This is a genomic window from Eggerthella timonensis (genome assembly GCF_900184265.1).
Lineage (GTDB): Bacteria > Actinomycetota > Coriobacteriia > Coriobacteriales > Eggerthellaceae > Eggerthella > Eggerthella timonensis.
This window is the reverse complement of the sequence record NZ_FXXA01000002.1, coordinates 1,437,500-1,552,842: the sequence shown is the minus strand read 5'-3', so window position 1 is coordinate 1,552,842 and position 115,343 is coordinate 1,437,500. Positions and strand designations below refer to the sequence as shown.

General features: G+C 66.4%; 89 protein-coding genes, 2 tRNA genes and 1 pseudogene (2 of these 92 running past the window's edge). 22 read left to right on the top strand and 70 right to left on the bottom strand.

Translation table 11 applies throughout. From position 1 onward, the window contains the following. The 5 genes from C1A15_RS06400 to C1A15_RS06380 form a co-directional block, all read left to right on the top strand. A protein-coding gene (locus tag C1A15_RS06400; protein WP_101721776.1) for a VOC family protein crosses the window boundary here: on the top strand, positions 1–324 show its 3' portion. It extends 54 nt beyond the left edge of the window; only the last 324 of its 378 coding nucleotides appear in the window; the start codon falls outside the window, past its left edge; it ends in the stop codon at positions 322–324. A gap of 6 nt (positions 325–330) precedes the next feature. Then, positions 331–1,245 carry a LytTR family transcriptional regulator DNA-binding domain-containing protein gene (locus C1A15_RS06395; protein WP_101721775.1) on the top strand — a complete coding sequence of 305 codons (915 nt, stop codon included), beginning with the start codon at positions 331–333 and terminating at the stop codon, positions 1,243–1,245. Then, positions 1,239–1,982 carry an ABC transporter permease gene (locus tag C1A15_RS06390; RefSeq protein ID WP_101721774.1) on the top strand — a complete coding sequence of 248 codons (744 nt, stop codon included), beginning with the start codon at positions 1,239–1,241 and terminating at the stop codon, positions 1,980–1,982. Before C1A15_RS06395 ends, C1A15_RS06390 begins: the two co-directional genes overlap by 7 nt. Positions 1,983–2,219: 237 nt before the next feature. After that, the gene (locus C1A15_RS06385; protein WP_101721773.1) at positions 2,220–3,062 is read left to right on the top strand and encodes an ABC transporter ATP-binding protein; all 843 of its coding nucleotides are present in this window, start codon (positions 2,220–2,222) and stop codon (positions 3,060–3,062) included. Next, the gene (locus C1A15_RS06380; RefSeq protein ID WP_101721772.1) at positions 3,063–3,800 is read left to right on the top strand and encodes an ABC transporter permease; all 738 of its coding nucleotides are present in this window, start codon (positions 3,063–3,065) and stop codon (positions 3,798–3,800) included. It abuts the gene before it with no gap. A 130-nt stretch (positions 3,801–3,930) separates the two neighbouring features. Here C1A15_RS06380 and C1A15_RS06375 read toward each other — a convergent pair whose 3' ends face one another. Together C1A15_RS06375 and C1A15_RS06370 are read right to left on the bottom strand one after the other, a co-directional pair. Then, positions 3,931–6,090 carry a YhgE/Pip domain-containing protein gene (locus C1A15_RS06375; protein ID WP_101721771.1) on the bottom strand — a complete coding sequence of 720 codons (2,160 nt, stop codon included), beginning with the start codon at positions 6,088–6,090 and terminating at the stop codon, positions 3,931–3,933. Next, complete coding sequence (locus C1A15_RS06370) at positions 6,087–8,666, bottom strand: YhgE/Pip domain-containing protein (protein ID WP_180953011.1); 2,580 nt, start codon at positions 8,664–8,666, stop codon at positions 6,087–6,089. Before C1A15_RS06370 ends, C1A15_RS06375 begins: the two co-directional genes overlap by 4 nt. Positions 8,667–9,187: 521 nt before the next feature. On the opposite strand from C1A15_RS06370, the gene C1A15_RS06365 reads away from it, so the two are divergent. Further along, positions 9,188–9,364: a type II toxin-antitoxin system HicA family toxin gene (locus tag C1A15_RS06365; protein WP_101721769.1), complete on the top strand. Its 177-nt coding sequence runs from the start codon at positions 9,188–9,190 to the stop codon at positions 9,362–9,364. 20 nt (positions 9,365–9,384) lie between these two features. Next, entirely contained in the window at positions 9,385–9,858 is a 474-nt protein-coding gene (locus C1A15_RS06360; RefSeq protein WP_101721768.1) for a helix-turn-helix domain-containing protein, read from the top strand. A 72-nt stretch (positions 9,859–9,930) separates the two neighbouring features. Here C1A15_RS06360 and C1A15_RS06355 read toward each other — a convergent pair whose 3' ends face one another. Continuing rightward, positions 9,931–12,003, bottom strand: a complete 2,073-nt coding sequence (locus C1A15_RS06355) for an elongation factor G (RefSeq protein ID WP_180953010.1) — start codon at positions 12,001–12,003, stop codon at positions 9,931–9,933. 671 nt (positions 12,004–12,674) lie between these two features. On the opposite strand from C1A15_RS06355, the gene C1A15_RS06350 reads away from it, so the two are divergent. Then, on the top strand, positions 12,675–13,013 hold the full coding sequence (locus C1A15_RS06350; protein ID WP_101721766.1) for a hypothetical protein: 339 nt from the start codon (positions 12,675–12,677) through the stop codon (positions 13,011–13,013). 65 nt (positions 13,014–13,078) lie between these two features. Here the strand turns inward: C1A15_RS06350 and C1A15_RS06345 are convergent, their stop codons facing one another. The 4 genes from C1A15_RS06345 to C1A15_RS06330 form a co-directional block, all read right to left on the bottom strand. Continuing rightward, a complete protein-coding gene (locus C1A15_RS06345; RefSeq protein WP_101721765.1) occupies positions 13,079–14,740 on the bottom strand; it encodes a DUF4179 domain-containing protein in 1,662 nt (553 codons plus the stop codon). Continuing rightward, entirely contained in the window at positions 14,737–15,330 is a 594-nt protein-coding gene (locus C1A15_RS06340; RefSeq protein WP_101721764.1) for an RNA polymerase sigma factor, read from the bottom strand. The genes C1A15_RS06345 and C1A15_RS06340 overlap by 4 nt, the downstream gene beginning before the upstream one ends. A 111-nt stretch (positions 15,331–15,441) precedes the next feature. Then, positions 15,442–16,284, bottom strand: coding sequence for a ModD protein (gene modD, locus C1A15_RS06335; protein WP_101721763.1), 843 nt, complete (start codon positions 16,282–16,284; stop codon positions 15,442–15,444). A gap of 895 nt (positions 16,285–17,179) precedes the next feature. Continuing rightward, positions 17,180–18,481, bottom strand: a complete 1,302-nt coding sequence (locus C1A15_RS06330; RefSeq protein WP_101721762.1) for an amidohydrolase family protein — start codon at positions 18,479–18,481, stop codon at positions 17,180–17,182. Positions 18,482–18,622: 141 nt separating this feature from the next. Here C1A15_RS06330 and C1A15_RS06325 point away from each other — a divergent pair, with 141 nt between their 5' ends. Continuing rightward, positions 18,623–19,465, top strand: coding sequence for an Mrp/NBP35 family ATP-binding protein (locus tag C1A15_RS06325; RefSeq protein WP_101721761.1), 843 nt, complete (start codon positions 18,623–18,625; stop codon positions 19,463–19,465). Between the two features lie 190 nt (positions 19,466–19,655). Here the strand turns inward: C1A15_RS06325 and C1A15_RS06320 are convergent, their stop codons facing one another. After that, positions 19,656–20,075, bottom strand: a complete 420-nt coding sequence (locus C1A15_RS06320) for a hypothetical protein (protein WP_245864950.1) — start codon at positions 20,073–20,075, stop codon at positions 19,656–19,658. Between the two features lie 135 nt (positions 20,076–20,210). After that, on the bottom strand, positions 20,211–21,665 hold the full coding sequence (locus C1A15_RS06315) for a helix-turn-helix transcriptional regulator (RefSeq protein ID WP_101721759.1): 1,455 nt from the start codon (positions 21,663–21,665) through the stop codon (positions 20,211–20,213). Positions 21,666–21,821: 156 nt separating this feature from the next. Here C1A15_RS06315 and C1A15_RS06310 point away from each other — a divergent pair, with 156 nt between their 5' ends. Next, complete coding sequence (locus C1A15_RS06310) at positions 21,822–23,471, top strand: FAD-dependent oxidoreductase (protein WP_101721758.1); 1,650 nt, start codon at positions 21,822–21,824, stop codon at positions 23,469–23,471. 292 nt (positions 23,472–23,763) lie between these two features. On the opposite strand, the gene C1A15_RS06305 is transcribed toward C1A15_RS06310, so the two are convergent. After that, positions 23,764–23,839, bottom strand: a tRNA-Ala gene (locus C1A15_RS06305). A gap of 450 nt (positions 23,840–24,289) precedes the next feature. Here C1A15_RS06305 and C1A15_RS06300 point away from each other — a divergent pair. Further along, on the top strand, positions 24,290–27,088 hold the full coding sequence (locus C1A15_RS06300) for an EAL domain-containing protein (RefSeq protein ID WP_245864949.1): 2,799 nt from the start codon (positions 24,290–24,292) through the stop codon (positions 27,086–27,088). 81 nt (positions 27,089–27,169) lie between these two features. On the opposite strand, the gene C1A15_RS06295 is transcribed toward C1A15_RS06300, so the two are convergent. The 11 genes from C1A15_RS06295 to C1A15_RS06245 all read right to left on the bottom strand — a co-directional run bounded on the left by C1A15_RS06295 (position 27,170) and on the right by C1A15_RS06245 (position 41,090). Next, entirely contained in the window at positions 27,170–27,466 is a 297-nt protein-coding gene (locus C1A15_RS06295) for a CDP-alcohol phosphatidyltransferase (RefSeq protein WP_101721756.1), read from the bottom strand. Positions 27,467–27,548: 82 nt separating this feature from the next. Further along, positions 27,549–30,089 carry a homocysteine S-methyltransferase family protein gene (locus C1A15_RS06290; protein WP_101721755.1) on the bottom strand — a complete coding sequence of 847 codons (2,541 nt, stop codon included), beginning with the start codon at positions 30,087–30,089 and terminating at the stop codon, positions 27,549–27,551. Beyond that, a complete protein-coding gene (locus C1A15_RS06285; protein ID WP_245864948.1) occupies positions 30,082–30,825 on the bottom strand; it encodes a vitamin B12 dependent methionine synthase in 744 nt (247 codons plus the stop codon). Before C1A15_RS06285 ends, C1A15_RS06290 begins: the two co-directional genes overlap by 8 nt. Further along, on the bottom strand, positions 30,813–31,697 hold the full coding sequence (locus tag C1A15_RS06280) for a methylenetetrahydrofolate reductase (protein WP_101721754.1): 885 nt from the start codon (positions 31,695–31,697) through the stop codon (positions 30,813–30,815). Before C1A15_RS06280 ends, C1A15_RS06285 begins: the two co-directional genes overlap by 13 nt. 128 nt (positions 31,698–31,825) lie before the next feature. Beyond that, positions 31,826–32,662, bottom strand: coding sequence for a tryptophan-rich sensory protein (locus C1A15_RS06275; protein ID WP_101721753.1), 837 nt, complete (start codon positions 32,660–32,662; stop codon positions 31,826–31,828). Between the two features lie 113 nt (positions 32,663–32,775). Further along, the gene (locus C1A15_RS06270) at positions 32,776–34,038 is read right to left on the bottom strand and encodes a U32 family peptidase (RefSeq protein WP_101721752.1); all 1,263 of its coding nucleotides are present in this window, start codon (positions 34,036–34,038) and stop codon (positions 32,776–32,778) included. Positions 34,039–34,351: 313 nt separating this feature from the next. Next, a complete protein-coding gene (gene cysS, locus C1A15_RS06265) occupies positions 34,352–35,857 on the bottom strand; it encodes a cysteine--tRNA ligase (RefSeq protein WP_101721751.1) in 1,506 nt (501 codons plus the stop codon). 110 nt (positions 35,858–35,967) lie between these two features. Further along, positions 35,968–36,474: a 2-C-methyl-D-erythritol 2,4-cyclodiphosphate synthase gene (gene ispF / locus C1A15_RS06260; protein ID WP_101721750.1), complete on the bottom strand. Its 507-nt coding sequence runs from the start codon at positions 36,472–36,474 to the stop codon at positions 35,968–35,970. Beyond that, positions 36,474–37,316, bottom strand: coding sequence for a 2-C-methyl-D-erythritol 4-phosphate cytidylyltransferase (gene ispD / locus C1A15_RS06255; protein WP_101721749.1), 843 nt, complete (start codon positions 37,314–37,316; stop codon positions 36,474–36,476). The genes ispF and ispD overlap by 1 nt, the downstream gene beginning before the upstream one ends. A 70-nt stretch (positions 37,317–37,386) precedes the next feature. Continuing rightward, a complete protein-coding gene (locus C1A15_RS06250) occupies positions 37,387–38,328 on the bottom strand; it encodes a serine O-acetyltransferase (RefSeq protein ID WP_101721748.1) in 942 nt (313 codons plus the stop codon). Positions 38,329–38,525: 197 nt separating this feature from the next. Next, complete coding sequence (locus tag C1A15_RS06245) at positions 38,526–41,090, bottom strand: ATP-dependent Clp protease ATP-binding subunit (RefSeq protein ID WP_101721747.1); 2,565 nt, start codon at positions 41,088–41,090, stop codon at positions 38,526–38,528. Between the two features lie 734 nt (positions 41,091–41,824). On the opposite strand from C1A15_RS06245, the gene C1A15_RS06240 reads away from it, so the two are divergent. Next, on the top strand, positions 41,825–42,781 hold the full coding sequence (locus C1A15_RS06240) for a hypothetical protein (protein ID WP_101721746.1): 957 nt from the start codon (positions 41,825–41,827) through the stop codon (positions 42,779–42,781). Positions 42,782–43,138: 357 nt separating this feature from the next. On the opposite strand, the gene lysS is transcribed toward C1A15_RS06240, so the two are convergent. The 3 genes from lysS to tatA all read right to left on the bottom strand — a co-directional run bounded on the left by lysS (position 43,139) and on the right by tatA (position 46,079). Next, positions 43,139–45,097: a lysine--tRNA ligase gene (lysS, locus tag C1A15_RS06235; RefSeq protein WP_101721745.1), complete on the bottom strand. Its 1,959-nt coding sequence runs from the start codon at positions 45,095–45,097 to the stop codon at positions 43,139–43,141. A gap of 114 nt (positions 45,098–45,211) precedes the next feature. After that, positions 45,212–45,682, bottom strand: coding sequence for a transcription elongation factor GreA (gene greA, locus C1A15_RS06230; RefSeq protein ID WP_101721744.1), 471 nt, complete (start codon positions 45,680–45,682; stop codon positions 45,212–45,214). Positions 45,683–45,815: 133 nt separating this feature from the next. Continuing rightward, complete coding sequence (gene tatA, locus C1A15_RS06225) at positions 45,816–46,079, bottom strand: twin-arginine translocase TatA/TatE family subunit (RefSeq protein ID WP_101721743.1); 264 nt, start codon at positions 46,077–46,079, stop codon at positions 45,816–45,818. Between the two features lie 364 nt (positions 46,080–46,443). On the opposite strand from tatA, the gene C1A15_RS06220 reads away from it, so the two are divergent. Beyond that, positions 46,444–46,520 (top strand) — tRNA-Pro (locus tag C1A15_RS06220). Between the two features lie 499 nt (positions 46,521–47,019). Here C1A15_RS06220 and C1A15_RS06215 read toward each other — a convergent pair. The 4 genes from C1A15_RS06215 to C1A15_RS06200 are packed head-to-tail and all read right to left on the bottom strand — an operon-like array spanning position 47,020 to position 50,022. Beyond that, positions 47,020–48,183 carry an ABC transporter permease gene (locus tag C1A15_RS06215; protein WP_101721742.1) on the bottom strand — a complete coding sequence of 388 codons (1,164 nt, stop codon included), beginning with the start codon at positions 48,181–48,183 and terminating at the stop codon, positions 47,020–47,022. Continuing rightward, a complete protein-coding gene (locus tag C1A15_RS06210; RefSeq protein WP_101721741.1) occupies positions 48,173–48,859 on the bottom strand; it encodes an ABC transporter ATP-binding protein in 687 nt (228 codons plus the stop codon). The genes C1A15_RS06215 and C1A15_RS06210 overlap by 11 nt, the downstream gene beginning before the upstream one ends. 14 nt (positions 48,860–48,873) lie before the next feature. After that, positions 48,874–49,791: an efflux RND transporter periplasmic adaptor subunit gene (locus C1A15_RS06205; RefSeq protein ID WP_101721740.1), complete on the bottom strand. Its 918-nt coding sequence runs from the start codon at positions 49,789–49,791 to the stop codon at positions 48,874–48,876. 30 nt (positions 49,792–49,821) lie between these two features. After that, the gene (locus C1A15_RS06200) at positions 49,822–50,022 is read right to left on the bottom strand and encodes a hypothetical protein (protein ID WP_101721739.1); all 201 of its coding nucleotides are present in this window, start codon (positions 50,020–50,022) and stop codon (positions 49,822–49,824) included. A gap of 189 nt (positions 50,023–50,211) precedes the next feature. On the opposite strand from C1A15_RS06200, the gene C1A15_RS06195 reads away from it, so the two are divergent. After that, positions 50,212–50,892, top strand: coding sequence for a response regulator transcription factor (locus C1A15_RS06195; protein WP_101721738.1), 681 nt, complete (start codon positions 50,212–50,214; stop codon positions 50,890–50,892). Beyond that, entirely contained in the window at positions 50,885–52,240 is a 1,356-nt protein-coding gene (locus C1A15_RS06190; protein ID WP_101721737.1) for a sensor histidine kinase, read from the top strand. The genes C1A15_RS06195 and C1A15_RS06190 overlap by 8 nt, the downstream gene beginning before the upstream one ends. A gap of 46 nt (positions 52,241–52,286) precedes the next feature. Here the strand turns inward: C1A15_RS06190 and C1A15_RS06185 are convergent, their stop codons facing one another. From C1A15_RS06185 to C1A15_RS06115, 15 genes are all read right to left on the bottom strand, one after another. Beyond that, positions 52,287–52,712 (bottom strand): PaaI family thioesterase, encoded by a 426-nt coding sequence (locus tag C1A15_RS06185; RefSeq protein WP_101721736.1) that lies wholly within the window; start codon positions 52,710–52,712, stop codon positions 52,287–52,289. A gap of 114 nt (positions 52,713–52,826) precedes the next feature. Beyond that, on the bottom strand, positions 52,827–55,841 hold the full coding sequence (locus tag C1A15_RS06180; RefSeq protein WP_245864947.1) for a bifunctional diguanylate cyclase/phosphodiesterase: 3,015 nt from the start codon (positions 55,839–55,841) through the stop codon (positions 52,827–52,829). Positions 55,842–55,888: 47 nt separating this feature from the next. Next, positions 55,889–57,364, bottom strand: a complete 1,476-nt coding sequence (locus C1A15_RS06175) for an extracellular solute-binding protein (RefSeq protein ID WP_101721734.1) — start codon at positions 57,362–57,364, stop codon at positions 55,889–55,891. A gap of 145 nt (positions 57,365–57,509) precedes the next feature. Beyond that, complete coding sequence (locus C1A15_RS06170) at positions 57,510–58,721, bottom strand: lysylphosphatidylglycerol synthase transmembrane domain-containing protein (protein WP_245864946.1); 1,212 nt, start codon at positions 58,719–58,721, stop codon at positions 57,510–57,512. A gap of 31 nt (positions 58,722–58,752) precedes the next feature. After that, positions 58,753–59,901: an ATP-grasp domain-containing protein gene (locus tag C1A15_RS06165; RefSeq protein WP_101721733.1), complete on the bottom strand. Its 1,149-nt coding sequence runs from the start codon at positions 59,899–59,901 to the stop codon at positions 58,753–58,755. After that, positions 59,885–61,594: a lysylphosphatidylglycerol synthase transmembrane domain-containing protein gene (locus tag C1A15_RS06160; RefSeq protein WP_101721732.1), complete on the bottom strand. Its 1,710-nt coding sequence runs from the start codon at positions 61,592–61,594 to the stop codon at positions 59,885–59,887. Before C1A15_RS06160 ends, C1A15_RS06165 begins: the two co-directional genes overlap by 17 nt. A 393-nt stretch (positions 61,595–61,987) precedes the next feature. Continuing rightward, complete coding sequence (locus C1A15_RS06155) at positions 61,988–62,809, bottom strand: J domain-containing protein (protein WP_101721731.1); 822 nt, start codon at positions 62,807–62,809, stop codon at positions 61,988–61,990. A 242-nt stretch (positions 62,810–63,051) separates the two neighbouring features. Continuing rightward, complete coding sequence (gene purH, locus C1A15_RS06150) at positions 63,052–64,626, bottom strand: bifunctional phosphoribosylaminoimidazolecarboxamide formyltransferase/IMP cyclohydrolase (protein ID WP_101721730.1); 1,575 nt, start codon at positions 64,624–64,626, stop codon at positions 63,052–63,054. Between the two features lie 138 nt (positions 64,627–64,764). Beyond that, positions 64,765–65,310, bottom strand: a complete 546-nt coding sequence (locus tag C1A15_RS06145) for a cysteine hydrolase family protein (RefSeq protein ID WP_219618183.1) — start codon at positions 65,308–65,310, stop codon at positions 64,765–64,767. A gap of 1 nt (position 65,311) precedes the next feature. After that, positions 65,312–66,301: an XdhC family protein gene (locus tag C1A15_RS06140; RefSeq protein ID WP_101721729.1), complete on the bottom strand. Its 990-nt coding sequence runs from the start codon at positions 66,299–66,301 to the stop codon at positions 65,312–65,314. 109 nt (positions 66,302–66,410) lie between these two features. After that, positions 66,411–67,022: a phosphoribosylglycinamide formyltransferase gene (purN, locus tag C1A15_RS06135; RefSeq protein ID WP_101721728.1), complete on the bottom strand. Its 612-nt coding sequence runs from the start codon at positions 67,020–67,022 to the stop codon at positions 66,411–66,413. A 4-nt stretch (positions 67,023–67,026) separates the two neighbouring features. Beyond that, complete coding sequence (purM, locus tag C1A15_RS06130; protein WP_101721727.1) at positions 67,027–68,184, bottom strand: phosphoribosylformylglycinamidine cyclo-ligase; 1,158 nt, start codon at positions 68,182–68,184, stop codon at positions 67,027–67,029. Between the two features lie 74 nt (positions 68,185–68,258). After that, entirely contained in the window at positions 68,259–69,740 is a 1,482-nt protein-coding gene (gene purF / locus C1A15_RS06125; RefSeq protein ID WP_101721726.1) for an amidophosphoribosyltransferase, read from the bottom strand. Beyond that, complete coding sequence (srtB, locus tag C1A15_RS06120) at positions 69,737–70,813, bottom strand: class B sortase (RefSeq protein WP_101721725.1); 1,077 nt, start codon at positions 70,811–70,813, stop codon at positions 69,737–69,739. The genes purF and srtB overlap by 4 nt, the downstream gene beginning before the upstream one ends. 339 nt (positions 70,814–71,152) lie before the next feature. Beyond that, the gene (locus C1A15_RS06115; RefSeq protein WP_101721724.1) at positions 71,153–72,889 is read right to left on the bottom strand and encodes a polyphosphate--AMP phosphotransferase; all 1,737 of its coding nucleotides are present in this window, start codon (positions 72,887–72,889) and stop codon (positions 71,153–71,155) included. A gap of 262 nt (positions 72,890–73,151) precedes the next feature. On the opposite strand from C1A15_RS06115, the gene C1A15_RS06110 reads away from it, so the two are divergent. Both C1A15_RS06110 and ppk1 read left to right on the top strand, forming a co-directional pair. Then, on the top strand, positions 73,152–74,075 hold the full coding sequence (locus C1A15_RS06110) for a Ppx/GppA phosphatase family protein (protein ID WP_101721723.1): 924 nt from the start codon (positions 73,152–73,154) through the stop codon (positions 74,073–74,075). Between the two features lie 42 nt (positions 74,076–74,117). Further along, positions 74,118–76,757: a polyphosphate kinase 1 gene (gene ppk1 / locus C1A15_RS06105; protein ID WP_101723726.1), complete on the top strand. Its 2,640-nt coding sequence runs from the start codon at positions 74,118–74,120 to the stop codon at positions 76,755–76,757. Between the two features lie 268 nt (positions 76,758–77,025). On the opposite strand, the gene C1A15_RS06100 is transcribed toward ppk1, so the two are convergent. Continuing rightward, on the bottom strand, positions 77,026–77,994 hold the full coding sequence (locus C1A15_RS06100; protein WP_101721722.1) for a helix-turn-helix transcriptional regulator: 969 nt from the start codon (positions 77,992–77,994) through the stop codon (positions 77,026–77,028). Between the two features lie 193 nt (positions 77,995–78,187). On the opposite strand from C1A15_RS06100, the gene C1A15_RS06095 reads away from it, so the two are divergent. After that, a complete protein-coding gene (locus C1A15_RS06095) occupies positions 78,188–78,643 on the top strand; it encodes a hypothetical protein (RefSeq protein WP_101721721.1) in 456 nt (151 codons plus the stop codon). Positions 78,644–78,881: 238 nt separating this feature from the next. On the opposite strand, the gene glmM is transcribed toward C1A15_RS06095, so the two are convergent. The 4 genes from glmM to rpoB all read right to left on the bottom strand — a co-directional run bounded on the left by glmM (position 78,882) and on the right by rpoB (position 88,806). Beyond that, positions 78,882–80,216, bottom strand: a complete 1,335-nt coding sequence (gene glmM, locus C1A15_RS06090) for a phosphoglucosamine mutase (RefSeq protein WP_101721720.1) — start codon at positions 80,214–80,216, stop codon at positions 78,882–78,884. 1 nt (position 80,217) lies between these two features. Continuing rightward, positions 80,218–80,706, bottom strand: coding sequence for a phosphoribosyl-ATP diphosphatase (gene hisE / locus C1A15_RS06085; protein ID WP_101721719.1), 489 nt, complete (start codon positions 80,704–80,706; stop codon positions 80,218–80,220). Positions 80,707–80,856: 150 nt separating this feature from the next. After that, positions 80,857–85,269 carry a DNA-directed RNA polymerase subunit beta' gene (locus tag C1A15_RS06080; protein WP_101721718.1) on the bottom strand — a complete coding sequence of 1,471 codons (4,413 nt, stop codon included), beginning with the start codon at positions 85,267–85,269 and terminating at the stop codon, positions 80,857–80,859. After that, a complete protein-coding gene (rpoB, locus tag C1A15_RS06075; RefSeq protein ID WP_101721717.1) occupies positions 85,270–88,806 on the bottom strand; it encodes a DNA-directed RNA polymerase subunit beta in 3,537 nt (1,178 codons plus the stop codon). It abuts the gene before it with no gap. A 365-nt stretch (positions 88,807–89,171) separates the two neighbouring features. Between rpoB and C1A15_RS06070 the strand changes: the two genes are divergently transcribed. Then, positions 89,172–90,806, top strand: a complete 1,635-nt coding sequence (locus tag C1A15_RS06070) for a VgrG-related protein (RefSeq protein ID WP_101721716.1) — start codon at positions 89,172–89,174, stop codon at positions 90,804–90,806. Positions 90,807–91,242: 436 nt separating this feature from the next. On the opposite strand, the gene C1A15_RS06065 is transcribed toward C1A15_RS06070, so the two are convergent. The 10 genes from C1A15_RS06065 to nrfD (C1A15_RS06020) form a co-directional block, all read right to left on the bottom strand. Further along, complete coding sequence (locus tag C1A15_RS06065) at positions 91,243–92,145, bottom strand: DUF2156 domain-containing protein (RefSeq protein WP_101721715.1); 903 nt, start codon at positions 92,143–92,145, stop codon at positions 91,243–91,245. A gap of 275 nt (positions 92,146–92,420) precedes the next feature. Further along, a complete protein-coding gene (locus C1A15_RS06060; RefSeq protein WP_101721714.1) occupies positions 92,421–93,710 on the bottom strand; it encodes a radical SAM protein in 1,290 nt (429 codons plus the stop codon). Further along, positions 93,691–94,176, bottom strand: coding sequence for a DUF4405 domain-containing protein (locus C1A15_RS06055; RefSeq protein ID WP_101721713.1), 486 nt, complete (start codon positions 94,174–94,176; stop codon positions 93,691–93,693). The genes C1A15_RS06060 and C1A15_RS06055 overlap by 20 nt, the downstream gene beginning before the upstream one ends. A 16-nt stretch (positions 94,177–94,192) precedes the next feature. After that, positions 94,193–94,549 (bottom strand): hypothetical protein, encoded by a 357-nt coding sequence (locus C1A15_RS06050; RefSeq protein ID WP_101723725.1) that lies wholly within the window; start codon positions 94,547–94,549, stop codon positions 94,193–94,195. Between the two features lie 115 nt (positions 94,550–94,664). Then, positions 94,665–95,891 carry an NrfD/PsrC family molybdoenzyme membrane anchor subunit gene (gene nrfD, locus C1A15_RS06045; protein ID WP_101721712.1) on the bottom strand — a complete coding sequence of 409 codons (1,227 nt, stop codon included), beginning with the start codon at positions 95,889–95,891 and terminating at the stop codon, positions 94,665–94,667. Between the two features lie 12 nt (positions 95,892–95,903). After that, positions 95,904–96,527, bottom strand: coding sequence for a 4Fe-4S dicluster domain-containing protein (locus C1A15_RS06040; RefSeq protein ID WP_101721711.1), 624 nt, complete (start codon positions 96,525–96,527; stop codon positions 95,904–95,906). Further along, entirely contained in the window at positions 96,527–99,025 is a 2,499-nt protein-coding gene (locus C1A15_RS06035) for a molybdopterin-containing oxidoreductase family protein (protein ID WP_101721710.1), read from the bottom strand. The genes C1A15_RS06040 and C1A15_RS06035 overlap by 1 nt, the downstream gene beginning before the upstream one ends. Positions 99,026–99,396: 371 nt before the next feature. Beyond that, positions 99,397–100,392, bottom strand: coding sequence for a slipin family protein (locus C1A15_RS06030; RefSeq protein ID WP_101721709.1), 996 nt, complete (start codon positions 100,390–100,392; stop codon positions 99,397–99,399). Positions 100,393–100,427: 35 nt separating this feature from the next. Next, a complete protein-coding gene (locus C1A15_RS06025; protein ID WP_101721708.1) occupies positions 100,428–100,823 on the bottom strand; it encodes a GntR family transcriptional regulator in 396 nt (131 codons plus the stop codon). A gap of 13 nt (positions 100,824–100,836) precedes the next feature. Then, positions 100,837–101,850 carry an NrfD/PsrC family molybdoenzyme membrane anchor subunit gene (gene nrfD, locus C1A15_RS06020; RefSeq protein ID WP_101721707.1) on the bottom strand — a complete coding sequence of 338 codons (1,014 nt, stop codon included), beginning with the start codon at positions 101,848–101,850 and terminating at the stop codon, positions 100,837–100,839. 226 nt (positions 101,851–102,076) lie between these two features. On the opposite strand from nrfD (C1A15_RS06020), the gene C1A15_RS06015 reads away from it, so the two are divergent. Both C1A15_RS06015 and C1A15_RS06010 read left to right on the top strand, forming a co-directional pair. Beyond that, the gene (locus tag C1A15_RS06015) at positions 102,077–102,751 is read left to right on the top strand and encodes a YczE/YyaS/YitT family protein (RefSeq protein ID WP_101721706.1); all 675 of its coding nucleotides are present in this window, start codon (positions 102,077–102,079) and stop codon (positions 102,749–102,751) included. After that, a complete protein-coding gene (locus C1A15_RS06010; protein ID WP_245864945.1) occupies positions 102,748–103,809 on the top strand; it encodes a lactonase family protein in 1,062 nt (353 codons plus the stop codon). The genes C1A15_RS06015 and C1A15_RS06010 overlap by 4 nt, the downstream gene beginning before the upstream one ends. 140 nt (positions 103,810–103,949) lie before the next feature. Here C1A15_RS06010 and C1A15_RS06005 read toward each other — a convergent pair whose 3' ends face one another. The 10 genes and pseudogenes from C1A15_RS06005 to nrfD (C1A15_RS05965) form a co-directional block, all read right to left on the bottom strand. Next, the gene (locus C1A15_RS06005; RefSeq protein WP_101721704.1) at positions 103,950–104,573 is read right to left on the bottom strand and encodes a TorD/DmsD family molecular chaperone; all 624 of its coding nucleotides are present in this window, start codon (positions 104,571–104,573) and stop codon (positions 103,950–103,952) included. Continuing rightward, a complete protein-coding gene (locus C1A15_RS06000; protein ID WP_101721703.1) occupies positions 104,566–105,003 on the bottom strand; it encodes a DUF4405 domain-containing protein in 438 nt (145 codons plus the stop codon). The genes C1A15_RS06005 and C1A15_RS06000 overlap by 8 nt, the downstream gene beginning before the upstream one ends. Positions 105,004–105,013: 10 nt before the next feature. Beyond that, positions 105,014–105,367, bottom strand: a complete 354-nt coding sequence (locus tag C1A15_RS05995) for a hypothetical protein (protein WP_101721702.1) — start codon at positions 105,365–105,367, stop codon at positions 105,014–105,016. A gap of 69 nt (positions 105,368–105,436) precedes the next feature. Next, positions 105,437–106,597: an NrfD/PsrC family molybdoenzyme membrane anchor subunit gene (gene nrfD / locus C1A15_RS05990; protein ID WP_101721701.1), complete on the bottom strand. Its 1,161-nt coding sequence runs from the start codon at positions 106,595–106,597 to the stop codon at positions 105,437–105,439. A gap of 12 nt (positions 106,598–106,609) precedes the next feature. Next, positions 106,610–107,230: a 4Fe-4S dicluster domain-containing protein gene (locus C1A15_RS05985; protein WP_245865083.1), complete on the bottom strand. Its 621-nt coding sequence runs from the start codon at positions 107,228–107,230 to the stop codon at positions 106,610–106,612. 6 nt (positions 107,231–107,236) lie between these two features. Then, positions 107,237–109,432 carry a molybdopterin-containing oxidoreductase family protein gene (locus tag C1A15_RS05980; RefSeq protein ID WP_245864944.1) on the bottom strand — a complete coding sequence of 732 codons (2,196 nt, stop codon included), beginning with the start codon at positions 109,430–109,432 and terminating at the stop codon, positions 107,237–107,239. A gap of 195 nt (positions 109,433–109,627) precedes the next feature. Continuing rightward, a pseudogene (locus C1A15_RS17405) lies at positions 109,628–109,735 on the bottom strand (twin-arginine translocation signal domain-containing protein); the annotation flags it as partial. A 366-nt stretch (positions 109,736–110,101) separates the two neighbouring features. Further along, positions 110,102–110,506, bottom strand: a complete 405-nt coding sequence (locus tag C1A15_RS05975; RefSeq protein ID WP_101721698.1) for a GntR family transcriptional regulator — start codon at positions 110,504–110,506, stop codon at positions 110,102–110,104. A gap of 5 nt (positions 110,507–110,511) precedes the next feature. Next, entirely contained in the window at positions 110,512–111,483 is a 972-nt protein-coding gene (locus tag C1A15_RS05970) for a slipin family protein (protein ID WP_101721697.1), read from the bottom strand. An 18-nt stretch (positions 111,484–111,501) separates the two neighbouring features. After that, positions 111,502–112,416 carry an NrfD/PsrC family molybdoenzyme membrane anchor subunit gene (nrfD, locus tag C1A15_RS05965; protein WP_101721696.1) on the bottom strand — a complete coding sequence of 305 codons (915 nt, stop codon included), beginning with the start codon at positions 112,414–112,416 and terminating at the stop codon, positions 111,502–111,504. Positions 112,417–112,583: 167 nt separating this feature from the next. On the opposite strand from nrfD (C1A15_RS05965), the gene C1A15_RS05960 reads away from it, so the two are divergent. After that, complete coding sequence (locus tag C1A15_RS05960) at positions 112,584–114,230, top strand: sensor domain-containing diguanylate cyclase (RefSeq protein WP_101721695.1); 1,647 nt, start codon at positions 112,584–112,586, stop codon at positions 114,228–114,230. Between the two features lie 30 nt (positions 114,231–114,260). On the opposite strand, the gene C1A15_RS05955 is transcribed toward C1A15_RS05960, so the two are convergent. After that, positions 114,261–115,112: a DUF4097 family beta strand repeat-containing protein gene (locus tag C1A15_RS05955; RefSeq protein ID WP_101721694.1), complete on the bottom strand. Its 852-nt coding sequence runs from the start codon at positions 115,110–115,112 to the stop codon at positions 114,261–114,263. A 15-nt stretch (positions 115,113–115,127) separates the two neighbouring features. Further along, on the bottom strand, positions 115,128–115,343 hold the 3' end of the coding sequence (locus C1A15_RS05950; RefSeq protein ID WP_101721693.1) for a helix-turn-helix domain-containing protein. 501 nt of this gene lie beyond the right edge of the window; 216 of the gene's 717 nt are visible here — the last part of the coding sequence; its start codon lies beyond the right edge, outside the window; the stop codon is at positions 115,128–115,130.

Here is a 115,343-nt window from a genome sequence, read left to right as displayed (position 1 = left end):
CTCGCGTTCTACGAGCGCGCGTTGGGCCTCGTCGTGCAGCGGCGCATGGGGCCCGAGGACGGGTCGTGGGAGAACGTGTTCATCGGCAACGACGAGACCGACTTCCAGGTGGAGCTCACATGGAACCGCGGGCGCACCGAGCCCTACGTCAACGGCGGCCGCGACACGCACCTGGCCTTCGAGGTGGACGACATCGACGCCGCGCGCGCCCTGCACGAGGAGATGGGCTGCGTGTGCTTCGTGAACGAGCGCATGGGCATCTACTTCATCGAGGACCCCGACGGCTGCTGGCTCGAGATCCTCCCGGCGATGCGCGCGGAGTAACGCCCGGTGACTGAATTCGCCTCCATCGACGAGCTGGTGGCCGACGGCCGCAGCGTGCACATCGAATGCAGCCGCGAGACGTCCGCCGCCCTGTTGGCGGCCGTGCGCGCCCGCTACCGCACGCAGCGATGTGCGTTCGTCCTGGAAACCGACCGCGGCTTCGAGCGCGACTCCGTGTCCTCGCACCTGCGCTTCTACGGCAGCATCGCGCGCAGCTCGGTGCATCACGAGGACGCCATCTCGCACTTCAACCTGCGCGGCGTCGCGAAGCGCAAGATCGGCGGCCTCGCCCCCTCGACACTCGCACTCGTGAACCTGGCGCGCGCGAGCCTCTTCGAGCCGGAGATATGCTTCCTCGAACGCCCGCTGTCCGACCTCGACGCCGAGGGGCGCGCCGTCGCGCTCGCCTGGATCGCCGATCGGATGGAGCAGGGCTGCCGCTTCATCACGACGGTCGAGCCGCTGCGCGAGGCGTTGCTCATGCCCGGCGTGGCCTGCTGGCACGAAGAGGGTCGCTTCATCGCGGTGGACCAGGACGACGGCGAAGACGAGGACGGGGGCGCCGCGTACGAGGGCGACGAGGTGCACGTGCTCAAGATCCCCGCGCACACCGAGACAGCCACGCTGCTGTTCGACCCGCGCGACATCGACTTCGCCGAGAGCATGAACAAGGCCACGTACCTCGTCGTGCGCGGCGAGCGCTACCAAACGCCGCGCACGATGGACGAGCTGGAGCACGAGCTGTCGCGCGCCGGGTTCTTCCGCTGCCATCGATCGTTCCTCGTGAACGTGCAGAAAGTGGCGAAGGTGGAGCGCTACACGCGCAACAGCTTCAACCTCACGCTGGGCGACGCCGCGCACACGTCCATCCCGCTGGCGAAGGGGCGTGCCGAACAGATGCGGGAGCGCTACCGATGGTGAACGAGAAGCAGGCCGCCTCCCAGCCGGGCATCTTCGGGACGCTCGTGCGGAAGTTCTTCATGGACGTGGCGAAAAGCCCCGGGCTGCTTGCGTGCTGCCTATTCCCCGCGTTTTTCCTGCTCATTTGCCGCTTCGTCATCGTCGGCTCGCTCGAGCAAAACGACGCGCGCCTGTTCCTGCTCGTCTTCAGCATGCTGTTCACCACCGGCATGGTACCCGGCACGACGATCGTCTACCCCATGGCCGAGGCGCGTGAGAAGCACGCGCTGCGCATGCTCACGCTGGCCGGCGTCGGCCGCGCCCCGATGATCGCCGCGCACGGCATCGTCGGCACGCTGTACACCGCGCTCGTGGGAACGGCCTGCTTTCTGGTGTCGGGCGCCCCGCTCGATTGCATGCTTCCCTTCATGACGATCACCGTGCTGGCCGGCATCCCGCTGATCGCGCTGTCGCTGGCGTTGGGCCTCGCCTCGCGCAACCAGATGGCGGCCAGCTTCTCCAGCCTGCCCATCATCCTCATCGGCATCGCGCCCATGCTCTTCATGTACGCCGAAGCCACGTTCCAGGCGCTGCCCCTCCTGCCCACCGGCGGCGGGTTCGCGCTCGTCTACGCGCTGGCGGAAGGCATGCTGTTCGCCCCCGCGTCCATCGTTCCCGCGCTCGCGCAGCTCGCGTGGATCGTCGTGAGCCTCGTCGCGTTCGTCATCGTCGCGCCGCGCATCCCCCGCGACGAGTAGCGCGGTCGTGAGACAGAGGGACGGGGTTATTGTCTCATTTCGCATGCGAAATGAGACAATAACCCCGTCCCTCTGTCTCCTCTGTCTCACCCCCCGTCTCACGTCAGTCTCGGTGCTCCTGTCGTCGCCTCCCCTGCTCCTCTCGTCGCGCGGCGCGCTCCCGGCGTCGCGTTTCCCTTGCTCAGGGGCATGCGTCGAGGGAAACTGCTCCCTGTCGAAAACGAAAGGAGCAACCACATGAACCCCCTGCTGTCCATGGACGACGTGTCCCTCAGCTTCAAGGCGAAGCGCGTGCTGAGCCACCTCTCCTTCGAGGTGGAGCGCGGCGAGTGCTTCGGCTTCCTGGGCCCCTCGGGCGCCGGCAAGACCACCACCATCAAGCTGCTCACGCGCCAGCTCGTCAAGGATTCCGGCCGCATCATGCTGTTCGGACGCGCCATCGAGCACGCCACGAACAACGACTACGAGCGCATCGGCATCCTCTCGGACACGAGCGCCCTCTACGAGCGCATGACCATCGAGGAGAACCTGCGCTTCTACGCGAAGGTGCGCGGCGTGACGGGCAACAACATCCCCGCGCTGCTCGAGCGCATGAACCTGGCCGCGGACAACAAGACGCTCATCAAGAACTGCTCGAAGGGCATGCGCCAGCGCGCCGCGCTGCTGGCGGCGATCGTACACGTGCCCGAGCTGCTGTTCCTCGACGAGCCCACGAGCGGCCTCGACCCCGCCGCGCGCGCCGAGGTGCACACTATGCTGCACGAGCTGAACGACCACGGCACCACCGTGTTCCTCACCACGCACGACATGGCTGAAGCCGAGGGCCTCTGCCGCCGCGTGGGCATCCTCGACGAGGGGGCGCTCGTCGCCTGCGACACGCCTGATGCGCTGCGCCTGCGGTTCGCGAAAAACGAGGTGCTCGTCCGCGTTGCCGACGGCCGCATCGTGCGCACCACGAAGGACGCCGCCGGCGCCGCGCTCATAGCCGAAGCGCTGCAGACGGGCGAATGCCTCTCGATCCACTCGGTGGAACCCGATTTGGAAGAAGTGTTTCTCGAGCTCACGGGAAGGGAGTTCTAAATGGAAGCCGTCATGCGCAAAACCGCCACGCTGTTCGAGAAGGACCTCAAGGACGTGGTGAAGAACCCCACCATGCTCGTATGCTGCCTGCTTCCCCTCGGGTTCATCGTCTTCTTCAGCAAGGTCATGGGCGGCAACGTCGAGGGCGCCGAGGCCCAGCACGCCTTCGACGCCACGATGCTGTCGTACGCCCTGCTGTTCACATGCACCATGGTGTCGACCATGGCCACGATAACCGCCATCGCGGAGGAGAAGGAGAAGCACACGCTGCGCACGCTCATGCTGGCGAACGTGGGGCCTGAGCAGATCCTGCTGTCGCGCGGGCTCGTGGCGCTCATCGCCATCGCGGTGGTGGACGCGGCCTGCTACCTCGTGCTCGGCCAGCCTCTCACCGGGCTGCCCGCCTTCCTCGCCATCGGCGTCGTGGGGTCGGTGCCCTTCGTGCTGATCTCGCTCTTGCTGGGGCTGGCCGCCCGCGACCAGATGTCAGCCGGCCTGTTGAGCATGCCCATCCTGCTGGTGGGAATCGCCCCCATGTACTCCCAGTTCATCGATGGGTTCTCGAACATCGCCCCCTACCTGCCCACCGGCGGCATGGACAAGCTGGGCACCCTGCTGGCCGACGGCGCGCTGTTCACCTCCGAAGCCGTGCTGCCCACCGTGGGCATGCTCGCCTGGATCGTCGTGGCCGCCGTCGCCTTCGCGCTCATCTACAGGCGCCTTTCTCGCGACAACTAGGCAGAGGACGCGCGCAGGTAGGCGCAGCGGCGCCAGCCATCGTTGCGCGCCTGCTGACACAGCGGGCACCCGCGGGGCGCAAGAGCTCCGCGGGTGCATAACGTTCAGCCGCTCGACAGACCGGCGGAACCTACATGATCTTCGTCTCCTCCAGCTTCTCGATGACGAAGGTGTTCAGCTTGATGACAGGCTTGCGCAGCACGAGGCCCAGCAGCAGCGCCGGGATCAGGAACAGCAGCAGGGTGCCGAGCTCCACCCAATACTCCATGCCGTAGATGCCGCCGATGCACGCGTGCATGGCCGCGATGCCGTGCGTGAAGGGCAGGTACGGGTAGACGGCCTGGAAGAAGCTGCTGGTCATCTCGATAGGGAACGTGCCTCCCGAGCCGGCCACCTGCATGACGAGCAGCACCACGGCCACCGCCTTGCCGATGTCGCCGAACGACACCACGAGCGTGTACACGAAGAAGCTGAACACGAGCCCCGCCGCCCATCCTGCCAGCATGAACAGCAACGGGTGCTGACACTGGATGCCGAGGAACAGCAGGTCGCCCGCACACACGAACGCGCTCTGCAAAAACGCCAGCAGCGCGAAGATGCCGAAGCGACCGAGGTACAGCTCCCAGCGGCGCGGCGCGCGCGACAGCGACGCGATGCGCTGCTCGGACACCTCCACCTTCATGAGCGCCACGAGGATGATCGAGCCCACCCACATCGACAGGATGGTGTAGAACGCCGCCATGGACGAGCCGTAGTTCGCGATGCCGTACACGCTGTGGCGGTCGATGCTCACCGGCGAGGACAGGAACGACGCCATGCTCTGGGGGTTCGAGCCGATGATGCCCTTCACCTGCTCGAGGTCGCCCGACGACAGAGCTCCCTCCAGCTGGGTCAGCGCGTCCTGGAGCTTCGCGCTCGCCCGCATCAGCACGCCCGTCGCCTCGTCGAGCGCTCCCTGCGCGCCCGCCAGGTCGCTCGACAGCGAGCCGGACGTCGAGGCCAGCGACGACAGCACGTAGTCCACGTCGTTCGACACGCGCACTGACGAATCGCTCACGGACGCGAGGGTCGAGCGCAGCGTCTCGGCCCGATACGCCAGATCGCCCTCGTAGCCGGTGCGCACGCCGCCCAGGCTCGCGCGCGCGTCGTCCAGCAGGCCCTCCACGGCCTTGCGCTGCTCGGCGGCGGTCTTCGCCGTGCCGTCCACATCGCCGGCCACGTCGCCGATGCCGTCCGCAAGCGCGGTGAGCAGCGCGATCGTGCGGTCGAACTGGTCGAGCACGGGGTTGTCGGGATCGATCTTCGCCACGGCGTCGCGCGCGGTGGCGAACGCGTCGGCCATGCTCCTCACGTCGTCCGCGGCCAGCCCCATGTCGTCCTCCACGTCCGACACCTGGCCCTCGGCCGCATCGAGGCCCTGGTCAATGCGTTTCGCGATGGCGTCGAAGCCGGCCTCGCTCTGCGCGAGCGCCGCATCGACGAGCGATGCCGCGCCCGACAGCGAGTCGCCCACGCCCGCAAGGCCCGCTTGCGCCTCGCCGAGCGCGTCGCGCGCGGCCGCCGACGAATTCCCCGAGTCGCCCATGATGCCGCCCGTGGTCTGCACAAGCGACGACGTGGACGAGACGAGCGCGGAGAACGCCGTGGTCTGCGAGGCGGCGCTGTCGAGGTCGGCCATCGCGAACTCGAGGTTGCGCTTGAGCGTGGAGGCGTAGGAATTCATCGAGTCGCCGTCCATGAAGTCGACGAGCTGGGAGATGGTCTTGAGCCCCACCTCGTCAACCGTGCTGGTGAACGTCTCGTCGATGCTCGACTGCACGGCGCTCGCGCCCTTGTCGGTGACGCGCGGCGCGATGGCGTTCTCCTTCTGGTTCGAGTAGTACACGATGTCGGAATGCCTGATGTCGGTGGAGAACAGCGTCATCATGTCGGCGCTGAAGCTCTGCGGGATCACGATGGCGGCGTAGTACGCGCCCGAGCGCACGCCTTCCACCGCCTCGTCCTCGCTCATGAACTCCCAGTCGAACTGGTCGTTCGCGCGCAGCGCCGAGACCACGCTGTTCCCGATGTTCAGGTCGACGGGAACGAGGTCGCTCGAGTAGCCCTCGTCCTCGTTGGCCACGGCCACCTTGAGGCCGTCGGTGTTCTCGTAGGGGTCCCATCCGCCCAGGATGTTGAACCAGGCGTACAGCGCCGGCACCACGACGAGGCCCACGAGCACCACGAGGCCCACGACGCTCTTCGTCGCGTTCTTGAGGTCGCCCTTGAAGATTTCCCATACGACCCTCATGCCTGCTCGCCCCCTTCGTCATCGGCGGCATCCGCCTGCTTGCCCGGTCCGAACGTGAGATGCGAGCGCACCTTGTCGCGCAAGCCCTCCTCGTCCATCGAGGCGAGGTCCATCTGGTAGTCCAGGTTCTCGTGCACGTACTCGATGGCTATCAGGTAGCCGTCAACCGCCACGAGCACGGCGATCCACACCACGAGCATGAGCAGCTTGCCGTCGGCGTCCACCTGCACGGTGGACAGCAGCACGAGTATGAGCACCGACAGCGCCGCCAACGCCGCGAAGCCCGCGCGGATGAAGCGGCGGTAGTTCCTGCCGAAACGCTCGAAGCGTCTGACGAGCGTCTCGCGGTACGCGTCGGTGTCCAACAGCGCACGGATCACCGTGCGCAGACGGTAGCGCTTGTGCTCGAGCTCGCCGCGTTCGCTGACCATCACGTCGGTCTCGGCCAGCTTGCGGTCGAACAGCAGGTTGATGTTCAGCAGGTACGGGCGGGCCACGAGCCCGATGAGGAACGCGACGGGCAGGAACAGCGCGAGATGCGCGAGGTCGATCCAGAACGCCTGGCCGTACATACCGCCGATAGCCTCGCGCAGCGCCCCGATGCCGTAGGTGAACGGCAGGAACGGATGGATGACCTGAAAGAACCCGGACATCATCTCCACGGGGTACATGCCCGACGACCCGGGTATCTGCATGATGAGCAGCACGACGGCCAGCGCCTTGCCGATGTGCTTGAACGCCACGGCCAGCGCGTAGATGATGTTGAGGTAGACGAACGAGGCGAACACGCCGGCCGCCACGAAGGCCACGGGCTCGACACATTGCACGCCGAGCACGAGGTCGCCCACGCACACGATGACCGCCTGCACCGCGGCGAGCGCCACGAGCAGCAGCCAGCGGCCGAAGTAGCTCTGCGTCGGGCTCATGCGCCCCACGCCGACGCGGTCCACTTCCAGCTTGAAGATGGCGATGAGGACGAAGCCGCCCACCCACAGCGCGAGGTTCGTGTAGAACGGGGCCACGCCAGCACCGTACGTGTCCACGGGGAAGACGGTCTCGGTGCGCAGCGTCACGGGTGCGGCCATGAAGCTGGCGGCCGCGTCGGGATTGACGCCGAGCAGGGTGGACAGCTGGTCGAGCGAGGCCGAGTCGCTGAGGGCGGCCAGGTCGGTGGCCATCGTGCTCAGGTGGCCCTGCACCGAGCCGAGCGACCAGCTGGACGACGAGAGCGCCTGCTCGGCCTGGCCGAGCGTCGCGTCGAGCTGCGCCACCGCAGCATCGGCCTGCCGCACGAGCCCGTCGAGCGCGGCCACCGCGCCCGACAGCGTGCCGGTGGCCTGCGACAGGCCGTCGAGCCCGTACGACAGCTGCGGCAGCACGTCGGTGGACAGCGATTGCTGCGACTGGGTCAGGCCCTGCGCCTCGTCCTGCACGACGCCAGTCACCGCCTGCGAGGCGTCGACGGCCTTGCCGGCCGTCTCGGCGACGGTGGCGCTCGCCTGCTTGAGCGCCTCGATGGTTTCCTGCTGCTGGGCGTTCTGCTGCTCGAGCTGCTCGATGATGCCGGCCAGCTCGGGGTGGCTTTTTTCCAGGTCCTTGAGCGCCTCGAGCATGGTTTCGTTGTCCTTCGCCAGCTTCTCCGCATCGGCCAGCAGGCCGTCCACGCGCCCCTGGAGCGCGGTCACGTCGCCCGCCGTCTGGCCGATGGCCGCGTTCGTCTGCACGGCGGCGCTGCTCACAAGCGAGCTAGCCTGCCCCACGGACGAGGCCGCGGACGAGAAGTACCCGTTCGCCGCGTCGCGCGCTTCGATGAGGAGACCGCCGCCCTCGTCGAGCGCCGCCGACAGGGCGGGCAGCTGGTTGAGCAGGTCGGACAGCGTGGCGCGGGCGCGCGCCGCAGAGTCTCGCGACGCGGCCACGGTGCCGCCCATGCCGTCGAGCAGGCCGCGCGCGTCGCCGAGCGCCGACGCTGCCTCGCTCACGCCCCTCGTCAAGCTGCCCTCGGCAGCGGCAACTCCGTCCTCGGCCTCGTGCCCCGCCTGCTGTGCCCCGCTGACGACGGCCTTGCTCACCGTCTGGATGAACATCGAGTTGATCTGCTCCTCGATGGCTGCGGCGCCCGCATCGGTCACCTTCGGGGCCACCGAGTTCTTCTTCTCGTTCACGTAGTATTCGAGCTGCGGCTTCTCCGAGCCGCCGTACGCCGCGCTCACCAGATCCTCGCTGAACGACCTCGGGATGACGATGGCGGCGTAGTACGCCCCCGACCGCACGCCCTCCATCGCCTCGTCCTGCGACACGAACTCCCACCCCAGCTGGGTGTTGTCGCGCAAGCCGTCCACCACCTCGGCGCCCACGTCGAGGTCGCCCACCACGTCGTCGCGCGTGCCCGCGTCCTCGTTGCTGACGGCGACGCGGATGCCGGACGTGTTCGCGTACGGATCCCAGTTCGCCTCGATGCTGTACCACGCGTACAGCGACGGGATGACGCACACGCCCAGCGTCACGATGATCGCCACGGGATTGCGCGCGAGCCGCTTCAGGTCGCGCAGCAGTATCTGAAAAACCGTCTTCATGCGGAACTCTCGTCTTCGTCGGGCCGCAGAGACGGCCGATCCCCTCATCACCAATGCGTACAGGCAAAGATAGCCCATCGAGGGAGCGCGCGCAACGCGTGCGAACCTCGTTTTCGCGATCAGCCGAGAGAATCAACCGCACGTTGAAACGGTACGTGCCGAACGGACGCCGCACGCACGTTGGAAGCGCGTGCAAGGCGCATCGAAAGCGCGCTGGAAACAGTGGCACGAATCGTGGAAACCGCGCTGGATCGGCGTTGGAACCGCGCAAGATTCGAAGGCACGGCGCGCTGGACGCACGCCATCGAAACGTAAGACCAGCTCGTTATCATAGAGGTACGGCACAACGGCGATGCCGCCATCGGCGAACAGGGAACGGCCATGGCCCGGCATCGCCCGCCGCGCCGCCTTCGACGGGCGGAGAACCCCAACTCGGCTCCGCCCGTCGAACAAGGACCATCGCGCTTCGCATGCAAGCGAAACTATAAATACTATTGACGTTTTAAAGGATCGGAGATAGGATGGTCAAACGAAGAGAGGTCGTGAGAATTCTCAAACGGAACGGCTTTGTCAACATGGGTGGGGCAAAGCACGACACGTTCAAGCACCCCGATGGCAGGAGAACAACCGTCCCACGCCATCAGGAGATAATCGACGACACGTTCGAAGGCATACTGAAGCAATCGAAGCTCAGATAACCCCGGAGAAAGGGATCGCCATGGTTCACGTATACGAATTCGAAGTGTACGAAAGCGAGCAGCGCCTTCTCGCATCTCCTTTCGATTTCGAAGGCGGCACAGAAGGCCACGACATGCGAGAAGTTGCCGAATACGCAGCCGATTGGCTCAAGCTGGAAATCGAATTCAGGGCCATGGAGGGCACCCCCCTTCCCGAGCCCACGTTCGACAACGAGCCGCGTCACGGAGGCAGAATCATGTGGGTCGCCGTCGACGCCGGCCTGCACACCATCCCGCGCATGACGGCCGCCGAGGCGGCGCGGGCGCTGGGAGTGTCCCCGTCGCGCGTGAGCCACATGATCCGCGACGGGCTCCTCGAGGCGTTCAAGTACGGGCACAACACCTGGGTGACCCGTTACAGCGTGGAGGCCCGCTTGAGGGAGCGGCCCTCCGCCGGCCGCCCGAAACGCAAGTCCGCCACCGTAGAGGAAGAGTCCCCCGCCCTCGAAGCCTAGACGCGCGAGGGGGCCGCGCGAACGCGGCCCCCTCCCCAACTCTCTCGCCGTCCTCCGACGGTCGCGCCTGCGCTAGTTCCCCGCAGCGCGCGCCGCCCGGTAGGCCTCCACCAGCTTCTTCGTCACGTCGGCCGGCGCCTGCTCGTAGCCTTCCAGCTCGAGCGAGTACGACCCCGAGCCGCGCGTGATGGCGCGCAGGTCCTTCGTGTACGTGACCACTTCGGCGTACGGCACGCGCACCATGATGACCGTCTCGCCCGCGTCGTTCGAGTCGGTGCCCACGATGCGGCCGCGTCGCGTGGAAATGTCTCCCATCACCGCGCCGGCGTATTCCTCGCCCACAACCACGTCGAGGTTCGCCATCGGCTCGAGCAGGATGGGCTCGGCCTTCTCGCATGCAGCGCGGAAGCCGATGCGCGCGGCGGTCTTGAACGCCATCTCGTTGGAGTCGACGGCATGGTACGAACCGTCGTACACCGCGCACTTGATGTCCTCCATGGGATAGCCCGCCAAAAAGCCCTCGCGCATGGCGTCCTGCACGCCCTTGTCGATGGCCGGCAGGTAGCCGCGCGGGATCTTGCCACCCACGATCTCGTCGACGAACTCGTAGCCCGCGCCCGGATTCGGCTCGATGCGCAGCCAGCAGTCGCCGAACTGGCCCGCGCCGCCCGTCTGCTTCTTGTGGCGGCCCTGCGCCTCGGCGGTTTTGCGGATGGTCTCGCGATACGGGATGCGCACGGGAATGAGCTTCGCCTCGACGCCGGTCTGCTCCTTGAGCTTCGCGATGAGCGTCTCGATCTGCGCCTCGCCCATCGCCGTGATCACGGTCTGGTGCGTCTCCTCGCTGCGGCTGATGACGAGCGTGGGGTCGTTCTCGGCAGCGCGCGCCAGGAACGTGCCCAGCTTGTCCTCGTCCTTCTTGTTCGCGGCCTCGATGGCAACCGGATACTGCGGGATGGGCAGCGGAAGCGGGTCGATGGCCACGTCGCCCGACTTCGACATCGTGTCGCCGGCGCGCGTGTCGGTGAGCTTCGGCACCACGATGATGTCGCCGGCCTTCGCGCTCTTCACGTCGGTGGCTTCCTTGCCCATCATCACGTAGAGGTGGCCGAGACGGTCCTTCTTGCCCGTGCGCGCGTTGATCAGCTCCATGCCCGGCTCCAGCACGCCCGAGATGACCTTGAGGAAGCTCAGGCGGCCGACGAACGGGTCGGACACCGTCTTGAAGATGAACGCCGCAGGCTCGCCCGTTTCGTCGACGAGCGTCTCCTCGCCGTTTGCCAGGCGGAAGCGGCCGTGATGGCGGGGGTGCGGGAAGTAGGTGGCGATGTCCTCCATGACGCCCTGGATGCCCTGCTCGATGATCGTGGAGCCCACGAACACGGGGATGAACAGCTCTTGGGCGATGGCCTTGTCCAGCAGCTGCTCGAGCTCGTCTTGGGTGAGCTGCTCTTCGCCGTCGAGGTACTTCATCATGAGGTCGTCGTCGGCCTCGGCCACGAGATCGCACAGCTTGTCGCGCGCGGCCTGGGCGGCGTCGGCGTACTCGGCCGGGATCTCCTCGATGCGCTCCTGCTCGCTGCCGGGATCGAAGTAGCGCGCCTTCATGCGGATGATGTCGATGACGCCCTTGAAGTCCTTGTCCACGCCGATGGGGATGGTCACGGGGCCCAGGCGCGAGCCGAAGCGCGCGTGCAGCAGCGCCATGGCGGTGTCGAAGTCGGCGTTCTCGCGGTCGATGTGGTTGATGAATACGGCGCGCGACAGGCGCATGTCCTCGGCCTCGCGCCACAGCTTGGTGGTCATGACCTGCGGGCCCGCCACGGCGTCGACCACGAACAGCGCCATCTCGGCCGCCTGCATGGTGGCCAGCGTGTCGCCGATGAAGTCGGGGTGGCCGGAGGTGTCCAGCAGGTTGATCTTGTAGTCCTTGTACGGAATGGGAGCGATGGAGGTGCCGATGGTGAATTTGCGCCGGATCTCCTCATCGTCGTAGTCGAGGTAGGATTTCCCGTCGTGCGTCGTGCCCATGCGGGGCGTACGGCCGGAGACGTGCAGCATCGCTTCGGCGAGCGATGTCTTGCCGGCGCCGTCTTGGCCCACCAGCACAATGTTTCGCACGTGTTCGGTAGCAGGAGCTGCCATGTTGACCACCAACTTTCCTGTTGCGTGGCCCACGCCGTTGTCGTGTTGTCGTCAAGGCGCGAACCAACCGGGCCTTACCAGAAACGAACTTCAAACGCGTACCTGAAACCTTGACCCATAGTGTATCGCAAATGGCCGCTCGCGGCGTCCACAACGCCGGAATTCGACCCCGGACCCGACCCTCCCGCTGATGGCCCCACTGCGACAACGCCGGCCGGAGTCGAAGGATCCCTGAGCTTGCTCAGGATCGCGGCGGCGCAGCCCCAAAGTCACGCGTCAGGGAAATCGCGAATGGCGGCCGTTTTCGACGGATGTCCGTCATCGGGAGAGGACGAATCCGGTCCGAGGGAGAAAGCGAGCGCGTCGCTTTTGCATCGTCCCTGCTCAGAGGATCAAATGAGCGCGCAGCAAACGAGAAGGCCTCCAGCGAAAGACGTATTTCCGTCGAAAACGGCCGCCATTCGCGATTTCCCTGACGCGCTGCTGCCCGAATCGCCGATTTCAAGGCTTCTTCGCAGCGCTCGTCTTTGGAGAACCCGCGAACAACACGTTACCGAACGGTGACGAACCTGTCGCCGGGCCCCGCCCCAAGGCGCATGGCCTCGTGCAGCCCGTATAATCGCAAGCAAACACGCGGCTTCGAGCCGCCACCCACTATAAGCGAGGAGACTATGAGCGACCACAGCCCCATCATCGACGTCAACCCCGTCGCCAGCGCAAGCGAAGCCGCGCGGAGCGGACGGCCTGCAGACGGCGACGGGTTCCGCGCGCCGTCGTACGGGAAGGACGCCGCGCAGGCCGCCTCCGTCAACGCCACCATTATCGACGGAGGCCCTGCCTCCGGTAAGAAGAAGCCCAGCCGCATCGGCGGCGCCGTGCAGACTGCCGTCGGCGGCGCGATCATGCTCGTGGGCGTGCCGATGCTCATCCTGCCCGGCCCCGGCCTGCTGGCCATCGGCGGCGGCGCCGTCGTGGCCGCCAAGGGCATCAAGAAAGTGCTCGGCAAATAGCCGAAGCTAACGCGCGCAAACGAAGCGGGCCCCTCGTCGAGGGGCCCGCTTTTCATTCGCTGCCGCTAGAAGGAAAGCGTCTGCGACGCGTCAGTTTCCTCTACGAAGTATCCGAATTCAGAGTGATAGCGATATTCCGTCAACCCGCGCAGTTCTTCGTCCGATGCCGCATAGTACGAATCCATCTGCACGTAATCGCCTGTATGGTAATCGTATTTTCCGTAGCGAATAGCCGAATGGTAGCCCGTGCCCGTCTCTCCCGTTTCAGGATCGGTCCATTCGCTCGCCAAGTACGTCACGTCGTCGGAGGGCATCAGTTCGAACATGGAGTGAAGGCCTCCGGGAGTCCATCCGTAAGGCTTGAGCGAGATGCTCACCGTGCCGTCGGCTACGTCCCAGCCCGTCAGCTCGTAGCCGCCGTATTCGCTCGTCTCCAGCTTGGCCCCGATCTGCGAGACGTCGATCGTTTGTATATTCAGGTCGTTGAGCTGCGTACGAGCGTCGATCGCGTCTTGGTCGCTGCCCGGCACGTTGCCCTTTTGCGCCGTCTCGGTATACGTCATCGGCGTGAACGTGACGCTGGTCGCGTCGGGCGACAGTCCCGCCAGCTCCACCACGGTAGAGCCTTCGGGATTGTAGCCCGTGCCGTCCCCCGCATTCACGAAGTGCAGTACGTTGCCCTGGTCGTCCGTCATCTTCAGCATACTCGGGGGCAGCACGTTGTCAGGCGGTCCGTAAGACGATCCGTAGGCGCCCGGCTCCCCCGTCCAATCGCTGTCGTTGCGCACCACCATCACGCACCCCAGCTCGGAGGCCGTGAAGCGCTCGATGCCCATGGTTTTTTCGCCCTCGCTCGTGGCGAACGTGAGGTCCTGCGCGCCCAGCTCGCGCGGCTGGGCCACCGTGCTCAGGTCGAGGCCGACGTCGAACGTGAAGGGCTCGTCGCCCTCCTCGTAGGGCTTCCAAGTCGCCCATCCCTCCAGCGCGACGTCCACCTGGTCGGGCAGCGTCGTTTTCGGCACGATGCGCTGCATGACCTTCACCTTGCCGTCCTCCTGGTAGGCGTCCAGCAGATAGACCGCATCGGTGCCGATCGACTCGCCGTTGCTCGAAAGCGCGCAGGTGAAGCGCGGCGCCAGCCTTTGCAGGCGCGCCCACTCGTTCTCCTGCGAGCCCTCGTAGCTAGACTGCTCGGTCAGATCGAAGCCGCCCTCCTTCTCCAATGTAAAGAATAGGTTGACGATGTTGCGGTCGGACGACACGGAGTCGAGCGTCACCTGCACTCCGTCGACCTCGACGGTCTCGCCCACCTCGGCGTTCAAGCTGGACACGCCCTCTTGCAAGCTCCCGTAGATCGGCAGGTTCTTGCCCCCGGCGAAGAACGGCGCATCGCCCGGCTGCATCTGCAGCAGCGTCGTGGCGGCGAACGCCGCGCCGCCCAGCAGCGCCACGGTCACGGCGGCCGCGGCCACCAGCGCGCCGCGCCGCACCACGCGCCCGCCCGTAGGCTTGCCGTGCGCCGCTCGCTCAACGGTGCGACGCCTCACCGGCTGCGCCCGCTGCGCGGTCGCCTCCGCCGGAGCCGGGCGATCCTGGGGGATGGATCCGAGCGACGCGTACACGCCGTCGAGCTTGGCCTGCGCCTCGCGCGGCAACGGGCCCGCATCCAGCTCGTCGATCACCGCCCGCCGCAGCTCGTCCTCGTTGTCGATGCTCTTCCAACTCATCGCGCCACCTCGGCTTCCTCGTTCGATCCGTCTGTATAGGCAACCTTGAACCGATCGCGCGCCCGCGACAGGCGGGTGCGCACGGCGCCCTCCGACACGTTCATAATCTGGGATATCTGGCGCACGGGGAAATCGTTCACGTAGAACAGCACGAGCACGAGCCGGTCGTCGGCCGTGAGGCGCCCGAGCGCGTCGCGCACGTCCATCGCCTCGTCGCGGTCGGGGTCGCGCCCCGCGCCGCGCCCCGCCGATGCAAGCCCCGCCGACGGTTCCCACGACACGTCCGAGCCGTCCACGTCGATGTCGAATATCCCCATCGCGCACGGCGTCTCGCGCTTGCGCGTGCGGCGCAGGTCGTAGCATGTGCGCAGCAGGATGCGCATGAACCACGTGCCCACGGCGCTGCGACCGCCGAAGCGCGGCATCGCGCGCCACGCTTTCGCCGCCGTTTCCTGCAGCGCGTCGGACGCGTCGTCCACGTTGCCGAGCACCGCCATCGCAGCGCGCCACAGCGGCTGCTTGCCGTGCTCGAACAGCGCGGCGAACGCCTCGCCGTCGCCCTTTCGAGCTCGTTGTATCAGATCGTCCACGCAGGCGCCCCCTTCAAGGTCGGTTGCTCATTAGACGCACCCGGCCGGGAAAAGGTTACACCCTATTCGGAAAAACCGCGCGGAAGCCGCGCGGCAACGAGCCGCCGCCCCCTACAAGCGGCTCATGCGCACGCTCATATCGAGGGGCTTGGCGGCGAAGGGGGCCGTCGTGGCGAGCCCGTCCACGCCGGTGGCCGCGTACGCGCCCGCGTTCTGCGGGTTCACGCCGCCAGCAGCGACGAGCGTGAGGTGCCGGTCGATCTCGCGCAGCTCTCGCACGAGCGGCGCCAGCTCATTCGGCGGCACCTTGTCCACCTGGATGCCGTCCACGCCGACGCGCGCGAGCACGCGGGCGCGCTCGGCATCTGCCTCCACGAACAGCTTCTTCTCGATGCAACGGGCCTTGATGGCGGGCAGCTGCTCCACGAACGCGTCGAAGCCGCCGAAGAACGTGAGGTGATGGTCGAACACGAGCACCGTCTCGGACAGCCCCAGCCGATGCGGGAACGCGCCGCCGGCCATGACGGCCTCGGTGAGCAGATCCTTGGCGCCCGGCATGCTCTTGCGCGTGGTCAGCACCTCGCAGCGCGGGTTCGCGGCGTGCGCCGCGTCAACCATGGCCCGCGTCTTCGTGGCCACGGCCGACAGGTGGTCGAACACGTTGAGGCACACCTTCCACGCCGCATGCAAGTCGACCGCGGCGCCGCGCACGACGAAGAACGCCTCCCCCGCCGCCACGCGATCGCCGTCGCGGCGCGCCTCCACCACGTCGCAGCCGAGCTTGCCCATGATGCGCCGCACCACGTTCGAGCCAGCTAGCACGCAGTCCTCGCGCGTGAAGTACGCCATCTCGCCCGGCTCGTCGCCGATGCCCAGCACCGCGCACGTCAGATCGACGTACGGCACGTCCTCGGCGATGAACCCGTCGATGCGCGCGTCGGATAGTCTCAGCATGCCGCCCCTTCCCTCTTTACGATTGTAGCCATCCCAGAATAGACCAACGCGCGCGACGCGGCTAGCTGTATTTTACGTACAGCGTCGCGGCCGGCGCGCGCGGCCGCTGGATTAGGGCGTACCAGAGGCGGGCGCCGTGCCGGTTCGCGGGCACAGCGTGCCATCGGCGCAACGCGAAGATGCTTCGACTCGAAACCGAAAACGAACGAATGTTTCAACTCCCCCTTTGACGCACAACGCCCGCCGACGGGCGCTATGCGATCATGCCTCGAGCGCACAATCGGGACGAATGCGCCGAACAGGCGCTTTCCGCATGGGCCCGGAAACGGCGGAGCGGGGCGGCCCCTGCTGCAGCGCCGGTTCCGAGAAGGAGGGGGGACGAGGTCGCGGCCCGCGGCGGTTTTCGACGGAAAAACGCCCTCGGACGGCCCCGTCCGACAGTATTTCTCGCGAGCCCTTCCCGCGGTGCCTCCGCGACCTGGGAGAAGACGGACGCCGGGGCGGGCGGGAAAGGCGTCCGAAGGCGTTTTTCCGTCGAAAACCGCCGCGAACCGGGCCCCTCGCGCCGACGGCGAAGCGGCGGGCGCATGCCGGACAGGACGAGGCGGGGACCTGGGCCCGCCCGGGAAAAGCGCTCGGGCGGCCGTTGTGCGTCAAAGGGGGAGCCAGAACGGATGTTTCACGTGAAACACGTACGTTGACGCTTCAAGCGCGGCCGAAAGATAAGCCCCGGTCGTCCCAAGAGGACGAACCGGGATCACACTAAAAATCCGAACCGCCGAAGCGAGTCCGAGAGCCGTGGGGAGTTCGCGCTCCCTGCGGCTCGCCTGCCATTGTACCGAGCGACGCGCTCCCGCGCAAGGGGACGACGGAGGCGCTTCGCCGAAACGACGCCCTACAGCTCGCCGACGATGCGCTGCGTGCGGGCGTTCACCTCGGCCTTCGCGCGCTCCACGTCGAGCGTGGGATACGCGCCGTCGCGGTACACCACGCGCCCGTCGCACATGGTGAGGCACACGTCGGCTCCGTGGCCGGCATACACGACGTTCACCAGCGGGTTCGTCATCGGCGCCCACGACGGCCCCGACACGTCGAACACGCACAGGTCGGCCTTCGCCCCGATGGCCACGTACCCGCAGTCATCGCGGCCCTGCGACAGCGCGCCCATGCGCGTGGCGGCCGCCAGCGCCTGCTTCGGCGTAACCACGGACGGGTCGTTCGTCGAGCCCTTGTACAGCAGCGCCAGCAGGTACAGGTCCTGCATCATGTCATGGTTGTTGTTCGACGCCATGCCGTCGGTGCCGAGACACACCTTGACGCCGCGCTCGAGCATCTTCGGCACGGGCGCGAACCCGCTGCCCAGCTTCATGTTCGACGCGGGGTTCGCCGCCACGAACACCCCGCGCGCCGCCAGCACGTCGATGTCCTCGTCGTCCACCCACACGCAATGCGCCGCCGTCACGGGCGCGTCGAACAGGCCCAGGCTGTCGAAGTAGCGCACGGGCGTCAAGCCGCCGTGGCGCTGCCGGCACTCCTCGTGCTCCGCGCGCGTCTCGGACACGTGCACCTGCACGCGCAGCCCCTGCTCGCGTGCGAACGCGGCAAGGTCGGCCACCGCGCGCGGATTCGACGTGTACTCGGCGTGGATGTTGCAATCCACCACGATGCGCCCGTCGCCCGCTCCCTGCAAATCGTGCAGCAGGCGGCGATTCTGCGCGTCCACGGGCAGCTCGTCCAGGCCTTCGCCGTTGAACGCCAGCAACGAGTCGGAAAGGTTCATCTTCAGGCCGGCGTCGAGCGCGGCGCGCGCGCCCTCCTCCATATGGTAGTACATGTCCGAGAAGCTCACGCAGCCGTAGCGCGCCATCTCGGCGCACGCGAGCGTCGTGCCCCAGTAGCAGTCCTCGGGCGTGATCCGATCCTCGAAGGGAAACACCTTGTCGTTGAGCCATGCCTGCAAGGGGAGGTTCTCGGCGTAGCCGCGCAACAGCGTCATGGGCGCGTGCGCGTGCGCGTTGTAGAATGCAGGCACCAGCAGCTTGCCGCGGCCGTCGTACACCTCGCCGTACGCCGCGGCCTCTTCGCCCGCGGGCGCCTCGTCGCCGAGATAGGCGATGCGGCCGTCGCGCACCCCCACCCACTGTCGGGTGCGATAGTCGAGATCCTCGTCAAGCAGGTCGATATCCGCGAACAGCATGCGCGCTCCTTCTCCTCCGCACGCTTGTCCTGCCTGCGGGTCGATTCCTTCCGTCCAAGTATAAAGCTTATGCTATCATCCCGATAAGACGAGTGGCGCGTCCGCCGCGCGCGGGCGCTGAAAACCCAGAAAGAAGGAACCATGGCAGAAGAATGCACGCACGAGTGCAGCAGCTGCGGCGAGTCCGGCTGCGGCGACCGCACCGCCCAGGGCCCCAGCACCATCGAGGCGAACTCCCGCTCGAACATCAAGCACGTCATCGGCGTCGTGTCTGGCAAGGGCGGCGTGGGAAAGTCGCTGGTCACCAGCCTGCTCGCCAGCGAGATGCAGAAGCGCGGCAAGAAGGTGGGCATCCTCGACGCCGATGTCACCGGCCCGTCCATCCCCAAGACCTTCGGCATCACGAACCCGCTGACGGCTGACGCCGACGGCATCCTTCCTGGCCAGACGCAAAGCGGCATCAAGGTGATGTCCACCAACCTCATGCTGCCGAAGGACGACATTCCCGTCGCCTGGCGCGGCCCCGTGGTGTCCAACGCCATCCGCCAGTTCTACAGCGAGACGAACTGGGGCGAGATCGACTACCTGTTCGTCGACATGCCTCCGGGAACCTCCGACGTGCTGCTTACCGTGTTCCAGTCGCTGCCGGTCGACGGCATCGTCACCGTGTCCGCCCCGCAGGAGCTCGTGGCCATGATCGTGGGCAAGGCCGTGAACCTGGCCCACGACATGGACGTGGAGCTGCTGGGCCTCGTGGAGAACATGGCCTACTTCGTGTGCGACGAATGCGATAAGAAGCACCACATCTTCGGCGAGCCCCAGGGCGCGGCCGTGGCCGAGCGCTACGGCATCCCCGCCTACGCCACGCTGCCCATCGACCCCAGCTTCGCGCGCCTGTGCGATGCGGGCAAGGTGGAGGACTACGACGTGGCCGGCGCGCTCGACCCCATCATCGCCCAGATCGAAGCGGTGGAAGCCGAGTAACCCGACCGCTATCGAATATGGAAAAGGGGCGAGCGGCGCGGGATTTGAACTGCGCCGCTCGCCCACCCATCTTCGCTCGGAAAACACGCCACATCGGCTATGGCGTGTTTTCCGAGCGAAGATGGATTCCGAATCCAGGAGACCTTCGCTGCATCGAGCGGCTTCGTCGGCCGATAGGCTTTGGCAGCCTTTAAGGGTGCACGTCGAAATACCCCGTCTGTCCGCGCACCTGCCACGTGCACACGGCCAGCGCGATGACGAACAGGCCGCTCACGAGCGAGGTGAGGTCGCACGAACCCGCGGACACGCTGCTGGCAAGCGCCCAAGCCGTCAGCATCGCGTCGATGAACGTGATCCAGAAGAACAGGGTGATCTTGCGCGGGTTGCGCGCACCGCGCAGGCCCAGCAAGCCGATGACCAGGTTGAGGCACGCGCCAACCATCGCCATGGCGCCCACGACGGGCTCGGCCAGCACGGATGGCTCGGCGCCCAGCACCAGGCGCCCGAACAGGTAACCGCCCCACAGCGCGGCGCCCAGCAGCAGCTCGACGACGGCCCACACGATGACGAACAGGCACAGCCGCCGCAGCCACATCTGCCAAGTGGTCATGGGAACACCGTCGTCGCCGACAAGCGCCCCCGCTCTCCCGGCTCCGTCCATGAGGGCCCTCGTCTTTGCGGATAATCGTTCCATCGGGTCATTGTACCAGGAAAACCGATGCCCCAGTCCGACCCTTTCGGCCGATCAGCCGTTCGGAGCCTCAATCATCTCTATGAGGTCGATCATCTCCTGGCGGTCTCGCACTCCGAATTTCTGGTAGATGTGGGCGACGTGCGTTTTGGTCGTCGTCTTCGAAATATGCAGGCGTTCCGAGATATGAGGGACGCTTCTTCCGCGCACGATGAGCCCGAGCACCTCGGCCTCCCGTTCCGTCAGGCCGTACTTCCTGATCGCCTCTTCGCATTGGGCGGCGAACTGCACGATCTCGATCTTCGGGTATTCGACCGACGACTCGCGCTGGCCGCCCTCGAACACCCGCCGGCCATCGAGTAGGAAGGATACCGCGATGGCAAGCGCGCATGCAACGCCAAACGAGTCGAGGAACGAGCCGCCTTGCGTTCCCCCGAGCGCCTCCACCACGCCCAGCACCCCTAAAGCGAACAAGGGAACGCTGCATTCGAGCGCCCGATACCAACCGAAAGCCATCGCGGCGTTCACGCCCGTTCGCTGGCAGGCGTCAGCCACCATCACGAAGCAGAATAGGTCGAGGCAGGTGTACCCCACGGACACGAGCGTGAAGCCCACCCCCATCGTCAGGCTGAAGCTTCCCACGAGCAGCACCCCCGCCATGACCAGCGGCAGCACGATTTTATAGATGTACGAGTAGGAGAGCATGCCCCGGCACGACACGGCGAGCAGCAGAAGCGCCGCGGCAACCGCGAGGCTGACCACGGCCACGTAGGATCCTATATCGGACCCGAGCGCCTGGCGCTGCTGCGCGCCGATGATGACCGTCCACGCGATGATCCCCATGAGGAACAGGATGATCAGCACGCGCCAGGTCAGCGAGAGGAACGGACGCGCTCCACCCTCCTTTCGAGGCGCGTCCTCGCCGCATCCGTTCCCCGCCGTGCAGAGCAGCAACGCCGAGGTCGGCAGCAACGCGGCAAGCAGGATCGCCCGCACCCCGCCGGTCAGCGCATTGAGGAAAAGGTAGCCCAAAGCCGCAAGCGCGAACGCGGCGAGGGCGCGCATCGTCAACTCGTGCGCCTCCATCCGGCTGAAGCGCATGCCCCACGCGACGATGACCGATGCCGAGCACAACCGCGTCAACCCTCGGTACAGCGCAAGCGCGGCTCCGGCGTCCACAAGGCCCCACGACGAGAACGCGTACAGCGCAAGGGTCGCAATCCCCACCGCGACGGCCGCCGCGCACGCGACGGCGCGAGCACGGAAGCGCGCGAGCCGCGAGAACAGCAGCGCGGCAAGCAGGTACCCGCATATGTTGCACAACGAGGAAACGACGTGAAGCCAGGCGAAGCCCTGCGCCGCAGAGCCGGCTCCGATAAGGGGATCGGCGTAGATGTCGGTAAGGTTCCATACGAAGAACAGCGCGAGTCCCGCGGCGCTCGTCGCACCTTCGCCCAGCGAAACCGCAGGTAGATCGCGTCGTACTTTCTGGAGGATGCCTTCTTTCATTATTCTGACCTTTTTGTCGGATGGCGAGGACCGCGCCCGAGGCTACGATGCCCCCATCCTTCCCCGGAACCGCTTCACACCCGCATCGTAGCACGAAACGCGGACAGCTCGCCGGGGAAGGTGCCGCGTACAAGGATCGAAGGAGGAGGAAGGCACATGAAAGCTAAAGACGCATCGATGACGAGAAGGAGCTTCGTGGGAATCGGCTGCCTCGGAGCCATGGGAGCCGTCGCAGGCCTGTCCGGATGCTCTCCTAAGGAAAGCGGGCCCGACGCACAGCCCGTTGTCGAAGGAGGCGCCGACGCTCCGCAGAAGACGGGCGAGACCCTGCTGCCCAACAGCGCAGACCTCAAGTTCGCGCAACCGCAGGGAGGCAAGGTCGCCTTCGAGGAAGCCCCGATCGACGAGGCGAGCATCGTGGAAACCGTCGAATGCGACGTGGTGGTCTGCGGCGCGGGGATGTCGGGCGTGAGCGCTGCGGTCTCGGCCAGCGAGAACGGGCTGAATACCGTGCTCTTGGAGAAAGGGTCGACGTTCGCCGCACGCGGCACGGAGATCGCCGCCATCGGCGACAGCATCCATGCCGAAGCCGGCATCGAGCTCGACCCTGAAGAGTTCCTCGGAGACGCGATGAACACCGCGCATTTCCGCTGCGACCGCGACGTTTGGCTGAAATGGATCGAGCGTTCCGGGGAAGCGCTCGACTGGGGCCGCGAGCAGGTGGGCGACGCGTGCGGCGAGTTCTTCTGCAAGGGAGGCAACACGCGCTTCGCAGGCGTCACCACCTGGGGCACCGGCGTGCGCCTGGAGAAGGGCATCGCCTCGTTCGTCGAAGCCATGGCGGACAAGGCCGCCGGCTTCGGAACCGACATCCGCTACGACACGCCGGCGGTTCAGCTGGTGCAGGAAGGCGAGAAGGTGACCGGGGTCATCGCCAAGGGTGCCGACGGCTACGTGAAATTCATCGCGCGCAAGGGCGTCGTGCTGGCCACCGGCGGCTACGAGTTCAACTGGGACCTTCTGACCCAGCGCATCCGCCCGCGCGACCTGGCCGTGTACGCGTGGATCAACCCGACGACGACCGATACGGGCGACGGCCTTCTCATGGGCCTCGCCGCTGGGGCCGCCGAGGACGATTGGCCGCACATCCTGATGAACGATCCCGCCGGGGCGAAGACCGGCAACCGTGCGAACGGCGCCATGCTCGCTTTCCTGCGCGTGAACGAGAACGGCAAGCGGTTCGTAAACGAGAACCTCTCGTTCGAGTACATGAGCAACGCCATCATGTACCAGCCAGGAGCGCACGACTTCGTCCTCATAGCGGGCGACATCCTGCCCGCACTCGAGAAGGCCAAGGGCGGCGCCCCATGGACCCCGGAGGACATGTACGAATCCATCAAGAACGTGCTCGTTGAAGCCGACACGCTTGACGAGCTGGCGGAAAAGTGCGGCATCGACAGCGCCAACCTGGCCGCCACGGTCGAACGCTACAACGAGCTGTGCGCCGCAGGAGAGGACGCCGACTTCGGCAAGAACCCGAACGACCTGATTCCCCTCGAGGAAGGCCCCTTCTACGCCGTTGAGGAGAGCGGATGCTGCCTCGTGAGCGTGAACGGCCTGCGCACCGATGCGGGATCGCGTGTGCTGAACCCCTCCGACAAGCCCATCGAAGGGCTCTACGCCCTCGGCAACGTCTCGGGCAGCATGTTCAACGGCACGTACCCGCACCACATCAGCGCCATCAGCCACGGCCGCTGCCTCACCTTCGGCTACTTGGTAGGACGCCACCTCGCCGACTTGGAGTAGGAGCCGCGCTTCGCGCGCGGCCGTCAGGGAAGCGACGGCCGCGCGCAGGCAAGCAAAAGCCTCGCCGAGCCGTGCGATGAGGTTTCATATCGAGACGAACACGCAACGTCGTACAAGAAGCGGCAAACCGAACGGTTCTGCCGATCAATCAGAGGAGTTGCCGAAAAGGGGTCGGAAGGCTCGCGTCGAGGCCAGATGCGATGCGCTCGGATGTCAGCCCGGGACATCCTTTCCCCCGTGCCTGAAAATGGAAAGCGGGCCAAGCAATGAATTGCTTGGCCCGCGTAGTTGATGGTGGAGCCTAGGGGGATCGAACCCCTGACCTCATGGCTGCCAGCCATGCGCTCTCCCAGCTGAGCTAAGGCCCCGAAAAAGTGCGAAGCCTAGTATACCGGAAGCTGAAATCCGGTCAAGCACTTTTTTCGAAAAAGTTATGCGCTCGCTCAAAGAAGGTTCGTAAACCCATGCGCCGTCGCCGAACCATGACCTCATCGCACCTCGTCACACGCTAAAAAACGAGAAAAAGCCACCCCGGGATGCCCTATCGGCAACGGCCTATAGTGTGGTAAGGTAATACGCTGCAACCCGCAACCCATCCGACGATACCACCCCGTTGATCGGAGCGAAGGATAGCACCGGCAGAAACACACAGCGCCTCGCGGTCCCAACCGCCAGCATTCGCCTGGTTCTGCGCCGTCGCGTGCGCCGTCGCGCTGCTGGCCGCGTTCGCCAGCCACCCTTCGAGAGCTTGCGCCGACGAGTTCACCACGTACGGCGAGCGCGTCGTAACCGTCGCCTACTTCGAAGACGGCGACTATATGTCCATCGACGAAGACGGCGACTACGTCGGCTACAACATCGAGTACCTCAACGAGATCGCGCGCTACGCCGACTGGACCTACGAGTTCGCGAACTACCCGAGCTGGGAAGAGGCCTACGCCGCCCTCGAGGCGAACGAAGTGGACCTGCTGCCGCTCGTATACTACACCGAGGAGCGCGCGCAGCGCATGCTCTACTCGGGATCGTCTCTGTGCGAGATATACACGACGCTCAACGTGCGGCTCGAGGACACGCGCTACGCCTACGAGGATTTCTCCACGTTCTCGGGCATGCGCGTGGGAGTGATCGCGAACAGCCAGGATGCCGAGGCATTCGTCCGGTACAGCGAGAAGAACGACTTCTCCGTCGACGTCGTCCCCTACAGTGCCACGAGCGACCTGCTGGGCGCGCTCGACGAGGGCGCCGTGGACGCCATCGCCATCACCTACCTCGGCAGGAACTCGCGCTTCCGCACGATCGCGCAGTTCGCCCCCGAACCGCTCTACATCACCGTCCCTCCCGAGCGCACCGACATAGCCGAGGAGCTCGACGACGCGATGAGCCGCCTCAAGCTGCGCGACCCCGATTTCTCCGCGATGCTGTACGACCGCTACTTCGGCATCAACACCGACCAGGATCCGGTGTTCACCGAAGACGAGTACGCCTACCTCGAAACGGCGCCCACCCTGCGCGTCGCCTACGACTCGTTCAGGGCGCCGCTGTCCTACACCGACCCCGAAACCGGCGCGTTCGCCGGCGCGGTGGCGTCGCTGTTCGAAGACATCACGCGCATCACCGGCCTGCAGTTCGAGTTCCTTCCCGTCGAGCGTCACGACGAGGCCATCAGGCTCGTCGAGGACGGGGAAGCCGACATCGTCTACGCCGTCGACCGCGACTCGGATCCCAACGCCGTCAGCCAGCTCGCCACCACCGGTCCCTATCTGCGCGATCCGATGGCGCTCATCGTGGGAGCGAACCCGACCGGCTCGCGCGTGGCCCTGCCGCACGGCTTCGCGCTCGCATCGAACATGGCGCAGACCGTGCACGCCGCCGACGATGTCAGCTACTACGACACGCCCAAAGAGTGCCTGGACGCCGTGCTGCAGGGCCGCGCCGACATCGCGTACGCCGACACCCACGTGGCGAACTTCCTGCTGACCGAGTCGCAGTACGCGAGTTTGAGCGTGACCACCATCACGAGCTTCTCCAACAGCATGAGCATCGGAGTCGGGCGCGACCTCGACAGCCGGCTGGTCAGCATCCTCGACCGCTGCGTGCAGTACACCGCGGACAGCAAGATGACCACGTGGTTGTCGCAGAGCTCGCTGGCCGTCCACCCCACGAGCCCCGTCGACTTCCTGCGCCAGTACCCGGTGCAGTTCATCGCCGCCATCGTCGCGCTGTTCGGCATCGCCCTCGGCGTCGCCCTGTACGTGAGCCGCGTGAAGCTGCGCGCGGCGCGGCGCGTGGAGGAGTTCTCGTTCACCGACCCGCTGACCGGCGGCTGGAGCCTCGCCCGCTTCCGCTCCGAGGTGGGCACGCGCATCGCGAGCGCTCCCGACGGCACGTACGCCATCGTGTACCTCGACGTGAAGCGCTTCAAAAGCTTCAACGCGGCGTTCGGCTACGCCATCGGCGACCGCGTGCTGCACGACCTCAACGACACCCTGGCCGCCATGCGAGCGCCCGACGAGCGCTACGCGCACGTCATCGCCGACGAGTTCGTGCTGCTCGTGCGCTGGAACGGCTGGGAGGCGCTGCTCGAGCGCTTCGACGAGCTCGACCGCCGCTTCAACGGCACGGGCACGCTGACCGGGCTGTCGCACCGCCTGTTGCTGCAGGCGGGCGCATGCGTCATCGAGCGCAGCGCCGAAACGCCGCGCATCGACGCGCAGAGCATCATCGAGTTCGTCGACAGCGCCCGGTACGCCCGCGACAGCATCGGCGACATCTCGCGCAGCACCGCCGCGCAGTACTCGGCCGGTATGAAGGATCGCGACGTCGCCGAACGCGCGCTCGTGGCCGTGGCGCACGACGCGCTCGAACGCGGCGAGTTCACGGCCTTCTACCAGCCCAAGGTGGAGATCGCCACGAACCGCCTCGTGGGCTTCGAGGCGCTCGCGCGCTGGGTGTCGCCCGAGCGCGGGCTCGTGCCGCCCGACGAGTTCATTCCCCTGTTCGAGCGCACCGGCCTTGTGATCGACCTCGACCTGCACATCTTCCGCCTCGTCTGCGCGCGCATCCGCGAGCAGCTCGACACCGGTGCGCAGGCGCTCGTCATCGCCTGCAACTTCTCGCGCCGGCACCTGCAAAACGACGCGTTTCCCGAAACGGTGAGAGGCATCGTGGACGAGTATGGCGTGCCCGTGGAGCTGCTGGAGCTCGAGCTGACGGAGGACATCGTCATGGAGGACCTCGATCGCGCCGAGCGGCTGTGCCGGCGGCTGAAAGACCTCGGGTTCCGCATCGCCATCGACGACTTCGGCAGCGGCTACTCGTCGCTAGGAACCCTGCAGAACCTGCCCATCGACGTGCTGAAGCTTGACCGCAGCTTCCTCATGAGCAGCGAGAGCGGCGAACGCTGCAAGGCCATCCTCGAGGGCGTGGTGTCCATCGCCGACAAGCTCGACGTGGCGGTGGTAGTGGAGGGCGTGGAGACGCGCGACCAAGCCTCCATGCTCGTGCGCATGGACGACCGCATCATCGCGCAGGGCTTCCTCTACTCGCGCCCCGTCGCGCGGGACGTCTCGGACGCGCAGTTCGCCGCAGGATCCATCGAGCCGTCCGATCCCGCGTAGCAAGCGGCATACGCGGGTCGCGTTCGGCGAAGAGGCAGAACAAAACGGGGGCGGTCGTTTGCGCGACCGCCCCCGTTGTCGTTACGCTTTTTCAGACGCGTAGAATACCGCTTGGTCGAACACGTCGGCGATCGCCTTGCCGTCGACGAAGGGAAGCGTCAAGAACTCGCTCACCGTCGGCACCAGCTCGCTCGCGTCGACGTAGTGTCCCTTTTCGTTGAGCTTCGCCGTGTCCTGCGCGCGCCAGTAGCGGTCGTTGACGTCGGTCAGGTAGTACGTTTCGCCGCCGATCTCCATGTACACGGAGTGCTTCGCGTGCAGGTAGTTCGGCAGCTCGTCGAAGGATACGTCGAGCGCCTCCGCAGCTTTCGTTCCCATAACGGCCCCTTTCGTCCGAAAAACACCTTGGCGTTATCATAGCAAGAAGTCTCAGCGGATTCATCGGAAATGGCAGAATCGTTCAGCTCGTTTTCCCGGCGAAGAAGCGCTCGGCGATGCGCGCGGCCTCGGCGGCGTCCTTGCCGTAGAAGTCGGCGCCGATCTGGCGGGCGTATTCGGGCGTGAGCACGGCCCCGCCCACGAACACCGCCGCGTCCGGCACCTCCTCGTGCACGAGGCGCACGGTCTCCTCCATGGCCTTCACCGTGGTGGTCATGAGCGCCGACAGCCCCACGAGGCGGATGCCCTGCTCCTTGACCACGCGCACCACCTCGGCGGGCTCCACGTCGCGGCCGAGGTCCACCACGCGGTAGCCGTAGTTCTCCAGCAGCATCTTGACGATGTTCTTGCCGATGTCGTGGATGTCGCCCTTCACCGTGGCCACCGCGATGGCGCGCGCGTCGTCGGTCGCCGCAGCCGGATCGCCCGCCTGCGCCTTCACCACGTCGAAGCCCGCCTTCACCGCCTCGGCCGAGGCCATGAGCTGCGGCAGGAAGAACGCGCCGCGCTCGAACCGCTCGCCCACCGCGTCGAGCGCCGGGATGAACACGCCGTCGATGAGCGCGAGCGCGTCGTGGTTCTCCAGCAGGCGCGCGACGGCATCGGGCACGGGGCCCTTGCGGCCGGTGAAGATGAGGCGCACGAGCGCGCGCACCTCGTCGACGACGTCGGCGAACGCAGGCGGCACGACAACGACGTCGTCGCCCGGAGACGCGTCATGAGACGAAGGGACGGGGTTACTGTCTCGCTCGGACCCGCTCGAGGCAGGCGCAGCGTAGGGGTCGGCGGCGTCGGCGTAGGCGTCGATGAACGCCGTCGCACCGGCATCCTGGCCGTTCAACACCTTGAACGCGGCCACCGTGTCGCGGTAGCGGCCCGAGAGCGGGTTCAGGATGGGCAGGTCGAGGCCCGCGCCGAACGCCGCCGCCAAAAACGTGGCGTTCACGAGCCCGCGTTGCGGCATACCGAAGCTGACGTTCGACACGCCGAGCACCGTGCGCACGCCGAGACGCTCCTTGACGAGCCCGACGGCGCACAGGATCTCGCGCGCCTCGTCCTGGTTGGTGGCCGCCGCCATGACGAGGCAGTCCACCACCACGTCCTCGCGCGGGATGCCCCGGCGCTCGGCCTCCTCCACGATGCGCGCGGCGATGGCATAGCGCCCTTCGGCCGTGGGCGGGATGCCGTCCTCGTCGAGCGTGAGCGCCACCACCGCGCAGCCGTAGCGCTTCACGATGGGCAGCACCGCGTCGAGGCTCTCGCGCTTGCCGTTCACGGAGTTCACGAGCGGCTTGCCCGCGTAACCGCGCACGGCGGCTTCGACGGCGGCCGGATCGCTCGAGTCCACCACGAGCGGCAGCGTGACCGTGGCCTGCAGCTTCTCCACCGCGGCGCGCAGGGCGGCCGGCCCGTCCAGCTCGGGCAGCCCCACGTTCACGTCGAGCACATCGGCGCCGGCCTCCTGCTGGGCCACCGCCTCGCCCACCAGGTAGTCGAAGTCGCCGGCGCGCAGGGCGGCCTTGAGCTTCGGCTTGCCCGTGGGGTTGATGCGCTCGCCGACGACCGCGATGCGCGAGCGCCCCGCCGGCAGCACGACGGCCTCCTGGGCGCTCGTCAGCACGCAAGCGCGCTCGTACGGACGCGGCTTCGGCGCACCGAAGCCGTCCACGAGCGCGCGCACCCGCTCGATGAAGGCGGGGCTCGTGCCGCAGCATCCGCCCACCATGCTGGCACCCGCCTCCAGCATGCGCCCCATGGCGCGCGCGAACGACGCCGGATCCACGTCGTACACCGTGCGGCCGTCCTCGACGCGCGGCAAGCCGGCGTTGGGCTGCACGAGCACGGGACAGCGGGCGAAGCGCGCCATGGCCTGCGCGGCTCCCAGCAGCTCGTCGGGACCGAGCGAGCAGTTGAGGCCCACCGCATGCGCGCCCATGGACGACAGCGTGGCGGCAGCCACCTCGGGCGGCGTGCCGAGGAACGTGCGCCCGTCCTCGCCGAACGTCATCGTGACGAACACGGGCAGGTCGCAGCGCTCGCGCGCGGCCAAGAGCGCCGCCTTCGCCTCGCGCAGGTCGGCCATCGTCTCGATGAGCACGAGGTCGCAGCCCGCGGCGCATACGGCATCCACCTGCTCGGCGAACAAATCGTACGCCTCCTCGAACGTGCAGGTTCCCAACGGCTCCAGCAGCGCGCCCAAAGGCCCGATGTCGCCCGCCACGTAGCGCGCCCCCGCCTCGCGCGCGCACGCCGCGGCGGCGCGGTAGACCTCGGCCACGCTCGCTCGGCCCTCCAGCTTGCGCGCGTTCGCGCCGAACGTGTTCGTGGTGATCACCTCGGCCCCCGCCGCCACGTAGTCGGCGTGGATGGCGGCGATGGCCTGCGGATGCGAGAAGTTCAGCAGCTCGGGCACGGCCCCCGCGTCCGCCAGGCCGCACGCCTGCAGCTGGGTGCCCATGCCGCCGTCGAACACGAGGAAGTCCTCGCCGCGCAGCGCGCGTGCCAGGTGCTCGTCGGCGACGACGATGCCGTCGAGCGGGTCGAACGCGGAAACGTCAGCCATGGCAGGTGATTCCTTTCTTCCTGAGCTGGCAGTACGGGCGCAGCTGGCACGACGCGCACGCGTCGCGCCCGGCCGTGCGCGGCAGCGGCCGGTCGAACAGCCCCACGACGGCCGTGATGCTTTTGGTGGGAACGAGGAGGTTGCCCTCGGTGGCCGAAAGGCCGATGCGGCGCGTCGCGTCGAGCGCAGCCAGGAACGCAGGCTGCACCGTCAGCGGCAGGTCCCCGTAGCCCGGGCTGAAGCGGAAGTTCGCATGAAGGCCCTCAGCGGCGGCCTCTTCCACGATGGCGGCCTCGGTTGCGTTCGCGGCCGCTTCCACGAGCGCAGACGCCGCCGCGCCGTACAGCAACGCGTCGACCGGCCCGAGCGCGGCGTGCTTGCGCAGCTCCCGCTCGCTGGCCGCACCGAGCGTGCACGCCATGAGCGCCGCCTTCTGCGCGCCGCGCAGGTGCGCGGCGATGGAGCGCCCCTCCAGCACGAGCGGGCTTCCCGCAAAAGCTACGCGCGGCTCGTCGCCGTCCCAGCAGCTGCGAGCCTCGTCCACGTCGAACGTCGCGTGGATGCAAGCAGGGCGCAGCGTGCGCTCGCATGCGTCGGCGAGGCGCTCGAACCGCGCGCGCAGATCGTCGTCCAGCTCCTGACCGGCGTAGCCGAGGTAGCGCAGCGCCTCGGCGCGGTCGAGCGCGAGGCCGGATCCGGGCGCGAGCGTGTCGGGACGCACGCTCACCGCCGCCACGCCGCCCGCAGCGCCGCGACGTTCGCACGGGCGATGTCGGGCTGGTTCATCGTGTACACGTGCAGGCCGTCCACGCCGTGCGCCGCCAAATCGACCAGCTGGTCGTTCGCGTACTCGATGCCCGCGCGGCGCAGATCGTCGGGCGCGTGCTCGTAGCGCGCGAGCAGCTTGATGATGGGAGACGGCAGCGACGCGCCGCACATGAACACCATGCGCTGGATTTGCGCCTTCCCCAGAAACGGCATGATGCCGCACGCGATGGGCGCGGTGATGCCGGCCGCCAGCGCGTCCTCCCAGAAACGGTAGAAGTACGCGTTGTCGAAGAACAGCTGCGTGACGAAGAACGACGCGCCCGCGTCCTGCTTCTGCTTGAGATGCTCGACGTTGGCGCGCGCGTCGGCACACGCGATGTGTCCCTCGGGATAGGCGGCGGCACCCACGCAGAACCCCTCCTCGGCGAGGATCGCCACGAGGTCCTTCGCATAGCGCAACGCGCCCGCTTCCGGCCCGTCGCAGGGCGGGGCCGCATCGCCGCGCAGGGCCAGCACGTTTCGGATGCCCTTGCGCTTGAGGTCGTCGATGGTGCTCGACAGCGCCTCGTCGGTGGCGTCCGCGCACGTCAGATGCGCCACGGTGGGCACGTCGAAGTCGGATTGGATCATGGCCGCCACGTCGGCGGTGGCCCGCTTGTTGCCGCTGCCGCCGGCCGAGTACGTCACGCTGATGAAGTCGGGCACGAGATCGGCCAGCTGGCCGGCCATGGCGTGCGCCGCTTCGAGCGAAAGATCTCCCTTCGGCGGGAATATCTCGAACGAGACGGGCTGGCGCCCTTCGGCCTTCGCGGTGCGGTATATGTCGAGTATCTGGGTCATGCCGTCATTATACGAAAGCGCGGCCTGGCCGGGCGCACCGCCCCGCCAAGCCGCACCTTTTCACCACGAGCGCGCCGCCGGACGCGCTCGGCAGCGTCATACGCCGCGCTCCCGAGCACGCCGCAGGGCTAGCCGCGCACGAGCTTCCTCATCGAGCCGATAGGCGCGAACGTCAGGATGGCCCCGACGACGCACAGCAGGAACACGACGGCCGCCGTGAACGCCGAAACGCCCGACACGTTCACGCCTACGCCGATGAGCGCCCACAAGAATACGAGCGGGAACGCGATGTCGTCGTACGCCTTGCGCATCACGTAGCCGAAGGCCAGCACGCCGGCCGTCAGCAGGATGGTGAACAGGCCGTTGAGAAACGGGATGCCGCCGTCGAACAGGCGCGTGACGAGGATGGCCAGGTTCGCCAACGTGGCCACGGTGACCCATGCGGTGTAGATGGACACGGGAACCCACCCCGAAGCGGTTTTCATCGTGCGGCGCACGTTCAGATACAGCGCCGCCAGCACGAACCACTCGGCCAGGATCACGATGAACGACACGGCCACCAGCTCGAAATGCCACAGGGCAAGCCACAGCACGTTGAGCGCGCAGCTGGCGATGAACAGGACCGACGTCATGGTGAAGCGGTCGGGGCGCGTGGGAGCCGTGCGCGTGTACGCCACGAGCCACACGATCATCGCGATGTAGATGAGCGACCAGATGGCGAACACGTAGCCGGCGGGCGTGAACCAGGTGAACACGCCGTACGCGATGTCCGCCGACGTGGTTCCTCCCACCTGGCCGCCCTCTATGATGGCGTTGCCGAGCAGGGTAAGGGCGTACACGATCCACATGGTGACGGTCTCGGCGGTCAGGTAGCCGCCGCGCTCGAGCTTGCGGCCGGTGCGCGTGTTGCGGGCACGCTGCACGACGCCCGGCGCCGATGCGGCGCGATACGCATGTTGGGGCATGATGCACCTCGCTTTCTGAGGGAATAGGGTACCCCTCAGTGTAGCGTCGCCCCCTGCGGTGCGCCTCAACGGCCCCTTAGCAGTATTTCATCGCTTCGGCGCAGATCACAAGCCTATCGCTCAACGTTGACGCGCATGCGCAGGAAGTCTCCGGGAGCCAGCTCCTCCCCGGTTTCAAACGCGTAGCGCTCGGCCGAGCGGTTCGCCACGGCCACCGGGACGCGCTCGGGCTGCGGGCAGTCGCCGTCGGGCGAGGGCAGCCAGGCGAGGTTGCGCACGCGCACGCGGGCGATGCGCGGGCGCGGCGAGAGCGCCTCCAGCTCGTCGCCTTCGCAGAAGCGGTTGTAGCAGCGCGCGATCACGCGGAACGCGCCGTCTTCCCACGGAGAAGCCTCGCACGATTCCACGGTGGCGGCATGCAGGCAAGCGGTGGTGTAGCCGTCGACCGCGGGCGACTGCTGCGCGTCGCCGTAGTAGAACCCGGTGCCGTAGGGACGGTGCGACACGGCCAACAACTCGTCGGCCACCTCGGCGGCCGGGACGCCGTCGAGCACCTGGCGGTAGGCGCGCACCACTGAGGCCACGTAGAACGCCTTCTTGTTGCGGCCTTCGATCTTGAACGAGTCGACGCCGGCCGCGGCCAGGTCGTCGAGGTGCGCCAGCATGTTGAGGTCCTGCGCGTTCATGACGTACGTCCCGCGCACGTCCTCCTCCACGGGGAAGAACTCGCCGGGTCGTTGCTCCTCCACGAGCGCGTAGCTCCACCGGCACGGCTGGGTGCAGTGGCCCTTGTTGCCCGAGCGGCCCGTCAGCGCGGAGCTGATCAGGCAGCGCCCCGACACGGCCATGCACATGGCCCCGTGCACGAACGCCTCCAGATCCAGCTCGCGCGGGGCGTCGGCACGCAGACGCGCGATGTCCTCCACGCTCATCTCCCGCGCGAGCACCACGCGGCTCGCGCCCAGCTCGTGCCACACGCGCGCCGCTTCGGCGTTGCACACCGAAGCCTGGGTGCTCACGTGCAGCTCCACCTCGGGCGCGTGGCGCTGCGCCAAGCGCAGCGCGCCCAGGTCGCTCACGATGAACGCGTCGACCTCGGCCGCGGCGAGCGCCTCGAGGTACGCGGGAAGCGCCGCGAGGTCGTCGGCGTCCATGAGCGCGTTGAGCGTCACGTACACCCGCGCGCCCGCGGCATGCGCGTGCGCCGTCGCGGCGGGAACGTCGTCCAGCGCGAAGTTGGCTGCGCGCTGTCTGAGGCCGAAACGGTCGGCCGCCAAATACACCGCATCCGCGCCGAAGCGGATGGCGGCCTCCAGCTGCGCCTGCCCGCCGGCCGGCGCGAGCAGCTCGGGAGTTCTTGTCAGTCGTGTTTGCATGCGCCGTATTGTAGCGCATGTGTGGCAAAATCGGGTTTTTGGCAATCCGAATGCGTCCGGAACCGATTATGACGGACCGTGAAAAATCGCGACCTGCGGTTTCGCGCGAATGTGCCTTGAAACATCCCGCCAGTAGTGCCAGAATCCCGATTTTGCCACACATAGGCCCGCCGCATGGTGCCCCGTGACATTTCGGAGTCGAACCGCCTCGCTCCAAGAGAGCTTCGCCGCGCATACGGAAAACATCGAAGGGCGGCCTCGATGACCGCCCTTCGGGAAACGCTTCTATCGAATCCTGCGGAACGCGCCGCCGTTATCCCCCGTAGCTCACGCGGGCTCCCTGCGGCGTGTCTTCGATCGTGAAGCCCAAGCCGCCGAGGCCATCGCGCACGGCGTCGGCACGGCCCCAGTCCTTTGCGGCGCGCGCGTCGGCGCGGGCTGCGAGCAGCGCATCCACGGCCTCGACGGCATCGGAACCCTCGTAGCCCGCGATATCGGCCGCAAGCGCCACGACCTCGGCCGGGTACCCGTTCGCGGCGCACGCATCCGCGGAGGCCTCCACGTCGATGCCGAACACGCCCATGAGCTCGACGATGAGCGCGCGGGCGTCGCGCACGGGCGGCACGTCGGACAGCGACAGCGTCTTGCCCGCCGTCTGCGCGTTCACGTCGGCGATGAAGTCGAACACCTCGCCGAGCGCCTTGCAGGTGTTGAAGTCGTCGTCCATGGCCAGGATGAAGCCCATCTTCGCCTGCCGCGTGCGATCCATAAGCGCGCGCAAATCCAGCGGCGAGGGGATGTCCTCGGCGTTGCCCAAAAGCCAATCGAGGTTCTTCACCGCGTTCTCGATGCGGCACAGCGCCGCGCCCGCTTCGGCCAGGCGCTCGTCGGAGAAGTCGAGCGGCGAGCGGTAATGCGTCTGCAGCATGAGGAAGCGCAGCACCTTCGGGTCGGTCGCCTTCAGCACGTCGCGCAGCAGCTTGAAATTGCCCAGCGACTTGCTCATCTTCTCGGAGTTGATCTGTAGCATGCCGCCGTGCATCCAGTAGTTCGCGAACGTGCAGCCGCACGCGGCCTCGCTCTGCGCGCGTTCGTTCTCGTGATGCGGGAACACGAGGTCGGCGCCGCCGCCGTGGATGTCGAAAGGCAGCCCCAGGTACGTGCGCGACATGGCCGAGCACTCGATGTGCCAGCCGGGACGGCCCATGCCCCAGGGCGATTCCCACGCCGGTTCCCCGGGCTTGGCGGCCTTCCACAGCGCGAAGTCGAGCGGGTCGCGCTTGCGATCGCCCACCGCTTTGTCATCGGCACGCAGCTCGCGGTGGCCGCTCTCCATCTCGTCCACGTTGCGTCCCGACAGCTCGCCGTACGCCGGGAACGAGCGCACGTTGAAGTACACGTCGCCGTCCGCGTCGTAGGCGTGGCCGCCGTCGATGAGCTCCTGGATGAGCTCGATCATCGCGGGGATCTCCTCGGTGGCCTTCGGGCGGATGTCGGGATCGAGCACGCCGGCGTCGCGCATGTCCTCGATGAACGCCTCGGTGTACTCGGCGGCCACCTCGGCGGCGCTGCGGCCCTCTTCGTTCGCCTTGGCGATGATCTTGTCGTCCACGTCGGTGACGTTTTGCACGAACGTCACGTCGAAGCCGCGCCACATGAGGTAGCGGCGGATCACGTCGAAGCTCATGAACGTGCGCGCGTTGCCGATGTGGATGTAGTTGTACACGGTCGGCCCGCACACGTACATGCCCACCTTGCCGCGCTCGCGCGTCTCGAAATCGACCTTCGTGCGGGTCTTCGTATTATATAGCCTGATCATAGTAGTATCCTCGCATCCTGCCTGTCCGAACGTCGCACCCCTGAGGACGCGCGTCAACCTGAAATTCTAGCACAGCGGCCTGAGACGGCCGCGACCTTGAGCGGCGGCTCCTACCTACATCGATGCAGAAGACACACGGCGGTCGCGGAGATGCCCTCCTCGCGGCCCTCGAACCCCAAGCGCTCGGTGGTGGTGGCTTTCACGCCCACGTTCTCCACCGCGACGCCCATGGCACGAGCCAGGTTCTCGCGCATGGCCTCGCGGTACGGCGAGAGCTTCGGCGCCTGCGCGGCGATGACGGAGTCCACGTCGAGGATGTCGTAGCCCTCGGCGCGCACCTTGTCAGCCACGGCGGCCAGCAGCTTGAGCGAGTCGGCGTCCAGGTAAGCGGGATCGGTGTCGGGGAACAGCTTGCCGATGTCGCCGCCGCGGATGCCTCCCAGCAGCGCGTCGGCGATGGCATGCGCCAGCACGTCGGCATCCGAATGCCCGAGCAGCCCCTTCGAATGCGGGATGTCCACGCCCCCCAGGATAAGCTTCCGCCCTTCGGCGAAAGCATGCACGTCATACCCCTGCCCGATGCGCAGGGACGCGGGGCTGAACGCCTGATCGGCCATCACTCTTCCGCCCCCTTCATGTACATCGTGCGCACGGCCGCGGCCAGCATGAGGTAGTCCTCGGGCACGGTCAGCTTGATGTTGTCGCGCTTGCCCTCCACCACGAGCACGCGGCCGCCCAGCCGCTCGATGAGCGACGAGTCGTCGGTGCCCATGAAGCCGTCGGACAACGCCGAGGCGTGCGCGCGGCGGTAGATGCCGGCGCGGAACACCTGGGGCGTCTGCGCGTTCCAGAACACGCGGCGGTCCGGCGTTCCCACGATCACGCCGTTCTCGACCACTTTGAGGGTGTCGACGGCCGGATGGGCCACCACGGCGCCGTCGCAGTCGATGTTGCCCTTGAGCGTGGCGATGGTGTGCGCGATGAGGTCGGGCGTGATGAGCGGGCGGGCGCCGTCGTGCAGGATGACGTACTCGTAGTCGTCCGGAACGTACTCGAGGCCCGAGAACGCCGACTCCTGGCGGCTGGGACCCGAGGGCGCCACCACGATGGGCGTGACGAACGGGAACGGGTCGATCGCGCGCTTGAGGTACTCGTCGCAGCGGTCCTCGGGGCACACGATGACGATGAGCCCGATGTCGCCCACGGCATCGAACGCCTCGGCCGACCACGTGAGGATGGGCTTGCCCGCGATCTCCACGAGCTGCTTGCCGCCCTCCTTGCCGAACCGCTCGCCCGTGCCGCCTGCCAATATGATGGCGGCCGTCTGCGGGTTCTTGTCGACCTCGCCTTTGAGCCCGCCCATCGCCTGCGACAGCGCATCGAAGTCGAGGTCGTTCAGCGCGAGCTCGGGCGCGCTGAGCACCGCGGACGAGAACACCGGGTCGATTGTCTGCGTCATAGGGTCTTCCTCTCCGCCGTGGGTTGTTCTTCTGCCGCCCCCGACTGCATCGTCTGAAAACGTCACGGGCCTAGTCCCGCTCGCCCGGCTGGCGCACGGTGATCTCCTGCGCCTTCAGCGACACGCGAGAATTGGGGGGAACCGACGAGGTGACGAACGTGGAGCCGGCGATGACCGATCCTGCGCCCACCACCGTCTCTCCGCCGAGCACCGAGGCGTTGGAGTAGATGGTCACGTCGTCCTCGATGGTGGGATGGCGCCGCACCCCGGCGAGCCGCTGCCCGCCGCGCGTGGAAAGCGCGCCCAGCGTGACGCCCTGGTACAGCTTCACGTGATCGCCGATGATGGTGGTCTCGCCGATCACCACGCCCGTGCCGTGATCGATGAAGAAGTACTCGCCGATCTGGGCGCCGGCGCCGATGTCGATGCCCGTGCCGCTGTGCGCCAGCTCGGTCATGATGCGCGGGATGATGGGCACGTTCTGCTGGTAGAGCACGTGCGCGATGCGGTACACGTAGATGGCGTACAGGCCGGGGTACGAGAAGATGACCTCCTCCTTCGATCCGGCCGCCGGATCGCCGTCGTACAGCGCCTGCACGTCGGTGAGCAGCACCCGCTGGATGCTGGGAAGCTCGTCGAAGAACACCGTGCACACCTCGGAGGCGCGCTCGCAGATGTGCTCGGGCGTGCCGCCGCACAGGGAGCGTGCCGGGTCGGCCTCCAGGGCGTCGCGGTCGTCGGAGGTGTAGGCCAGCGCGAGGACGATCTGCTCGCGCAGCACCCGCTCGATTTGGATGAGCGTCTCCCCGATGAAGTACTCCGGGCTGGTGGACGGCGTGAGCATCTCCTCGCCGAAGTAGCCCGGAAACAACACCCGGCGCAGGTCTTTGAGGACGCTCTTCACGGCCATGCGGCTGGGAAACCGCCGTCCGGGCTTGGTGAAGAATATCTCGTCGGCCTCGTAGTTCTTCTCGATGCTTTTCACGATGCGATCGAGGTTGTCTCCGAACATGGAACCTCCTGAAATCGGTTGATGCGCTGCGCCTCCCGCCGCGCGCTCCCCTGCCGCGCCGCACGTCGGCATGGCCGCCTTCGGTCGGCTTGCGACGTGCCTAGTATACGACAAATGTGAGCCCAGGACACAAGAAACCCCTGCTCCCCGGGCTTCGGATTCGAACCCAAGGAACAGGGGCGCTCTCAGAGGCGGGGCTAGTCGGCCGCGCCGCCGCTCACCGAGCCGCCGGAGCTCACGCCGGCATGGCCCAGATCGTAGTTCGTCAGCAAGAGCTCGGCTTCGCGCGCGATGCTGTCGCGCTTGCGCGGCGCCGGGATGGAGCCCGAGCCGGCGGTGAACACGAGCTCGCCGTCCACGGCATCGACGTCGATGACCGAGCCGCTCGTCCACTTCCCTTCCAGGATCTCCTCGGACAGCGGATCCTCCAGCAGACGCTGGATGGCGCGGCGCAGCGGGCGAGCGCCGAACGTGGCGTCGGTGCCCTCCTTGGCGACGAGCTTGCATGCCGCCTCGGTCAGGTTGATGGACATGTTCTGCTCGATCAAGCGCTCGCGCAAATCGGCCACCATGAGCTTGACGATCTCGGCGATCTGCTCGTCGTTCAGGGACTTGAACACGATGATCTCGTCGATGCGGTTCAGGAACTCAGGCCTGAACAGCTTCTTCATCTCGGCCATGACGCGGCTCTTGATCTCCTTGTCGGACAGCCCCGCGTGCTCCTCGGTGGAGAAGCCCAGCGTGGTGGGCTGCGCGATTTCGCGGGCGCCCACGTTCGAGGTCATGATGATGACCGCGTTGCGGAAGTCCACCGTGCGGCCCTGGGCGTCGGTCAAGCGGCCCTCCTCCAGGATCTGGAGCAGGATGTTGAACACGTCGGGGTGCGCCTTCTCGATCTCGTCGAACAGCACGACCGAGTAGGGGCGCTGGCGCACGGCCTTCGTCAGCTGGCCGCCCTCGTCGAAGCCCACGTAGCCCGGAGGCGAGCCCACGAGGCGCGACACCGAGTGCTTCTCCATGTACTCGGACATGTCGAAGGACAAGAGCGCGTCCTCGGAGTTGAACAGGAACTCGGCCAGCGCCTTCGACAGCTCCGTCTTGCCCACGCCCGAGGGGCCCAGGAAGATGAAGGAGCCGGCGGGACGACGCGGGTCCTTGAGGCCCGAGCGCGAACGGCGGATGGCCTTCGACAGCGCCGTGACGGCCTCTTCCTGGCCGATGACGCGCTCGTGCAGCACGCTTTCCATGCGCAACAGCTTCTCGGTCTCGGCCTCGGTGAGGTTCGACACGGGCACGCCCGTGGTCATGGACACCACGTCGGCGATGTCCTCGACGGTGACCTGGTGGACGGACTTCTGGGCGTCCTCCTCCCACTTCTTCTCGGCCTCGACGCGCTTGGCCTTGAGCGTCGACTCCTCGTCGCGCAGCTGGGCGGCGCGCTCGAAGTCCTGGGCGGCGATGGCGCCGTCCTTCTCGCCCCGGATCTTGCGCAGCTCCTCGTCGAGCTCGCGCAGCTCCTTGGGCAGGGTCATGTTACGGATGCGCATGCGCGCGCCCGCCTCGTCCAGCACGTCGATGGCCTTGTCGGGCAGGAAGCGGTCCTGGATGTAGCGGCTGGATAGCGCGACGGCGGCCTGCAGCGCCTCGTCGGTGAAATGCACCTGGTGATGCGCTTCGTAGCGGTCGCGCAGGCCCTCCATGATGCGCAGCGCCTGCTCCTCGTTCGGCTCGCCCACGGTGATGGGCTGGAAGCGGCGCTCGAGCGCGGAGTCCTTCTCGAGGTGCTTGCGGTACTCGTCGATGGTGGTGGCGCCCACCACCTGTATCTCGCCGCGGGACAGCGGCGGCTTCAGGATGGCGGCCGCGTCGATGGAGCCCTCGGCCGAGCCTGCGCCGATCAGCGTGTGGATCTCGTCGATGAACAGGATGATGTCGCCCGCGTCCTGCACCTCCTTGATGCACTTCTTCAGGCGCTCCTCGAACTCGCCGCGGTACTTGGAGCCCGCCACGAGCGCGCTCACGTCGAGCGTGAACAGGCGCTTGCCCCGCAGGATGTCGGGCACCTGGTTCGACACGATGAGCTGGGCCAGGCCCTCGGCCACGGCCGTCTTGCCCACGCCCGGCTCGCCGATGAGCAGCGGGTTGTTCTTCTGACGGCGCGAAAGCACCTGCATGACGCGCTCGATCTCGCCCGCGCGGCCGATGACCGGATCGAGCTTGCCGTCGCGCGCCTTCTGCGTAAGGTCGGTGCCGAACTCCTTCAGCACGCTGTCCGACGATCCGGCGTTCGGATCGAAGGGGTTGCGCCCGGCGTACACGGGGCTCTGCCCCACCAGGTCGTTGAGCGCGCCGCGCACGTCGTCGCCGGTCACGCCGAGGCGCGTGAGCACCTCGAGCGCGGTGCCGTCGCCCTCGCGCACGATGCCGAGCAGCAAATGCTCGGTTGAGATGTAGGATTGTCCCATCTGCATGGCCTCGCGCAGGCTGTTCTCCAGCACGCGCTTCACGCGCGGCGTGAACGACAGGTGGCCGGACACGTCGGTGTCCTCGTCGATGGCGACGACCTGGCGGATGGCCTGCACGACGGCGTCGTACTTCACGTTGAGGCGGTCGAGAGCCTGGGCGGCCAGACCGTCCTTCTCCTGTATGAGGCCGAGCAGGATGTGCTCGGTGCCCACGTAGGGCTGATGAAGCGATCGCGCCTCGTCTTGCGCCAGGACAAGCACCTTGCGCGCTTTGTCCGTGAATTTCTCAAATGACATGCTAGCCTCTATTCTCGCAGAGTCTATCGTATGGTTCCGTGCCATCTTAGCACTCTTGTATTGAGAGTGCCAATACCGCATATAGCCGCACACGCTCGCTCCACAAGCTGCGTCAGCGCAGCGACCGGTTCATCCTACCATGACACCCGCTCGCACACGGCCCTGCCGCCCGATGCCTCCAAACGTGCTCGCTTTCGACAAAGATTCGAAACGTGCGCGAGCGCAGAAGGGCGCACGGTTCGGGCGAGCGCATTCCCTATGCGCAGACGGGCGCACGGTTCGGGCGAGCGCTGCGCGCCGGGCGAGCGCTGCGCGCCGGGCGAGCGCTGCACGCCGAGCGAGCGCTGCGCGCCGCGCGACCGTTGACGGCAGGTTTTTACGGAAAACCGCCTTTGGACGGGGTCCTTCGAGAGCGGATTTTCCGACCCCTTTGGTGACGCTCAGCTGATCTGCGGCGATGCTGCAATAAGAATCCGGGGGCGAAGCCGCAAAGTCGCACGATGGCGGTTTTCCGTCAAAATCTGCCATCGCACGTCGCTGGCTTGACAAACGCCCATCCGCGTCGGGCATCTGGACAAAAGCCACGCGATTCCAGCGTGCTTCCAACGCCGTCCCAGCATGGCTCCAACGTCGTTCTAGCACGATCCCAACGCCGATCCAGCGCGAATTCCACGTGGATCCAACGCGCGAAAATCGTCTCTTTACCTGGCGTTATTCCATGTTACACTCTCGCCATGAAAACGGTCATCTCGCACATATCCGCTCTCGAATTCTGGCGTTCGGCATTGAGCGATTCCGGATCGGCGCGCGATCTATGCCGCCAGCGAGGGTTGCCAACCGTCGCACCGTCTTCCCGCGAAATGACCGATCATTGGCTTGTGCGGAACGGCATGCTGTCCACGCCCGTTCACGTCCTCGCGCTCGAAGATCGTCATCCCAACGCTTCGGTTGCGGTTCACAGCATGCGCACGCTCCCTGCTGGCTCGTTACGCAGGTTCACGCTTCCCGAACACGATGATCCTCTTTTTGTCACCTGCCCTGAACTGACGCTCGTCCATATGGCGCAGTTGTGGTGCTTTTCTCGGACAGTGCACCTCGGATACGAATTCTGCGGCACGTTCGCACCCGACGACAGCCAACCGTACGGAGTGAGGACCCGAATCCCCCTCACCACGCCGGAAAAGCTTGCCGCGTACTTTCGCAAGGCCGAAGGCGTTCGCGGGATAAAGACAGCCCGATCGCTCCTGCCTCACATCCTGAGAGGATCCGCTTCTCCACGCGAATCGACGCTCGCCGAGCTTTTGACGCTTCCTTACCTGCGCGGCGGCAGCAAAATCCGCCATCCGGCCATGAACGCCGTCATCCCCATCCCTCCGCGAAGTCGCTGGGCTACCGACCGCTCATCACTGCGCTGCGACCTGCTCTGGCCCGACAAGCACGTGGCCGTCGAATACGACAGCACGCTCTGCCACACCGGTGCGGAGCGCATTGCCGAAGACGCTTCTCGCAAGAACGCGCTGGAGACGCTCGGCTTCACCGTAGTGACCGCTACGTGGAAGCAGGTTTCCGACTTCCAGGAGTACAACCGCTTCGCCCGAACGGTGGCCAAGCATCTTGGAACGAGGATCAGGCCGTCCTGCACCGATTACTCCGCACGTCAGTTCGCCCTCCGCCGCGAGCTGCTCACGTGAGCGTTCTCTCGCCTCATTCCTCTATGGAAGCCAAGCGCAACCTCGTGGCGGGTTCTGACGGAAAACCGCGATCACTTTCCTGCTTCTGTCGCTAGACGACGAGAAGGCACTTCTCGACCAGGCGTTTTCCCATGGCATACGGGGAACGCTCCGCCAATCGTCCCACCTAAAGGCGGATATCCGTCATAAACTGCCACCAGACCGACGTTCGCGTGCACTAGACCACCTGGATCCGTCCAAACGCCAGAAAAGCATCGCCGAGAGCCGGCATTCGTCGATCAATGCAGAAAGCCGCCCAACGCTTGCGCGCGGGCGGCCATTTTCTGGAAACGCTTTCGTTGGACGCGGCGCTGTCGCCTAGTACAGCTTCGCGCCGGCAGGGATGCGCTCGTCCACCATCAGGAGGTTGAGGCGCTCCTCGGGCTGGCCGTCCTCGCCCGGCTCCTCGTGGATGGCCGACAGCAGCATGCCGCACGATTCGACGCCCATCATCTTGCGCGGCGGCAGGTTGGTGATGGCGATGAGCGTGCGACCCACCAGCTCCTCCGGCTCGTAGTAGGCGTGGATGCCGGACAGGATGACGCGCTCGGCGCCCGTGCCGTCGTCGAGCGTGAACTGCAGCAGCTTCTTGCTCTTGGGAACGGCCACGCACTCCTTCACCTTCACGGCGCGGAAGTCCGATTTGCTGAACGTGTCGAAATCGACCTCGTCGGCGAACAGCGGCTCGACGACCACCTTCGAGAAGTCGATGGGGGCGGCCGCAGAGGCCTCCGCAGCAGCGACCGGCGCTGCGGCGCGCGGACGCCCGCCGGCCGGAGCCTCGTCTCTCATGTGGGGGAACAGCAGCACGTCGCGGATGGACGGGGCGTCGGTAAGCAGCATGACCAGGCGGTCGATGCCGATGCCGCAGCCGCCCGCCGGGGGCATGCCGTACTCGAGCGCGCGCACGTAGTCGTCGTCGTAGCCCATGGCCTCGTCGTCGCCGAGGTCCTTCGCCTCCACCTGCGCGCGGAAGCGCTCGGCCTGATCGACCGGGTCGTTCAGCTCGCCGAAGGCGTTGGCGTACTCGTGGCCGCAGATGAACAGCTCGAAGCGCTCGGTGAGGTTCGGGTCGCCGGCCTTCTTCTTGGCCAGCGGCGACACCTCGATCGGATGCTCCGTCACGAACGTCGGCTGGATGAGCTTCTCCTCGGCAACCGCCTCGAAGATCTCGCAGATGAGCTTGCCCTTGCCCCATGCGTCCTCGGCATGGCCGCCGTTGCGCTCGAGGATGGCAACCAACTCGTCGCGGGTGCGCGCGAAGCTCACGTCCTCGCCCGCGCCCTCGCTGGCCAGCTCGATCATGGTCGCGCGGCGCCACGAGCCGCTCAGGTCGATCTTCTCGCCCTGGTACTCGACCTGGAGCGTGCCGCAGGAAGCCTGCGCGGCTGCCTGGACGACGCCCTGCGTGAGCTCCATCATGCCCTCGAGGTCGCTGAACGCCTGGTAGAACTCCATCGTGGTGAACTCGGGATTGTGATAGGGGTCCATGCCCTCGTTGCGGAACTGACGCCCGATCTCGAACACCTTCTCGAAGCCGCCCACCAGCAGGCGCTTGAGGTGCAGCTCGGTTGCGATGCGCAGGTAGAAGTCCTTGTCGAGCGCGTTGTGGTGCGTGACGAAGGGACGCGCGTTCGCGCCGCCGAGGATGGGATGCAGGATGGGCGTCTCAACCTCGTAGTAGCCGTGATCCTCCATGTAGCGGCGGATGGCGGAGACCACCTTGAAGCGCTTCTCGAACGTGTCGCGCACCTCGCGGTTCATGACGAGGTCGACGTAGCGCTGGCGGTAGCGCGTCTCCTTGTCGGCCAGGCCGTGGAACTTCTCGGGCAGGGGGCGCAGGCTCTTGGACAGCAGCTCGAACGATGCCACGGACACGGACAGCTGCCCGCGCTTCGTGCGCATCATCGTGCCCTCGACGCCGATCCAGTCGCCCACGTCGAGGTCCTTGAGCTCGGCAAACGCTTCCTCGCCCAGCGCGTTGATGCGGCAGAACAGCTGCATGTCGCCCGTCGAGTCGCGCAGCTCGAGGAAGGCGAGCTTGCCCTGGTCGCGCTTCGCCATGACGCGGCCCGCAACCTTCACCTCGTCCTCGGTGGACGCGCCGTCCTCGAGGTCGGCGTAGCGCTCGACCAGGTCGGCCAGGTGGTGCGAGTACGCGAACGCGTGGCCGTACGGGTCCTTGCCCGCCGCCATGAGCGCCTCGCGCTTGGCGCGGCGCACCGCGATGGGGTCGTCTTCGATGATCTGCTCGGTGGTGTCGATGGTGTCGCTCATTGGTTGTCCTCGAAATCACAGGTTGGCGTAGTAAGTCAAGGAAGGCCGAGGCGCGGAGCCCCGGCCTCCTGAAGCGTCGGTGAAGCGTGCCGGCGAGAGCCAGCCACCCGCCGCCTAGTGCTCCAGCTTCAGGATGGTCATGGTGATCTGGCGGCCGGTCGGGCCCGTGGTCTCCACCACGTCGCCCTTCTTGTGGCCCAGCAGCACCGATCCCACCGGGGACTCGTTGGAGATCTTGCCGGCGGCGGCATCGCTCTCCGCGCCGCCCACGATGGTGAACACGCGCTCGCGGCCGCCCATGTCGACGGTCACGGTCGAGCCGATGTGCACGCTGTTCGAGCGCTTCGGGGCGTTGACCACCGTCGCCTCGGACAGGATGCGGCTGATCTCGGCGATGCGCGCCTCCATCATGCCCTGCTCGTTCTTAGCGTCGTCGTACTCGGAGTTCTCCGAGATGTCGCCGAACTCGCGCGCCACCTTGATGCGCTCGCCGATTTCGGCGCGCTTCTCGGTTTCGAGGAAGTGAAGCTCCTCCTCGAGCTTGTCCTTGCCTTCTTGCGTGAGGATGAAGTTGCTGTCTGCCATGAATGCTCACCTGTCCAATTACAAAAACATGCACGCTCGTCGTCAAGCGTGCTTACCGATACCTGATATGAAAAAAGCGGTATGTGCAGGGCGCCGAGCGTCTACACATACCGCGAACCAGACGAATGAGAATCTACTCGGCTTTTTTCTTAGCCGCGGTCGTCGTCTTCTTGGCCGTGGTCGTCTTCTTGACGGGCTCCTCGACCTCTTCGATCACTTCTTCCTCGTCATCGGCTTCTTCGATGTTCTTATCGCCGCCGCCCATGCCTTCGCGAAGATTCTTGACGGTCTTGCCGATGGCGCCACCGAGCTTCGGGAGGTTCTTCGGCCCGAAGATGAGCAGGATTACCGCGAGAATGATGAGAAGCTCAGGCATTCCCATTCCCAGGATTTTCATACGTTCCTCCAAGTTGCTCGTGCGAAGCGCGCCTCTCGCAGCCTCGCCCACCCCAGCGCTGCCAGGGTAACATGCCTATGCAAAAAAGGGATGTTTCCCCATCCCCTTTAGCAACCAAACAACTGCTTTCGCAGCGACGGTTATGATAGCACAATGTTACAAAAGGTAAAAGAAAATGAGGTGATAAATCCCTTTCCATGGCATCTCCACCGATAGGCCTTTCACGGCATAGCCCGACAGGCTGGCGGGCTATGCAATCATGCTCCGCATCGGAAAAACCGACGAATGAGAAAATGTCGGGGTAATTTCTTTTGCTTTTCAATTCGTTGTGCTATCATATCCGTCGCTGCTTGAAGCAGCACATCGGGTTGTGGCTCAGCTTGGTAGAGCGCTGCGTTCGGGACGCAGAGGCCGCAGGTTCAAATCCTGTCAACCCGACCAGGAAAAACAAGGCCAGCGATTCGCTGGCCTTTTTCGTTGCCCTCGTCGCTCGAAGGCCCCTCGTGCGTCACGCACGACAATGCGCTGGGGCACGCCCTTCCGTTCCCCAGCTCGGCTTAACACCTTCGAAGCGACCCCTGGAAGATCGTACTGCGTACGACCTCTGGAAGATCGTACTGCGTCCTTTTCTTGGAATACGGTAATAAAATCGAGAGAAGTTTTCGATATTTTACCGTAATGAGCGGGCGGGGGCCGAAATCGTTCCCGAAGGTGCGGAAACCGGTCGATTCCGGCTCGAAAACCGGCCATCAGGCGGTCGAAATACGGATTTCGGACAGGAAACCCCACGAGCCGGTAATATATCGTAGAAAAATTCCGAATTCATTACCGTATTGCAATCGGTCTTGAGCTCGTGGCGGAAAGCGACGAATTCGTCGCTGCTTTCCGCCACGAGCGAGCATTCCCATGAAGCCGAGACCGCATCGAGCCGATGCGGGCTCTACTCCGAGCGCAGAGCCTCGATGGGGTTCTTGGCGGAGGCGCGGTAGGCGGGGAAGATGCCGAAGACGAGGCCGATGGCCGTGCTGGCCGCCACCGCGATCCCAACCACGTCCCACGACGCGACGAACGCGAGCCCCACCGTGGTGGCGAGCAGCCCGAGCGCGAGGCCGGCAGCGATGCCGATCGCACCGCCCACCACGCTGATCATGAGCGCCTCCAGCAAAAACTGCGCGAGGATGTCCGAACGACGGGCGCCGAGGGCCTTCTTGATGCCGATCTCGCGCGTGCGCTCGGTCACCGACACCAGCATCACGTTCATCACGCCGATGCCCGCCACCACGAGCGATATGCCCGCGATGCCCGCCAGCAGCAGCGTCATCGTGTCGTCGATCTCGTTGCCGGCGCGCAGCATCTCGTCCTGCGAGACGATGTCGAACTTCCCAGGCGCGATGCCCGCCTCGTTCGCGAGGTGAGCGCCGAGGGCGCTCTTGGCCGCGTCGATGGCGTCGCTGCCGCGGGCCTTCGCGTAGAACGACTCGATGGCGGCGCCCTCCCCCATCCCCACCGCCGTGGAGAACGGGACGAGGACCACGTTGCCCGTGGCAAGGCCCATCGACTGGCCCTGGTTCTCCAGCACGCCCACGACGGAGAACTCGTCGCCGTCGAGCTTGACCGTGCGACCCACCGCGTCGGCCGGGGAGCCGAACAGCTCGGTCGCCACGTCGGCGCCGAGCACGATCACCTTGCTGCGGTTCTCGCGATCGACCGCGTTGAGGTTGCGGCCCGCCTGGAGCTTGAGGTTGCGCACGTGCAGGTAGTGCTCGTCGGTGGCCTCGATGAACGCCTTCTTGGACACGGTCGACCCCGCCGACAGCTTCTTCATCAGAGGTTTCGCAGGCGCTACGCCGTCGACGGCTTCGAGGTTCGCCATGCCGGCCAGATCGTCGTAGCCCAGCTCGCCGTCGTAGAGGTACGCCGACAGCGCGTCGCCACCGAGGGCCTTCATCTTCTCGCTCACCTGCTGGCTCGATCCGTCGCCGATGCCCACGAGGATGATGACCGACGCGATGCCGATGACGAGGCCCAGCATGGTGAGAACCGTGCGCAGCCCGTTGCGGAACACAGCGCGCACCGCCGTGCGCGTCAGCTGGCTATACCGCATGGCGCCCCCTCTCCATCTCTTGTATCAGCCCGTCGGCGATGCGCACGACGCGCTGCGCCCCGTCGGCGAGGTCCTGGTTGTGCGTGATGAGGATGACCGTTTGGCCCTCCGCATGCAGGCGTCCGAACAGCTCCATGATCTCCGCGCCGGTGCGCGAGTCGAGCGCGCCGGTGGGCTCGTCGGCCAGGATGATCTCCGGCTTGCACACGAGCGCGCGGGCGATGGCCACGCGCTGCTGCTGGCCGCCGGACAGCTGGTTGGGCAGATGGTGCTCGCGTCCCTCGAGGCCCACCTGGGCGAGCAGCTGGCGCGCGCGGGCATCGGCCGCTTTCGCACGCATGCCCGCGTAGCTCAGCGGCAGCTTCACGTTCTCGAGGGCGGTCAGCTTGCCCAGCAGGTTGAAGCTCTGGAACACGAAGCCGATCTTCTCGTTGCGGATGGCGGCCAGACGGCGGTCGGACAGCGCGCCCACGTCGATGCCGTCGAGCAGGTAGCGGCCCTTGTCGGGCACGTCGAGCAGCCCGAGGATGTTCATGAGCGTGGACTTGCCCGACCCGGACGGCCCCACGATGGCGAGGAAATCGCCGCGGTCGATGGCGAGGTTGACCCGATCGAGGGCGCGGATGGCCTCGCCGCCCAGCTCGTACGTCTTCGCGACGTGCTTCAAGCGAATCATTCGCGACCTCCCGTTTAGGCCGAAGGGGCCGTGGACATGATGGCCACGTCGCCCATGTCAGCGCCGCCGAGAGAGCCCGCCTCGCTGAGCACCACGTTGTCGCCCTCGTGCAGGTCTTCGCCCGACACTTCGACGACGGCGCCGTCGGTGATGCCGGCCGTGACGGGCACCATGCGCCGCTCGCCGGTTTCGGCGTCGTACACCTCGACGTGCTTGTTCTCGCCGGCACCGTTCACGGCGCTCACCGGCACCGTCAGCACGTCGGACGCCTCGTCGACGGTGATGGACAGGTTGGCGGACATGCCCAGCTTGATGCTGCCGTCGTTGGGCACCTCCACGGTGATGGCGAATTTGGAGCCGGTCGCCCCGTACGTGCCCACCTCGTTGATGTTCGAGATGACGCCTTCGTACGCGCGCCCCTCGTCGGCGCCGAGCTTCACCGACACCCCCTGCCCTTCGGCGAGCGCCGCCAGGTCGGTCTCGGGCACCGGCAGCACGATATTCACCCTGTCGATGCGCTGCACCTCGATGAAGTGGTCGTCTTTCGTCACGGCGCCCTTGTTCTTCTCGGGCAGGGCGTAGTCGGTGACCACGAGGTCGTACGGGGCGACCCATGTCTCGCCGTTCGCGAACGTCACGAGCTTCTCGCCGGCCGCGATGCGCTTGTTGAGCGGCGCGTCGAACGACTCGAGCCAATGCCAGCTGTCGGCCGGCTTCAGCTTCTCGGTAGCGAGCGGCTTCACCTCGCCCACGCCCGAGACGGTCTGGCGCACCGACCCGCGCGTCACGGGCGCAGTGAGCGGCGGTGCCTCCTGCGGCTCTCCCGCGACGGCGCTCTTGATCTCGTCGCCGTACGCGAGCAAGACGGCCAGGCCGCCTGCCAGGGCGAGCAGCAGCACGACAACGAGGGACTTTCCTACGATACTCTTCATGATAGGCGCTCTCTTTCGCTCGCGGGACGGCTATGCCTCGTCGGACGAGGCCGAGGGCGCTTCCGAGAAGGTGATGTCCTCCATCGCGCCTTCGGGAATAGGCTTGCCGGACGACGTGGTGGGCTGCCCCATCTCGGCCGGGGCGAAGGTTTTGACCGCCAGCAGCCCGCCCAACACCACGATCACGGCAACCAGCACGCCCACGATGATCTTGAATCCCTTCGACTTCATAGTCTGCTCCTCACTGCGCACCACGCGCTTCGCTTCGCTTGCTTGACGGCGGCCAGTCTAGCGAAAGGCGCCTTAAAACTTCCTGAAACGAAAAGGACGAAGGACAGGCGAGGCATGCGACCCGCGCAAGAAGCGGCGAGGCCCTCCTGTTTCAGGCTCCGTTAAGGTTGCTCGTGCTAGAATGGCCGCATGAAACTGCTGATCGTGGAGGACGACCGTCTCCTCTCAAACGCCATAGCCCGCAGCTTGCAGGGAGCCTACGCCGTCGACCAGGCCTTCGATGGCGAGGAAGGCCTGTTCTATGCCGCGCAGGACGTGTACGACCTCGTCGTGCTCGACGTGATGCTGCCCGAGCGCGACGGCTTCTCGGTGCTCGAGGAGCTGAGAGCGCGCAGGGTTCTCACGCCCGTGCTCATGCTGACGGCGAAGGGCACCACGGCCGACAAGCTGCGCGGTCTGCGCTCGGGCGCCGACGACTACCTCACGAAGCCGTTCGATCGGGACGAGCTGCTCGCGCGCATCGAGGCCATCCTGCGGCGCGCTACGGGACGCGCCGACGTGACCACCATCTCGTTCAAGGGCCTCGTGCTGCACACGCAGACCAAGCAAGCCGCCATCGACGGGCGGCCGTTGGAGCTCAAGGGCAAGCAGTACGACGTCCTCGAGTACCTCGTCAGCCATGAGGGCAGCCTCATCTCGAAGGATCGCCTGTTCGACAAGATCTGGGGATTTCTGTCCGACACGTCGTCGAACGTCGTGGAAGTGTACGTGAGCGCGCTGCGCAAGGCGCTGGCGCCTTCTGGATACGATCGCTACATCAAGACCATCCGCGGAGCCGGCTACTTGTTCGCCGAGGAGGATCATGACTGAGCGCACGCCGATCCGCCGCGAGCTGTTCAAGCAGACGGGCCTGCTGTTCTTCGTGTTCGCGCTGCTGTTCGCGCTGCTGGGCGCAGGCATCTACTCCATGGTGAGCGCGAACATCTTCCGTTCGGCCGACGAGAACCTGAGATCCATCGGAACGGATGCGGACCTGATCACGTTCGACCAGGCGACGACCGGAACCGAGTCCGCGACCCCGCGTGCGAACACCGTCGACGACGCCGACGCAGACGACGCCGCTGCTGACGAGGCGGCCGCCGAGCTCTCCTACTCCATCCAGCAGGGCATCGTCGACGCCGACCCGCAGTTCATCACGCTCGTGCGCGACGCGCAGGGAGCCCTGCTCGACACGGTGGGCCTCTACGCCATCTACCCCGCCTACCTGAACGATGTTCCGTTCGACGCCGGCGACCTCGACCGCATCTACCAGGTGTCGGCGGGCGGTCACGTGTACCGCGGCATCACGTACGACCTGTCCAGCGACGGCACGATCGCGTATATGCAGGTGCTCGTCAACGTGGATTCCGAACTGTCCATCCTCGACGGGTTCACGCGCACGCTCGTCCTGTACCTCGCCGCCGCGGTGGTCGTGTCGGCTGCGGCCAGCTACCTGCTGTCGCGACGCACGCTCAAGCCCATCGTGGAGAACTGGCGCGCGCAGACGGAATTCGTGCAGAACGCCTCGCACGAGCTGCGCACGCCGCTCGCCGTGATACAGACCACGGGCGAGCTGCTGCTCGACAGCCCGCAAAGCCGCATCGTGGACCGGTTCGAGGATGTGAGCGCCATCACCTCGGAAACAAAGCGGCTCGCACGGCTCGTGGACGACCTCATGGAGCTGTCGCTCGACGACGCCGGGCGCACGACGCTCGCAATCGGCACGGTCGACGTCGACGCGCTCGTGTGCGACGTGGCCGCCGCCTACGACGACTTCGCCTCGCTGCAGGGCAAGAGCCTCGCCGTGAACGCCGGGTTCGGTGAATCCGTCGAGGCCGACGGCGACAAGCTGCGGCAGCTGCTGGCCATCGTGCTGGACAACGCGCTCAAGTACACCGCCCCCGGCGACGAGATCGTCGTGAGCGCGCATGCGTCGGGACCGAAGTGCGTCATCGAAGTGGCAGACACGGGCTGCGGCATCGAGCCGGGTGACCGCGAGCGCGTCTTCGAGCGGTTCTACCGCGCCGACAAGGCCCGCTCGCGCGAGACAGGAGGCCACGGCCTGGGGCTGTCGCTCGCGCGCGCCATCGTCGAGGCGCACGGCGGCACCATCGCGCTCTCCGCCAACGACCCGCGCGGCACCGTGGCAACCATCGTGTTGCCTCGATCGGCCGCGTAGCTCGCCGAATGGATGTCCCAAACGGGGACAGTCCCCGTTTGGGACATTACCCCTGCGCGCGCTCGCGCTCTTTCTGGGCGAGGCGGTCGAGCGACACGATCTTCGTCATGATGACGCCGTCGGACACCACGTCGCCCGCGTCGTCGTACGCCGCAACGTTCCAGTACTGCTTGACGGCCCCCGTGCGCTCCGAAACCTCCTCGCGGTCGAGCTCGGCCACGCCGCGCAGCGTGCCCTCCTTGCCGCTCTTGCGATGGCGCACCTGCACGTCGATGCCGAACGGGCGCTCCTTGTCGAAGTCGGTGTTCTGCTCGGTGCCGATGCTGGCCACCGTCTCCAACAGCGCGATGGTCGCGCCGCCGTGCAGGTAGCCGTGAGGCTGGAACACCTCGGGCGTGATGGGCATGACCGCCTCGACGCGGCGCTTGTCGGCGGAAACGGTTTCGATATGCAGCGTGTCGGTCAACGCCATGAATGCCTCCTTCGCGAAGCCGCCGCGTCGCGGCGGCCGGGCTGCTGGTTTTTCGTCAAGTATACCCGCCCCATCGCGCGGGGGCACCGGACAGACCGGCGCGCCCGTCCCGGCCTACGCCTCGTCGCTCAAGCTGCGGATGAGGCGCTTGATCTCGTCGGGAACGTCGCGCGGCTCGGGAGAGGGCCTGCCGACGAGGTAGCCCTGCACGTAATCGGCGCCCAGCACCCGCAGCGCGCGCAGTTCGGCTTCGGTTTCCACGCCCTCCGCGATCACGCGGATGCCGCGGTCGTGCGCGTAGCCGATGAGGTTGCGGGCGATGTCTTGATGGTCCTTCGCCACGTCGATGTCGCGCACGATCTCCATGTCGATCTTCACGAAGTCCACGTGGTAGTCGAGCAGGGACGTCTCGCCGTTGTAGCCGCTGCCGAAGTCGTCGATGGCCAGCCGTGCGCCGAAGCGCCGCGCGAGCGCTTCTTTGTACAGCGCCATCTCGCGGCTGTAATCGCTCTCGGTGATCTCGATGACGAGATGCTTGAGCAGCCCGGGGTACCGCTCGCTCAGCACGAGCTCGTCGTCGGCCGACAGCCGCTGCGTGGCGATGCTGTTCACGAACAGGGTGGCCCCGTGCGCCTCAGGATGCTGTGAGAACGCCTCGAGCGCGCCGAAGAACGTGAGGTGCTCCACGCGGTAGAGCTTCGACTGCGAGCGCGCGAGCGCGAGCACCTGGTCGGGCGTGGGGATGGTGTCCAGCTTCGAGCGCATGAGCGCCTCGTAGGCCACGACCTCTCCCGCGCGCACATCGACGATGGGCTGGAAATGGTACTCGACGAGGTTCTCCTCAAGCAAGCGGTTGAGATCCTCCTTGTTGTTGACGATGAACGACTTCTCCTCGTAGCTCTGCCGGTCGAACGCGAACAGATCGCCCTTGCGGCTGCTTTTCGCCAGGTACATCGCAAAGTCGGCGTACTCGCGCAGATGCGCGAAATCGAGGGCGTCCTCGGGGTAGAACGCCGCGCCCATGGACGCGCGCACCTTGAGCACTTTGCCGTCGGGCGCCATGATGGAGCTGGCGTCGAGCAGGGCCCTGAACTCGTCGAACAGCGCCTCCGCAGCCGCACGGTCGGGGCACACGTCCACGAACACGAGGAACTCGTCGCCGGAGATGCGCGAGTAGAAGCCCTTGTCCCTGAACGCGTCGTCCACCACGCGGCCGGCCGCCTTGATGTAGAGGTCGCCCCAGTCGTGCCCGTAGATGTCGTTGATGAACTTGAGGTTGTCGAGGTCGAGCATGAGCATGGCGCCGAACGCGGGCGGCCGCTCCGCCAGCAGATCGGTCACTTCCTGCTCGAACGCGCGGCGGTTGAACAGCCCCGTGAGAATGTCGTGGTCGCGCTCGTGCTCGATGCGACGGCGCGTCTCGATCTCGTGCGTCACGTCCTCCACGAGGCCGAGCACGCGGCTGTGCTCGCGGCTTTCGACCACGACGATACGCACCCATGAGGTGCGATGCGGGCCCGAGATGAGGTAGCGGCCCTCGTCCTCCACCTCGGCGTAGGGAGCGTACCACCGCATGAAGCGCTGGAACTCCTCCGCGTTCAGCGACCCCGTGGCGATGCGTTGCGGGTCGAAGTACGACGGATCGGGCGGCTCGAGTACGGCGAGCGTGGCGAAGAACCCGTCGGTATAGGTGATGGCGTCGGTTTCGTGGCTGTACTCGAAGGCGCCGATGGCGCGATCGGACAGGCGCAGGATGCGCGACAGGCGCGACGCGGTCAGGGCCACCTCGTTGCCCATCGACTCGATGGCCTCGGACAGCTCGTCCACCTCCACGATGCCCGTCGGCGTGAACGCGATGGGCTGCTCAGGTTGGGCGGCGCGCACTTCGGACATGAGATGGCGCAAGCGGGAAGACGACACCCAGGCCGTGATGACCGCGATCACGAGGCCCACCACGAGCGACGCGATGAACACGGTGGCGAGGTTGCCGGCCAGCGACTTCGATGCGGAGAACAGCTCGTCCTCGCGCTCGAGCCCGACGAGCGCCCAATGCTCGTCGGCGAACGGCGAGGTGCTGTCGTAAAGCTGGATCTCGGTCGCGCCCGCGATGGCGCGCGCGTCGGACGAGGCGACGACCGGTTCCACCGCCATGCGGCCGCTGTCGTCGAGCGATGCCGTGAACGCGGAATCCTCCAGATAGAGGCTCTGCGACGCGCCGGTGGTGGCGAGCGCCTCGTACGTCCGCTCCGTTCCGGGCAGCGGGGCGACGCCCCCGTCGCGGGAGAAGCCGCCGTCCTCGTTCGTGACGGCGAGGACGTACGAGCCGTTTCCGCTTTCGTTGAGGTCGCGATACGGGAAGAACGACGCGATGCGGTCGGTGCGCACCTCCACGCCGATGACGCCCACGATGCCGCCCTGGGAGTCGCGCACGGGCTTGCTGTACGTGATGGACGAGGTGCCTGCCCGGCCGAGATCCACCGGGCGGCCCCAGTACCCCAGATCGCTCGTATTGGCTTCGGGATACCGCTCGGCTGCGCGCAGCGGCTCGTAGTAGAACGCGCTCTGGGCGTCGCCCTCGGCGGCGAGCGGGAACGTGGCCGACCACATGCTGTCCAGCGTGACGCCCAGCTGGCGGCCCACGCTGATGGGGCACGCGGCCAGCATGAGGTCGGAGCCGTTGTCGACGTCCACTTTCGGGTTCGAGTCGCGGATGTACAGCGCCGAGCGGTTGTCGGCCTCCCCTTCTGCGCCGTTCGTCAGCACGAGGTACACGCCGTCCACCTCGGCGCGATGCGAGAACGAGAGCAGGTCGTCCGAAGTCGATTCGATGATGGCGAGCGCCAGGTCGGACCCGGTCTCGATATCGGTCGACGCGGCGCCGTACGCCGCGAGCGTCTCGTCGATGTCGGCGGTCACGCTGTCCACCACGGGGTCGAAGTCCGACCAGCGAAAGATCATGTCGTTTTCGAGGTAGCTCGCTCGGCTCGCCACGCGTTCCGAGAACAGGTCGTACGCGTCGGTCTCCATCTGCCCGAGCATCTCGCTGCGGGCGAGCACCGCCAAGCACACGACGCCCTGGATGGCCAGCGCGACGCAAAAGGGCAAAGCGACGAGGACTCGAAAGGTCACCCCTCGCCGCTTGCCCGTCCGTTTCTGTCCGAAACGCTCGCTCAATCTTATGCGATCGCTCCCTTGAGCTGCGTCGTCAGATCGCCGAGCCACGCGTCGAACACGGCGTCGTCAAGGTAGGGAGCCAGCGCCTCCTCGGGCGATGCGCCCGCCGCGACGGCCTCGACCACCGCGGCCCGGTCGGACACGGCCTTGTCGGACAGCGTGCGTTCCAGGATGGCGCGCGCTTCGACGCCGCCCTTGAACGGCGGGTTCGCGTACACGCCCGCCTCGATGGTCTCCAGCGTTGCGGGCAGGTTCACGAGGTAGTTGTCCGAGGCGCCCTCGATGGACGAGGCGGCCGCCTCAAGGTTCTCGAGCGTCAGCGCGTCCTTGGTGACCGGCACGTAGCCGGCGCTCACCGAGAAGTCGGTGTTCTGCTCTTTCGCGGTGAACCACGTGAGGAACTCGACGCACGCGGTCTCCTTCTTCTCGTCGGACTTCGTCACCACGAAGCCGGCACCCTGCTGCGGCGAGCACGGCTGGCCGTTCTCGAACGACGGGTTCGGCAGCGCGCCCAGCTCGATGGGGTAGCTCGTGGCGTCGTCCACCGTGACGGTCTGCGGGAAGTAGACCACCGAAGACGACGAGCCCACGTAGCACACGAGGTCGCCCGTCTTCACCGCGTCCGAGCGGAACTTGCCCTCGGCCGAGAACCATCCCTGCACCATGGGAACGTAGTAGTTGTCCCACAGCGTCTTCATCGTGGCGCGGTCGAAGTTCAGCGTGCACGTGCCCCTCTCGATGTCGAAGATTTCATGGCCGAGCTGCTTCGAACCCGTGATCAGGTAGTTCGCCATCGCATCGCGACCGAAGAACGGGCGGCCGTCGCCTGCGACGTCCGGCGTCTGCGCGTCGGTCCACTCGTAGTAGCGCTGCGCCACCTTCGTGACGCCCTCGATGGTGCGCAGCTCGTCGAGCGTGGTGCCCGTGGCATCGGCAAACGTCTGGAAGTCGGTCATGTTGATCTGCAGCGTCTCAGTGGACTTGCCCACCGGAAACACCTTGAGGCTGCCGTTGCCGTTGAGGTCGCCCTCTTCGAGGAACCCGTCGACGAAGCCGGCCTTCTCGTCATCGGAGAGGTAGCCCGACAGGTCGGCCACCATGCCGAAACCGTCGATGACCGAAGCCGTGTCGGAATACGACAGGAACGCGTCGGGCATGGCCTCGGAGCCCACGAGCCCCTGCGCCGAATCGGTGACCGCAGAGGCGAGGTCGTTCACGCCGCCTTGGCTGGAGCTCGTCACCACGATGCCGAGGTCCTTGCCGCGCGTGGCGTTGAAGTCCTTCACGAGATCCTCGAACGCCTGCTGCTGCGTGCCGTTGTAGTACGTCCACAGCTCGACCTGCACCGGATCGGACGGATCGAGCACGGACGCGGTCGGCTCCTCCGAAGACGCCGGAGCGCTCGAGCAGCCGACAAGCGCCAAAGCGCCCGCAAGCGCGATCGTCGCGCCTACGCGTCGCATGATGTTCTTCTTCATAATCCCCTCATCATTCCGAATGACGGCGCTGGACGCCCTCTATGCATCCTGCCATTCTAGATCATGAAGATCATCGCAACCACGTCAATTTAACATTGAGGTAACGACAGGCGCGCGCACGCGTCGAGCGGACGGCGAGAACGGATCAGCGGTCGCGCGGAGACTCGTCCTGTTCGGGGCTGCGCGGCTCGGATGCGGACTCCGCGGACTGCGCTTGCGGGGCGGAAACGGGCGCGTCCTGCCGCATGGGCACGGCGCTCCGCACGGGGACCGCATCCTCGTCAAGGCGCTTGGCCATGGCGGTGGCGCCCTGCAGCGAGCCCTTTCCCTTCTGGTCGCGCACGGCCCGCTTCGCGTCGTGCTTGAACGTCTTGGTGGTTTGGATGAGGATGGCGCCGATGAGGAACGGCATCCAGAACACGATGCCGCGGTACACCAGCGCGATGGACAGCCCCGCCGCGCCCGACGTGCCGAACGACGTGAACGCCACTACGACGGCAGCTTCCACCACGCCCACGCCCTGCGGCGTGATGGAGATCATGGCGAACAGCGTGGCCACCACGTAACCGCAGATGAGCGGCTCGGGCTGATGCACGCCGAACGCGACGCCCACCAGGCTGAAGCAGGCCAGCTCGCAGGCACTGGCCGCGATGGAGCAGCCGAACGCCTTCGCCGTGGTCTTCGGGTTGTGCGCGATGAGGCCGGCGGCGTCGGAGAACGACCCCACGATGCGCTCGACCCACGGGTCGAGGGGCTTCTTCTTGAAGCGCACGAGGATGCGGTCGACGAGCCGCTCGATGGGGCGCAGCGCCTTCAGCACGAGGGCCGGGCGCTTGCGGCCCAGCACGAGGATGAGCACCATGACGCTGACGAGCGCGATGACCAAGAGGCCCAGCAAAAACCACAGGGGCGACAGGCCCACCGTGGCCGCGAGGATGGCGAATCCGATGAGCATGATGGTGGCGAAGCCCGAGTCCACGGTGATCTGCATGAGCAGCGCCGCGCTCGTGGCCCTGCCCGGCGCGATGCCGCGGCGGCGCGCGTCGTCCACCACGAGCGTGGTGCCGGCCAGGTTGAGCGACGGCGCGATGGTGTTCACGAAGAACGTGCCGAACACGAGGGGCAGCGTCTCGCGCGGGCTCATGTGCTCGTCGACGGCCTCGAAGCAGTAGGAATACGAGAAGCTCTGCGCGAAGTACTTGCCCAGCTGAGTGCACACCGCCGCGATGAGCGGGATGACGGCGCCCTTCTTGATGGTCTCGACGAGTTCGACCAGCTGGTCGCCGCGCAGCAGCACCACGGCCAGCACGATGACGATGACCAGCCCGATCAGCAGGTTTCGGATGTTGAGCTTCACCGGGGTGCCCGCGCGCGTCCGCTCCCCCGCCCTAGCGGAGGAACTCCTTGAGATCCGAGCGCATGAGGAAGTCCAGCTCGTCGGTGGTGGACGCGTCCGTCTCCAGGAACAGGAAGCCGTAGTTGCCCACGCGCTTCACGTCGAAGGGGCGCATCTCCAGCACGTGCGAGAAGCGGCCGAGGAACGCGTCGTAGTCGAACGCCTCGTCGCCCGTGGCGTCGGCCGGCGCGTTCAGCAGCGACATGGAGTACACCTTGTCGGCCTTGTCGGCGAAGGCCGCGTCGAAGTCGGGCTCGTCGTCCTCGAGGAACGCCTGGTAGGTGCGGTAGCCGTAGCCGTACCAGCTGACGTCGGTGCCGCCGAGGCCCGCGAAGCGCAGCGGGTTGAACTCGATGGGGCTCACGTGCCCGTCCGATACGCGCACCTCCACGTGCACGGGGAAGTTGCGCGCGCCGATGAGCGCGTTCACGCGGTCGAGCCAGGAGGTGAACATCGTGGACGTGTCGCGCACGATGGGGGCGCTCGTCACGTACATGCGGTCGGACGTGTCCTCGGGCGAGGCGAAGTCGTGGCGCAGCACGTTCAGGATATGCGCGCGGCCCGTCTCATCGAAATACGCGTCGAGTGCGTACTCGGTGCCCTCGAGGTAGCCCTCGAGGATGAACGACCCGGCGCCGATCACGCTCTCGGGGTACATCTCGTGCCACGACGAGGCGTTCTTCTGGATGTCGGCGAGGGCGCGTTCCCAGTCCTCGCGGTCCTGGATGGCGTAGACGCCCATGCTGCAGAAGCCCACCGAGGGCTTCAGCACGAAGGGCGCGGGCAGCTGCGCGAAGTCGAGCTTGAACAGCTCGTCAACCGAGCAGGTTTTGAAGAACAGGTCGGGATCGAGGCCGGCCAGCGCGGCGCGCATGGCGGCCTTGTCCTTGAACAGGCCGATGGCCCGCGACAGGCTGTCGTTGTGCGCGTTCTCGACGATCCAGGCCAGGGCGTTCTCGGAGTTCGTGTACACGCGCTCGCCTGCGTCGATGCGGGACACGGCTTCCTCGGCCGGCACGAGGTTCAGGGAACGGCCGGCGCCAGCCGCGTGCGCGAAGCCGTTGTCCAGCACGGGGTGCTGCGACTCCTCGAGCCAGGCGATCAGCGGTTCGGACACATAGGGCTCATCGAGCACGATCATGGTTTGACTCCTCCTTCGTCGGTGCAGCATCGGCTTCCAACGCCGCGGCCCCGCCCGCAGGAACCGGTTCGGCATCGTCGCCAAAAGGCAGTATACCCTCATGGCCGGCCTCGCGGATGATCTCCGCGCCTTTTTCAGCGCGCCGTTCCCAACCCGTTTTCCTTTTCACGTGCGGCTGAGCGCCGTATTCCTTGCGACGCGAGGAAAGGGCGCTGCCGATGCCGGCGCGCGGGGGCTCCCCCGCCGCGCGGGCGGCGCGCCACGCGCGGAACCGTTCGAGGTTCTCGCGAAACTCCTGCACGAGGCGCGGGGCGTCGTCGTGCGGGACGATGGGCCGGTCGAACGCGTCGCGCTTCCAGAACAGCCATACCACCAGCACGAGCGCCGCCACGGCCACCTGCACGGTGTTCACGTACAGGAACTCGGCGCCCGCCACCAGCACGAGCACGCCCAGCGTGAGCGCCCAAGCCGTGCGGAAGCGCAGGATGAGGCCCACGGCCAGCACGATGAGCACGGCGCTGCCCCCGATGAGGACCGGGCCGATGAGCAGACCGCCGATGTTGATCCAGTCCGTGAGCGTGGTGAACGGCTCGAACGTCTGGGGGATGAGCGCCAGCCCCAAGTTCACGAGGCCCACGATGAGCACGACGGTGCCCGACAGCCACGCCGTGTCCTTCGCGCGCTGCTCCTCGGTGGGGCTTTTCTTGTCGGCGAAGAAGCCCGACTGGCCCAGCAGCAGCGCGCCGATGCAGAAGGGGATCCAGAACATGATGCCGCGGTACACGAGCGCGATGGCCGTTGCCGTGGCCAGCGAGCACCCATGCGCCGTGAGGATGGCCGCGATGGCCGCCTCCACCACGCCCACGCCCTGCGGCGTGGGGCTGAGGATGACCGAGATGGCCGCCACCGCGAACGCCGCCACGAGCGCGGCCACGTTCTCGAAGCCGAACGCGTAGCCGATGGCCACGAGGCACGCCATGTTGAGGATGGCGGAGAACGACGCGTACGCCACGGTGATCAGGGTGCCCTGCGGGTTCTTCGCCAGGATGCCGGCCGACGAGATGAACGAGCCGGCCATCTTGCGGCCCCATGCCGGCTTGAGATGCTTCTTCAACAGGCCGAGCGCCTTGTTGATGAGCGACTCGATGCCCAAAAACAGGCGGAACAGGATGCGCGGCTTGCGGTAGCCCACCACGAACATGCTGGACAACGCCGCCAGCACCGCCGCCAGCGCGAGGCCGCCGACGAGGAACAGCGTGTTCATGGAGCCGGACAAGAGCATGGTGAGGAAGCCGATGACCGAGATCACGAGGATGGCGGCGAAGTATCCGATCTGCGAGAGGATGGCGCCGCTCGTGGACGTGCCCGCGTCCGCGCCCGTGCGGTGCGCGTCGTCGATGATGAACGCCACGCCCGTCGCGCCCGAGAACAGGCAGAACGTGTTGATGAACACGAGCGAGAAGATGAGCACGACGTTGTGCCAGAACCCGGTTTTATGGCCGACGGCCTCGAAGGCGGCGTCGTAGGAAGCCGCTTGCACGAGGTGGCGGGCCAGCATGAGCACGCAGGCCACGACCAGCGGCACGAGCGCGCCGGTCTTGAGCGTCGCGAGGAAGCTCGCCAGATAATCGGCGTTCGCGATGAGAAAGCATACTGCGACGATGCCGATGACGAGCAGCAGCGCTTTCTTCAACCAGCGACCCCCTTATCTGAACCATGATGGAATGATTCAGTATAGCATGAGGCGAAGCGCTGCAAGCGGAAGGGGAAACGGCACCACGCGCTTGCCATCCCTCACGGCAGCCGCGTTGATCGCGACATTGACGCCGCCTGGCAGAGATTGCACGTTATGAACGATTCTACGCAGGGGAAGGATTTTTCGACCTGGGGTTTCTCTGGCGTGCCCCTGAAAAGCCCTTCGAGAATCGTTCATAACGCGCGATCCGTGCCAGGCGGTAACCGCCATGCAGGATGTCGCCCTGAGCGGAAGCGTCGAAGCGGTCGAAGCCGAAGGATCACGTGCGGCTAAAGCCGTGATGCCTCCCGCTGGCGACGCGCAGAAAACCCCTCGGATCGCGCCGCCGCCTCAGGAGGCTGCGCGGCGGGCGACGCGGTACGTGCGCGCAAGGTTGCGGACGTTCACCACGTCGAACAGCACGGCGAACAGGAACGCCACGGCGAGCCCCGCGGTGACGGCCCCTTGCCGAGGCGCGATGATGAACACGAGCGGCGCGCCGAGCAGCACGAGCGGGACGATGACCCCGATGAGGCAGGAGCCGAAGCGCTTCCACAGCCCGTAGACGATGGAGATCACCACGTACAGGAACAGCCCGGTTGCCACGGTTCCCACCAGCGCCGACACTCCCAAAAGCGCCACCTTGCCAGCTACGACGAGGCTCTCGCGCCCGAGCTCGCGCTTCACGTCGTCGAGGGCCTCCTGCGGGGTTTTGCGCGGTTCGGCCGACGCGCGAAAGGGCGCGAACGGATCGAAGGGATCGAACGGCTGGCCGCCGCCCGCGCCGGAGGCACCGGAGCGCGGCGCGTCCCACGACGTCCACACGTAGGTGGTTCGGCCCTGCCCCTGGCCGGGCGCTTGGCCGAACGGCCAGCCGGCGAAGGGGTCGCTCGCGCCGGCGCCCGGGGCGCCGGAGGGGTGGGCATAGGGGTTCGCGTAGGGCCGCGGGTCGCGACGCGGGTCGAACTCGGGCGTCCACGAGCGGTTGAGCAGCACGTCGCGCGCCTCGTTGATGCGCTTCGTGAGCTCCTCGGCGTCCTCGCGCTCCTTCGATCCGAGCGGGAACTTGTCGGGATGATGCGCGATCACCAGTTTGCGATGGGCCTGCTTGACCGCGTCGTCGGTCGCGCCGTCTGACAGCCCCAGGATGTTGAGCGCTTCGGATTTCTTCATGCCCCCACTATACGCGCCGCCCTTTCCCCGCCATCATCCCGTCAGAGAACATCCACAAACGCGCAGATCCCCATCGGAGGACGCACATTCGCCCGAAACGCACGGATATCGGCGCTGGAGCGTGCGGTTCGGGCGAATGTGCGATCCTGCGGGGGACGCGAGGGCCGAACGCACGAGCGGCCTCCCGGAGGAGGCCGCTCGATGAGTGCCGATGGTCGGCCGATCGGGCCGCCGGAGCCTTCCTAGTGGCGGAAGTGGCGATGGCCGGTGAAGACGAGCGCGATGCCGTGCTCGTCGGCGGCGGCGATGACTTCCTCGTCGCGGATGGAGCCGCCCGGCTCGATGATGGCGGTGACGCCGGCTTCGGCCAGCGCGTCGAGGCCGTCGCGGAACGGGAAGAACGCGTCGGAGGCCGCCACAGCGCCCTTGGCTTCCTCGCCCGCCTGCTCGACGGCGATGCGGGCGGAGTTCACGCGGTTCGGCTGGCCGCCGCCCACGCCGATGGTCGCATGGCCCTTCGTGATGGAGATGGCGTTGGACTTGATGGACTTGCACACCTTCCACGCGAACAAAAGCTCGGCGAGCTCCTCGTCGGTGGGCTGGCGCTTCGTCGGCACCGTGAACGTCGCGGGATCCTCGGCCACGGCGTCGGAGTCCTGGCACAAGAGGCCGCCTTCGACGGAGCGGTACTCCACTTCCCCGCCGGCCGGGTTCACGCCGCCCGTGGACAGGAGGCGCGCGTTCTTCTTCGCGCTGTACATGTCGAGCGCGTCGCCCGCGAACTCGGGAGCGATGATGGCCTCGACGAACTGCTTGTTGTCGAAGATGGCAACCACGACGTCGGAGGTGACAGGACGGTTGAACGCCATGACGCCGCCGTAAGCGCTCACCGGGTCGCACGCGTGCGCGCGCTGGTAGGCCTCGACGAGGTCGTCGTTCTGGCACACGCCGCAGGGCGTGAGGTGCTTGACGATGACGCAGGCCGGCTCGTCGAACTCGCGCACGGCCGTCCAGGCCGCGTCGAGGTCGAGGTAGTTGTTGTAGGACAGCTCCTTGCCCTGGTGCTGCTTGGCGTGGGCCAGGCTGTGCGGCGCGTCGGCGTAGTCGTCGCGACGGTAGAACGCGGCGCTCTGGTGCGGGTTCTCGCCGTAGCGCAGGTCCTGCACCTTCGTGAGGCGCACCGTGCGGTCGGCCGGGAACTTCACGTCGCCCTCGCCCTCAAGCTGGGCGCCCATCCACGCGGCGATGGCACCGTCGTAGGCCGCCGTGGTCTCGAACACGTCGAGCGCCAGCTTGGCGCGCGTGTCGCGCAGGGTGGCGCCGTCGTTGGCGCGCATCTCGGCCAGGATGGCGTCGTAGCTTTCCGGGCGCGTGACCACGGCCACGCTCTCGAAGTTCTTGGCCGCGGAGCGCAGCATGGACGGGCCGCCGATGTCGATGTTCTCGATGCAGGTGCCGAAGTCGGCGCCGCTCTCGACCGTCTTCTCGAAGGCGTAGAGGTTCACCACCACCATGTCGATCATCTCGATGCCGTGCTCGGCCGCCTGGGCCATGTGGGCCTCGTTGTCGCGCTTGGCCAGAAGCCCGCCGTGCACGCGCGGGTGCAGCGTCTTCACGCGGCCGTCCATCATCTCGGGGAACTGCGTCACGTCGTCGATGGGCGTGACCGGCACGCCGGCGTCCTTGAGCGCGCGGGCGGTGCCGCCCGTCGAGATGATTTCCGCCCCGAACTCGTCGACGAGCGCGCGGGCGAAGTCCGCAACGCCGCTCTTGTCCGTGACGGACACGAGCACGCGCTTGACCTTAGGATTGCTCATATGGCCTTACATCCTTTCCTCTTGTCTGCGACTGAACGGCCCCATGCAGTCCAATCTCCTTCGACGCATGGTACCACCCTGGCCGCGAGGCGGGCTAAGAGGCGCGCGCATATCCAGCGAAAGCGCACGAAGGGCAGGTCAGCGAGCGGCGAGCTCCTCGACGACGGAATCCGTGTCTTTCACCTGGGCGAAGCGGCCGTCCCAGATGCGGTCCTCGAAATAGGCGGTGAGCGCGGCTCCGGAGGCGAACTCGCCGTCGAAGGTGGTGACGGCCTCGCGCGGCACGGTCACGTCGTAGCCCAGCTCGAAGGCCACCTTGACGGACACGTCGAAGCAGAACTCGGTCTGCATGCCGCACATGACGATGCGCTTCGCACCGAAGGATTGCAGCATCTCGTGGAGCCCCGTGCGGCGAAACGCGCTGTTGAAGCGCTTGCTGACGCAGGGCTCGCCGCCCTGCGGCGCAACGGCAGAATACGCCCGCCAGCCGTCCGTGCCGCGCTCGAGCTCGTCGCCCGCTCCCCCGTCGTGCAGCACGTACACCACGGGCACGCCGTTGCAGCGGCACGCCTCGATCAGCGCGGCCACCGAGGCGATGAAGCGCTCCTCGTCGGAAGGGTGCGCCTCGACGAGCGCGGTCTGCACGTCGACAACGATCAGCGCGTCGTATGCTCCCATCTGCATGCTAGCGACCGAGGCTCTGCTCGTGGCGCTCGCGCGCATCGGCGCTGTAGCGCTGGCGGTAGCGCACGTCCACGAGCTCGGCGACGATGGCGATGGCCAGCTCCGCAGGCGTCTTCGCCCCGAACTTGAGGCCGATCGGCCGCTTGACGCGCTCCCAGTCCTCCTCGGCAGCGCCGGCAGCCAGCACCAGCTCGTGCACGCGGTCGTTCTTGCCCGCGCACCCCATCATGCCGACGTAGTGCACGTGGTGCCTCGCGGCCCACACGCAACCTTCGGGATCGAACATGTGGCCGCGCGTGAGCACGCACACGTAGTCTTCGGGCGCAGCGTCGAGCTCGTCGAGCGCGTCGAAGTTGCCGCCCTCGAGCACGATGCGCTTGGCGCGGGGGAAGCGCGCCTCGCTCACGTACGCCGGATCGTAGTCGACCACCGTCACCGCGAAGCCCACGTGGTCGGCGAGCGCCGCCACCTCGCTCGCGGCGTCGGACGCGCCGAGCAGCCAGACGCGCACCTGGTCGAACAGCGGCACGCTCGCCCAGGTGAGGCCCTCGAACTGCTCGTTGTGCATCGAGGGGCCGCGCGTGACGTCCTTCATCTGGAACAGATCGCGCGGCGAATACGGGCGCGCGGCGACGACTTCCTTCGCGTCGTTGCAGAAGAACACGAGCGGCTCGCCGTCGGCCGAGCCCTCGTCGCCGTACTTCTTCGTCACTTCGTTGTCGATGTTGCGCGGGGCCTCGTCCGCATCGTAGACGATCTTGAAGCCAAGCCAGGCGAGGTCGCCTTCCTCCATGGCGCGCAGGGCGCGCTCGAACGTGGGGACGTCGTCGGTCGTGAGGCGTGCCGCGATCACGTCGAGGTAGGACGGGTCGACGTGGCTGTTGCCCTCGGTGGCCTCGGGCGAGAAGCAGGGGAAGTCCTCGACGCGCAGGACGGGCGTGCGGCCTTCGCGGAGGGCGGCGATGATGGTTTGAAGGACTTCCTTGTTCATGAGGGACTCCTTTGAGCTGAGGGCTGCCGGCAAAAGACAACCTGGATGGACGACGAGCTTACGCGCGGAGAGTACGGTTGACCCGCTAATCCCTCCGCGCGTTATGGAGCTAGTTAATATGCACCTTGCGGTCTTCGCCTACGGTTACGCGGCCTTCGGCTATCAGGCGCAACACTTCGGGGTACAGGACGTGCTCGACCTCGTGGATGCGGGCCTCGAGGTCGTCGAGGGCGTCGTCCTCGCGCACCTCCACGGCGCGCTGCGCCACGATGGGACCCTTGTCGTAGTCCTCGTTCGCGAAGTGAACGGTGATGCCCGTCACCTTCACGCCCGCGTCGAAAGCGTCCTGGATGGCGTGCGCGCCCTTGAACGAGGGAAGCAGCGCCGGGTGCAAGTTCAGCACGCGGTCGGGGAACGCGTCGAGCAGCACCGGCGTCACCTTGCGCATGTAGCCCGCCATCACCACGTAGGCCGCATCGGCGAAGCGCAGCGTCTCGACGATGCGCTTGTCGGCCTCGATCGGGTCGGCGTACACGTCGCGGTTGAGCACCGTCACCGGGATGCCCGCCCGATGCGCGCGCTCGATGCCGTACGCGTCGGGGCGCGACGACACCACGTGCACGATCTCCACCGGCAGCCCGTCGGCCGCCGCGTCGATGATGGCCTGCAAATTCGTGCCGCTGCCGCTCAGCAGCACGCCGATCTTAAGCGGTCCGGTCATCGCCCTACGCCTCCGCGTCGGCGCCGTACCCGTACAGCGCGCCGTCGCCCGTGTAGCGCACCTCGCCCTCGCCCGCCACGATGCGGCCCACGCGGTACGTGGCCTCGCCGGCCTCCGTCAGCGCGGCCTCCACCTCGTCGGCGCGCGCGGCGTCCACGATGAGCACCATGCCGAGGCCCATGTTGAACGTCTTGAGCGCCTCGGCCTCGTCGAGGTGCGCCGCGTCGCACACGAACGACGCGATGGCGGGCACCGGCCACGTGCCCAAGTCGACCTCGGCGGCGCAGGTCTTCGGCAGCGCGCGGTCGAGGTTCTCGGAGATGCCGCCGCCCGTGATGTGCGCGAGCGCGTGCACGGCGCCCTCGCAGGCTGCGAGCACGGCGCGCACCGGCTTCACGTAGATGCGCGTGGGCTCCAAAAGCGCATCCTGAAGGCTCGCGCCTCCCAGTTCCTCGCGCTCTATGCGCAGCTCGTAGTGGGTCTTGCCCTCGACGCACACCTTGCGCGCCAGCGAGTAGCCGTTGGAATGCAGGCCGCTCGACGCGAGGCCGATCAGCACGTCGCCCTCGCGGACGGCCGCCGGATCGAGCATCTTCGTGCGATCCACCACGCCCACGCAGAAGCCGGACAGGTCGTAGTCGTCCGGGTCCATGACGCCGGGGTGCTCGGCCATCTCGCCGCCGATGAGCGCGCACCCGGCCTGCTTGCAGCCCTCGCCGATGCCCGCCACGATCTCGGCCACGTTCTCGGCCTTAAGCTTGCCGATGGCCACGTAGTCGAGGAAGAACAGCGGCTCGGCGCCCGTGGCGAGGATGTCGTTCGCGCACATGGCGACGAGGTCGATGCCCACCGTGTCGTGCTTGCCGGCCAGCTGGGCCACCTTGAGCTTCGTGCCCACGCCGTCGGTGCCGCTGACCAGCAGCGGGTCGTCCATGTTCTTGGCCGCCGCGATGGAGAACAGACCGCCGAAGCCGCCGATGTCTCCCACCACCTCGGGTCGGTACGTGTCGTGCACGACGCCCTTGATGGCCTCGACGGCGCGCGCGCCCTCGGCCGTGTCCACGCCCGCCTGCGCGTAGGTCACCGCATCCTCGTCCATCCAGCTGGGCATGTGCGGGCCGTCGTCGGTCTGCGTCGCGCTTACGGTAATTCTCTCAGTCATCTTGGCTCCTTGTGCCGTATCGTCCATGTCGGGGCGATCCCCCCACTGTCATGCTCTTTCGTGCGAGGACGCGTCTAACCCGCCGCGCCTTCGCCGTACGTCTCGTCGAAATCCCTCTTCGTGAGAAAGCTCTTCTTCGCCACCGCCTCGGGGATGGCCACCGGATAGTCGCCGGTGAAGCACGCGTCGCAGAACCCTTGGCGCCGCGCGTCGGGAACGGATGCGCGCAGGCCCTCGAGCGAGATGAAAGCCAGCGAGTCCGAGCCGATCCATGCGTTCATCTCGTCGAGGCTCATGTTCGCGGCGATCAGCTGGTCGCGCGTGTCGGTGTCGATGCCGTAGAAGCACGGCCACATCACCTCGGGACTCACGATGCGCAGGTGCACCTCCGCCGCCCCCGCATCGCGCAGCATCTCCACGAGCTTCTTGGAGGTGTTGCCGCGCACGATGCTGTCGTCGATGACCACGAGACGCTGCCCCTCGATCACCGAGCGCAGCGGGTTCAGCTTCAAGCGGATGCCCAGCTGGCGCATGGCCTGGGTGGGCTCGATGAACGTGCGCCCCACGTAGCGGTTCTTCACGATGCCGTCGGCGTAGGGGATGCCGCTCTCGTGCGCGTAGCCCATGGCCGACGGCACGCCGGAGTCGGGCACGCCCAGCACGAGGTCGGCCTCCACAGGCGCCTCCTGCGCCAGGATGCGGCCCATGGCGCGGCGGGCCTGGTACACGCTCTGCCCGTCGATCACGCTGTCAGGGCGCGCGAAGTACACGTACTCGAAGATGCACGCCGCCGATGCGCGGGCGGGAACGCCCTGCTCGGCGTACATGCCGTCGCGGTTGAAGCGTACGATCTCGCCCGGCTCGACGTCGCGCACGTACCGTGCGCCCACGATGTCGAGGCCGCACGTCTCGCTCGACACCACCCAGCCGCGGCCGTCGGGCAGCGCGCCAATGCACAGCGGACGGATGCCGTTCGGATCGCGGAAGGCGTAGAGCGAGTCGGGACTGGCAAGCACCATGGCGTAGGCGCCCGACAGGTCCTCCATGGCGCGGCGGATGCCGTTGCGCAGGTGGTGCGTAGCTTGCGTGACCTGCCCGATCGCCTTCGCCGCCACCTCGCTGTCGGTGCCCGAGCGGAACTGCACGCCCTCGTCGATGAGGCGCGTACGCAGCGCGTTCGTGTTGATGAGCGTGCCGTTGTGCGCGAGCGCGATCAGCACGTCGTCGATGGCCGAGATGTGCGGCTGCGCGGCCTCCCACGACGCGGCGCCGCCGCTCGTGGAGTAGCGCGCGTGGCCCACCGCCACGAAGCCGTCGAGCGCGGCCAGGCTGGCCTCGTCGAACACCTGGGTCACGAGGCCCAGGTCCTTCGCCACCATGACGGTCTCGCCGTCGCCCACGGCGATGCCCGCGCTCTCCTGCCCGCGGTGCTGCAGCGCCTGCAGGCCGAAGCACGTCATGCGCGCCACGTCCTCGCCCGGAGCGAACACGCCGAACACGGCGCATTCCTCCTCGAGGCGGTCGGGGCGCTCGCCCGGCAGGATGGAGGTGCTCATGAAGCGATCTCCTGTTCCGCGGAATCCACGGCTGCGGCGGCATCGGGGTCCACGACCCCGTCGCCGCCCTCGCCCACCGTGCTAGCCGCCACGTAGGAGTACAGCACGTAGCGCCCATCGGAGGGCAGGTTGTCGCAGGTTGCCAGCGCGAAGGTGTGCGCGATGTCGGCGGCCTCGGGAATGTCGGAAGCGGCCACCACCGAGCGGTCGATCTTGTCCTGCACGTAGGCGACGCGTTCGGCCTCGTCGGCGAACTGCGTCTGAGCCAACGGATCGTCGGCCGCCACGTGCACGAGCGCGAACGTGTTCAGCTGGTAGTTGCCCTCGGGCGTGAGGATGTACACCGTGCGGTGCTCGTCGAACTGCGCCGCATCGCCGAAGTCGGCCAGGCAGGCGAACATCGAACCGTCGTTCAGGTGGTGCCCGTAGATGATGTTGTTCGGATCGGAGAAATCGCTTGCGTTCTCGGCCGACAGGAAGATGGCGCCGAACGTGGCGATCCATCCTTCCGAGCCCTTGAAGTCGTGCGTGAGGTACTTCACGTCGTCGGTAGTCTGCACGATGGGATAGTTCACCACGGTGCCGGGGATGTAGATCCAGCCCACCGTGTCGGGGTTGATGGCCTTGAGCGCGTCCCAGTCCACCGTGAATTCCTCGAGCGGAGTGGCCGCGATGTCGTCAGGGGGCGTGAAGCCCTCTTCCGCGACGCTTTGGTAGGTTTGCTGGCCCTGCCAATAGCTGAAGCCGATGGCGCCGAGCGCCGCCAGGGCCACGACGAACACCACGAGCGCGATCCAGAACACGACCCGCCACGGGCCGCCCTTCTTCTTGGGGCGCCCGGAGCCGGGCTGCTGGTAGTTCGGATGCTGTTGGTACGGGTTGCCTCCGCCGCCGTTCGATCGGAGACGGTTCGGCTGCGCGGGGCGGTAGGCGGCATGCTGCGCGGTTGCCGGACGGTAGGCGCCCGGTTGCGCCCCCGCTCGCGCCTGCGGCGCGGCGCCCCTCGGCGTGCGCGGCTGCTGCGCATGTCGCCCGCTCGAAGCGGGATCGGGATACTGTCGATACTCGGGCATGTTCACCTTTCGGATGATCGTCGGATGACGGAACTCCGTCGTCGCCAGACCGTTATCATAATAAACAAACGCCCCCATGATGGGGGCGCGATGTTCGCAAAAACGCAATTTTCACGATCGGAAACCGCTGTTCGCCGGAGCGGTTACTTCTTCATCTCGTCGATGAAGCCCTTCGCGATGAAACCGATGATGACAACGACGATGATGGCGACGATGACCCAGATGGCCTCCATAGGCACGGTGATTCCGAACAGAGTCATGGCTGTTTACCCCTTTTTTCGTTCAAGCGCGCGCATGCGCACGGTCGTTTTGAGTACTGCTGCCCATAGTAACGCGATCTCAGTTTTCGCGCAAGCGCGCTTCCAGGGCATCGTTGATAATTTTAAGCGCCTTGACGCGCGCGTAGCGCTTGTCGTCGCTCTCGAGGACGATCCAAGGGGCGAACGGCGTGCTGGTGAGGCGGAAGATATCTTCGACGGCGGCTTTGTACTGGGGGTACTTGTCGCGATTGCGCCAGTCCTCGTCGGTGATCTTCCACTGCTTCGCGGGATCCTCCTCGCGATCGTGGAAGCGGCGCAGCTGCTCCTCGGGGCTGACGTCCACCCAGAACTTCAGCAGGATGGCGCCCCAGCGCACCAGGTCGCGCTCGAACTCGTTGATCTCGTCATACGCCCGCGTCCATTCCGACACCGAAGCGAAGCCCTCGACGCGCTCCACGAGCACGCGGCCGTACCAGCTGCGGTCGTAGATGCCCACATGGCCCGCCTTGGGCAGGCGCGTCCAGTAGCGCCACAGGTGCGGGTGCAAAAGCTCCGGCTTCGTGGGGGCCGGGCTCGGGAAAACGGTGTAGGCGCGGGCGTCGAGCGCCTGGGCCACGCGCTTGATGTTGCCGCCCTTGCCCGCCGCGTCCCAACCCTCGTACATGATCATGAGGGGGATGCGCTTCTGGTACATCTCCATCTCCAGCTTGTTGAGGCGCTCCTGTTCCGCCTTGAGCTGCACCTTGTACTCGCCGGGATCGAGCACGAGCGCGTGGTCGATGCGCTCGAGACGCGGCGGGTCGTCCACTTGGCGGAAGCGCGATACGCGCGGGGCGCGGGCGGCGGCGTCGGCGGCGGCGCGCTCGGCCTCCTCGCGCACGCGGGCCTCCTCTTCGGGAGTACGGCCGAACAGCGGCGCTTCATCGAGGGCGCCCGCCGAGTTGGCCTGCGCCTTGGCGGCGGCCGCGGCGGCTTCCGCATCGGGCGCGGCGTCGAGCGCGCCCGTGAGCGCATCGACCAGCGTCTCGGCGATCTGGATGTTGGCGCGGCGTTTGTCCTCGCCGTTCACGAGGTTCCACGGCGCAAACGAGAAGTCGCTGCCCTTCAGCAGGTTGTCGTAGAGCCGGTACGCCTCTTCGTAGTTGCCGATGGTGGCCAGCTTGTCCTCGCCCACGCGCCAGCGCGTAGCGGGGTCGTCGTGCAGGCGCGTGAGGCGCTTCTTCTGCGCCTCCTTCGTGACGTGCACGAAGAACTTCACCACAAGGTAGCCGTCGTCGGCCAGCTGGCGCTCGAAGTCGGACGCCGAGGTGAGGTAGCGGCGCAGCACGTCGATGTGGCGCTCGTCGCGCGCCTCGGCCATGGCGGCTGCGACGGCCTTTTGGTCCTTGCGCTTGGACGACTTGAGCGAGAGCTTGCCGAACTCGGTGTACAGCATGTGCTGGACGGCGGCGGTGTACCAGCCGCGATCGAAGAACGAGATGGTGCCGCGCTGGCCGAGTCCCTTCCAGAACTCCTGCATCACCGGGTAGAAGCCCGTCACGCCGTGCGCGCCGCCCGCGAACGAGCGCGCGGCCTTCACGTCGAGGTTCTCGGTGACGTACACGCTGGTGGCACGTGCGTCGAGATGGTACATGAGGTCGGAGATGCGGCTGCCCTTACCGGCGCCGTTCCACCCCTCGAACAGCACGACCAGCCCCACGCCCTGCACGCGCGCCCGCTGCTGCAGCACCACGAGCCGCTCCATCAGCTCGTCGCGACGCGCCTTGTAGACGTCTTTCGAAAGCGGTTCGAGTGAGAAATCGACGGTCTCCAGCATGGGCGCTTCCTTTCCTTCGAGAGGTTCATAGTACCACAAGGTTCCCGGAGAGCCGGGCCGAGGCACCGCTCGCTCGGGGCTCGGGGCGGGGTTCACGATCCGATTGAAGCCGACGACCTCGCCCCGAGGAGGGAGAAAAGTAAAATCCTGCTTTCAGTTCCTCTCGCTTCTGGCCGGATAACACGGGTACGCCTACAATGGAGGGATGGAGCACGTTGCGGATCGCCCCAGGCGAGCCGCCTGATTGCGGATGGATGGACCGATGCCCAACTATGCGGTGGTCGACCTCGGGTCGAACTCGATACGCCTCGTCGTGTACGACGTGAAGGACGCGCACAAGCGCACGTACACGAGCAAGGACTTCAAGAGCCTCATCAACGACAAGGTGATGGCGGGCTTGTCGGCCTACGTCGTGAACGGCACGTTCACCCAGGACGGCATCGACCGCGCCATCAGCGTGCTGCGCGGCCACGCGAAGCGCGCGCGGTACTTCAACTGCGAGAAGATGGAGGTGTTCGCCACCGCCGTCATCCGCAACGCCTCGAACTGCGAAGAAGCGGTCGCGGCCATCGAGGAGGGCGCCGAGCTGCCCATCTCGCTGCTGTCGGCGCAGGACGAGGCGCACCTGGGCTTCGTCGGCGCCACGTGCGACCGTTCGGTCGAGCGCGGCACGCTCGTCGACATCGGCGGCGGCTCCACCGAGCTCACGCGCATCGATCACGGCCGCGACTTCGACAACGCGAGCATCGGGCAGGGCTCGCTCTCGTCGTTCGCCCAGCACGTGCGCGCCATCCTGCCCACCCCCGGCGAGATGGACGCCATCGCCGCCGCGTTCCGACAGCGCTTCGCCGCGCTGCCGCGCCCGGACGCGTACCGCTCGGAGGCGCTGTTCGGCATCGGCGGCAGCGTGCGAGCGGCCGCCAAAATGCACGCTCAAGCCACCGGCGCCCTCGCCCGTCCGAAAACCATGACGAAACGGGAAATTCATGCGATACTGGAATGGTGCCGCACCGATCCCGACACGTTCGCGCACACCGCGCTCAAGGCCTCGGCCGAGCGCGTGCACACGCTCGTGCCGGGCTGCATCATTCTTCTGGAGCTGTTCGACGCATGCGGAGCCGATCGCCTCGAGGTATGCAAATACGGCGTACGCGAGGGATACCTGATCGACCGCATGCTGCGGTAGCGACGCATGCAGGAAGCGAGCGTTTACGGGAAGGGGACGTTCATGGACACCGCCAAGAAATCCGCCACCGACACCACCACCGAGGCACCCGTCGGCCAAGCGCCGGTCCCGCTCGCGGAAACGCGCGCGGACGAGATGCGCGCCTCGGTCGACGAAGTCGAGGGCGCGAGCCCCTCCGTCGAGGGAGACGCGCCCGCCAAGGCGCCGTACATGCAGAACCGCGAGCTGTCGTGGCTCACCTTCAACGAGCGCGTGCTCGACCAGGGCGCCGACGAGACGGTCCCGCTGCTCGAACGCCTGAACTTCATCTCCATCTTCTGGAGCAACCTGCAGGAGTTCTTCATGGTGCGCGTGGGCAGCCTGACCGACCTGTCGCTCGTGAAGAAGCACATCATCGACTCGAAGTCCGGCATGACGCCGACCGAGCAGCTCGAGGCCATCTATGCGCGCTGCCACGAGCTGTACCCCATCCAGGAGCGCACCTACGAAACCGTGCGAAAGCTGCTGTGCGAGCGCGGCGTGTGCAGCCTGCGCCCCGAGGACCTCGACGACGGCCAGCGCGCCTTCCTGTCCGATTACGTGCACAAGAACGTGATGCCGTTCCTGTCGCCGCAGATCATCAACTCGCGCCATCCGTTCCCCCACCTCGAGAACGGCGCGCTGTACGTGGTGCTGCGCCTCAACGAGGAGCTGGGCGCCAAGAAGAAGGCCCCCAAGGCGAAGGACGGCGAGAAGGCGACCAAGGAGGAGAAGGCGAAGAACCTCGGCGCCGAGGGCGTGACGCTGGGGCTCGTGCCCATGCCGCGCCAGTGCGAGCGCGTGATCGCCCTGCCGGGCGACGGGCTGCAGTTCATCCTGCTCGAGCACGCCATCGAGATGGTGGCCGACGAGATATTCTCCATGTACGCCATCAAGCACACCAACGTCATCTGCGTCACGCGCAACGCCGACCTCGACGCCACCGAAGGCACCGACGAGAACGACGAGGATTACCGCGAGCACATGAAGCGCATCCTCAAGAAGCGCTCCCGCCTGGCGCCGGTGCGGCTCGAAAGCGAGCGCCCGCTGTCGCCCACGTTGGAGAAGCTGCTGCTCAAGCGCCTGAACCTCAAGCCGTACCAGGCCTACGTCACCAAGGTTCCGCTCGATATGGGCTACACGTTCGGCCTGGCCGGCCGTCTGCCCGAGGGCAAGCGCGCCGAGCTGACGAACACGCCGTTCACGCCGCAGTGGCCGGGCTGCCTCGACCGCAACCGCCGCATCATCGACCAGGTGTGCGAGAAGGAAGTGCTGCTGAGCTACCCGTACGAGAGCATGGACGCCTTCGTGCAGCTCTTGCGCGAGGCCGCGAACGACCCTGCGGTCATCTCCATCAAGATCACGCTGTACCGCCTGGCCAGTCAGTCGCACCTGGCCGAGGCGCTCATCGCCGCCGCCGAGAACGGCAAGGAGGTGACCGCCTTGTTCGAGCTGCGCGCCCGCTTCGACGAGAGCAACAACATCGAGTGGTCGCAGCGCTTCGAGCAGGCGGGATGCAACGTCATCTACGGGTTCCGCGACTTCAAGGTGCACTCGAAGATCTGCTGCATCACGCGCCAGACCGAGCACGGCTTGCAGCACATCACGCAGCTGGGCACCGGCAACTACAACGAGAAGACGGCCAAGCTCTACACCGACCTGTCGTTCATCACCACCGACGAGACGTTCGGACGCGACGCCACCGAGTTTTTCCGCAACATGGGCCTGGAGAACACCTCCGACAACTACGACATCATGTGGGTGGCCCCGCTGCAGATCAAGCCGATGATCCTCGCGGGCATCGACGCCCAGATCGAGCGCGCGAAGGCCGGTGAGCCGTGCGGGCTGTTCTTCAAGACGAACTCCGTCACCGACAAGGACGTCATCGAGAAGATCGTCGAGGCGTCGCAGGCGGGCGTCGAGGTGACGCTGTTCGTGCGCGGCATCTCATGCATCGTGCCGGGGCTCGAGGGCTACACCGACCACGTGCGCGTCGTGTCCATCGTGGGCCGGCTGCTCGAGCACAGCCGCATCTACGGGTTCGGCCCGCGCGACAGCATGAAGCTGTACCTGTCGAGCGCCGACCTCATGACGCGCAACATGGACAAGCGCATCGAGATCGCCTGGCCCGTGCTGAACGACCGGCTGCGCGAGGAGATCCTCGGCTACCTGGACGTATCGATGAGCGACACGGCGAAGCTGCGCGAGCTGCTTCCGGATCGGAGCTATACCCCGCTCGGAGCGTTCGCCGAAGAAGCCGAGGACGGCACGACCACGCTGTTCGAGTCGCAGGAGTTCTTCATCAAGCGCGCGCAGCAGCGCCGCCTCGAAGCGGCGGAGGAGGAAGCCGCCCGCGAGGCGAACCGCCGCAGCGCGCCGCGCAGCGAGGTGCCCGTGAACGAGGAGCTGTTCGAGAAGCCGGAGGCAGAGCCGGCGGCCGCCGCAGTCGAGCCAAAGCCGGTTGAGCCGATGGCGGCAGCGGCGCCCGTAACCGTCGAGCCCGCACCTGAGCCCGAGCCGGCGCTCGAGGCCGACGCCATCGAGCCGCCCGTCGCGGCGCCGCAGGCGCAGCCGGAGCGCGAACGCAGCCTCGCGACGGCCCCGCCGCCCCGCAAGAAGCCGAGCCTGTTCGTGCGCTTCCTCAGCTTGTTCGCACGCAGGTGACCGTATTCCGCATCGCATGAGAAACGCCCCCGGCTCCGAAGAGCCGGGGGCGTTCGTTCGTCAATGATGCGACAGGAGCGCGGTCCGACGATGCCTGCGGTCGACCGGCGGCAGGTCGCGGCCGCGTCCGTGTCGCACCGTCCACGATCCCACGAGCGCGTTCGTCGCGCAAGGGACCGCGTCGAAGCGTTGACGGGAAGAAGCTCGCGCGTTGCGCGGCCCGCGGGGCGCGCGTTCCCAGGCGACGCCCCCGCCGAAAGCTTGCGGCCTAGCCCTTTTTCACCGGCCTCACGTACTTCCAGAAGCGCTCCGGATCGTGGTAGAAGTACAGCACGCGCCCCGGATCGGTGTCGAAGCGGTAGCCGGTGCCGTCGAAGTCGAACGTCGCCATCGCCTCCTCGATCTTGCCCTCCACGCTGCGGTTCTCCTGCTCGTAGTCGAACGGGCCGTGCTCGAACACGAGGTACTCGGCCTCCGGCACGTCCATCATCGTGAGGTTCGGCGGCAGCGCGCCGTCGTAGGAGGCGGGGAGGCGCACGCCGTAGCACTCGACGCGCGGGAAGCCCCAATCGCACAGCCTTCCGCCGGGGTCGCCGATGTAGGCCATCACGTGCCCGCCGCTGCTGTCCGCCTCGCTGCCGCCGTTGTCGTCCAGCTTGCCCTTGATACTGTCGAGCAGGCCGCACACCGTCTCGTGATCCTGCCCGGGCACGAGGCTCTGCTTTCGCCAGAAGTCCCAGTACCCGTTGCTCTCGCCGTTCCTCACGTGCAGGAACTTATGCGCGGGGATGGTCACGAAGTACGTTTTGACGTCGTCGTTCGATTTCACCATGCCGATCTCTCCTAATCCTAAAATGTACCGGTCGAACGGGTTGATCTTCGTACGAAGCACGACCGGCGCGGGGCGCTTGCGGAATTCGCTGGGGACGATGCCGTACGCCGCCTTGAACGCCCGCGTGAACGCCTCGTGCGAAGAGAAGCCGTAGTCGAAGGCGATGTCGAGCATGCTGCGCTCGCTGTCGCGCACTTCCTTGAGCGCGAAGGCCAGCCTGCGCTGGCGCAGGTAGTCCCGAAACGACATGCCCGATACCTCTTTGAACTTCCTCGTCACGTGGAACTCGGAATAACCCAGCCTGCGGGAGAGCGCGCTCAGGGCGAGCGCCTCGTCGTCGTGCCGTTTGATGCAGGCATCGATCTCGTCGACGATCACCTGTATGTGCTGATGCCACTCGTACATGCGCCCGCTCTCCTCGTTTCGACTACGCAAGCGTACTATAGTGGAGCGGGCGGGTCGCCGCTTGATCCCGCTTGCGGTCGTTCCGTTTTCCCCTTGAAATCGCGCTTCGTGCGCGCCGTTCGCCGTCGCATCCCGTATCATGGCCAAAACGCCGTGCGGAGGCATGCTCCGCCGAACCGAAGGGGAACGCTCGATGTCCGAAAAGAATCCCGTCTGCGGCCTCGCCCTGTTTCTGACGGCCGCCATCGTCACGTTCGGCTGCCTGACCGTCATGCAGTTCCTCGAGAAGCCATGGTTCTTCGTCGCCCTCGTCGCCATGCACGCGGGCATCGCGCTGTTCGTGGTCAGCAAGCGCGCGCTGCGCAAACAGGAGCTCGACCTGACTCGCTACTTCAAAAGCGAGTACGCGATGTTGCTGCCGTTTCTGCTGATCATGGCTTACTCGTTGATCTCGAGGACAGGCGTGTTGCCGCCCTTCGGTTCCGCGAAAGCATCGATCACGCTCGTGTACGCGCTCATCTGCTTCGCGGTGACGTTCTGGAACTTCCGCCGCATGCAGGCCGACGCGCGGGCGCAGGCGGCAGGCGCGAGCGGATCCGCAGGAACCGAAACGGCGCCAACTCACGCGCGCGTGGCGCTCGCCGACTGATTGGGGGAGACGGAGGGACGGGGTAATTGTCTCATTTTGCAGGCAAAATGAGACAATTACCCCGTCCCTCCGTCTCCCCCTCCGTCTCCCTCCCAGATCGTCTTGATTGCGCAGCCGAACAGGAAGCGCAGTCCAACGACACGTGCGAAGGCGCACGTGCCTTTCGTCGCCACCACGTGAAACGGCCCCGACGCGCGGTGCGTGCCGGGGCCGTTGTCGCCGGGCGATGGCAACGAGGCTAGACTTCGCGCTCCACCACGTCGGCGATGGCGCGCGCGTGGCGTTCGGCCTCCTCGGCGCTGGCAGCCTCGACCATGACGCGCACGACCGGCTCGGTGCCCGAAGGGCGCAGCAGCACACGTCCCGAGTCGCCCAGCTCGGCTTCGGCGGCGCGCACCGCATCCTGCACGGCCGCGTTGCCGTCCACGGCATGCTTGTCGCCCACGCGCACGTTGATGAGCGTCTGCGGGAAGCGCGTCATCGCGCGCGCGGCTTCCTCGATCGTGGAGCCCGCGCGCTGGCACGCGGCCAGGAACTGGAGCGCCGTCACGAGGCCGTCGCCCGTGGAGTTGTGCTCGAGGAAGATCATGTGGCCGCTCTGCTCGCCGCCCAGGATGAACCCGCCCTCGCGCATGGCCTCCAGCACGTAGCGGTCGCCCACCTTCGTCTGGACGAGCTCGATGCCCGCATCGCGCAAGGCGTGGGTGAGGCCGAGGTTGCACATGACGGTGGACACGGCGGTGCCGCCGGACAGCAGACCGCGCTTGTGCAGGTCGATGGCGCACACGGCCTCCACCACGTCGCCGTCGATCTCGTTGCCCTTGGCGTCCATGAGCATGACGCGGTCGGCGTCGCCGTCGTGCGCGATGCCGACGTCGGCGCCCGTCTCGGCCACGAGCGCGCGCAGCGGCTCAAGATGCGTGGAGCCGCACTGCACGTTGATGTCGGTGCCGTCGAAGTCCTCGTTGACCACGACGACCTCGGCGCCCAGACGGCGCAGCGCCTCGGCGCTCGTCATGCACGAAGCGCCATGGCCCACGTCGAGCGCCACCTTGAGGCCCGTGAAATCGATGCCCTCGTTTGCCACCGTGGACACGGCGTGCGCGATGTAGAGCTCGCAGGCATCCTCCACCGGCAGGGCCACGCCCACCTCGTCGCCGCCCGGGAGCTCCTCGGCCGGCGGGCCGCCCGCGGCCACGAAGGCCTCGATCTCGTCCTCCACCGCATCGGGCAGCTTGAAGCCCTGGCCGTCGAACAGCTTGATGCCGTTGTACTCGGGCGGGTTGTGCGAAGCGGATATGACGATGCCGCCGTCGCAGACGAGCTCGCGCACCAAGAGCGCGATGGCGGGCGTCGGGATGATGCCGGCCAAGAGCGCCGTGCCGCCCATCGACATGATGCCCGCCGCAACGGCCGCTTCCAGCATGTCGCCGGACAGGCGCGTGTCTTTGCCGATGAGGATGGTCTTTCCCTGGAACGCCACGGCGGCCTGGCCCAGCCTGAAGGCCGTCTCGCACGTCAGTTCCTTGTTCGCGACTCCGCGCACGCCATCCGTGCCGAATAAACGAGCCATGTTATTTCCCCCGTTTCACGTGTTCTTCGTGCAAGCGGACGGCGCCGCTCGGGCGCTCCCCCTCCACCATGCGGTCATTGAGCTCGGCGGCGAACTCGTCGAGGCCGATGCCGTAGCGTTCGAGCACGACGAGCAGGTGGTACACCATGTCGGCCGCCTCGTAACGCAGATGGTCGACCGCCGCGTCGTACTCGGGCGGCAGATCCACGGCAAGCCGCTCCGCCTCGTCGATGCCGCCCGCCGCGAGCGACGCCGCGAGCGACGAGCAAGCCCAGGATTCCACGTCCTTCGCCGCAAGCGCCGTCTCGCCCGCCTCTTCCATAACCTTCTTCAGCACCTCGTCGGGCGAGGTGGTGAGCAGGCGGTTCGTATAGCTTTCCTCCCCCGCATCGCGCCGTGCGGCGATGGTGGCGGCAAGCGCCTCGAGCGTGGCCCCTATCTGGGACGGAGGCGGCGTCTCGCCGGAGGGGAGATAGGTTTTGTTCGACATGGGATGATGCCTTTCGAGATGATCATGCGGCTCCTTCCCTTGGGACGGCCGCACGACGTGCAGGTCCCGCAATCCAAACGCCCTTGCGAGGGAAGGAGACGCAGCGGGCACAGCGAAAGGGGGCGCGCCGAAAGCGCGCCCCCGTCAATGCTATTCCTCGACGTCGTCGTCAGCGTTGGATGCTTCTTCCTCATCCTTGCTGGTCAGACCGAAGCCCAGCGATCCCACAGAGCCCAGCAGCGCGTCGAGCTCTTCCAGATTGCGCTGGTAGGAGCGCGGCGGCAGGGCCTCGCCCAGCATGTCCTCGCCCTCGGTATTGAAGGTCGGGGGCTCGTCGCCGCCGATGAGGATGGTGTCGTCAGGCGAGAACACCATGTCGAGCAGCTGGCTCATGTCGTCGCTCGTGGCCGCGAGGTCGTCCTCGATCACGTGCGTCAGCTCGTGGGCGTCGAGACCTTCCTTCAGCTCCTCGATGGCCTTCACGCCGATGCCCTCGATGCGCAGCAGGTCCTCCTCGGTGTGGCCCACGAGGTCGGCCACCGTCTCGATGCCCGCCTCGGAGAACTTGTTGGCCCAACGCTGCGACACGCCCAGATCGTCGTAGATGTACAGGCGCGCGTCCTCGTCGGACAGCTGCGGGCCGCGATGGCCCAGCGACAGGCCGCTGTAGTAGCTGCCGTAGTTCGTGCCCATGTTGAGGTAGCCGTCGCCGTCGAGCGACCAATCCTGCGGCTGCGGCAGCAGCTCCTCGATGTCGCGAAGCGCTTCCGGCGCGAAGTCGGGCAGCGTCTCGCCCATCACCGGCGCAACCGGGCGGCCCTTGTAGGTGAGGCCCACTTCGCGGTAGCGCGAAAGGCCCGTGCCCGCCGGGATCGGCTTGCCGATGATGACGTTCTCCTTGAGGCCGGCCAGGTGGTCGATCTTGCCTTCAATGGCGGCGTCGGTGAGCACCTTCGTGGTCTCCTGGAACGAGGCGGCCGACAGGAACGAGTCCGTGGCCAGCGACGCCTTCGTGATGCCCAGCAGCAGCGGCTGGCCCACGGGCGGCTCCTTGCCCTCAGCGATGAGCGCGTTGGCGGCATCCTCGAACTCGAAGCGGTTGACCTGGCGGCCCGGCAGGTAGTCGGACTCGCCGGCGTCCATGACGGCCACCTTGCGCAGCATCTGGCGCGCGATGACCTCGATGTGCTTGTCGTTGATGTCCACGCCCTGGGACACGTACACGCCCTGAACCTGGCTCACGATGTAGCGCAGCGTCGTGTTCGGGTCGGTGAGGCGCAAAAGGTCGTGCGGGTTCACCGAGCCCTTGGTGAGCTGCTGGCCCACCTTCACTTCGCAGCCGTCCGTCACGCCGGGCAGCATCTGGGCGCGCGCCGACACGACGTACTCGCGGAAGTTGCCCTGCTGGTCGTGGATCGTGATGGTCTTGGACTGCTTGTCGCCCGAGATCTGCAGCGTGCCGGAGATCTCCGCGAGGACGGCAAGGCCCTTCGGCTTGCGCGCCTCGAACAGCTCCTGGACACGGGGAAGACCGTGGGTGATGTCCTCGCCGGCGACGCCGCCGGTGTGGAACGTACGCATGGTGAGCTGGGTGCCCGGCTCGCCGATGGACTGGGCGGCGATGATGCCCACCGCCGTGCCGATGTTCACCGGACGCGACGTGGCGAGGTCCCAACCGTAGCACTTCTGGCACACGCCGTGCTCGGCATGGCAGGTCATGACCGTGCGGATGACGAGCGTCTCGACGCCCGCGGCATCCATGGCCTTGAGCTGGTCCATATGGGTGATGTACTCGCCCGCAGCCAGCAGCACGGCGCCGTCGGCGCCCGCCACGTCGTTGAGCAGGCAGCGGCCGATGAGGTTCTCGTCGACGTCGCCCTTTTCGTTGTGCAGCGGGTACGGCACGCCGTCGGAAGTGCCGCAGTCGATCTCGCGGATGATGACGTCCTGGGCCACGTCCACGAGGCGGCGGGTCAGGTATCCCGAGTCGGCGGTACGCAGCGCGGTGTCGGCCAGACCCTTACGGGCGCCGTGCGTGGAGATGAAGTACTCCAGAACCGACAGGCCCTCGCGGAAGTTCGCCTTGATCGGGCGGTCGATGATCTCGCCCTTCGGGTCGGACATGAGGCCTCGCATACCGGCCAGCTGGCGGATCTGCTTGATGTTACCGCGGGCGCCGGAGAACGCCATCATGTAGATGGGGTTGAACTTGTCGAAGTTCTCGGCCATGGCCTCGCCGACCTCTTCGTTCGCGGCGTTCCAGATGTCGACGACCTGCTTGTGGCGCTCGTCGGGGCTCATGAGGCCCATCTCGTAGTCCTCGTCGATGGCCGCGACCTTCTCGTCGGCGGCAGCCAGGATCTCGCCCTTGTTCGGCGGCACGGTGGCGTCGTACACCGACACGGTGACGCCGGCGCGCGTGGCGTAGTGGAAGCCCGCGTCCTTGAGGCCGTCGAGGATCGCCGGCACGCTGGACAGCTCGTAGCGGTTGCACACGTCCTCGACGAGGCGGCTGATCTCCTTCTTGTTCATCTCGTAGTTGAGGTACGGGTAGTCCTCGGGCAGCACGTTGTTGAACGTGATGCGGCCGATGGTCGTCTCGATGCGCTCGCCGGCCTTGTGCTCTTCGAACACGCCGAAGGCCGTGGCCACCTGCGTGTCCCTGGAGAGGCGCACCCAGATCTTGGCCTGCAGGTCGAGCTCGGCTCGGGCGTCGTAGGCGTTCATGGCGTCGTCGAAGTCGATGAACGAGCGGCCCTCGCCCTCGAAGCCGTCGCGGGCTGCCGTGAGGTAGTACAGGCCGATGATCATGTCCTGCGTGGGCACGGTCAGCGGGCGGCCGTGGGCCGGCGACTTGATGTTGTTGGCGGACAGCATGAGCACGCGGGCCTCGGCCTGCGCCTCGGCGCCCAGCGGCACGTGCACGGCCATCTGGTCGCCGTCGAAGTCGGCGTTGAAGGCGGTGCAGACCAGCGGATGCAGCTTGATGGCCTTGCCCTCGACCAGCACCGGCTCGAAGGCCTGGATGCCCAGACGGTGCAGGGTAGGTGCGCGGTTCAGCAGCACGGGGTGCTCGGTGATGACCTCTTCCAGCACGTCCCACACGTAGCTGGCACCGCGATCGACGGCGCGCTTGGCGGCCTTGATGTTGGCGGCGTACTCAAGCTCGACCAGGCGCTTCATGACGAACGGCTTGAACAGCTCGAGCGCCATCTGCGACGGCAGGCCGCACTGGTGCAGCTTGAGCTGCGGGCCGACGACGATGACCGAACGGCCGGAGTAGTCGACGCGCTTGCCCAGCAGGTTCTGGCGGAAGCGGCCCTGCTTGCCCTTGAGCATGTCGGACAGCGACTTGAGCGGACGGTTGCCCGGGCCCGTGACGGGGCGGCCGCGGCGGCCGTTGTCGAACAGGCTGTCGACGGCCTCCTGCAGCATGCGCTTCTCGTTGTTGACGATGATCTCGGGCGCGCCGAGGTCCAGCAGGCGCTTGAGACGGTTGTTGCGGTTGATGACGCGACGGTACAGGTCGTTGAGATCCGACGTCGCGAAGCGGCCGCCGTCGAGCTGCACCATGGGGCGCAGGTCGGGCGGGATCACCGGGATGACGTCGAGGATCATGTCCGTCGGCTTGTTCTCGGACTTGAGGAACGCGTCGACCACCTTGAGGCGCTTGATGGCCTTGGCGCGCTTCTGGCCCTTGCCGTTGGCGATGACGTCGCGCAGCTCGTCGGCCGTCGCGGCCAGGTCCATGGCGTCCAGCAGGTCGCGCACGGACTCGGCGCCCATGCCGCCCGTGAAGTAGTCGCGGTAGTTGAGGCGCATCTCGCGGTAGAGGGCCTCGTCCGGCACAAGCTGCTTCGGCTCGATCTTCATGAAGGCGTCGAAGGCGTCCTGACGCAGCGCCTTGCGCTCGTTGAACTCCTCGTAGATGTCGGCGATCTCCTCGTCGACCTCCTCGGCCGTCATGCGCTCGTCCTCGTCCACGTCGTCGACGAAGTCGTCGTCCTCGGGGACGTAGTCCACGGACAGCTTGCGCGTGGCCTCCACGAGGCGGTCGCGCTCGGCGTCCAGCTCCTCGAGGTCGGCGGCCAGCTCGTCACGCAGCTCGTCGGCGTCTTCCTCGCGAGCCTCCTTGTCCACCGAGGTGATGATGGAGGACGCGAAGTACAGCACCTTCTCGAGCTCCTTCGGCGCGATGTCCAGAAGGTAGCCCAGGCGCGACGGCGAGCCCTTGAAGTACCAGATATGGCTGACCGGGGCAGCCAGCTCGATGTGCCCCATGCGCTCGCGGCGAACCTTGCTGCGCGTCACCTCGACGCCGCAGCGCTCGCAGACGATGCCCTTGAAGCGCACGCGCTTGTACTTGCCGCAGGCGCACTCCCAGTCCTTCGTCGGGCCGAAGATCTTCTCGCAGAACAGGCCGTCCTTCTCGGGCTTGAGCGTGCGGTAGTTGATCGTCTCGGGCTTCTTCACCTCGCCGCGCGACCAGCTGCGCACGTCCTCGGCGTTGGCGAGCGAAATGCGCAGGGCATCGAAATTGCTTACGTCGAATTCCGTCGTCATTTATCGCTCCTCTCCCTCACCGATCAGGTCGTTCGTATCGTTGTTGCTATCGCCCATCAGCTCTCCCAGCTCGGCGGCAATGCTGTCGAGCGCATTGGCCGCGTCGTCTTCTTCAGTTTTGCGCGCGTCGGCAGCGATGGCCTCGTACAGCGCGCGATCGCCGTCTTCCTGGCCGTCGATCTCCTGCGTCACGTCGATCGTACGATGATCGTGACCCTCCAGCTCGACGTTCAGGCACAGCGACTTCATTTCCTTCACGAGCACCTTGAAGCTCTCGGGCACCTCGGCGGCCGGGATGTTCTCGCCCTTGACGATGGCCTCGTAGGACTTGACGCGTCCCGCGGTGTCGTCGGACTTCACCGTGAGGATCTCCTGCAGCACGTTCGACGCGCCGTAGGCGTAGAGCGCCCACACTTCCATCTCGCCGAAGCGCTGACCGCCGAACTGCGCCTTGCCGCCGAGCGGTTGCTGCGTGATCAGGCTGTAAGGGCCGGTCGAGCGGGCGTGGATCTTGTCGTCCACCATGTGGCCGAGCTTCAGGATGTAGCTCTGGCCCACGGTGATGGGCTCGCGGAACTTCTCGCCCGTGCGGCCGTCGTACAGCCACGTCTTGCCCGTGCGGGACAGCTGGGGCACGAACTCGTCGCGCGCCAGGTCGCCGTACGTGGCATGGTTCTTGTTGATGAGGTTGCGGTTCGCCTTCTCGATGGCGTCGGAGATCTCCTTCTCCGTGGCGCCGTCGAACACGGGCGTGGCCACGTGCATCGGGCCCTCGACCACCGCGTCGGTCTCTTCCGCGTCGTCCCAGCCCCACTTCGCAGCCCAGCCGAGGTGGTTCTCAAGCAGCTGGCCGACGTTCATTCGGGAAGGAACGCCCAGGGGGTTGAGGATGACGTCGATCGGGGTGCCGTCGGCGAGGTAGGGCATGTCCTCCACCGGCAGCACGCGGGAGATGACGCCCTTGTTGCCGTGGCGGCCGGACAGCTTGTCGCCCTGCTGCACCTTGCGCTTCTGGGCCACGTAGATGCGCACGAGCTCGTTGACGCCGGGAGCCAGCTCGTCGCCGGCATCGCGGCTGAAGCGGCTCATGCCGATGACGCGGCCGCCGGAGCCGTGGGGCACCTTGAGGGACGTGTCGCGCACCTCGCGAGCCTTCTCGCCGAAGATGGCGCGCAGCAGGCGCTCCTCGGCCGTGAGCTCCGTCTCGCCCTTCGGCGTGACCTTGCCCACCAGCACGTCGCCCGGGAACACCTCGGCGCCCACGCGGATGATGCCGTCGGCATCGAGGTCGCTGATCATGTCGTCGGAGATGTTCGGGATCTCGCGGGTGATCTCCTCGGGGCCGAGCTTCGTGTCGCGCGCGTCGATCTCGTACTCGGAGATATGGATGGACGTGAGCAGGTCCTCGGCAACCACGCGCTCGGACACGATGATGGCGTCCTCGTAGTTGTAGCCTTCCCACGGCATGTAGGCCACCATGAGGTTCTGGCCGAGCGCGAGCTCGCCGCCGTCGCAGCTGGGGCCGTCGGCCAGCACGTCGCCCGCCTGCACCTCGTCGCCCTTGCGGACGATGGGGCGGTGGTTGATGCAGCCCGACTGGTTGGAGCGCTGGAACTTCGGCACGAGGTACTCGTCGTACTCGCCGTCGTTGTTCAGCACGATGATGGTCTGGCCGTCGACGTAATCGACGACGCCCGGGTTCTGGGCGACGAGGATCTCGCCGGAGTCGACCGCGATGCGGTGCTCGATGCCGGTGCCGACGAGCGGCGCGTTCGGGCGCAGCAGCGGCACGGCCTGGCGCTGCATGTTCGAGCCCATGAGGGCGCGGTTCGCGTCGTCGTGCTCGAGGAACGGGATGAGCGAGGTTGCCACCGACACCATCTGGCGCGGGGACACGTCCATGTACTCGACGAGCTCGGGCGCCACTTCGTCGGGCTCGCCGAACACGCCGGCGGCGTCCTTCGTGCGGCAGAGCACGCGGACGGCCTCGTGGAAGTTGCCCTCGTCGTCGAACGTGCCGAACTTGCGGGTCTCGGGGTCGAACAGGTCGTTGGCCTGCGCGATGGTGTAGTTCTCCTCCTCGTCGGCCGTGAGGTAGTCCACGATATCCGTGACCAGGCCCTTCTCGACGCGGCGATACGGCGTCTCGATGAAGCCGTAGGGGTTGATGCGAGCGTAGGTTGCCAGCGAGCCGATGAGGCCGATGTTCGGGCCTTCAGGCGTCTCGATGGGGCACATGCGGCCGTAGTGGGACGTGTGGACGTCGCGCACCTCGAAGCCGGCGCGCTCGCGGGACAGGCCGCCCGGGCCGAGGGCCGACAGACGGCGCTTGTGCGTGATGCCGGCGGCGGGGTTCGTCTGATCCATGAACTGGGACAGCTGCGAGGAGCCGAAGAACTCCTTGATGGCCGCCACGATGGGGCGGATGTTCACGAGGCTCTGCGGCGTGATCTCGTCAGGCTCCTGCATGCTCATGCGCTCGCGCACGACGCGCTCCATGCGGGACAGGCCGATGCGGAACTGGTTCTGGATCAGCTCGCCCACCGTGCGGATGCGACGGTTGCCGAAGTGGTCGATGTCGTCGGTCTGCACGCCCTCGTCGCCGGCATGGAGCGCCACGATGTACTGCATCGTGCGCACGATGTCGTCGTTGGTGAGCGTGGAGGCCTCGTAGTCGGGGTCGAAGCCCAGCTTCTTGTTGATCTTGTAGCGGCCGACCTTCGCCAGGTCGTAGCGCTGCGGGTTGAAGAACAGGCCCTCGAGCAGCGTGCGGGCGGAGTCGATGGTGGGCGGCTCGCCGGGACGGAAGCGCTTGTACAGCTCGATGAGCGACTCTTCCTTCGTGGTGGCCGGGTCGCGGTCGAGCGTGCGCAGCACCATCTCGTCGTTGCCGAGGAGCTCGATGATCTCCTCGCGCGTCTCGGCCAGGCCGAGGGCGCGCACGAGCAGCGTCGCCGGCTGCTTGCGCTTGCGGTCGATGCGCACGGACAGGATGTCGCGCTTGTCGGTTTCGAACTCGAGCCACGCGCCGCGGCTCGGGATGACCTTCGCGTTGAACAGCACCTTGTCGGATGCCTTATCGCGCTCGGAGGCGAAGTAAACGCCCGGGGAGCGCACGAGCTGGGAGACGACGACGCGCTCCGTGCCGTTGATGATGAACGTGCCGCGCGGCGTCATGAGCGGGAAGTCGCCCATGAAGACGTCTTGCTCCTTGATCTCGCCGGTCTCGCGGTTGATAAAGCGGATTTCCACGAACAGCGGCGCTTGGTAGGAGACGTCCTTCTCCTTGCACTCGTCCACCGTGTACTTCGGCTCGCCGAACTCATGCTTGCCGAACTCCACGCACATGTCCTTGGTGTTGTTCTCGATGGGGCTGATATCCTGGAACGCTTGCGCCAGGCCCTCGCCCTTGAAAAACTCAAAGCTGTCCGTCTGGATGGCGATGAGGTTGGGGACGTCCATGACGTCCGGGATCTTAGCGAAGCTTCGCCGATCCCTATAAAGGCTGGTCTGATCAGTCGTTTTTCCTTGAGCCACGAGGCTTTTCCTCCTTCATGTGCACCCGCATTTCTGCGAAAAAGTCGCAATTGCCTAAGATACGTCGGAAGTCAAGGCGAGTCAAGGAAAATTTTTACGAACTGTGGAAATTCTTTGTTGATTCGCGTGTTCAACTGGGACGATGGAAAGGAAACTCTTTCGATTCGCGGCGAAAAACGGAGCCGTATCGTCATGATTTCCCGTGGGAGACTTTTGTTTTGTTCGTTACGACGATATGGAATTCGAGGAGCCTCAGCTGCGGCCCTCGAATCGGCATGCGAGACTATAGGTTCCGGCGCCCACGGGCGCGGACATACTACAAACGAAGTTGAAACGCAGCATACTTGCAGAACTAGGAGGTCCTCATGGGACAATCCACCACGCCGAAGGCGCTCGCCTTGGGAGTGTCGCTCTCCCTCGCATGCGGCCTGTTGCCGGGCGCGGCGTTCGCGGAAGAAACGCCCGCAGACGACGAAAGCTCGGGCACCGCCGACGCGGCCCCCTCGGGCGACGCGGCCAAGCCGGCCGGTTACGACAAAGCCGACTTCTACTCCGACGGCTCCAGCGCGTCGATCGCCCGCTCGTTGGCGGCGCCGCTTTCGCGCTCGTCGTTCGGGCCGATGAGCCTCTCGGACAACATGAAGTACTTCGCCCGGTTCGAGAGCGGCCAGAACTACGACCAGGGGCTCTCGTGGGGCGACGGGTACCACGCGATGGGCTACTACCAGTTCGACAACCGCTACGCGCTCAAGAGCTTCCTGATGGCGTGCTACAACTACGATTCCACGAACTATGCGATGTTCGGGTGGGTGGCGAGCACCGACATCTCGGGCGATCTGTACGACTGGGATGCCGGGGAGCTCACCGAGGTGGGCAAGCGACTCAACGACTCGTGGCACACCGCCTACGCTTACAACCCCACCGAATTCGCAGGGCTGCAGGACAGCTACGCGTACGAGAACTACTACGCGCCCGCGGAGAACTACCTCGCGAGCCGCGGCATCGACATAGCGAACCGCTCCGATTCCGTGAAGAGCCTCTGCTGGGGCCTGGCGAACCTGTTCGGCACGTCGGGATGGCACAAGTTCGTGGGCGGCTGGTCCGACGGGTACGTGAACGGCACCTATTACAACAGCTACGACTACCCCGGCGCCGGGCTGACGAACGACATGACCGACGAGGAGTTCGTCACGGTGCTGTGCGACTATGTGGTGGCGCACGTAGGCGAGTTCTACCAGGGGCAGCCGCAGTACCATGAGGGCTGGGAAAACCGGTACCGAAACGAGAAGGCGGCGTATCTGGATATCCTCGGCCAAACCGCCGGGAAGCCGGAGCCGCCGGCGGCCGAGGAGCCGCAGGAGCCCGAGGACCCCACCCCGCCCGCCGACAACGGCACGCTGCCGCCGGACAACACCACCCCGCCGACGGACAACGGAAACCCGCCGAACGAACCCGAGAACAAGCCGTCGAACGAGCCGCAAAAGCCCGAGGACACCACCCCGCCCGCCGACAACGGCACCGATCAGAACGGCTCGAGCGATGTCGTCAAGCCGAACGACAAGGAAGACGGCACGACCGTTCCGCCCGCCGAGAACACGAAACCGTCCGAAGACGCGAAGCCGCCCGCGAGCACGACCCCTCCCGAGGAGACGGCGCCCGAGACCGCGAAACCGTCCGAGAAGCCGACGGCGCCCGAGACCGAAACCGCAACCGGCCCCAGCGCCTCCGCGACGAACGAACCGACCCAGGAAGTAGTGGACAAGGAGCAGACCTCTCTCGAGGAGCCCTCGACCGCCAACTCCGAGCCGCGCGACCTGCCGAAGTCCGACGGAGCCGCGCAGGCGAACGAGGAAGAGCAGGCAAGCGGCGCCGCCAAAACCTCGAGCCTCACCCAAACCGGCGACGACACGCTCAAGGGGCCGCTGGGCGTGGCGCTCGCGTCGGCCGGCGTGGCAGCCATTGCGGGCGCGGCGCTCGCCACGCGGCGCATCCTCAAGTAGCGCGCCGCCCTTCCCCGCACGAGAACGCCCCGGCAGGTCCGGGGCGTTCTCGCGTTTCAGGATCGTTGCCGTCTCCGGGCACGCGAATCGCGATGCGGAAAGCGATTTTTTCGTTTTGCGAACGATTCAGACGCTTTCGAGCGTTATCGGCGAAGAGCGCGCACGAGAGGGCGGACATCGTCCCAGGTCGGCGAAGTCCGATGCTGCGGACAATGCTCCGCTGAGGCCCTGTGCGTTCGCAAAACGCAAAAATCGCTTGGAACTCGGCGATTCCGCTGTTAGACCAAGATTGACATAGGCCCGGCCGGATCGTCATCCTGAGCGAGCGCAAGCGGGTCGAAGGATCCCGTGCGGCGCCGGTCTGCGAAATGTCAATCTCGGTTTAACAGCGGATCGGCAATTCGCGCGTCCGGCGGCAGTCCGCTTCGCGACGGCGCTACAGCAGGCGGCCCTGGAACTTCTCCATGAGGGCGCAAGGCTGGTAGCTCATCTTGTTCTCGCGCAGGCCGGGCAGGCCGAGATCCTCTTCGAGGTTGAGGTAGGCCGCCTTGCCGACGCAGAAGCGGGCCAGCTCGCGCAGCAGCGCGCGCCACACGAACCGGTAGTCGAGATTGCCCTTGAGCACCATGACGTCGAACGCGCCGCCGGGCAGCACGCTGCCGTACGCGTACCCCTCGACGACTCCGCCGATGCGCAGGAGGATGCCTTCGAGATCGAGCGCCTCGAAGCAGTCCATGTCGAGCAGGATCTTGCGATGCTCGAGTTCGAGAGGATGTTCGTCGGTGCCGCGGCGACGGCTCGTCTCGAACCAGCGCTGCTGGTAGGCGCGCAGCTCGTCCATGCAGTCGAGGGTGATGGGCTCGAAGGTCGCCTCGCTGCCGTACAGCTGGAAGAACTTGTTCGTCTCGCGGCGCTTCTTCGCCAGCCCGGGGCCCTCGTACGCCGCGATCGTGTCGGTGAGGTAGAGGTAGTCGGCGAAATTGCGGTCGGAGGAGAAGTCGAACGCGCCCGGCAGGTCGGCGTCGAGCCGTTGCCGCTCCTCGGGCGAGAGGCCCACCAGTCGCAGCTCGTGGCCTTCGGCGCGCGCTTCGTCCAGGAGCCTGCGGACGTCGCGGGCGATGTCGCGGGTGCCGAGCGGCGGGTAGTAGGCGATCGCCCCCGGGACGCGCTCGAGCTGGCGCACGAACAGCGTGCCGTCTTCGAGGCATATCTGGGTGCCGTACTTCTCGGTGAGCGAGTAGAGGTTCGCGAACCCGAGCGCCGAGTCGTTGCGGCCGAGCGGCAGCAGCACGTCGTCGATGGCGGCCTTGTCCTCAAGGTGGAGGGATCTGAATTCCATGGTCCTGCGTTCCGTTCGAATGATTGCTTTGCAGCGGAACAGGATAGCACAGATCGCGGAAGCGCCGGCAGGCGCTGCCGATCTGCAACGAAGCGCGGAGGTCCGGGGGCCCGGGGGCCGGGGGAACGCGACACCGAGGCGGCCGCACGGGCTTACGCCCAGCCAGAACGGACGCTTCTTGCCAGGTTTTCACACGACCCCGACCAGGCTATTCAACATGTGCTGCCCGATCGACGGCGTGGCAAGAACGGCGCGTTTCGGCAAGGCTGAGCGCCCTAGCAGGATACGGGCTCCAGCTTCAACTCGCGCACGACGGTGCCGTCGGCGGACTCCTCCAGCACGTTGTACGACCGGCACAGCACGACGGGAAGGCCCTGCACGGCCGCGGCGTGGCGCGGGTGGAAGGCCAGGCTGCGGCCCTCGTCCTCCAGCGCGAACGCGCCGACGCCGCACGCTTCGAGCGCGCGCTGCACGAGGGGCACGTCGCCGTCGAACACTTTCATCGTCTTGAGGAAGAAGTCGTGCTCGTCGCGTTCGTACACGCCGTCGCCCGGCAGGCAGTCGGCGTTCTGCAGGCATATCTGGTCGCGGTTCTTGTTCTCGAGCGAGCAGTAGTGCACGCCGAGCGACAGCCCCTCGTCGAGCGCGAATTCCAGCAGCTCGAGGCACAGAAGCTCGCTGCCCGCGATGGGCAGGCCGCCGGCGTAGCCGTAGTTGTACAGCACGGGGAACGGCGGGTTCCTCACCGCGAAGCCGCGGCGCCCGAACTCGTCCCAGGCGCCCAGGGGGTAGCAGAACTCCAGCAGGTTGATGCCGAACGCGCCCAGGCGGTCGAGCTCGTGCACCAGGGCGCGCATGCGCTCGCCCGTGCCGGGCACCACGGGCATCTCCACCATCACATCGGGTATGAAGCGCGTCGCGAGCGCCAGGCGCGCGAGCGCGTCGTCGATGTCGTCCTCGCCGTCGTCGAGCTTGATGCTCATGCGCAGCTCCGCGAGCCCCGCATCGCGCAGGCGCGCGAGCAGCGGCTCGTCGAGGAAGTCGCCGGCGGTGTACAGCCGGATATGCGCATCGGGAAAACGCTCGTGGACGTAGGCGCAGAACGCCACGGCCTCGTCGGCGTGGAGCAGCGGCTCGCCGCCCGTCAGCCCCACGTGCGTGACGTCGCCGCCGCACGCGGCGGCGAACGCGTCCACCTCGTCGCGCCATGCGTCGTTCAGGCGCAGGTGGTCGGCGTAGTCGGCCTGGTTGGCGTTGAAGCAGAAGTAGCAGGAACGGTTGCACGCGAGCGACAGGAAGAACGTCTTGCTCCCCCGCCCGCCCGTGCAGGCCACGCACGCCGACGACAGCCCGCCGCACACGATGCTGGCATCGCCGTTGCGGAAGCGCGCGCCCTTGGCGCGCAGGCGCTCCTTCGCCGCGCGAACGGCGTCCGGGTCAGCATCGCACGGCGCGATGCGGATGCCCCAACGGCCAAGCTGCGCCAGGTAGTCGGCCTCGATGTCGGCGTACTCGTCGAGCCACGCGCGCAGCGTGGGCCGCGCCTCAAGCGGATCGGTGCTCATCGCTCAAACCTCCGTCGTCGTGCGCGAGCGCCTTCGGGGCGCCGCGTCGTTTCAGCAGATTGTACAGCGACCCCGCATGCACGGCCACATGGACGAGCAATAGGGCGAGCAACGCCTTCGCCGCGATGGCGTGCAGAGGCCCCCACGCGTAGTACCCGTCCACGTACAGGCCGAACGCCTGCAGCACGGTGCCCGAAATGCCCAGGCCCGACACGAGCACCACCATGAACGCGACGAGGAGCGCCGCGTCAAGCGCCAGGTGCCCCACGCGCGCCGGCCCCGCCCCGCGGCCGAGCCGCACCAGCGTGGTCGCGACCCAATCCGCATGCAGCACGCAATGGACGAGCACCGGCACCAGCAGCGCCAGGCCCAGCCATTCGTGCACGGGCACGCCCGTGAGCGCCGGCGTGGCCGCAGCCGCGTACACGAGGAGCGCTGCGGCATCGATAAGAAGCGTCCGTTTCACCCGGTCATCGCCCCCCCTACAGCTTCCGCACGATCAGGACGAGCAGCCCGACGAGGGCCACCGGCGCCAGGATCCACAGGTTCAGGCTCGCGTCGGACGCCCGGTAGTAGCGCGTCGCCAAGGTGTCCCACGCATGGCACTCCATGCTTGCGCAGCCCGCCTCGGGACACACCATCTCGTGCTCGCCGTCAGGCTGGGGCACGTCGCCGAAACCATGGCACGACCCCGACGCGCAGCCCACTGCCGGACAGGCCGAATCGGGCTCGATGGCGCGGGGAAGCCCCACGGCAGGGTTCGCGGCGGCTGCGGCGCCGAACACCACGGCCCCCACGAGGAAGAACGTCACCAGGGTGATGACCGTTTTTCTCAGCACCGCATGCACCGCCCCTTCACTGCGCGCGGGACGCCCTTGGAGGAAGGCGCCCCGCGCGTTGGCTCGCGTCCGAAATGTCCCATAGGGGGACAGCCCCCCTATGGGACGCTCCCATCTAGTGCGACTGCTCGGCGGGCTTCAACGGCAGGAACTTAAGGCCCAGCAGGAGCAGAAGCGCGCCCAACCCGACGACGCCTGCCATGACGCCGAACTCGAGCGGCGACGGGAAGTACACCATCGCACCGCCCGCGCTCTGCAGCGCCGCGCCCGCATCCGCGAGCCCCGGGCCCGACACGACGGCCGGCATGTCGAGGTTCGGGATCTGGAAGCCGCCCACGAGCAGCTGCACGCGCTTGCAGAAGATGCCCACGATGGCCAGCACCGCGGCGAGGACGATGAGCGGGTTCGTGCGCAGCTTCGGAGTGAAGGCGATCACGGCGGTGGCGGCGCAGCCCAGCACCTCGATCCAGAAGAACGGCGCCAGCGCTCCGGTGGTCAGCATGGCCACGATGTCGGCGCCCGATCCGGCCGGGAAGGCTTCGGTCAAGAGGTCGCAGCCGAAGAAGTACAAGTCCACCAGCACGAACACGCCCAGCAGCTTCAGCATCTTCACGACGTGCTTCTGGTCGAGCTGCAGATAGCCGGCGCGGCGCAGCGCGATGACCACGACGAGCACGAGGGCCACGCCGCACACGAGCGCCGACGACACGAACCAGGGGCCGAGCAGCGCGGTGTGCCACATCTCGCGCCCCTGCTGCAGGCCGAAGATCCAAGCCGTCACCGAGTGCACGAGCACGGCGCACACGAGCGCGATGGCCGACACGACGCGCAGGCCCGTCGCGGAACCCTTGCCGCCTTCGAAGCGCAGCATCGCCCACAAATACACGATGGACAGGATAAGATACGTGCCCAGCACGATGATGTCCCACATCAGCGGCGAGCCCAGGTTCGAGTAGGCGAACAGCTCCCACAAACGCAGCGGTTGGCCGAGGTCGACCACCACGAAGCCGATGGCCAGCACCGTGCAGCAGATGGACGTCCACACGGCGATCTTCGAGATGCCGCCGAAGCCCTCCACCCCGAACACGCGCGGCGCGCTCGAGATGATGAGGCCGCCGGCGGACAGGCCTACGAGGAACATGAACATCGTGATGTAGAGCCCCCACGAGTCGAGGTTGCGCATGTTGGTGTTCACCATGCCGCCGGTGAGCTGGAACACCCACAGGGCCAGGCCCGCCACCGTGACGATCGCGGCCACTGCGATGGCGATGGTGAGCCCCTTACCGCCGAACTTGGCAGCAGGAGCCTTGGCGGGCTGGGCCGCCGATACGTTCTCAGTCATGATCTCTCCCCCTTACACGAGGTAGTACACGGACGGCTTCGTGCCTTCGCTCGCCAGCAGCTGCTCGTACGAGCGCTCCTTGATGAGCTTCGACACCTCCGACTCCGGGTCGTCAAGGTTGCCGAAGTGGCGCGCGCGGGCAAGGCACAGGTCCATGCAGGCGGGCACTTCGCCGCGCGCGAGGCGCTGGTAGCAGAACGTGCACTTCTCCACCGTGTGCTTCTGGTGCGGCGCGATGTCCGCGTCGCCGACGGCATGCTCGACGGAATACTTCGGCTCGTCCCAATTGAACGAGCGCACGCCGGTGTACGGGCACGCCGCCATGCACATGCGGCAGCCGATGCACTTGTCGTAGTCCTGGCGCACGACGCCCGTCTCAGGATCCTTGTAGGTGGCGCCCACGGGGCACACCTTCGTGCAGGCCGGGTTCTCGCAATGCTGGCAGCTGACGGGGATGTAGCGCATGGACACGTCGGGAAAGATGCCGGCCGGCGTGTCGATCTCGTCGCCGCCCTCGGTGAGCACGCGGCTCCACCAGTTCGCATCGGGCAGGTTGTTCGTCATCTTACACGCCATGGAGCAGGCATTGCAGCCTACGCACCGCTTCGTGTCGATGACCATTCCGTAATGGGCCATTACCGCTCACCCCCTTCGTACTTCTCGACTTCGCAGAGGAAATCGTAGAACGCGCTGTTCGAGACGAAATCGTTCATGAAGATGTTCGTGAGGTCCTGCGTGTGGCCCTCGACGAACTGGTCGGCCTGCCACCCGTGCGGGATGGAGACGACGCCCGGCTTGATGCCCTCGGTCACGCGCGCCTTGAGCACGGCGTACCCGTGGTCGTTGTACACGCGCACGTAGTCGCCCTGCTCGATGCCGCGCGCGGCGGCGTCGGAAGCGTTCACCTTGAGCAGCGGCTCGGGCTCGAGCTCGCGCAGCCACGGCGTGTGGGCGCACTGCGAATGCACGTGGTACTTCGGGTGCTCGCTGCAGCCCATGAGCGGGTACTTCTCGCGCAACGGGTTCTCCCAGTAGGCCTCGTTGGCATGCTCGTAGTGCGGCAGGCGTTCGTAGTCGGCGATCTCCTGGCCGAAGTTGTTGCGCGGCATGGGCTTCTCGATGTAGTACTGCAGGCGCTGCGTCGGCGTGTTGGCGAACGTGTCCACCAGCGACTTCTCCGTGAACGCGTAGTTCTTCACGGGCTTGTCCTTATGGAAGTCGTCGTAGCCGCAGCCGCCCGCGATGTTGGCCGGCGTGTCGATGACGGCGCGCAGGAACTCCTCGTCGGACTTGGCGTAGATCTGGCTCATGCCCAGCTTGTCGGCGATGAGGCGCATGATCTCGAGATCGGTCTTGCACTCGTACAGCGGGTCGATCACCTTGTGGTAGTACGTGGGGAACGGCGTGGAGCCGCCGCCGTCGAAGTCCTCGGTCTCGTAGGCGTGCGTGACGGGCAGCAGCACGTCGGCGTAACGCGCCGTGTCGGTGAGGTTGACGTCGGCGCACACGACGAAGTCGACCTTCTTCACGGCCTCGACCAGCTTCGTGCGGCCCGACTCGCAGGACAGCATGTTGCCGTTCGTGCAGAACAGCATGCGGATGTCGAGCTCCTTGCCGGCCCATTGCTTCGTCTCGAGGATCTGGGGCAGGTACATGCCGCAGATGTTGAGCGCCACCTTGCCCAGCATGTACTCGGCGGAGTTCGTGGGCATGGACGTGCCGTAGGCGCGGAACAGCATGGCGCCGGGCTTGCCCGCGTTGCCGGTGAGCGCGCCGATGAGCGAAAGGTTCTTGTAGTTGTGATGCGAGTTCACGTGGTGGCCGATGCCCTGGTACGTGAGCACGGCGACGGGGCCCTCGGTGGCGTAGGTCTTCGCCAGCATCTCGACGGTCTCGACGGGCAGGTCGCAGATCTCAGCGGCCTTCTCCACCGTGAATTCCTTGATGGAGTCGAGCGTCTTCTGGTACACCGTCTGAACCGCGGTGCCCTCGTGCTCGAAGCTGCCCAGCAGCACTGGGTCGGCGGCCTTGGCGGCCATGACGGGACCGCCCGTCGCCGCGTCCCACACGACGTTCGGATCGATGACGCTCGGCTGGCCCGTGTAGGGGTTGATGGGTCCCTGCGTAGGTTCGACGCCCAGGTCGCTCATGCGGAAGTACGTGCCGTCCTCCTTGATGAGCAGCGGCGAGACGGTCTTCTGCTTCATGAAGTCCTCGTCCACCAGGCCGTTCTCGACGATGTAGTTCGCCATGCCCAGCATGAGCGCGCCGTCGGTGCCGGGGCGGATAGGGACGTAGACGTCCGAGTGCATGGCCGATGCCGTGAACTGCGGGTCGATGGTGATGAGCTTGGCGCCCTTCTCGCGCGCCTGGCACACGAACTGCCAGTCGTGGATGTAGGCCTCGGCCGGGTTGCCGCCCCACGCCATGATGGTTTTGGCGTTGGCGATGTCGGCGCAGTCGTTGCCCGTGACGGCGAGGTCGGACATCTGAGTTTTGAGCTGGGCGTAGTCGGCACTCGCTCCGAGCACCGTGATGCCGGTGGACGTGATGAAGCGGCCGTAGGCCACCGACATGAAGCCGGCGGACGTGCCGTTCAGCACGTTGTTGGAACCGTAGGACGTCCACAGGGCCACCGACGAGGGGCCGTGCTGCTCCATGATGGCGCCGATCTGCGTGGACACGATATCGATGGCCTCGTCCCAGCTGATGCGCTCCCAGTCGCCGTTGCCGCGCGCTTCCCCGTTCGGGTTCTCAGGGCTCCAGCTGGCGCGCTTCATGGGGTACTTCAAACGGTCGGGCTCGTACAGGCGTTGGGGCTGGGTGTAGCCCTTCACGCACAGACGACGGCGCACGTTGTCATCGCCCGGCAGCTGCGCTGCGGTGGTGCGCACGACCTTGCCCTCGCGCACGACCACTTCCTGCGGGCAGCGGCTGCCGCAGTTGCCGCGGCAGGACGTGCGGAACACCTGCTCGCCATCGACGGCGACGGCCCCTTCCGCGTACGCCTTCGGCGCGAGCTCGGTCAAGGCGGCGCCCGTCCCCGCGACGGCTGCGACGCCTGCGACGGCGCCGGTCGTCTTCAGGAAGCTCCTGCGCGTGAGTCCGCCGTGCGGGCTCTTCGTTTCCGACATGTCTCCTCCTCCATTCTTGCTGCAGAATGCCTCGGGGATGTCCGGATGAAGGTGAGCGTTCCGCGAACGGCTGTCCCCTCACGTATGCGCGGCGCGTCGGTGCGCACGAGCGCGTTTTCCGAGATGTCCCCTTCATATCAGAAATCGGCCGATTCCTTCTGCCCCGCATTCTGCCATACGTCACTATGATTATCAATAACGATGTATGACAGAATATGACAGGAGACTATTCTATTTTTAGGATATAAGGTTGACCTGGTGGTTCTTTTGCTGATTGCGCCGATCATAGCTTGCGCCGCATACTCGAAAGCGATCGTTCGCAGGCCGCTTTCGCGTTCTCTTCCCCGTTTTCGCGCGTGCGGCGCAGCGGATCAGCCCTTGCTCGTGATACCCTCCCCCGGCGCGTTGTCGACGAAGCCTTCGCTGAAGGCGCTCGGGATGACGAGGGTGCCGCCCGACTGCTCGACGCTTTCGTAGGCGAGGTGCATCGTGCGCAGCTTCATGGCGTCGGCGTCGCCGGCGTACACCTCGGATGCGTCCTTGAGCATCTCGGAGATGTCCTTCTCGGCCTCGGCCAGCACCATGCGGGCGTTCTTCTTGCGCTCGGCGACGGCCTCCATGGCCATGGCGGCCTGCAGCTCCTTCGGCACGACGATGTCGCGGATCTCCACATCGATGATCGTGATGCCCCAGGGGTTGAGCTTCTCCTCGATGGCCTCCTTGAGCAGCTCGTCCAGCTGGTCGCGGCGCGTGGCCACCTCGGACACGGTGGTGGAGCCGATGGCCTTGCGCATGGCCGTCTGGGCGATCCAGGCCACGGCCGAGGCGTAGTCCTCCACTTCCACGGTGGCGCTCTTCGCGTTCCACACCATCCAGAACAGCACGGCGTCCACGTTGATGGGGACGAGGTCGCTCGTGAGCGTCTCCTCGGCGCCGAAGTACGTGGTGGCCACGCGCTGGTCGATGCGCAGCGTGTAGAATTCGACGATGGGCCAGGTGAACACGATGCCGGGGCCCGCCACGCGGTTGAACTTGCCCAGGCGCAGCACCACCGCCTTCTCCCACTCCAGCACGATGTGCACCGACGAGGACGTCAGCCACGCGATCACGACCGCCGCCGCGAGGGCGACGAGGCCGATCTCGCCGAAGGCCGCCTGCGCAACCGCCAGCACGATGCCGAACGCCGCCGCGAACACCACCACGGCGAACACGACGGCCCCGTTGCGGGACGCGCGGCTGCGGCTGGTCGTCGCGCGGATGCCGTCGGGCATGCCGCGGGCGTCGGCATAGGCGGGCACGGCGCTCGCAGCGGTCGCATTCGGCAGGTCGGCGCCGACCGACGCCGCCTTTCGCGTATCGCGTTTCATAGAACGATCTCCCTTCGCGTTCGGGCGCGCGGCCTTTAGCCGGCGGCCCGCTTGGCTTTCGCTTCGCTCATGCTGAGCGCGAACTGCTGCTCCACGTCTTCCAGCGACATGCCCAGTTCGAAGCAGCGCTTGAGATACTCACTCGTGACGATCTCGGCCGTGGACGAGATGCTGACGCCCGGCTTGTCGGACACATCGAGGACAAACGCGCCCTGGCGGCGTTTGGACTGGATGTAGCCGTCCTGCTCGAGGCTCATGTACACCTTGCTCACCGTGTTGTAGTTCACCTCGACGTCCGCGGCGAGGCCGCGCACGGTGGGCAGCTGGTCGCCCGGCTTGTAGTACCCCGAAGTGATGAGGTAGATGAACCGGTTCTTCAGCTGCAACCAGATGGGGATGCTGCTTTTCTCGTTTATCTCGAAGAGGGCCACGTGTCTGCTCTTTCTAGTCCGCTTGGCGCGCCGTCGCGCCGGAGTCGTTCGGAATGTCCCAAACGGGGACTGTCCCCATTTGGGACATGGGGCCGCTCAGAGGCGCCTCGAGCGCGAGATCGCGATGGGCGCCGGCGTCGGCCAGGGCGGTGCGCATGCTGAACCCGCCCACGAGCACGAGCACGGCCGCCACGGCAAGCGCCGCATGCAGCGCATGGCCGAAGCCGCGACGGGCGGCGCACGCCACCTCCGCGACGAGTGGGACGACGAGCCCGCACAGCGCGAAGCCCGCCCACCACCACGGGGCGAGGTCGCCGCTCGCGAGGCGCTCGGCCGATGCCGCCGCAGCGGGGTGGTCGCCGCCGAGCGCCACCGCCACGAGCAGCGCCGCAGCTGCGGCCTCGAGAACGATGACGGCGGCGTCGACGCGCGCGAGCGCGCGCACGAGCCGCATCACGGCCGCGTCCGCCGGCACGAAGAACGCCGCGATCAGCAGCACCGCGATGCCGCAGGAAAGCGACGACAGCGCGAACAGCACCGGGACGAGCGGGGACGCCCACAGCGCCACCGCGCCCATGCTCTGCAGCAGCAGGCCCGTGTACAGCATCACCACGACGCCCACGACGGCCGCTATCGCCTCGACGGCGCGCACCGCGCCGCGCGGGACGTCCGGCAGGTAGGCGAACCGCACCGCCGCGAGGAACGCTGCACAGGCCGCGAGAGCCGCCAGCGCGTACGTGCCCACGGTGAGGAACGTCGGCGAGGGCCGCAGCAGCAGCGCGACGACGCGGTCGATGCGCCCGAGGTCGAGCAGGAGGCACAGCACGCCGAGCGCGAGCGCCGCGAACCCGACGAGCATGCCGAAGGCCGCCACGCGCTCGAGGGGCGTCGCCTCGCCGATGGAGATGCGCGACGCGGCGCCAAACGGGGCCTTCACCCAAGCAAGGTCGAGGATCGATGCGACCGCGATAGCCCCCGCGCCCGCGCCGCCGAGGAACAGATAGCCCACCGCCAGTACGCTGAACACATCCCCTCCTTCGCCTCTCGCGCTCGGACGCTTTTACGCTGGGGCCAGTATCGCACAAAACGGGAGCGTTCGATATGACAACGTGTCATATGCGACGCCCCAGTAGTCGACTGCGTGCCAATGCCTTGACGGCCCCCGCACAAACGCCGTGCGGCGACGCGAAGGCGCGAGGGTCGCGCCATACTGGGCGATCGACGTATCATCCGCACGAGAAAGGCGACGGCTCATGGCGAAATGGATGGACCTGCGCCACACCTACAACCTCGCAGGCAAGCTGCTGTGCTCGTGCATCGGCGTCGTGTGCATCGCGCTTGGCACCACGGTGTGCCGCGTCGGAAACGTGGGGGTCGACCCGTTCACCGCCATGAACCTCGGCCTGAGCTCGCTGGCGGGCGTCGATTTCGGCACCTTCCAGCTGCTCGTGAACTTGGTGATCCTCGTTGCAGTGTTCGCGTTCGACAAGTACCAGATCGGCCTGGGCACGCTCATCAACATGGCGGGCGTGGGCTACCTCATCGAGCTCTTCACGTGGCTGCTGGGATTCCTCCCCCCGTCCGAGGGCTTCGTCAGCGCCGGCGCGCACCTCGTCGTGGGCACGTTGCTGTTCACCCTCGGCGTGTCGCTGTACCTGAAAACGCGCATGGGCGTGGCGCCGATCGACGCCATCGCGCCCGTCATCGTGGCGCGGACGCGGTTCTCGTACACGCCGGTGCGCATGACCCAGGATATTTCCGTGACGATCATCGCCATCCTGGTGGGCGGGCCCATCGGCGTGTTCACGGTGATCGCCGCGTTTTTCACGGGGCCGTTGATCACGGCATGGAACCGGTTCGCGACACTGCCGCTGTACCGGCGCTTCGGCGTGCTGAACCGCGAAGAGCTGGCCGAGGAGCGCTCGTGACCCCCGGAGCCAGCACCGGGGCACGGCGGCTGTTCGCAGGCGGCTATACCGACGGATCCGGGCGCGACGGCATCTCCACGATCGCCTTCGACGTGGGGCGCGGCGCGGCGCGCGTCGTGCGCACGGACGGATGCGCGCCGAATCCGACGTATCTCGCGCGACGCGGGTCCTTCCTCTACGCCGCGCATGAGCTGGACGCATGCGGGCGCATGGCTTCCTACGCCATCGCAGCCGACGGCTCGCTGGCCTGCCGTGGAGCATGCACCGCGCCCTTTGATGCGGGCACCTGCTTCGTGCTGCCCGATCCGAACGGGCGCAGCCTGTACGGCGCGAACTACCTGAGCGGCTCCGTCGGCTGCTGCGCGCTGCTGGAGGATGGACGGCTCGTTGCAGGGCTGCCGTCGCGGCGCCATGAGGGAAGGGGGTTGCGCGACGACCGGCAGGAGGCGCCCCACGTGCACTCGCTGAGCTTCGTGCCGGGAACGCGCCTGCTGGCAGCGGTCGATCTCGGCATCGACGCGCTCGTGATCTACCAGGTGGACGCATCCGGCGCGATCGCGCCGGACCCCGTGGAAACCGTGCAGGTGCCAGCGGGTTCGGGGCCGCGCATGGTTGCGTACCATCCGCGGCTGCCGATAGCCGCGCTGGTGAACGAGCTGGCGTGCGACGTGGCTGTGTTCCGCATCGGCGAAGGCGGGCTGCAGTGGAGGATCGTCGAGCAGCTGGCGCTTCCGCAGACGCCGGGCGGCGATGCGCTGGCGGCCCATGTCGCGTTCGCGCCCGACGGGCGGCAGCTGTACGCGTCGGTGCGCGGAAGCGACCAGCTGGTCGTTTTCCACGTGGACGAGCGGGGATCGGTCGGCGGTCGTTGCGACGTTCCATCCGGCGGGAAGGGGCCGAGGCATTTCTCGCTGTCTCCCGACGGGCGGTTCCTCGCGGTGGCGAACCTTGCGAGCGACGACGTGTGCCTGTTCGCGCGCGACGCCGCCGACGGCGCGGTGCGGGCCGTCGCGCACGTGCGCGTGCCGCAGGTCGCATGCGTCGTGTGGGATGCGTGAGCGCCCGCACGCCATGCGCGGTCTGCGACGCTGCCAAAAGGGGCGTTTTCTGACACTTCTCCACACGCCTATGACCAGGCAATATACCATGTTTTACCAGGTCATAGGAGTGGCAAGAAACGCCCGTATGGGAAAGCTCCCTACCCGACAAGCGCGCCCAGGTACACGGCGGCCGCGCAGTAGAAGGGATGGCGGGACTCGGCGGCGACGGCGCGCGCGAAGGCCGGCATCCAGGTTCGGGCGTGGCCCTCGAGGAAGGAGGCGTAGGCGGCCTGCGCTGAGCCGCCGGGGAGGCCTGCGGCCCCGGGCGCGCCCGCCGGCGCCTCGGCCCCGGAGGCCAGGGAGGCCAGCCAGGACAGCAGCTCGCACTCGGCGGCCACGTGGTCGAGCGGCTCGTTCGTCCCCTCGGGCCGCCCCAGGCCGCAGGCCTTCATGAAGCGCTCGACCTCCATGGAGCGGGGGCTCACGAACAGGAGCGCCCGCGCCCCGTCGGCCCCCGCAGCCCAGACGCCCTCGTAGGGCGAGCAGGCCGGCTCGGGCGCGCCGACGAGCAGGCGCGTGGCCTCGGGGCGCAGGCCGCCTGCGGGCGCGCCCGCGCCGAAGCCCTCCGGCAGCGCGAGGCCGAGCGCCGAGGCGACCTCGCGCGCGGCCTCGGTCCACTCGCCGGACGCGACGGCGCCCTCGAGCTCCGCGCCCGGGTAGCGGAACGAGAGCGCCGCGAGCTCCCAGGCGGCGGCGCGCACCCGCCAGACGGCCTCATTCATGCGAGCCCCCTTTCCGGAACGCCCTCGCGACCCACCTCCAGTGCGCGGCCACGTGCACGAGCAGCAGCGCGAGCAGCGCCTTCGCGGCGACCGCGTGCAGCGGGTCCCAGAAGTAGTACCCGTCCGCGTACAGCCCGAACGCCGCCAGGACCGAGCCCGAGATGCCCAACCCCGAAATGGTGACCACGGCAAACGCCAACAATATCGCAGCGTCGAGCGCAAGGTTTCCTCGCCACGACCATGACCTTTTAGCCGTCATGCGCCCTATCGCATCGGTCGCCCAATCGACATGAACGGCCACATGCGCCAAAAACAGGACGAACAAGCCCACTCCGGCCCACTCGTGAAACCCTATACCCGTCAAGGACGGAAGCGACACGATCGCGTATACCGCCACGAGCACGATGTCCATACCAAGATTTCGCTTCATGCGGCAATCCTTACAGTTTCCAGGATACAAGCACCAAAGCCAAAACGATCACCACGGGAACGACTATCCACAGGGTCAAACTCGCATCGCTGGCCTGACGGTAGCGATCGGCGAGTGTTTCCCATGCGTGACACTCGACAGAAGCGCACGACGCCTCAGGGCAGGTCATATCGTGCACGCCGTCGGGCTCGGGCACGTTGTCGAACGAATGGCATCGTCCCGACGCGCACCCCACTGCCGGGCAGGAGGACGATTCCGTAATAGCCCGCGGAAGAGCCACATCGTCCGACGCCAAAGCCGCCACTCCGAACACCGCGCCCATCGCTATCGCGAACACCACTATCGTGATACCCATTTTGCGCATACGTTCCTCCTGCACCCCGGCGCCGCGCGAGCCGCGGCCCGGGGCTAGATGATCTTGGTTCGACGATGATCAGCGAACGAAAAGCGGCAGCTTGCGCAAGCCGATGACGACGAGCGCAACGCCCAATGACAGCACCGCGACAGTCACGCCGAGCTCGACAAAGGAAGGAACGTACATCGGCGTTGCCAGGGGAATCGTATTGACGAAGCCAGCCGTCTCGATACCCGGATACGGTGCTTGCATATCCAAGAAACCCGATATCATAAACTGAACGCGCTTGCAGAACACCGAAACGAGCGCAAGGAGGGCAGCGGCGGCGATGGCGCAGGGGGCCTTCCGCGCAAGCAGCAACACGATCGCGATGACGGCGGCGGCCACTTCGATCCAGAACACAGGAGCGAGGGCGCCCGAAAACAGCACGTTCATCGCATCGGCATGCAATCCGATCCCATACGACCCCACCATCACATCGCCCAGCAAGCAAAGCAGGTCGGCAAGCAAAGCCACGACGAGCACCCGCCCCATGCGGTTGAGAGCATCCGCAGGAAGCGCAAGCGCATCGGAGCCTTTCAAAAGAAACACGAGCACCATTATCACGGCAAGCCCGCTCACCACAGCGGAAACCGCAAACCACGGCACGAGCAGCGCAGTGTTCCACAAAGCGCGGCCCGGCAGCAACCCGAAGATCCACGCGTCCACCACGCAGAGAGCGATCGCTGCAACAAGGGCAACACCGGCTACGATCTTCACGCTGCGACTGCTCGCTTTCCCAGCTTCTGCACGAACGAGGGTTACCAGATACAGCACCGCAACGATCAAGAAGACGGGCAGGACGAAAATATCCCACATGAGCGGCGAGGCGAAGTTCGAATAGACGAACAGCTCCCACACGCGCAAAGGACCGCCCAGGTCGATCGTCACCAAGCCGATCGATAGGATGGAAGCGCACACCGCAACCCACGCTCCCAGCTTCGACAATCCAGCGAAGGCCGACGATCCCCACAAGCGAGGCACCGTCGCAACCGCAAGCGCGCCCACTGCGATTCCGACGGTGAACATGAACGACATGAGGTACAAGCCCCATGGGTTCGCGTCGCTCATGCCCGTCGCATCCATTCCAACGACGATTTGGTACACCCATGCGCACACGCCGACGACGGCAATTGCAAGAGCCGGAATTACGATGGCTTTAAATCGCTGAGCAGGTAAAACATCTTCCACGGATTTCATCGGTTCCACCCCTTACACCAAGTAATAGACTGAAGGCTTCGTGCCGCGTTCGGGCAGAAGCTGCTTGTGCGACCGCTCTCGCAAGAGCCTCGAAATCTCAGAGCCGGGATCATCCAAGTCGCCGCTGACTCGCGCTCGACCCGGACAAGCCGAAATGCAGGCAGGCTGCTCTCCGCGAGCCACACGCTGATAGCAGAACGTGCATTTTTCAACGACGTTCTTCTGGTGCGTAGGCGCATCCCCTTCTCCGAGGCCGCCCATGACATACAAAGGCTCTTCCCAATTGAACGTGCGCACGCCATGGTACGGGCACGCCGACATGCAAATACGGCACCCGATGCACTTATCGTAGTCTTGGCGCACGACGCCGGTCTCCGGATCTTTATACGTCGCGCCGACTGGGCAAACGGTCACGCACGCCGGGTTCTCGCAATGCTGGCAAGCGATGGTGACGTACGACATCGTCAAGTCGGGAAACGAGCCCTTCGGCGTGTCCTGCCATTCGCCCCCTTCCGTGTAGACGCGGTTCCACCAATTGCCCTCCGGCACGTTGTTCGTATGACGACATGCCACCGAACATGAATGACAGCCTATGCAACGTTGCGTATCGATAGCCATTCCGTAGTGCATGATTCCCCCTTACTTCTTCCGGACGTCGACGCGAGCGTCGAAGTACGCGAAGTTCACGGCCATCGGATCTGATTCGGCCCCGGTCAAATCTTGGTAGCATCCCTCGATGAACTGGTTGCGCTGCCAGCCCTTGGGAATGGCGCACACCCCCGGCGGGCACGCATCGTCGATGATCGCCTTGATGGTGACGGCACCTCGGTCGTTGAACGCCTCAGCGATGTCGCCATCCTGGATGCCGCGCTCGGCCGCGTCTTCCCGGGAAAGATGCAGAAGCGGTTCCGGATCGAGCTCGCGCAACGACTCGACGGCGAACCATTGGGTATGGGTTCTCCATCGTTCGTGCAGCTGGATGTAGCTCAATGGATACTTCTGGGCAGCTTCGCTATCGTCCCAGCTCTCCGTCGGCGGGTTGAAGTACGGGAACCGCTCCTTCTTCGAAGCTTCCTGCCAGTTCTGACCGAAATCCACACGGGGAAGAGGCAGTTCGCAGTACAGCTCGGCTCGCCCCGACGGTGTGGGGAACGCACCGTTGGCACCGCGCACGAACGGCTGGTCCTCCGAGCCGACGCCGCGCAATGCCGCATGTTCCTGCAATGCATCCAGCGTGATACCGCGCTTGTTGATGGGTGCCCCATCAAGCAGCAGCTCGATCCATTCTTCCGGCGTGCGCAAAGGCACGTCGTCGGCAAGCCCCAAGCCTTCTGCGATACGAGCGATCACCTCGGAGTCGGGCTTCGCCTCGTACAGCGGCTCCATCGCCTTGTGGGCGTACAACACGAAGGGGTTTGCGTAGTTGTTCACGCGCAGCTCGTTCACCTCAGTCCAAAACGCTACAGGCAACACGATGTCGGAATAGCGAGCGGTATCGGTGAACTCGGTCTCCAGCGTCAGCACGAAATCGACGTTGGGAAGAACCTCGTCGAACCACTTGTTCTGCTCCGCATAGTTGCTCATCCCGTTCGACGAAGCGAACATGAGCGCCTTGATGGGATACTCCTTGCCTTTGTGCTTTCCCGAGGAAACGACGTTCGCCAAATCGCACTGGGGAATGTTGGTGTAGGCTTTTTTCCCAGACTTGGCAGCCGTGGCTGCGAAATTCAAGAGCATCTGATCACCCAAGCAGCTGAACCCGCCCAAGCTTGACCCCCGACGCGAGATGTTGTCGGTCAACGCGTGGATGAGCGCCATAGTCTGCATGAACAGGTGGCCGTTGCGATAGTGGTCGATACCGTACACCGCGTAGAGAAATACGGGGCCATCCTCTTTGTATATACGCGAAAGCTCCGCGATGGTCTCTACCGGCACACCCGATACCTCGGAAGCCTTCTCCAGCGTATACTCGGCAACGTGCTTTTTCAAAGCCGTGTACACCGTCTCGACCTCGATGCCGTCCACCTCGTACGAGCCCTCGAGAGCAGGGGTTTCGCACTCGGTGTACAGCGCCGGCGAGCCCGTTGCCTCATCCCACACGAATGCCGGATCGTTCGCCATAGAGCCCGGCTTGTTGAGCGTGACGGCATCGCGCACGTCCGCCATCTCGCCGCCCTCGACATCGGAGCGGCGCAGGATGAGGCCGGTGTCCTTGCGCAGCAGGAACGGTGCCGACGTGGTCTTCTTCACCTTCGCTTCATCGATGGCATCCTGGGAGACGATATCGTTCAGGATGGCGAGCGCGATCATGAGGTCAGAGCCGGGGCGAACGGGCACGAACTCGTCGCAGCGGGCAGCCGTGGTGGAGTACATCGCATCGATGCACGTCAGCTTCGCGCCTCGCTCTTTGGCAAAGCGCAGTTGGCGCCAGCTCTGCGGCTGGCTGTTCACCGGATTGGATCCCCAAACGAGCACGTGTTTTGCATCGAGCACGTTTTTGAGCTCGTTGCTGTACCCCCAGATGCCGCCTCCGATAACGCGGTTCGTGCCATGCCCGGATGCCTGATCGTAGCATACGTTGACGTTGGTCGCCTCGGCAGCGTTTTTGAACAGACCCAGGATCCCGCCGCCGCCTTGGACCGCGCCGTAGTTACCCGATCCTGTGTCGATGGCGAGCGCGCCCGGCCCGTACTGCTCGCGAACGGATCCCAGCTTGTCGACGATCTCATCGATGGCTTCGTCCCAAGATATGCGCTCCCAGTCGTCGCCTCCGCGCTCCCCCACACGGCGCATGGGGTACTTCACCCGCGTACGGCTGTAAGCACGCTCGTGCATGCTCAAACCGCGGGGGCAACAGCCCGAATACTCGTCTTCGGGATAATCGCCGCGCGACATGTAGCACACTTTGCCATCGCGGATATGAGCTTGCAGCATGCAAGCTTGAAAGCAATTCGACCGGCAGCTGGTAGTGACCACGGTCTCCCCGCCGCTTTCTTGCGCGAAAGCCTCGCCCCTGACCGCCAAGGACGACAGCCCCGCAGCCCCTCCGCCAAGAGCAGCAGCGCCTGCTGTGGCACCTGCTGTTTTGAGAAAGCTGCGGCGTGTTATCCCCGTATCCAGGTAAGCTGAACCTGACATTTCTCCTCCTCGAAACTTCGAGTTAGGACATCACCTTGAGATGTTTGCCGGGTCGAGCACGCGATCCGGCAAGCGCAATCCTACAGGATATCCCCCGATACGCACCTGATAAGAATTGGCCAAATCCTTGATTGTCACATTATCACAATGTCTTGCGACATTCAATGTATACCATTAGCCTAGTTGCAGGATAGAGGAGATGGAACGAACGAATGTTTCACGTGAAACATGGGGGGGCTGGGGTGATCGGAGATTCGTACGCCGGGGCAGTCGAGGGTCGCCGTGGGTCGACCCCGATCCGCGAGCGCGGCCCCGCGCCACGAGAGGTAGGGCGCGATGGCGGCGATGGGACGGAACGGCGGGCTCTTAGCGGCCGTTGGCTACGAGCCGTTGGGCGAGCCTCGCTTGCACGAGCGCCAGGATGTCGTCGTCGGCCATGCCCGCGTTGGCGCAGGTGCGGATCAGGTCGTCCACCAGCAGCTCGACGGGGCTGTCGGCGGCGAGGGTGGCGCCTACGGCGTGGCGCTCGGCCACGAACGTGCCCCTCCCCTTGCGCGTGGAGATGTAGCCCTCGCGCTCGAGGTCCATGTAAGCGCGGTTCACCGTGTTGTAGCTGATGTCGAGATCCACTGCCAACGCGCGCACGGTGGGCAGACGGTCGCCCGTCTTGTACTCGCCCGATCCGATGAGGTAGGCGATGCGGTTCTTCACCTGGATCCAGACCGGCAGGCCGCTGTTGTAGTCGAGTTCGAATGAGGCGAGTGGGTTCATAGAGCCTATCTCTCAGTAGTTCGGTCGCCGTTCATCATAGCACTATCCGTGAATCCGTCGCTCATGGCGCTGGGCACGGTGACCACGGTGCCCTTGGACTTCTTCACCGTGTCGTACTGCATGAGCATGGTGCGCAGCTTGAGCGCCGCCTCCGGGTCGCCGTAGACGCGCGCAGCCTCGGCCAGCATCTCCGCGAGCTCGGCTTCCACGCCGGCCACGGTCATGCGCGCGTTCTTCTCGCGGTCGGCCTGCGCCTCCAGCGACATGACCTCCTGCAGCTCGTCGGGTATCACGATGTCGCGCACCTTCACCGAGATGATGTCGACGCCCCAGCTGGCGGCCTCTTTCTCGATGTCATCCTTGATCTCGGCGTCCAGCTGGTCGCGGCGCAGCGCCACCTCGGCCACCGTGGAGCGGCCCACCGCCTCGCGCAGGGCCGTCTGGGCGAGGAACGACACGGTCGCGTAGTAGTCTTCCACCTCGGTGCACGCCTTCTCGGCATCCCACACCACCCAGAACAGCACGGCGTCCACCGTGACGGGCACGAGATCGGCCGTGAGCGTCTTCTCGGCATAGAACGGCGTGGCGATGGTGCGCTGATCCACGCGGATGGTGCCGTGCTCGATGATGGGGATGGTGAAGTACAAACCCGGTCCCACGACGCGGTTCAGGTTGCCGAACCGCAGCACCACCACCTTCTCCCAGGAAAGCGCGATGTGCGTCGACGACAGCACGAGCAGTGCCACCAGCAGCATGGCCACGACGGCCTCGATGCCCACGGCCCCCGTGGCGACGTACGCGATGCCCAGCACCACGGTGCACGAGGCGATGAACACCGCTATGTTGAAGATGATCGCGCCGTTGCGCGACGATTTGCGCGGCACGTACGAGGTGGCCGCCCTGATCTCGGCGTCCTTGTCGCGCACGTCGTAGGGCGCATCCTTCGCGAACCGCTCGCTTGCCCGTCGTTTCGCCATCGCTTCGCTCCTTATCCCCTATCCCGCTTGTCCGAACCCGGCAAGCCCGTACAGCGCTTCCGGCACCTGCGTCACATCGTACGCGCCCGCGCCGACGATGCACCAGCGCAGCGCAAACCCTCCAACCAACAGCAACGCCGCGATCCACAGCAGCTGCGTGCGGCTGTTCCCGTGCGTCAGGAAGCGCTCGAGCACGAGCGGCACGGCGAGGCCGCACACCGCGAGCACGCCCCAGAACACGGGAGCCAGCTCGCCAGCGACCAACGCCCGCGCTCCGGCAGCCGTGCCCTCGCCCGTGAACGCGAGGAGCACGAAGGCGGCCAGGCAGCCCGCCTCCACGAGGACGAGCCCGCCGTCGACGCGCGAAAGCCACACGAGCGGCCCGCGATACGGATGCCGCGTCTCCACGAACGACGCGGCCAGAAACGCCACCGCGATTCCGCAAGACGCCGACGACAGCACGAACAGCGTCGGCACGAGCGGCGTGCGCCACAGCAGCACCGACGCGAGGCTCTCCAGCAGCACGCCGGTGTAGGCCGTCGTCGCACCCGCCGCGGCGATGCCCGCCGCCGCCAGGCACACGACCGCCATGCGCGACAGGCGCACGCCGTCGAACAGCGCGAACGCCGAGAACGTCGCCGCAAGAACCAACGCCGCCGCAAGCGCGAACGACCCGACCGCCATCGCCGACGGCTCGGGCGAGGTCAGCAGATGAACCAGGCGGTCGGGGCGGCCGAGGTCCACGAACAGGCACAGGACGCCCACCGCCAGCGTCACCGTGCAGACGGGCCATGCCCGGGCGAAGAACTCCTCGGGCATCGCGAGCGCGCGCCACCGCATGACGCGGGCGCATTCCAGCACGCAGAGCACGGCGAGGGCGCCGGCGCCGGTTCCGCCCAGGAAGAGATAGCATATCGTGAGCGCGTTGAACATGCGACGCCCCGTCCCCTTCGCGAATTGTCGCAATACAGCAATTCATTGGTATTATAGCATGGCGAGCGCTGCTTTCCCGACAATCGAGACGTCGGGAATATTTGACCTCTAGCATATCGTTCGGAGCGGAGTACAATGTGCTTCAACAAAAAGGAGAGGGGGCGCCCATGTACCGGAAAACGCTTCACATCAACCTGTTCGGCGTCTCCGATCCGCTTGCCGCGACCTTGCGCGGCATCGCTCCCTTCGAACGCTTCACGCACGAGCTGGTAGCTCACGACGCGTGGGACGACGACGCGTTCCTCGCGGGCGACATCGTGATCGCCGACGCCGCCTTGCTCGAGAAGGCGCACGGCGCAGCGCGTCCCTCCCGTTCGCTCAAAGCCCTCTCCGCGCAAAGGCGGCAACAGCGAGGGGAATCGTTCAGCGCTTTCGTCGTCATCGTCGACGCCGAAACGCTGGAAGCCTGGGACGCCGAGGATTACGCCCTCGTGGACGCGACCTGGACGGCGCCGCTCGACGAAGCGCGGCTCGCCTTCGAGTTCGCCCGTCTGCAACGAGAGGCCCTGCTGGCGTCCGAGATGCGCCTGGCCCGCACCTATCTCGACACCGCCATCGACTCCACGCCCGAGCTTATCTGGTTCAAAGACGCGCGCGGATCCCACCTCAAGGTGAACGATGCGTTCTGCTCCACCGTTGAGAAGACGAAGCAGCAGGTGGAAGGCCGCGGGCACTACTACATCTGGGACATCACGCCCGAGGAGTACGCCACCGGCGAGTACGTGTGCCTGGAATCCGAGGACGAGACGATGGAGGCCGGCCACACGTGCCTGTTCGACGAGCAGGTGAAGACGAAGCGGGGCATGCGGCAATTCAAGACGTACAAGTCTCCCCTGTTCGACGAGGACGGGCGCACGATGGGCACCGTGGGCATCGCGCACGACGTGACCGATCTGGGCAACATCGCCACCGAGCTGGACATCCTCATCAACGCGCTGCCGTTTTCGGTGGTTATCGAGGACGCGGACGGCATCATCCTCAACGCGAACCGCGAGACCGAGACGTACTTCAAAGTGGACCGGCATCGCATCATCGGCGGGCACATCAAGGATTGGCGGCGCATCGTGTTCGGCGACGATCTCGCCCAGCAACGCGAGATCCACGAGGATCGCGAGTTCGAGGCCGTGATCGGCGGCGAACGCAAGGTGCTCGAGATGAGCAAGACCCCCATCGTTGACGTGTTCGACAACAAGACGGGCCAGATGCGCATCTACCGCGACGTGACGGAGGCGCGCAAGCTCGAGGAGCGTGCCGTCATGAGCGCGCGCACCGACTACCTGACCGGCCTGTACAACCGCCGCTACTTCTACGAATACCTTGAGGAGCGCGACCGTACCGAGCCGCTGTCGCTCATCACGCTCGACCTCGACGACTTCAAAGAGATCAACGATCGCTTCGGGCACGCGATGGGCGACGAAGCGCTTCTGAGGGTGGGCACCATGCTGCGCGCGGCGTTCCCGGAAGGCCTCGCCATCAGGTGGGGCGGCGACGAGTTCGTGGTGGCGGTGTTCGGCAAGCACGATGCGGGCGAATTGCGCGAGCAGGCGGAAACGCTGCTCGCGAGCATGAGCGAGCGCTCGAAGGTCGACGGGTACGCCCGCTCGCTCACGGGCAGCGTCGGCATCGTGACGTCCGACGACCCGAACTTCTCCATCGACGACCTCATCAGGCATAGCGACGAGGCGCTCTACCGCGCCAAACGCGCCGGGAAATCGCAATGCTGCGTCTACGGCGAAGGCGAGCCGGCCTGCTAGCCGACTCGCCCTTCTTCCGCCCAAGCTGGGTCAGTTGCTCGAATCGATGCGGAACTCGCCGCTGGCGATGCGCGCGCTCACGCTGGCGCCGCCGTCGCCGCTCGTGTAGACGTTGCCGTTTTGCGAGAGCGAGAACGTGCTGCTGAAGTCGCCGGACGCCTTGTCGATGCGCGCGGTGAACCCGCTGTCGCGGGGCACGGCCACCCCCACCTCGCCGCTGGCGATGTCGACGTCGACGGAAGCGGGGCACACCTCCTCGCAGACGACGCGCGTCTCGCCGGAAGCCGTGCGCACGTTCACGCGATCGGAGAAGCGGCCCTCGACGTCCAAGTGCCCGCTCGCGACGTCGATGCGCAGCTCGTCGGCCTGCAGGTCGAGCCCCGTCAGGTCGCCCGATGCGAGCTGCAGCTTGAGCGATTCGCAGCCGAGGCCGCTCACGTCGTAGTCGCCCGACGCGCCGTCGATGTCGACGGTGCCCAGCTGCCGGGCGTAGCTCTTCGGGATGCGCACCTCGAGGCTCTTGCGCCCCATCAGCGCGGAGCACGAGAACCACTGGCCGTAATCCACGTTGAGCGTGTCGCCGCTGACGGACCAGCGCATCTGCTGCGCCTTCGTCGCGCCGCCCGTGGACGTTTCGATGAGCTCGATGGCGTCGCCTTCGCCGGTCACGTCTACCTTGACCTCGCCGGCGCCCCATTTGATGGACAGGTTCTTGACGTCGGCCGCATCGACGCTGGCCGAGCCCATGCTCGTCTTGCCCCAGATGCCGCTACCCAGGTGCCAGGACGAGCAGCCGCCGAAGCCGATGGCGCCCAGGATGAGCGCGCCGAACACGATGATGAGCACGATTTTGACATACGAGGCCCTTGTGAGTTTCGTCATGATGAGGCCCTTTCGCTAGCGGCGGTTCGCGCGGTAGTTGGGGTCGTTCTCGATGATGTGCGCGATCCAGTAGTACAGCGGGATGGTGAGGAAGACGAACCAGCCCGGATGCCACCAGCCGAACAGGAATCCGCCTGCCAGGAAGACGATCACGCAGAGCACGGGATACGGGAACGTCATCCACGGACTGCGCGGGCGATGCTCCTGGTTGCCATAGGATTCGGGAGCTTG

Coding starts and splice junctions, on each gene's coding strand:
- C1A15_RS06390 (WP_101721774.1), top strand. CDS start 1,239: ATGGTGAACGAGAAGCAGGCCGCCTCCCAGCCGGGCATCTTCGGGACG.
- C1A15_RS06385 (WP_101721773.1), top strand. CDS start 2,220: ATGAACCCCCTGCTGTCCATGGACGACGTGTCCCTCAGCTTCAAGGCG.
- C1A15_RS06380 (WP_101721772.1), top strand. CDS start 3,063: ATGGAAGCCGTCATGCGCAAAACCGCCACGCTGTTCGAGAAGGACCTC.
- C1A15_RS06375 (WP_101721771.1), bottom strand. CDS start 6,090: ATGAGGGTCGTATGGGAAATCTTCAAGGGCGACCTCAAGAACGCGACG.
- C1A15_RS06370 (WP_180953011.1), bottom strand. CDS start 8,666: ATGAAGACGGTTTTTCAGATACTGCTGCGCGACCTGAAGCGGCTCGCG.
- C1A15_RS06365 (WP_101721769.1), top strand. CDS start 9,188: ATGGTCAAACGAAGAGAGGTCGTGAGAATTCTCAAACGGAACGGCTTT.
- C1A15_RS06360 (WP_101721768.1), top strand. CDS start 9,385: ATGGTTCACGTATACGAATTCGAAGTGTACGAAAGCGAGCAGCGCCTT.
- C1A15_RS06355 (WP_180953010.1), bottom strand. CDS start 12,003: ATGGCAGCTCCTGCTACCGAACACGTGCGAAACATTGTGCTGGTGGGC.
- C1A15_RS06350 (WP_101721766.1), top strand. CDS start 12,675: ATGAGCGACCACAGCCCCATCATCGACGTCAACCCCGTCGCCAGCGCA.
- C1A15_RS06345 (WP_101721765.1), bottom strand. CDS start 14,740: ATGAGTTGGAAGAGCATCGACAACGAGGACGAGCTGCGGCGGGCGGTG.
- modD (WP_101721763.1), bottom strand. CDS start 16,284: ATGCTGAGACTATCCGACGCGCGCATCGACGGGTTCATCGCCGAGGAC.
- C1A15_RS06330 (WP_101721762.1), bottom strand. CDS start 18,481: ATGCTGTTCGCGGATATCGACCTGCTTGACGAGGATCTCGACTATCGC.
- C1A15_RS06325 (WP_101721761.1), top strand. CDS start 18,623: ATGGCAGAAGAATGCACGCACGAGTGCAGCAGCTGCGGCGAGTCCGGC.
- C1A15_RS06320 (WP_245864950.1), bottom strand. CDS start 20,075: ATGACCACTTGGCAGATGTGGCTGCGGCGGCTGTGCCTGTTCGTCATC.
- C1A15_RS06315 (WP_101721759.1), bottom strand. CDS start 21,665: ATGAAAGAAGGCATCCTCCAGAAAGTACGACGCGATCTACCTGCGGTT.
- C1A15_RS06310 (WP_101721758.1), top strand. CDS start 21,822: ATGAAAGCTAAAGACGCATCGATGACGAGAAGGAGCTTCGTGGGAATC.
- C1A15_RS06300 (WP_245864949.1), top strand. CDS start 24,290: ATGTCCATCGACGAAGACGGCGACTACGTCGGCTACAACATCGAGTAC.
- C1A15_RS06295 (WP_101721756.1), bottom strand. CDS start 27,466: ATGGGAACGAAAGCTGCGGAGGCGCTCGACGTATCCTTCGACGAGCTG.
- C1A15_RS06290 (WP_101721755.1), bottom strand. CDS start 30,089: ATGGCTGACGTTTCCGCGTTCGACCCGCTCGACGGCATCGTCGTCGCC.
- C1A15_RS06280 (WP_101721754.1), bottom strand. CDS start 31,697: ATGACCCAGATACTCGACATATACCGCACCGCGAAGGCCGAAGGGCGC.
- C1A15_RS06275 (WP_101721753.1), bottom strand. CDS start 32,662: ATGCCCCAACATGCGTATCGCGCCGCATCGGCGCCGGGCGTCGTGCAG.
- C1A15_RS06270 (WP_101721752.1), bottom strand. CDS start 34,038: ATGCAAACACGACTGACAAGAACTCCCGAGCTGCTCGCGCCGGCCGGC.
- cysS (WP_101721751.1), bottom strand. CDS start 35,857: ATGATCAGGCTATATAATACGAAGACCCGCACGAAGGTCGATTTCGAG.
- ispF (WP_101721750.1), bottom strand. CDS start 36,474: ATGGCCGATCAGGCGTTCAGCCCCGCGTCCCTGCGCATCGGGCAGGGG.
- ispD (WP_101721749.1), bottom strand. CDS start 37,316: ATGACGCAGACAATCGACCCGGTGTTCTCGTCCGCGGTGCTCAGCGCG.
- C1A15_RS06250 (WP_101721748.1), bottom strand. CDS start 38,328: ATGTTCGGAGACAACCTCGATCGCATCGTGAAAAGCATCGAGAAGAAC.
- C1A15_RS06245 (WP_101721747.1), bottom strand. CDS start 41,090: ATGTCATTTGAGAAATTCACGGACAAAGCGCGCAAGGTGCTTGTCCTG.
- C1A15_RS06240 (WP_101721746.1), top strand. CDS start 41,825: ATGAAAACGGTCATCTCGCACATATCCGCTCTCGAATTCTGGCGTTCG.
- lysS (WP_101721745.1), bottom strand. CDS start 45,097: ATGAGCGACACCATCGACACCACCGAGCAGATCATCGAAGACGACCCC.
- greA (WP_101721744.1), bottom strand. CDS start 45,682: ATGGCAGACAGCAACTTCATCCTCACGCAAGAAGGCAAGGACAAGCTC.
- tatA (WP_101721743.1), bottom strand. CDS start 46,079: ATGAAAATCCTGGGAATGGGAATGCCTGAGCTTCTCATCATTCTCGCG.
- C1A15_RS06215 (WP_101721742.1), bottom strand. CDS start 48,183: ATGCGGTATAGCCAGCTGACGCGCACGGCGGTGCGCGCTGTGTTCCGC.
- C1A15_RS06210 (WP_101721741.1), bottom strand. CDS start 48,859: ATGATTCGCTTGAAGCACGTCGCGAAGACGTACGAGCTGGGCGGCGAG.
- C1A15_RS06205 (WP_101721740.1), bottom strand. CDS start 49,791: ATGAAGAGTATCGTAGGAAAGTCCCTCGTTGTCGTGCTGCTGCTCGCC.
- C1A15_RS06200 (WP_101721739.1), bottom strand. CDS start 50,022: ATGAAGTCGAAGGGATTCAAGATCATCGTGGGCGTGCTGGTTGCCGTG.
- C1A15_RS06195 (WP_101721738.1), top strand. CDS start 50,212: ATGAAACTGCTGATCGTGGAGGACGACCGTCTCCTCTCAAACGCCATA.
- C1A15_RS06190 (WP_101721737.1), top strand. CDS start 50,885: ATGACTGAGCGCACGCCGATCCGCCGCGAGCTGTTCAAGCAGACGGGC.
- C1A15_RS06185 (WP_101721736.1), bottom strand. CDS start 52,712: ATGGCGTTGACCGACACGCTGCATATCGAAACCGTTTCCGCCGACAAG.
- C1A15_RS06175 (WP_101721734.1), bottom strand. CDS start 57,364: ATGAAGAAGAACATCATGCGACGCGTAGGCGCGACGATCGCGCTTGCG.
- C1A15_RS06165 (WP_101721733.1), bottom strand. CDS start 59,901: ATGATCGTGCTCGATGAGCCCTATGTGTCCGAACCGCTGATCGCCTGG.
- C1A15_RS06155 (WP_101721731.1), bottom strand. CDS start 62,809: ATGAAGAAATCCGAAGCGCTCAACATCCTGGGGCTGTCAGACGGCGCG.
- purH (WP_101721730.1), bottom strand. CDS start 64,626: ATGAGCAATCCTAAGGTCAAGCGCGTGCTCGTGTCCGTCACGGACAAG.
- C1A15_RS06145 (WP_219618183.1), bottom strand. CDS start 65,310: ATGCAGATGGGAGCATACGACGCGCTGATCGTTGTCGACGTGCAGACC.
- C1A15_RS06140 (WP_101721729.1), bottom strand. CDS start 66,301: ATGAACAAGGAAGTCCTTCAAACCATCATCGCCGCCCTCCGCGAAGGC.
- purN (WP_101721728.1), bottom strand. CDS start 67,022: ATGACCGGACCGCTTAAGATCGGCGTGCTGCTGAGCGGCAGCGGCACG.
- purM (WP_101721727.1), bottom strand. CDS start 68,184: ATGACTGAGAGAATTACCGTAAGCGCGACGCAGACCGACGACGGCCCG.
- purF (WP_101721726.1), bottom strand. CDS start 69,740: ATGAGCACCTCCATCCTGCCGGGCGAGCGCCCCGACCGCCTCGAGGAG.
- srtB (WP_101721725.1), bottom strand. CDS start 70,813: ATGCCCGAGTATCGACAGTATCCCGATCCCGCTTCGAGCGGGCGACAT.
- C1A15_RS06115 (WP_101721724.1), bottom strand. CDS start 72,889: ATGCTGGAGACCGTCGATTTCTCACTCGAACCGCTTTCGAAAGACGTC.
- C1A15_RS06110 (WP_101721723.1), top strand. CDS start 73,152: ATGCCCAACTATGCGGTGGTCGACCTCGGGTCGAACTCGATACGCCTC.
- ppk1 (WP_101723726.1), top strand. CDS start 74,118: ATGGACACCGCCAAGAAATCCGCCACCGACACCACCACCGAGGCACCC.
- C1A15_RS06100 (WP_101721722.1), bottom strand. CDS start 77,994: ATGTACGAGTGGCATCAGCACATACAGGTGATCGTCGACGAGATCGAT.
- C1A15_RS06095 (WP_101721721.1), top strand. CDS start 78,188: ATGTCCGAAAAGAATCCCGTCTGCGGCCTCGCCCTGTTTCTGACGGCC.
- glmM (WP_101721720.1), bottom strand. CDS start 80,216: ATGGCTCGTTTATTCGGCACGGATGGCGTGCGCGGAGTCGCGAACAAG.
- hisE (WP_101721719.1), bottom strand. CDS start 80,706: ATGTCGAACAAAACCTATCTCCCCTCCGGCGAGACGCCGCCTCCGTCC.
- C1A15_RS06080 (WP_101721718.1), bottom strand. CDS start 85,269: ATGACGACGGAATTCGACGTAAGCAATTTCGATGCCCTGCGCATTTCG.
- C1A15_RS06070 (WP_101721716.1), top strand. CDS start 89,172: ATGGGACAATCCACCACGCCGAAGGCGCTCGCCTTGGGAGTGTCGCTC.
- C1A15_RS06065 (WP_101721715.1), bottom strand. CDS start 92,145: ATGGAATTCAGATCCCTCCACCTTGAGGACAAGGCCGCCATCGACGAC.
- C1A15_RS06060 (WP_101721714.1), bottom strand. CDS start 93,710: ATGAGCACCGATCCGCTTGAGGCGCGGCCCACGCTGCGCGCGTGGCTC.
- nrfD (WP_101721712.1), bottom strand. CDS start 95,891: ATGACTGAGAACGTATCGGCGGCCCAGCCCGCCAAGGCTCCTGCTGCC.
- C1A15_RS06040 (WP_101721711.1), bottom strand. CDS start 96,527: ATGGCCCATTACGGAATGGTCATCGACACGAAGCGGTGCGTAGGCTGC.
- C1A15_RS06035 (WP_101721710.1), bottom strand. CDS start 99,025: ATGTCGGAAACGAAGAGCCCGCACGGCGGACTCACGCGCAGGAGCTTC.
- C1A15_RS06030 (WP_101721709.1), bottom strand. CDS start 100,392: ATGAAACGCGATACGCGAAAGGCGGCGTCGGTCGGCGCCGACCTGCCG.
- C1A15_RS06015 (WP_101721706.1), top strand. CDS start 102,077: ATGGCGAAATGGATGGACCTGCGCCACACCTACAACCTCGCAGGCAAG.
- C1A15_RS06005 (WP_101721704.1), bottom strand. CDS start 104,573: ATGAATGAGGCCGTCTGGCGGGTGCGCGCCGCCGCCTGGGAGCTCGCG.
- C1A15_RS06000 (WP_101721703.1), bottom strand. CDS start 105,003: ATGAAGCGAAATCTTGGTATGGACATCGTGCTCGTGGCGGTATACGCG.
- C1A15_RS05995 (WP_101721702.1), bottom strand. CDS start 105,367: ATGCGCAAAATGGGTATCACGATAGTGGTGTTCGCGATAGCGATGGGC.
- nrfD (WP_101721701.1), bottom strand. CDS start 106,597: ATGAAATCCGTGGAAGATGTTTTACCTGCTCAGCGATTTAAAGCCATC.
- C1A15_RS05980 (WP_245864944.1), bottom strand. CDS start 109,432: ATGCACGAGCGTGCTTACAGCCGTACGCGGGTGAAGTACCCCATGCGC.
- C1A15_RS05975 (WP_101721698.1), bottom strand. CDS start 110,506: ATGAACCCACTCGCCTCATTCGAACTCGACTACAACAGCGGCCTGCCG.
- C1A15_RS05970 (WP_101721697.1), bottom strand. CDS start 111,483: ATGGCGAAACGACGGGCAAGCGAGCGGTTCGCGAAGGATGCGCCCTAC.
- nrfD (WP_101721696.1), bottom strand. CDS start 112,416: ATGTTCAACGCGCTCACGATATGCTATCTCTTCCTGGGCGGAACCGGC.
- C1A15_RS05960 (WP_101721695.1), top strand. CDS start 112,584: ATGTACCGGAAAACGCTTCACATCAACCTGTTCGGCGTCTCCGATCCG.
- C1A15_RS05955 (WP_101721694.1), bottom strand. CDS start 115,112: ATGACGAAACTCACAAGGGCCTCGTATGTCAAAATCGTGCTCATCATC.